The sequence below is a fragment of the Streptomyces sp. AA4 genome, assembly GCF_000158875.1.
Lineage (GTDB): Bacteria > Actinomycetota > Actinomycetes > Mycobacteriales > Pseudonocardiaceae > Amycolatopsis.
Genome location: NZ_GG657746.1, coordinates 7,248,776 through 7,362,301, shown reverse-complemented (window position 1 = coordinate 7,362,301; position 113,526 = coordinate 7,248,776). Strand labels below are relative to the sequence as shown.

At 69.2% G+C, this 113,526-nt stretch carries 104 protein-coding genes, 2 tRNA genes, 2 pseudogenes and 1 riboswitch (2 of these 109 only partly in view); of the genes and pseudogenes, 67 read left to right on the top strand and 41 right to left on the bottom strand.

Going from position 1 to position 113,526, the window contains the following annotated elements; genetic code table 11:
• The 3 genes from SSMG_RS33460 to SSMG_RS33450 all read right to left on the bottom strand — a co-directional run.
• On the bottom strand, positions 1–137 hold the 5' portion of the coding sequence (locus SSMG_RS33460; RefSeq protein WP_009083452.1) for an ABC transporter permease. It extends 628 nt beyond the left edge of the window; only the first 137 of its 765 coding nucleotides appear in the window; its start codon is at positions 135–137; its stop codon lies off the left edge, out of view.
• Complete coding sequence (locus tag SSMG_RS33455; RefSeq protein ID WP_009083451.1) at positions 127–1,125, bottom strand: ATP-binding cassette domain-containing protein; 999 nt, start codon at positions 1,123–1,125, stop codon at positions 127–129. Before SSMG_RS33455 ends, SSMG_RS33460 begins: the two co-directional genes overlap by 11 nt.
• 92 nt (positions 1,126–1,217) lie before the next feature.
• Positions 1,218–1,805, bottom strand: coding sequence for a PadR family transcriptional regulator (locus SSMG_RS33450; RefSeq protein ID WP_009083450.1), 588 nt, complete (start codon positions 1,803–1,805; stop codon positions 1,218–1,220).
• 62 nt (positions 1,806–1,867) lie between these two features.
• On the opposite strand from SSMG_RS33450, the gene metG reads away from it, so the two are divergent.
• From metG to SSMG_RS33425, 5 genes are all read left to right on the top strand, one after another.
• Positions 1,868–3,664 carry a methionine--tRNA ligase gene (metG, locus tag SSMG_RS33445; RefSeq protein WP_037715685.1) on the top strand — a complete coding sequence of 599 codons (1,797 nt, stop codon included), beginning with the start codon at positions 1,868–1,870 and terminating at the stop codon, positions 3,662–3,664.
• Between the two features lie 418 nt (positions 3,665–4,082).
• On the top strand, positions 4,083–4,907 hold the full coding sequence (locus tag SSMG_RS33440) for a TatD family hydrolase (protein WP_037715683.1): 825 nt from the start codon (positions 4,083–4,085) through the stop codon (positions 4,905–4,907).
• Positions 4,908–5,256: 349 nt separating this feature from the next.
• On the top strand, positions 5,257–6,717 hold the full coding sequence (locus tag SSMG_RS33435) for a resuscitation-promoting factor (RefSeq protein ID WP_199786056.1): 1,461 nt from the start codon (positions 5,257–5,259) through the stop codon (positions 6,715–6,717).
• A 92-nt stretch (positions 6,718–6,809) separates the two neighbouring features.
• Complete coding sequence (rsmA, locus tag SSMG_RS33430) at positions 6,810–7,652, top strand: 16S rRNA (adenine(1518)-N(6)/adenine(1519)-N(6))-dimethyltransferase RsmA (protein WP_009083444.1); 843 nt, start codon at positions 6,810–6,812, stop codon at positions 7,650–7,652.
• 568 nt (positions 7,653–8,220) lie between these two features.
• A riboswitch (SAM riboswitch) is annotated at positions 8,221–8,311 on the top strand.
• A gap of 216 nt (positions 8,312–8,527) precedes the next feature.
• Positions 8,528–9,541 carry a methionine ABC transporter ATP-binding protein gene (locus tag SSMG_RS33425; RefSeq protein ID WP_009083441.1) on the top strand — a complete coding sequence of 338 codons (1,014 nt, stop codon included), beginning with the start codon at positions 8,528–8,530 and terminating at the stop codon, positions 9,539–9,541.
• Positions 9,542–9,650: 109 nt separating this feature from the next.
• Here the strand turns inward: SSMG_RS33425 and SSMG_RS33420 are convergent, their stop codons facing one another.
• Positions 9,651–9,926 carry a hypothetical protein gene (locus tag SSMG_RS33420; RefSeq protein ID WP_050788340.1) on the bottom strand — a complete coding sequence of 92 codons (276 nt, stop codon included), beginning with the start codon at positions 9,924–9,926 and terminating at the stop codon, positions 9,651–9,653.
• 243 nt (positions 9,927–10,169) lie between these two features.
• Between SSMG_RS33420 and SSMG_RS33415 the strand changes: the two genes are divergently transcribed.
• The 3 genes from SSMG_RS33415 to SSMG_RS33405 all read left to right on the top strand — a co-directional run bounded on the left by SSMG_RS33415 (position 10,170) and on the right by SSMG_RS33405 (position 14,725).
• On the top strand, positions 10,170–11,138 hold the full coding sequence (locus SSMG_RS33415; RefSeq protein ID WP_009083437.1) for a 4-(cytidine 5'-diphospho)-2-C-methyl-D-erythritol kinase: 969 nt from the start codon (positions 10,170–10,172) through the stop codon (positions 11,136–11,138).
• Positions 11,139–11,175: 37 nt separating this feature from the next.
• Complete coding sequence (locus SSMG_RS33410; protein WP_009083435.1) at positions 11,176–12,945, top strand: ABC-F family ATP-binding cassette domain-containing protein; 1,770 nt, start codon at positions 11,176–11,178, stop codon at positions 12,943–12,945.
• A gap of 91 nt (positions 12,946–13,036) precedes the next feature.
• On the top strand, positions 13,037–14,725 hold the full coding sequence (locus tag SSMG_RS33405; RefSeq protein ID WP_037715680.1) for a fatty acyl-AMP ligase: 1,689 nt from the start codon (positions 13,037–13,039) through the stop codon (positions 14,723–14,725).
• Positions 14,726–14,934: 209 nt separating this feature from the next.
• Here SSMG_RS33405 and SSMG_RS33400 read toward each other — a convergent pair whose 3' ends face one another.
• The 3 genes from SSMG_RS33400 to SSMG_RS33390 form a co-directional block, all read right to left on the bottom strand.
• Positions 14,935–15,303, bottom strand: coding sequence for a DivIVA domain-containing protein (locus tag SSMG_RS33400; protein WP_009083431.1), 369 nt, complete (start codon positions 15,301–15,303; stop codon positions 14,935–14,937).
• A 412-nt stretch (positions 15,304–15,715) separates the two neighbouring features.
• The gene (gene pth / locus SSMG_RS33395; RefSeq protein WP_009083430.1) at positions 15,716–16,309 is read right to left on the bottom strand and encodes an aminoacyl-tRNA hydrolase; all 594 of its coding nucleotides are present in this window, start codon (positions 16,307–16,309) and stop codon (positions 15,716–15,718) included.
• Positions 16,310–16,319: 10 nt separating this feature from the next.
• Positions 16,320–16,919 (bottom strand): 50S ribosomal protein L25/general stress protein Ctc, encoded by a 600-nt coding sequence (locus SSMG_RS33390; RefSeq protein ID WP_037715678.1) that lies wholly within the window; start codon positions 16,917–16,919, stop codon positions 16,320–16,322.
• A 325-nt stretch (positions 16,920–17,244) separates the two neighbouring features.
• Between SSMG_RS33390 and SSMG_RS33385 the strand changes: the two genes are divergently transcribed.
• Both SSMG_RS33385 and SSMG_RS33380 read left to right on the top strand, forming a co-directional pair.
• Positions 17,245–18,360, top strand: a complete 1,116-nt coding sequence (locus SSMG_RS33385; protein WP_037715675.1) for a hypothetical protein — start codon at positions 17,245–17,247, stop codon at positions 18,358–18,360.
• 102 nt (positions 18,361–18,462) lie between these two features.
• A complete protein-coding gene (locus SSMG_RS33380) occupies positions 18,463–19,107 on the top strand; it encodes an NAD(P)-dependent oxidoreductase (RefSeq protein WP_009083427.1) in 645 nt (214 codons plus the stop codon).
• A gap of 55 nt (positions 19,108–19,162) precedes the next feature.
• Here SSMG_RS33380 and SSMG_RS33375 read toward each other — a convergent pair whose 3' ends face one another.
• A complete protein-coding gene (locus tag SSMG_RS33375) occupies positions 19,163–20,008 on the bottom strand; it encodes a triacylglycerol lipase (protein WP_037715671.1) in 846 nt (281 codons plus the stop codon).
• A 110-nt stretch (positions 20,009–20,118) separates the two neighbouring features.
• Here SSMG_RS33375 and SSMG_RS33370 point away from each other — a divergent pair, with 110 nt between their 5' ends.
• Positions 20,119–20,796, top strand: a complete 678-nt coding sequence (locus SSMG_RS33370) for a TetR/AcrR family transcriptional regulator (RefSeq protein WP_009083425.1) — start codon at positions 20,119–20,121, stop codon at positions 20,794–20,796.
• Here the strand turns inward: SSMG_RS33370 and SSMG_RS33365 are convergent.
• Positions 20,732–21,604, bottom strand: a complete 873-nt coding sequence (locus SSMG_RS33365) for a TIGR03621 family F420-dependent LLM class oxidoreductase (RefSeq protein WP_009083424.1) — start codon at positions 21,602–21,604, stop codon at positions 20,732–20,734. The two genes, SSMG_RS33370 and SSMG_RS33365, sit on opposite strands and share 65 nt — an antisense overlap.
• Positions 21,605–21,698: 94 nt before the next feature.
• Between SSMG_RS33365 and SSMG_RS33360 the strand changes: the two genes are divergently transcribed.
• Positions 21,699–22,124, top strand: a complete 426-nt coding sequence (locus SSMG_RS33360) for a pyridoxamine 5'-phosphate oxidase family protein (RefSeq protein WP_009083423.1) — start codon at positions 21,699–21,701, stop codon at positions 22,122–22,124.
• A 780-nt stretch (positions 22,125–22,904) separates the two neighbouring features.
• Here SSMG_RS33360 and SSMG_RS33355 read toward each other — a convergent pair.
• The 4 genes from SSMG_RS33355 to SSMG_RS33340 all read right to left on the bottom strand — a co-directional run bounded on the left by SSMG_RS33355 (position 22,905) and on the right by SSMG_RS33340 (position 27,265).
• Positions 22,905–23,885, bottom strand: coding sequence for a ribose-phosphate diphosphokinase (locus SSMG_RS33355; protein ID WP_009083422.1), 981 nt, complete (start codon positions 23,883–23,885; stop codon positions 22,905–22,907).
• Complete coding sequence (gene glmU / locus SSMG_RS33350; RefSeq protein WP_009083421.1) at positions 23,882–25,378, bottom strand: bifunctional UDP-N-acetylglucosamine diphosphorylase/glucosamine-1-phosphate N-acetyltransferase GlmU; 1,497 nt, start codon at positions 25,376–25,378, stop codon at positions 23,882–23,884. Before glmU ends, SSMG_RS33355 begins: the two co-directional genes overlap by 4 nt.
• A gap of 45 nt (positions 25,379–25,423) precedes the next feature.
• Entirely contained in the window at positions 25,424–27,103 is a 1,680-nt protein-coding gene (locus SSMG_RS33345; protein ID WP_009083419.1) for a diguanylate cyclase, read from the bottom strand.
• A gap of 90 nt (positions 27,104–27,193) precedes the next feature.
• Positions 27,194–27,265: transfer RNA gene (locus tag SSMG_RS33340), tRNA-Gln, on the bottom strand.
• Between the two features lie 197 nt (positions 27,266–27,462).
• Here SSMG_RS33340 and SSMG_RS33335 point away from each other — a divergent pair.
• Both SSMG_RS33335 and SSMG_RS33330 read left to right on the top strand, forming a co-directional pair.
• Positions 27,463–28,422 carry an acyl-CoA desaturase gene (locus SSMG_RS33335; protein ID WP_009083418.1) on the top strand — a complete coding sequence of 320 codons (960 nt, stop codon included), beginning with the start codon at positions 27,463–27,465 and terminating at the stop codon, positions 28,420–28,422.
• 207 nt (positions 28,423–28,629) lie between these two features.
• Complete coding sequence (locus SSMG_RS33330; protein WP_037357077.1) at positions 28,630–29,220, top strand: TetR/AcrR family transcriptional regulator; 591 nt, start codon at positions 28,630–28,632, stop codon at positions 29,218–29,220.
• 4 nt (positions 29,221–29,224) lie between these two features.
• Here the strand turns inward: SSMG_RS33330 and SSMG_RS33325 are convergent, their stop codons facing one another.
• Genes SSMG_RS33325 through SSMG_RS33315 form a run of 3 tightly spaced genes read right to left on the bottom strand, consistent with a single transcriptional unit; the run spans position 29,225 to position 30,547 of the window.
• Entirely contained in the window at positions 29,225–29,605 is a 381-nt protein-coding gene (locus tag SSMG_RS33325; RefSeq protein ID WP_037715669.1) for a VOC family protein, read from the bottom strand.
• Entirely contained in the window at positions 29,605–30,003 is a 399-nt protein-coding gene (locus SSMG_RS33320) for an NUDIX domain-containing protein (protein ID WP_037718414.1), read from the bottom strand. Before SSMG_RS33320 ends, SSMG_RS33325 begins: the two co-directional genes overlap by 1 nt.
• A 10-nt stretch (positions 30,004–30,013) precedes the next feature.
• Positions 30,014–30,547 carry a MarR family winged helix-turn-helix transcriptional regulator gene (locus tag SSMG_RS33315; protein ID WP_009083412.1) on the bottom strand — a complete coding sequence of 178 codons (534 nt, stop codon included), beginning with the start codon at positions 30,545–30,547 and terminating at the stop codon, positions 30,014–30,016.
• Between the two features lie 30 nt (positions 30,548–30,577).
• On the opposite strand from SSMG_RS33315, the gene SSMG_RS33310 reads away from it, so the two are divergent.
• On the top strand, positions 30,578–31,294 hold the full coding sequence (locus SSMG_RS33310) for an SDR family NAD(P)-dependent oxidoreductase (RefSeq protein WP_009083410.1): 717 nt from the start codon (positions 30,578–30,580) through the stop codon (positions 31,292–31,294).
• 2 nt (positions 31,295–31,296) lie between these two features.
• Here the strand turns inward: SSMG_RS33310 and SSMG_RS33305 are convergent, their stop codons facing one another.
• The 3 genes from SSMG_RS33305 to SSMG_RS33295 are packed head-to-tail and all read right to left on the bottom strand — an operon-like array spanning position 31,297 to position 34,257.
• Positions 31,297–32,448 (bottom strand): sorbosone dehydrogenase family protein, encoded by a 1,152-nt coding sequence (locus SSMG_RS33305; RefSeq protein WP_009083408.1) that lies wholly within the window; start codon positions 32,446–32,448, stop codon positions 31,297–31,299.
• Positions 32,449–32,467: 19 nt separating this feature from the next.
• Positions 32,468–33,121 (bottom strand): response regulator transcription factor, encoded by a 654-nt coding sequence (locus SSMG_RS33300; RefSeq protein WP_009083406.1) that lies wholly within the window; start codon positions 33,119–33,121, stop codon positions 32,468–32,470.
• On the bottom strand, positions 33,118–34,257 hold the full coding sequence (locus SSMG_RS33295; RefSeq protein WP_199786055.1) for a sensor histidine kinase: 1,140 nt from the start codon (positions 34,255–34,257) through the stop codon (positions 33,118–33,120). Before SSMG_RS33295 ends, SSMG_RS33300 begins: the two co-directional genes overlap by 4 nt.
• A 101-nt stretch (positions 34,258–34,358) precedes the next feature.
• Between SSMG_RS33295 and SSMG_RS33290 the strand changes: the two genes are divergently transcribed.
• Both SSMG_RS33290 and SSMG_RS33285 read left to right on the top strand, forming a co-directional pair.
• Positions 34,359–34,994 (top strand): class I SAM-dependent methyltransferase, encoded by a 636-nt coding sequence (locus tag SSMG_RS33290; RefSeq protein WP_009083403.1) that lies wholly within the window; start codon positions 34,359–34,361, stop codon positions 34,992–34,994.
• Entirely contained in the window at positions 34,966–35,472 is a 507-nt protein-coding gene (locus SSMG_RS33285; protein WP_009083401.1) for a DedA family protein, read from the top strand. The genes SSMG_RS33290 and SSMG_RS33285 overlap by 29 nt, the downstream gene beginning before the upstream one ends.
• Here SSMG_RS33285 and SSMG_RS33280 read toward each other — a convergent pair.
• Positions 35,450–36,226 (bottom strand): helix-turn-helix transcriptional regulator, encoded by a 777-nt coding sequence (locus tag SSMG_RS33280; RefSeq protein ID WP_009083400.1) that lies wholly within the window; start codon positions 36,224–36,226, stop codon positions 35,450–35,452. The two genes, SSMG_RS33285 and SSMG_RS33280, sit on opposite strands and share 23 nt — an antisense overlap.
• Before the next feature lie 88 nt (positions 36,227–36,314).
• On the opposite strand from SSMG_RS33280, the gene SSMG_RS33275 reads away from it, so the two are divergent.
• Genes SSMG_RS33275 through mfd form a run of 3 tightly spaced genes read left to right on the top strand, consistent with a single transcriptional unit; the run spans position 36,315 to position 41,095 of the window.
• The gene (locus SSMG_RS33275; protein ID WP_009083398.1) at positions 36,315–37,265 is read left to right on the top strand and encodes an LLM class flavin-dependent oxidoreductase; all 951 of its coding nucleotides are present in this window, start codon (positions 36,315–36,317) and stop codon (positions 37,263–37,265) included.
• A gap of 39 nt (positions 37,266–37,304) precedes the next feature.
• Positions 37,305–37,481 (top strand): hypothetical protein, encoded by a 177-nt coding sequence (locus tag SSMG_RS45715; RefSeq protein WP_009083396.1) that lies wholly within the window; start codon positions 37,305–37,307, stop codon positions 37,479–37,481.
• A gap of 38 nt (positions 37,482–37,519) precedes the next feature.
• Positions 37,520–41,095 (top strand): transcription-repair coupling factor, encoded by a 3,576-nt coding sequence (gene mfd / locus SSMG_RS33270; RefSeq protein WP_286156992.1) that lies wholly within the window; start codon positions 37,520–37,522, stop codon positions 41,093–41,095.
• Between the two features lie 74 nt (positions 41,096–41,169).
• On the opposite strand, the gene SSMG_RS33265 is transcribed toward mfd, so the two are convergent.
• Positions 41,170–41,583: a hypothetical protein gene (locus tag SSMG_RS33265; protein ID WP_009083393.1), complete on the bottom strand. Its 414-nt coding sequence runs from the start codon at positions 41,581–41,583 to the stop codon at positions 41,170–41,172.
• 81 nt (positions 41,584–41,664) lie between these two features.
• Between SSMG_RS33265 and SSMG_RS33260 the strand changes: the two genes are divergently transcribed.
• The 7 genes from SSMG_RS33260 (at position 41,665) to SSMG_RS33230 (ending at position 48,532) form a co-directional block, all read left to right on the top strand.
• Positions 41,665–42,663: a hypothetical protein gene (locus SSMG_RS33260; RefSeq protein ID WP_199786053.1), complete on the top strand. Its 999-nt coding sequence runs from the start codon at positions 41,665–41,667 to the stop codon at positions 42,661–42,663.
• Positions 42,660–43,574, top strand: coding sequence for a MazG family protein (locus SSMG_RS33255; RefSeq protein ID WP_037715665.1), 915 nt, complete (start codon positions 42,660–42,662; stop codon positions 43,572–43,574). The genes SSMG_RS33260 and SSMG_RS33255 overlap by 4 nt, the downstream gene beginning before the upstream one ends.
• Positions 43,575–44,426: 852 nt before the next feature.
• On the top strand, positions 44,427–44,981 hold the full coding sequence (locus SSMG_RS33250; protein WP_009083387.1) for an RNA polymerase sigma factor: 555 nt from the start codon (positions 44,427–44,429) through the stop codon (positions 44,979–44,981).
• Between the two features lie 29 nt (positions 44,982–45,010).
• On the top strand, positions 45,011–45,799 hold the full coding sequence (locus SSMG_RS33245; RefSeq protein ID WP_009083385.1) for a zf-HC2 domain-containing protein: 789 nt from the start codon (positions 45,011–45,013) through the stop codon (positions 45,797–45,799).
• A gap of 20 nt (positions 45,800–45,819) precedes the next feature.
• A complete protein-coding gene (locus tag SSMG_RS33240) occupies positions 45,820–46,623 on the top strand; it encodes an ABC transporter ATP-binding protein (RefSeq protein ID WP_037715663.1) in 804 nt (267 codons plus the stop codon).
• Positions 46,623–47,969, top strand: a complete 1,347-nt coding sequence (locus SSMG_RS33235; RefSeq protein WP_009083381.1) for a hypothetical protein — start codon at positions 46,623–46,625, stop codon at positions 47,967–47,969. The genes SSMG_RS33240 and SSMG_RS33235 overlap by 1 nt, the downstream gene beginning before the upstream one ends.
• Positions 47,969–48,532, top strand: a complete 564-nt coding sequence (locus SSMG_RS33230) for a hypothetical protein (RefSeq protein WP_009083379.1) — start codon at positions 47,969–47,971, stop codon at positions 48,530–48,532. Before SSMG_RS33235 ends, SSMG_RS33230 begins: the two co-directional genes overlap by 1 nt.
• 74 nt (positions 48,533–48,606) lie before the next feature.
• Here SSMG_RS33230 and SSMG_RS33225 read toward each other — a convergent pair whose 3' ends face one another.
• From SSMG_RS33225 to efeU, 5 genes are all read right to left on the bottom strand, one after another.
• Complete coding sequence (locus SSMG_RS33225) at positions 48,607–49,017, bottom strand: PPOX class F420-dependent oxidoreductase (protein WP_009083377.1); 411 nt, start codon at positions 49,015–49,017, stop codon at positions 48,607–48,609.
• A gap of 4 nt (positions 49,018–49,021) precedes the next feature.
• On the bottom strand, positions 49,022–50,086 hold the full coding sequence (locus tag SSMG_RS33220; protein ID WP_199786052.1) for an LLM class flavin-dependent oxidoreductase: 1,065 nt from the start codon (positions 50,084–50,086) through the stop codon (positions 49,022–49,024).
• A gap of 105 nt (positions 50,087–50,191) precedes the next feature.
• The gene (efeB, locus tag SSMG_RS33215) at positions 50,192–51,451 is read right to left on the bottom strand and encodes an iron uptake transporter deferrochelatase/peroxidase subunit (protein WP_009083374.1); all 1,260 of its coding nucleotides are present in this window, start codon (positions 51,449–51,451) and stop codon (positions 50,192–50,194) included.
• Positions 51,448–52,599 carry an iron uptake system protein EfeO gene (efeO, locus tag SSMG_RS33210; RefSeq protein ID WP_009083372.1) on the bottom strand — a complete coding sequence of 384 codons (1,152 nt, stop codon included), beginning with the start codon at positions 52,597–52,599 and terminating at the stop codon, positions 51,448–51,450. The genes efeB and efeO overlap by 4 nt, the downstream gene beginning before the upstream one ends.
• 2 nt (positions 52,600–52,601) lie before the next feature.
• Complete coding sequence (gene efeU, locus SSMG_RS33205; RefSeq protein WP_009083370.1) at positions 52,602–53,453, bottom strand: iron uptake transporter permease EfeU; 852 nt, start codon at positions 53,451–53,453, stop codon at positions 52,602–52,604.
• A gap of 269 nt (positions 53,454–53,722) precedes the next feature.
• On the opposite strand from efeU, the gene SSMG_RS33200 reads away from it, so the two are divergent.
• On the top strand, positions 53,723–54,523 hold the full coding sequence (locus SSMG_RS33200; RefSeq protein WP_009083368.1) for a hypothetical protein: 801 nt from the start codon (positions 53,723–53,725) through the stop codon (positions 54,521–54,523).
• Positions 54,524–55,054: 531 nt separating this feature from the next.
• Here SSMG_RS33200 and SSMG_RS33195 read toward each other — a convergent pair.
• Together SSMG_RS33195 and SSMG_RS33190 are read right to left on the bottom strand one after the other, a co-directional pair.
• Positions 55,055–55,237: a hypothetical protein gene (locus SSMG_RS33195; protein WP_009083367.1), complete on the bottom strand. Its 183-nt coding sequence runs from the start codon at positions 55,235–55,237 to the stop codon at positions 55,055–55,057.
• Positions 55,238–55,443: 206 nt separating this feature from the next.
• The gene (locus SSMG_RS33190; RefSeq protein WP_009083365.1) at positions 55,444–55,848 is read right to left on the bottom strand and encodes a tetratricopeptide repeat protein; all 405 of its coding nucleotides are present in this window, start codon (positions 55,846–55,848) and stop codon (positions 55,444–55,446) included.
• A gap of 70 nt (positions 55,849–55,918) precedes the next feature.
• Here SSMG_RS33190 and SSMG_RS33185 point away from each other — a divergent pair, with 70 nt between their 5' ends.
• The 6 genes and pseudogenes from SSMG_RS33185 to SSMG_RS33160 form a co-directional block, all read left to right on the top strand.
• Entirely contained in the window at positions 55,919–56,401 is a 483-nt protein-coding gene (locus SSMG_RS33185) for a glyoxalase/bleomycin resistance/extradiol dioxygenase family protein (protein ID WP_037715661.1), read from the top strand.
• A 115-nt stretch (positions 56,402–56,516) separates the two neighbouring features.
• A complete protein-coding gene (gene eno / locus SSMG_RS33180) occupies positions 56,517–57,803 on the top strand; it encodes a phosphopyruvate hydratase (protein ID WP_009083362.1) in 1,287 nt (428 codons plus the stop codon).
• A 7-nt stretch (positions 57,804–57,810) separates the two neighbouring features.
• Entirely contained in the window at positions 57,811–58,362 is a 552-nt protein-coding gene (locus SSMG_RS33175; RefSeq protein ID WP_009083360.1) for a septum formation initiator family protein, read from the top strand.
• Between the two features lie 618 nt (positions 58,363–58,980).
• Entirely contained in the window at positions 58,981–59,493 is a 513-nt protein-coding gene (locus tag SSMG_RS33170; protein WP_037718404.1) for a DUF501 domain-containing protein, read from the top strand.
• Between the two features lie 883 nt (positions 59,494–60,376).
• Positions 60,377–61,447 carry a lytic transglycosylase domain-containing protein gene (locus SSMG_RS33165; RefSeq protein ID WP_063631984.1) on the top strand — a complete coding sequence of 357 codons (1,071 nt, stop codon included), beginning with the start codon at positions 60,377–60,379 and terminating at the stop codon, positions 61,445–61,447.
• Positions 61,448–61,507: 60 nt separating this feature from the next.
• Positions 61,508–62,383: pseudogene (locus tag SSMG_RS33160) on the top strand (LysR family transcriptional regulator); the annotation flags it as partial.
• Between the two features lie 22 nt (positions 62,384–62,405).
• Here SSMG_RS33160 and SSMG_RS33155 read toward each other — a convergent pair.
• Together SSMG_RS33155 and SSMG_RS33150 are read right to left on the bottom strand one after the other, a co-directional pair.
• A complete protein-coding gene (locus SSMG_RS33155; protein ID WP_009083352.1) occupies positions 62,406–63,140 on the bottom strand; it encodes an SDR family oxidoreductase in 735 nt (244 codons plus the stop codon).
• Positions 63,137–63,874 carry an oxidoreductase gene (locus tag SSMG_RS33150; protein ID WP_009083350.1) on the bottom strand — a complete coding sequence of 246 codons (738 nt, stop codon included), beginning with the start codon at positions 63,872–63,874 and terminating at the stop codon, positions 63,137–63,139. The genes SSMG_RS33155 and SSMG_RS33150 overlap by 4 nt, the downstream gene beginning before the upstream one ends.
• Before the next feature lie 177 nt (positions 63,875–64,051).
• Here SSMG_RS33150 and SSMG_RS33145 point away from each other — a divergent pair, with 177 nt between their 5' ends.
• The 7 genes from SSMG_RS33145 (at position 64,052) to SSMG_RS33115 (ending at position 72,640) form a co-directional block, all read left to right on the top strand.
• Complete coding sequence (locus tag SSMG_RS33145) at positions 64,052–65,005, top strand: Ppx/GppA phosphatase family protein (protein ID WP_009083349.1); 954 nt, start codon at positions 64,052–64,054, stop codon at positions 65,003–65,005.
• A 205-nt stretch (positions 65,006–65,210) separates the two neighbouring features.
• Entirely contained in the window at positions 65,211–66,839 is a 1,629-nt protein-coding gene (locus SSMG_RS33140) for an ABC transporter substrate-binding protein (RefSeq protein WP_009083347.1), read from the top strand.
• 104 nt (positions 66,840–66,943) lie between these two features.
• Entirely contained in the window at positions 66,944–67,870 is a 927-nt protein-coding gene (locus SSMG_RS33135) for an ABC transporter permease (protein ID WP_009083344.1), read from the top strand.
• Complete coding sequence (locus SSMG_RS33130; protein ID WP_009083342.1) at positions 67,863–68,819, top strand: ABC transporter permease; 957 nt, start codon at positions 67,863–67,865, stop codon at positions 68,817–68,819. The genes SSMG_RS33135 and SSMG_RS33130 overlap by 8 nt, the downstream gene beginning before the upstream one ends.
• Before the next feature lie 5 nt (positions 68,820–68,824).
• Positions 68,825–69,850, top strand: a complete 1,026-nt coding sequence (locus tag SSMG_RS33125; RefSeq protein WP_009083341.1) for an ABC transporter ATP-binding protein — start codon at positions 68,825–68,827, stop codon at positions 69,848–69,850.
• Entirely contained in the window at positions 69,843–70,841 is a 999-nt protein-coding gene (locus tag SSMG_RS33120; RefSeq protein ID WP_009083340.1) for an ABC transporter ATP-binding protein, read from the top strand. The genes SSMG_RS33125 and SSMG_RS33120 overlap by 8 nt, the downstream gene beginning before the upstream one ends.
• 83 nt (positions 70,842–70,924) lie before the next feature.
• Entirely contained in the window at positions 70,925–72,640 is a 1,716-nt protein-coding gene (locus tag SSMG_RS33115) for a S8 family serine peptidase (protein WP_037715656.1), read from the top strand.
• A gap of 42 nt (positions 72,641–72,682) precedes the next feature.
• Here SSMG_RS33115 and SSMG_RS33110 read toward each other — a convergent pair whose 3' ends face one another.
• The 4 genes from SSMG_RS33110 to SSMG_RS33095 all read right to left on the bottom strand — a co-directional run bounded on the left by SSMG_RS33110 (position 72,683) and on the right by SSMG_RS33095 (position 77,611).
• A complete protein-coding gene (locus SSMG_RS33110; RefSeq protein WP_037715654.1) occupies positions 72,683–74,203 on the bottom strand; it encodes an alpha/beta hydrolase in 1,521 nt (506 codons plus the stop codon).
• A 70-nt stretch (positions 74,204–74,273) separates the two neighbouring features.
• A complete protein-coding gene (locus SSMG_RS33105) occupies positions 74,274–75,797 on the bottom strand; it encodes an alpha/beta hydrolase (RefSeq protein WP_286156991.1) in 1,524 nt (507 codons plus the stop codon).
• A gap of 191 nt (positions 75,798–75,988) precedes the next feature.
• Positions 75,989–76,708: an ABC transporter permease gene (locus SSMG_RS33100; RefSeq protein ID WP_009083336.1), complete on the bottom strand. Its 720-nt coding sequence runs from the start codon at positions 76,706–76,708 to the stop codon at positions 75,989–75,991.
• Positions 76,709–76,726: 18 nt separating this feature from the next.
• On the bottom strand, positions 76,727–77,611 hold the full coding sequence (locus SSMG_RS33095; protein ID WP_037715649.1) for an ABC transporter ATP-binding protein: 885 nt from the start codon (positions 77,609–77,611) through the stop codon (positions 76,727–76,729).
• A 135-nt stretch (positions 77,612–77,746) separates the two neighbouring features.
• Here SSMG_RS33095 and SSMG_RS33090 point away from each other — a divergent pair, with 135 nt between their 5' ends.
• On the top strand, positions 77,747–78,886 hold the full coding sequence (locus SSMG_RS33090) for a sensor histidine kinase (RefSeq protein WP_037715648.1): 1,140 nt from the start codon (positions 77,747–77,749) through the stop codon (positions 78,884–78,886).
• A complete protein-coding gene (locus SSMG_RS33085; protein WP_009083331.1) occupies positions 78,883–79,485 on the top strand; it encodes a DNA-binding response regulator in 603 nt (200 codons plus the stop codon). The genes SSMG_RS33090 and SSMG_RS33085 overlap by 4 nt, the downstream gene beginning before the upstream one ends.
• A gap of 40 nt (positions 79,486–79,525) precedes the next feature.
• Here SSMG_RS33085 and SSMG_RS33080 read toward each other — a convergent pair whose 3' ends face one another.
• Positions 79,526–81,016 carry a S10 family peptidase gene (locus SSMG_RS33080; RefSeq protein WP_009083330.1) on the bottom strand — a complete coding sequence of 497 codons (1,491 nt, stop codon included), beginning with the start codon at positions 81,014–81,016 and terminating at the stop codon, positions 79,526–79,528.
• Positions 81,017–81,068: 52 nt separating this feature from the next.
• On the opposite strand from SSMG_RS33080, the gene SSMG_RS33075 reads away from it, so the two are divergent.
• The 3 genes from SSMG_RS33075 to SSMG_RS33065 all read left to right on the top strand — a co-directional run bounded on the left by SSMG_RS33075 (position 81,069) and on the right by SSMG_RS33065 (position 83,318).
• Positions 81,069–81,752, top strand: a complete 684-nt coding sequence (locus SSMG_RS33075; protein ID WP_009083328.1) for a uracil-DNA glycosylase — start codon at positions 81,069–81,071, stop codon at positions 81,750–81,752.
• An 84-nt stretch (positions 81,753–81,836) separates the two neighbouring features.
• A complete protein-coding gene (locus tag SSMG_RS33070) occupies positions 81,837–83,165 on the top strand; it encodes an NAD(P)/FAD-dependent oxidoreductase (protein WP_037715647.1) in 1,329 nt (442 codons plus the stop codon).
• 79 nt (positions 83,166–83,244) lie between these two features.
• Positions 83,245–83,318: transfer RNA gene (locus tag SSMG_RS33065), tRNA-Leu, on the top strand.
• Positions 83,319–83,394: 76 nt separating this feature from the next.
• On the opposite strand, the gene SSMG_RS33060 is transcribed toward SSMG_RS33065, so the two are convergent.
• The 3 genes from SSMG_RS33060 to SSMG_RS33050 form a co-directional block, all read right to left on the bottom strand.
• Positions 83,395–84,699 (bottom strand): aromatic acid/H+ symport family MFS transporter, encoded by a 1,305-nt coding sequence (locus tag SSMG_RS33060; protein WP_009083324.1) that lies wholly within the window; start codon positions 84,697–84,699, stop codon positions 83,395–83,397.
• Positions 84,700–84,845: 146 nt separating this feature from the next.
• On the bottom strand, positions 84,846–86,594 hold the full coding sequence (locus tag SSMG_RS33055; RefSeq protein ID WP_009083323.1) for a GMC oxidoreductase: 1,749 nt from the start codon (positions 86,592–86,594) through the stop codon (positions 84,846–84,848).
• A 117-nt stretch (positions 86,595–86,711) separates the two neighbouring features.
• Entirely contained in the window at positions 86,712–87,953 is a 1,242-nt protein-coding gene (locus tag SSMG_RS33050; protein WP_199786051.1) for a CdaR family transcriptional regulator, read from the bottom strand.
• On the opposite strand from SSMG_RS33050, the pseudogene SSMG_RS33045 reads away from it, so the two are divergent.
• From SSMG_RS33045 to SSMG_RS33015, 8 genes and pseudogenes are all read left to right on the top strand, one after another.
• Positions 87,874–89,103, top strand: a pseudogene (locus SSMG_RS33045) (alkane 1-monooxygenase); the annotation flags it as partial. The gene SSMG_RS33050 and the pseudogene SSMG_RS33045 overlap by 80 nt on opposite strands.
• A gap of 207 nt (positions 89,104–89,310) precedes the next feature.
• Positions 89,311–89,487 carry a rubredoxin gene (locus SSMG_RS47825; protein WP_353611809.1) on the top strand — a complete coding sequence of 59 codons (177 nt, stop codon included), beginning with the start codon at positions 89,311–89,313 and terminating at the stop codon, positions 89,485–89,487.
• Positions 89,487–89,678: a ferredoxin gene (locus tag SSMG_RS33040; RefSeq protein ID WP_009083317.1), complete on the top strand. Its 192-nt coding sequence runs from the start codon at positions 89,487–89,489 to the stop codon at positions 89,676–89,678. Before SSMG_RS47825 ends, SSMG_RS33040 begins: the two co-directional genes overlap by 1 nt.
• Before the next feature lie 6 nt (positions 89,679–89,684).
• Positions 89,685–90,233, top strand: coding sequence for an RNA polymerase sigma factor (locus tag SSMG_RS33035; protein WP_009083316.1), 549 nt, complete (start codon positions 89,685–89,687; stop codon positions 90,231–90,233).
• A gap of 1 nt (position 90,234) precedes the next feature.
• Positions 90,235–90,420, top strand: a complete 186-nt coding sequence (locus tag SSMG_RS33030; protein WP_009083315.1) for a hypothetical protein — start codon at positions 90,235–90,237, stop codon at positions 90,418–90,420.
• Between the two features lie 108 nt (positions 90,421–90,528).
• Positions 90,529–91,785 carry a carboxylesterase family protein gene (locus SSMG_RS33025; protein WP_009083313.1) on the top strand — a complete coding sequence of 419 codons (1,257 nt, stop codon included), beginning with the start codon at positions 90,529–90,531 and terminating at the stop codon, positions 91,783–91,785.
• A complete protein-coding gene (locus SSMG_RS33020) occupies positions 91,782–93,008 on the top strand; it encodes an MFS transporter (protein ID WP_009083311.1) in 1,227 nt (408 codons plus the stop codon). Before SSMG_RS33025 ends, SSMG_RS33020 begins: the two co-directional genes overlap by 4 nt.
• On the top strand, positions 92,983–93,870 hold the full coding sequence (locus SSMG_RS33015) for an MBL fold metallo-hydrolase (protein ID WP_009083310.1): 888 nt from the start codon (positions 92,983–92,985) through the stop codon (positions 93,868–93,870). Before SSMG_RS33020 ends, SSMG_RS33015 begins: the two co-directional genes overlap by 26 nt.
• Positions 93,871–93,874: 4 nt before the next feature.
• On the opposite strand, the gene SSMG_RS33010 is transcribed toward SSMG_RS33015, so the two are convergent.
• Positions 93,875–94,258: a VOC family protein gene (locus tag SSMG_RS33010; protein WP_009083308.1), complete on the bottom strand. Its 384-nt coding sequence runs from the start codon at positions 94,256–94,258 to the stop codon at positions 93,875–93,877.
• 151 nt (positions 94,259–94,409) lie between these two features.
• On the opposite strand from SSMG_RS33010, the gene SSMG_RS33005 reads away from it, so the two are divergent.
• From SSMG_RS33005 to SSMG_RS32945, 13 genes are all read left to right on the top strand, one after another.
• A complete protein-coding gene (locus tag SSMG_RS33005; RefSeq protein WP_037715643.1) occupies positions 94,410–95,885 on the top strand; it encodes an amidohydrolase family protein in 1,476 nt (491 codons plus the stop codon).
• Positions 95,882–97,039, top strand: coding sequence for a M20 family metallopeptidase (locus tag SSMG_RS33000; protein ID WP_078560978.1), 1,158 nt, complete (start codon positions 95,882–95,884; stop codon positions 97,037–97,039). Before SSMG_RS33005 ends, SSMG_RS33000 begins: the two co-directional genes overlap by 4 nt.
• A gap of 32 nt (positions 97,040–97,071) precedes the next feature.
• Positions 97,072–97,965: a hypothetical protein gene (locus tag SSMG_RS32995; RefSeq protein ID WP_037715641.1), complete on the top strand. Its 894-nt coding sequence runs from the start codon at positions 97,072–97,074 to the stop codon at positions 97,963–97,965.
• A complete protein-coding gene (menC, locus tag SSMG_RS32990) occupies positions 97,962–99,068 on the top strand; it encodes an o-succinylbenzoate synthase (protein WP_009083301.1) in 1,107 nt (368 codons plus the stop codon). Before SSMG_RS32995 ends, menC begins: the two co-directional genes overlap by 4 nt.
• Before the next feature lie 77 nt (positions 99,069–99,145).
• Positions 99,146–100,801 carry a CdaR family transcriptional regulator gene (locus SSMG_RS32985; protein WP_037715638.1) on the top strand — a complete coding sequence of 552 codons (1,656 nt, stop codon included), beginning with the start codon at positions 99,146–99,148 and terminating at the stop codon, positions 100,799–100,801.
• 214 nt (positions 100,802–101,015) lie between these two features.
• Positions 101,016–101,903, top strand: coding sequence for a serine hydrolase (locus SSMG_RS32980; RefSeq protein WP_009083297.1), 888 nt, complete (start codon positions 101,016–101,018; stop codon positions 101,901–101,903).
• 119 nt (positions 101,904–102,022) lie between these two features.
• The gene (locus SSMG_RS32975) at positions 102,023–103,408 is read left to right on the top strand and encodes a serine hydrolase (RefSeq protein WP_009083296.1); all 1,386 of its coding nucleotides are present in this window, start codon (positions 102,023–102,025) and stop codon (positions 103,406–103,408) included.
• Positions 103,405–104,298 (top strand): serine hydrolase, encoded by an 894-nt coding sequence (locus SSMG_RS32970; RefSeq protein ID WP_009083294.1) that lies wholly within the window; start codon positions 103,405–103,407, stop codon positions 104,296–104,298. Before SSMG_RS32975 ends, SSMG_RS32970 begins: the two co-directional genes overlap by 4 nt.
• Before the next feature lie 10 nt (positions 104,299–104,308).
• Complete coding sequence (locus tag SSMG_RS32965; RefSeq protein WP_009083292.1) at positions 104,309–105,901, top strand: ABC transporter substrate-binding protein; 1,593 nt, start codon at positions 104,309–104,311, stop codon at positions 105,899–105,901.
• A gap of 8 nt (positions 105,902–105,909) precedes the next feature.
• Positions 105,910–106,890 (top strand): ABC transporter permease, encoded by a 981-nt coding sequence (locus tag SSMG_RS32960; protein ID WP_037718388.1) that lies wholly within the window; start codon positions 105,910–105,912, stop codon positions 106,888–106,890.
• Between the two features lies 1 nt (position 106,891).
• Positions 106,892–108,817 carry a dipeptide/oligopeptide/nickel ABC transporter permease/ATP-binding protein gene (locus tag SSMG_RS32955; protein ID WP_009083288.1) on the top strand — a complete coding sequence of 642 codons (1,926 nt, stop codon included), beginning with the start codon at positions 106,892–106,894 and terminating at the stop codon, positions 108,815–108,817.
• Positions 108,814–109,785, top strand: a complete 972-nt coding sequence (locus SSMG_RS32950) for an ABC transporter ATP-binding protein (RefSeq protein WP_009083287.1) — start codon at positions 108,814–108,816, stop codon at positions 109,783–109,785. Before SSMG_RS32955 ends, SSMG_RS32950 begins: the two co-directional genes overlap by 4 nt.
• The gene (locus tag SSMG_RS32945) at positions 109,782–113,090 is read left to right on the top strand and encodes a serine hydrolase (protein ID WP_009083285.1); all 3,309 of its coding nucleotides are present in this window, start codon (positions 109,782–109,784) and stop codon (positions 113,088–113,090) included. The genes SSMG_RS32950 and SSMG_RS32945 overlap by 4 nt, the downstream gene beginning before the upstream one ends.
• Positions 113,091–113,131: 41 nt before the next feature.
• Here SSMG_RS32945 and SSMG_RS32940 read toward each other — a convergent pair whose 3' ends face one another.
• Complete coding sequence (locus SSMG_RS32940; RefSeq protein ID WP_009083283.1) at positions 113,132–113,332, bottom strand: hypothetical protein; 201 nt, start codon at positions 113,330–113,332, stop codon at positions 113,132–113,134.
• 71 nt (positions 113,333–113,403) lie between these two features.
• Positions 113,404–113,526, bottom strand: the end of a protein-coding gene (locus SSMG_RS32935; RefSeq protein WP_009083281.1) for a response regulator transcription factor. 519 nt of this gene lie beyond the right edge of the window; only the last 123 of its 642 coding nucleotides appear in the window; its start codon lies off the right edge, out of view — the gene reads right to left on this strand; its stop codon occupies positions 113,404–113,406.

Here is a 113,526-nt window from a genome sequence, read left to right as displayed (position 1 = left end):
CCGAGCGACTTCACCAGCAGCGGACCGAAGAAGAACAGGTACAGCAACGGCTGGGCGAGGCCGATCAGCAGCCACGCCGGATTCCGCAGCGCTCCCGTCATGTCGCGGCGGAAGATCAGCCAGGTGTCACGCAGCATCGGACACCTCCGATTCGGTCGGAGCGGGCTGCTCGGCTTCGCGCAGCGACCGGCCGGTGAGGGTCAGGAACACGTCGTCCAAGGTCGGTCGCGTGACCTGCATGGCGGTGGTCACGATGTCCTTGGCGTCGAGCGCGCGCAGCAGTTCCGGCATCGCGGTGTCGCCGCGCGGCACCCGGAACCGGATCGACCCCTCGCGCACGGCGAACTCGTGCGCGCCGGGCAGCTGCCGGGCCAGATCAGCGGCGGTCGCGGCGGATTCGGGATCCACCTCGATCGCCACGCTGTCGCCGGAGACCTGCGCTTTCAGCGCGTCCGGATGCCCCTCGGCGATGATTCGGCCGTCGTCGATCACGATCAGCCGGTCGGCCAGTGCGTCCGCCTCGTCGAGGTAATGCGTGGTCAGGAAGATCGTGACGCCCTGTTCCGCGCGCAACCGCCGGATGTGCTCCCACAGGTTCGCCCGGCTCTGCGGGTCGAGCCCGGTGGACGGCTCGTCGAGAAAGACCAGCCCCGGCGAATGAATCAGCCCCATCGCGATGTCGAGCCTGCGCCGCTGACCCCCGGACAACGTCTTCGTGGCCCGCTGCTCGAGCCCGGCCAGGTCGAGCTGCTCGGTGAGCACCTTGCCGCGCGCGATCGCGTCGGCCTTGCTCATCCGGTACAGCCTGCCCTGCAGCTCAAGCTCTTCGCCGACGCGCGATTCGGGCGCGGTCCCGCCGCCCTGCGCGACGTACCCGATGTTGCGGCGCACCCCCGCCGCGTCGGTGAGCAAGTCGTGCCCGCCGACGGTCGCCGTGCCCGCGGTCGGTCTCAACAGGGTGGTGAGCATGCGCAGCGTCGTGGTCTTGCCCGCCCCGTTCGGGCCGAGGAAGCCGACCAGTACGCCCGCCTCGACGTCGAGATCGACCCCCTTCACCGCGTGCACCTCGCCACCGGCTCGGCCCTTGCGGCGGAACCGCCGCTCGAGTCCGCGTGCCGTGATCATGGAAACCCCTCTCCTCCCAGAAGGTCAGCTAGTCAATCTTGACTAGCTGACGCGCACACTGTGCCCGAGAGAGGTGGCTTAGTCAAATTTGATTACTTAGGTGCCGGCGGAGCGAACGCCGAACCGGGGTCGTCGGCCATCACGTACTCGCCCGCCTCGAGCCTGCCGATCAGCCCGGTGAGCCATTCCCGGCTCGCGCTGGCGATCCCGCCCCACAGGCGGAACAGTTCGCTCACGTGCGCCGGTTTGCCCCAGGTGTCGTCCTCGAGGCTCATCCGCGACCGGCGCTCTTCCGCCTCGAAGTGGACCAGGTTCTGCCTGAGCAGGCTGATCGTGTACTTCCGCGGGAGCGCGGGCATCAGGCTCACGGCCGCGCACAGTTCCGCGTTGCCGGCGGCCGGATCGGACAAACCCTTCGCGATGAGGATCTGGAACTCCTGCTCGCCCGCGGGCGAGAGGCGGTAGGCGACCCGGTCCGGTCCGCCGTCGCCCGGTTCGACGTCGATCTTCTCCAGCAGGTCCTCGGCGGCCATCTTCTTGAGCGCGTGGTAGATCGAACCGGGCTGGACGTTGGCCCATTTGTCCGCCGACCACGACAGCAGTTCGCGGCGCACCTGGTAGCCGTGCGCGCGGCCGAACATCCGCACGACCCCGAGCACCAGCAGACGCGTCGCCGACACCGGCTCTCCCTTCCCCGACCGTCCGGAAAACGCCCTGGAGCGCATCCGTAGGCTAAACAGGTATGAGCACCCCTGTGTTGACCGCGGTGGCCTGGCCCTACGCCAACGGCCCCCGCCACATCGGCCACGTGTCCGGATTCGGCGTCCCGTCCGACGTCTTCTCCCGCTACCAGCGAATGGCCGGCAACCGGGTGCTCATGGTGTCCGGGACCGACGAACACGGAACGCCGATCACCGTCCAGGCGGACAAAGAGGGGATGACCCCGCAGCAGACCGCGGACAAGTACACCCGCCAGATCGACGAGGACCTGCGCGGACTCGGCCTTTCCTACGACCTGTTCACCCGCACCACCACCGGCAACCACGCCGCGGTGACGCAGGAGATCTTCCTCGCGCTCAACCGCAACGGGTACGTCGTCCCGAAGACCACGCGCGGCGCGATCAGCCCGTCCACCGGCCGCACGCTGCCCGACCGCTACATCGAGGGCACCTGCCCGATCTGCGGCTACGACGGCGCGCGCGGCGACCAGTGCGACAACTGCGGCAACCAGCTCGACGCGGCCGAGCTGATCAACCCGAAGTCGCGGATCAACGGCGAGACGCCGAAGTTCGTCGAGACCGAGCACTACTTCCTCGACCTGCCCGCGTTCACCCAGACCCTCGGCGACTGGCTGGGCACCAAGACCGACTGGCGCCCGAACGTCCTCAACTTCACCAAGAACCTGATCGACGACATGCGGCCGCGGCCGATCACCCGCGACCTCGACTGGGGCGTCAAGATCCCGCTGGACGGCTGGCGCGACCAGCCGCTCAAGCGGTTCTACGTCTGGTTCGACGCGGTCATCGGCTACTTCTCGGCGAGCGTCGAATGGGCTCGGCGCAACGGGACCCCGGACGCCTGGCAGGAGTGGTGGGCCAACCCGGACGCGCGCGCCTACTACTTCATGGGCAAGGACAACATCACCTTCCACGCCCAGATCTGGCCCGCGCTGCTGCTCGGCCAGAACGGAGCCGGGGACCGCGGCGGCGAGCCGGGCAAGTACGGCAAGCTGCACCTGCCGGACGAGATCGTGTCCAGCGAGTTCCTCACGATGAGCGGGTCGAAGTTCTCGACTTCGCGGGGGACCGTCATTTACGTGCACGACTTCCTGCGGGAGTTCGGGCCGGACGCGTTGCGGTACTTCATCTCGGTGGCCGGGCCGGAGACGCAGGACACGGACTTCACGTGGGACGAGTTCGTGCGGCGGACGAACTTCGAGCTGGCCAACGAGTGGGGGAACCTCGTCAACCGGTCGATTTCGATGGCGCACAAGAACAATGGGGCGATTCCGGCTCCGACCGCGCCTGCGCCTGCGGATGAGGAGTTGAAGGCGTTGTCCCGGCAGGCGTTCGAGACTGCTGGGGGGCATCTGGCTCGGTCGCGGTTCAAGCTGGCTGCGGCCGAGGCGATGCGGGTGGTTACGGCGGCCAACCGGTATCTGTCGGATCAGGAGCCTTGGAAGCTCAAGGATGATCCGGATCGGCGGGACGCGGTGCTGCATACGGCGTTGCAGGTGGTCAGTGACGCTAATACGTTGCTGACGCCGTTCCTTCCGCATTCGGCGCAGAAGGTGCATGAGGCGCTGGGCGGGACTGGGGTTTGGGCTGCGCAGCCCGAGCTTCGGGAGGTTGAGGATCTGGATCTGCCGGACCGGGTCAATCCCATCCTTACCGGGGACTATGCCAGTGAGCAGGCTCGGTGGGAGTCCCGGCCGGTGGAGGTGGGGCGGCCGTTGGAGAAGCCGACGCCGTTGTTCGCGAAGCTGGATCCCAAGTTGGGGGAGACTGGGCCTGAGTGGGCTCCGATTGTGACTGATTGAGGGTTCGGTCGGCTCGTCGCCCTGGCGGGCGACATTGCGCCTCTCCTGGTTGCGTGGGGCACCCCGATTTTTGATTGTGCTGACGGTTCGGGGGTGCTTGTCAAGGCGGGAAAGATGCCTTGACAAGCACCCCCGAACCGCAGGGCGGCTTTGTATCGGGGTTGGGGGAGGGGTGGGTGCCCCCGGTGTTTGGGTGCATCGGCGGCGGTTTTTCGCGGCTTGGGTGCGTGGGGCTTGGGGTTCGCGGCGTGCTGTTAGCGCCCCAATGTGGCGTTGGGTGCATGCGACGCACCCAATGTGGCGTTGGGGCGCGCCTGGGTGGCGGGGCGTGTGTCGTGAGGGGAACCCTGAGGGACTCTGAGTCTGTGAGGGTTCCCCTCACGGCATCTGCGGGGTGGGGCGCAGTAGCTTGGGGAGCATGGGTGACGAGAAGCGCGAACTTCCCCCGATTCCCGATCGGCTGCCGGTGACGGTGGTTGACGCGCACACTCATCTCGACGCGTGTGGTGCGCAGACTGCGGCTGATGTTGCCGAGATGGTTGATCGTGCCGAGCGGGCTGGGGTTGCTCGCGTTGTTACTGTCGCGGACGATCTCGCGGCTGCTCGGTGGGCGGCTGAAGCGTCCACGTGGGACTCGCGGGTGTTTGGCGCGGTGGCTATTCATCCTACTCGTACCAAGGAATTCGGAGCCGCTGAACAGTCCGAAGTGGAGCGTCTGGCGCGAGGGGAGCGCGTGGTCGCGGTTGGCGAGACGGGGCTCGATTACTACTGGGACTACTCGCCGCACGATGCGCAGCAAGCCGCGTTTCGGTGGCACATCGATCTTGCGAAGCGGCTTGGCAAGGCGCTGATGATTCACGACCGCGACGCGCACGAAGACGTGCTTCGCATCCTCGATGAGGAAGGTGCGCCCGAGACGGTCGTCTTCCACTGCTTCTCTGGCGACGAGCACATCGCGCGTCGCTGTATCGACAAGGGCTACATCCTGTCCTTCGCCGGCACGGTCACCTTTAAGAACGCGCGCGGGCTGCACGAGGCCGCGCGCATGGTGCCGCGCGGGCAGTTTCTCGCCGAGACTGACGCGCCCTTTCTGACGCCTCATCCCTACCGTGGGCGGCCGAACGAGCCGTTCTGCACCGCTTACACCGTCCGCTTCCTTGCTCAGCTGCGCGGCGAAGCGGTCCACGAGGTGGCCGAAGCGGTCCGGACCACTGCCGAACGCGCATACCAGCTGCCTTCATGATTCCGCACTGTCACAACGGGTTGCACGGATTGCGACATTCGAGATCTTGCATTCGTCCACCTGATGAGTGACGCAAGTCACGACACTCCGGGGGGTGTTTGCGCAACCTGCCGACACCCGTTACTGTCCCGTGATCGTGCCGGTCGGTATCGCACAGCGAAGCCGGCTGATACGCCCACCAGTCACGTCAGTGCACGTCGGGGAAGCGGAACCGGGGTTGGTACGACCTGGAACCGTGACGATGGCGCTGGCTGGGGGTGTCGGACTTGAGAGGCGCGCCCGAGGGTGCGTCGCGAACGAAGGACGACGCGCGAAACACGCGCGGTGTCTTGGGAAAGGGAACGACCCGGTGACTGGTAGTCGGCAGGATGACTCGCGTCTTGACGCGGGTTCGGCGTATTTTTCCTCCTCCGAGTCCTCGGTGGCCGTGCTCGACCGCGAGCTCGAGGACACCGCCTACGGGCAGCTGGACTTCTCCGACGAACTCCGCGTGACCGAGCAGGACGTGCTCGCCGCGCTCGGCCCGGACGCCGACCTGTTGATGTCGGAGATCGACGTCGACGTGGACGAGCTGATCCGGCTCATCAACGCGGAGACCACGATGCTTCCGCCGCTCGTCCTTCCGGACGAGTTCGAGCAGGACCGCACCGCCTCGCCGCAGGCCAAGAAGGCCGCGGTCGAGGAAGGGCTGCGCGAGGCGACCAAGACCTGGAAGCGCCGCTTCCTCAAGGGCGCCGTGCTCTCGCTGCTGGTCACCGTCGGCGGTGGCGGCGCGGCGGCGCTCGCGATGAACAAGAGCATCACCGTCGACGTCGACGGCCACCAGCAGACCGTGCACAGCTTCGGCGGCACCGTCGGCGACGTCCTCAAGGACGCGGGCCTGTCCGTCGGCGAGCACGACGCGCTTTCGCCCTCCCCGCAGGCGGCGGTCGGCGACGGCGGCGTCATCAAGCTCGAGCGCGGCCGTCAGCTCAACCTCGTCGTCGACGGCGTGTCCCGGCCCTCCTGGGTCCGCGCGACCACGCTCGGCGAGGCCATGAACCAGCTCGGCATGGGCAGCATGCTTTCCCAGGGCGCGTGGACGTCGATGCCGTCGTCCGGCGAACTGCCGCTCGAGGGCTCGACCGTCCAGGTCAAGACCCTCAAGCACATCACGCTTTTCGACGGCACCAACGCGCCCCGCCAGGTGGACACCAACGCGGTGACCACCAAGGAGCTCGTCTCCGACCTGAAGCTGAACCTCGGCCCGGACGACGCGATCGAGGGCGGACTCGACGTCAGCCTCAAGAACGGCGCCGAGGTCCACGTCAGCCGCATGGGCGTGTCGATGGTCAACCAGGAAGAGACCATCGACCCCGACGTGCAGAAGGTCGACGACCCGACGCAGCTGCAGGGCCAGCAGAGCGTCGAGGACCCGGGCACGCCGGGCAAGAAGCTGGTGACCTACAAGGTCACGAAGAAGAACGGCGAGGAGATCGCTCGCGAGCAGGTCTCGGAGAAGGTCCTCGTCGAGGCCAAGTCCAAGATCATCAAGGTCGGCACCAAGAAGCCGCCGGCCCCGGCCATCGGCGACACTGGCGCGTGGGACCGCATCGCGCAGTGCGAATCGGGCGGCAACTGGTCGATCAACACCGGCAACGGCTACTACGGCGGCCTCCAGTTCGACCGCCAGACCTGGAACGCCTACGGCGGCCAGCAGTACGCCCCGACGGCCGACAAGGCCACCCGCGAGCAGCAGATCGCGATCGCCGAGAAGGTGCGCGACGCGCGCGGCGGCTACAGCGCCTGGGGCTGCGGCTACAAGGCCTGAGCACTCCCTGATCTACCGGCGGGCGGCCGGGAGCCTCGTGCTCCCGGCCGCCTGTTTTCGTCCGCCCCGGCAGCGCTGGGTAGGCTCGTCCGGTGGTGGAACTGCTGGGGCCCGCCGAAATCCGCGGGCTGGCCGACGAACTCGACGTCCGGCCCACGAAGAAGCTCGGGCAGAACTTCGTGCACGACCCCAACACGGTCCGCCGCATCGTCGAACTCGGCGGCGTGCGGCCGGGGGACGTCGTGCTGGAGGTCGGGCCCGGTCTCGGGTCGCTGACGCTCGGCCTGCTCGCCGCGGGCGCTCAGGTCGTCGCCGTGGAGATCGACCCGGTGCTGGCCGCCCGCCTGCCGCGCACGGTCGCCGAGCGCGCGCCCGAGGCAGCGGACCGGCTGACCGTCGTCGGCGCGGACGCGCTGCGGGTGCGGGCGGCCGACCTCCCGGCCGAGCCGGTGTCGATCGTGGCGAACCTGCCGTACAACGTCGCGGTGCCGGTGGTGCTGCACCTGCTGGCCGAGCTGCCGTCGCTGCGCAGCGGGCTGGTCATGGTCCAGACCGAGGTCGCCGACCGGATGGCCGCCGGACCGGGCAGCCGGACTTACGGCGTGCCGAGCGTGAAACTCGCTTGGTACGGCCCGGCGCGCAAGGTCGCCGCCGTGCCGCGCGCGGTGTTCTGGCCGGTGCCGAACGTCGATTCCGCGCTGGTCTCGTTCACCCGGACCGACCCGGTCGCCGGAGTGGATCGCGCGCGGTTGTTCGCGGTGGTCGACGCTGCGTTCTCGCAGCGGCGCAAGACTTTGCGGGCCGCGCTGGCCGGATGGGCGGGTTCCGCCGAGCGGGCCGGCGAGCTGCTCGCCGAGGCGGGGATCGATCCGAAGACGCGCGGGGAGCAGCTGGACGTGCACGCGTTCGCGCGGATCGCGGCTGCCGCAAAGTGACCCCCTCCCACGGTGTGCGCCTTGCGACGTCCAACGGCGGTGCCACCACGGGTATTCCGGATGGAGCCCATTAGTTTCGCTGCGTTGTCCGGTGATCTTGGGTCGTCGCTGATTGTGGGTCATTCGTCGTCGTAGAGCTACGCTCGGTGATCGTGCCTGGACCCCGGAAACCGCCCGCCACCTGTGACGAGCGGCTCGGCATTCGGGGGAGCTTGCTTGCTCCACACCCCGCATTGTTCAGCGGCCCCGCCCGAAGGTGCTTCGCTTCCCTGACCTATCTCGGCCCCGCTGCGAACCCGATTGTCCGGGCCACGCGGCCCGCGAGCGACCCCCACTTGACAACGAGAAAACTCTTGTTCCACAAAGCTCCTTGATCGTCCACAGTGGAACGAACTTGTTCGCCGCCGGGCTCCGCCGCGCGCGTTTCGCAGGTCGAGGCACTGTTCGGCGACCGAGCTTCCGGGTTTCCGGGTCCTGGACGCCGGGTCCCGGCATGCGGGCACCACCAGACGTGTGATCTGCACCAACGCGCTTGCGTTCAGCCAATGGGATCGGCTTTACTCGAAAGCGTCCATCCCGAGCGACTGAGAGACCTGGCTCGCCGAAGTCGCAGCAACCACCCTCCGCAGGGCAGGTGCTACCGCCAGGACCGATGGAGGCTGTTTTCGATGAAGAGGGTCACCCGCCCGCTCCTGCTGACCCGCCGGCGCGTAGTCGACGAAGGTCGCCGCTCGGTATGTGCGTGTCGACGCTCCATGGTCATCGCCTGATCGTTTTTTCCGCAGTTTTCTTGCGCCGTCCACAGTGGACGGTAATTCGATGACGCCTGGCGCGCCCGGAAACGGCGCTGCGCCTCGTTTGCCTGGAGCCCTTTCGTGATCACTGTCGAAAACGTGTCCAAGTCCTTTCCCTTCCACGGAAATCGTGTCGCCGCGCTGCGCGACGTGAGTGTTGACGTGCAAGCCGGTTCCCTGTTCGGGATCGTGGGTCCGTCCGGTTCCGGCAAGTCGACCCTCGCCCGCTGCATCGCGCTGCAGGAGCGTCCCGACCGCGGCGTCGTGCGCCTCGACGGCCTCAACACCGCGACGCTCGACGGCAAGCGGCTGCGGGAGATCCGCCGCCAGCTGGGTGTCGTCGGGACCAAGCCCGAGCTGATCGCCGAGCGCACCATCGCCGGCAACATCGCCAGCCCGCTGGAGCAGCTCGGCGTCGACGGCCCGCAGCGGCGCAGCCGGGTCGGTTCGCTGCTCGACCTCGTCGGCCTCACCCCGCGCGCCGCGCAGAAGCCCGAAGAACTCACCGAAGGCCAGCTCCGCCGGGTCGCGGTCGCGAAGGCGCTCGCCGCCGGACCGGCGGTGCTGCTCGCCGACGACCCGACCGCCGGGATCGCGGCCGAGGACGCCGGCGCGGTGCTCGCCGTGCTCGACCGGGCGCGGGCCGAGCTGGGTGTGACGGTCGTCGTCACCACGCCGGACGCGGACGTCGTCCGCCGGGTCTGCGACGACGTCGCGGTGCTCGACAACGGTGCGATCGTCGAACGCGGCACGGTGCTCGACCTGATCTCGACGCCGGACAGCTGGACCGCGCAGGCGGTGCTGCCGTCGATCGAGACCTCGCGCGCCCAGTCCGCGAAGTACGACCGCGCGGTCGACGTCGTCCTGATCGGTTTCGCGTCGGTGGGCGCCCTGCTGCCCGAGGCGGCCAGCCGCTTTGACGTGGAGCTCGCCACCATCGGCGGCGGTCTCACCCGCATCGGGGACACCCCGATCGCCCGGTTCCGCCTCGGCGTCCGCGGCGAGCGGGCCGACGCCGCGCTGTCCTGGATCTCCGACCGGGGCGCGCACGTGAGCCAGCCGGCCCGCGGTCCGCAGAGCGTCGTCGCCGCCTGAGTTTCCCTTTGCCCAAGCGGTTTTCGAGGGCCGTCCCCTTTCGGCGGGGCGGCCCTCGCCGCGTCCGCGGGACACCTCGCCCCGGGAATCAGGACACCTGGGCGAAGTTCTAGGACAGCTGTCCTGAAGGTTGTCCATTGTGGTCGTTCCGGCGAAGAATCTCCGCTAGCTCCGGATCCGCGTGCGCCTCGGCGGTCTGCTTCCACTTCGCCACGAGGGCGGCGAAGGGCACCGGATTGCCGAGCGATTCGGCCCGCTCCGAGGTCTCGACCAATTCGCCGACGAACGCGTGCAGCTCTTCCTTCGACAGATACCGCGCCCACGGGAACGCGGCGGGCAGCGCCTCGGCGGCGAGCGCGACCGTCGCGGCACTGCCGCGCGTCAACTCCGCCAGGATCGTGCCGGTGGCCGAAACCCGGCCGCTGCCTGCTCGGCGGTGACCAGGAGCAGATCGGGTTTGTCCTTCTCCCGTCGGCGAATCCGGAGGTTGACTGCCGGTACGCGTCCAGTTACCAAGTAGTTCCACATTAGCCCGCCTGGCCACCTCGGGACGACGACTGGGGGAACTTCCGTGCCGACGTTTTCTCCTGGCGGGACCTGGCGCGCGGCAGCCACGTAGGCTGGACGGGTGCTCGCCGTCGTTCCACCACCAGTCACCGTCCGGGTCCCGGCCAAGGTCAACCTGCACCTGGCCGTCGGCGACCTGCGGGCGGACGGGTTCCACGAGCTGGTCACCGTCTTCCAGGCGCTTTCGCTCACCGACGAGGTGACCGTCGCGGCCGCCGACGAACCCGGGCTCGAGGTCTACGGCGAGGGGGAGCGCACGGTGCCCACCGACGGCGCCAACCTCGCCTGGCGCGCGGCGCGCGAGCTGGCCGCCTACGCCGGACGGCCGGACGCGGATGCGCCGAAGGTGCGAATCGTGCTGCGCAAGGGCATTCCGGTGGCCGGCGGCATGGCGGGCGGGAGCGCGGACGCGGCGGCGGCGCTCGTCGGGCTCTCGTCGCTGTGGAAGCTCGACGTCACCCGCGACGAGCTGGCCACCATCGCCGGCCGTCTGGGCAGCGACGTGCCCTTCGCGCTGTACGGCGGCACCGCGCTCGGCACCGGGCGCGGCGAGCAGCTCGTGCCAGTGCTCGGGCGGCACACGTTCCATTGGGTGCTGGCCTTCGACGAGGAAGGCTTGTCCACGCCGAAGGTGTTCGGCGAACTCGACCGGTTGCGCGCCGATGGCAAACCGCCGCGGATCGGGTCGCACACGCCGGTCGTGGAGGCGCTGGCGTCGGGAGATCCTCGCCAACTCGCCCTGTTGCTCGGCAATGACTTGCAGGCGGCCGCGGTGTCGCTGCGGCCCGGTCTGCGCCGCACGCTGCGCGCCGGGGTGAACGCCGGCGCGCTGGCCGGATGCGTGTCCGGCTCGGGGCCGACGTGCGCGTTCCTGTGCTCCGACGCGGAAACCGCGGTCGAGGTGGCCGCGGAGCTGTCCGGCGCGGGAGTGTGCCGGACGGTGCGGGTCGCGCACGGCCCGGTGCCCGGCGCCCGGGTGGTCGGCGGCGACGACGCGCCGCGCAACGCGCCGCCGCGCGTGCACGCCTGAAACTTTGCCTCAATAGTCCACAGTGGAAAGGATCCGGATGGCCAACCTGGTCAACCTGGAATCGGTGAGCAAGTCCTACGGTGTGAAGCCGTTGCTGGACAACGTTTCCCTCGGCGTCGCCGAGGGGCAGCGCATCGGGGTCGTCGGGCTCAACGGCGGCGGCAAGACGACGCTGCTCGAAGTCCTTTCCGGACTGAGCGAGCCGGATTCCGGCCGGGTGAGCCAGGTGCGCGACCTGCGGATGGCCGTCGTCACCCAGCGCACCGAACTGCCCGCGGGCAGCACGGTCGGCGACGTGGTGCTGCAGCGCTACGGAGCCGAGCACGAATGGGCCGCCGACGCGCGCGTCCGGTCTATTGTGGACGGTCTCGGCATCACCGCGATCGGCCTCGACACCCCGACCGCGAACCTGTCCGGCGGCGAACGCCGGCGCGTCGCGCTGGCCGCCGCGCTGACCGGCGAACTGGACCTCGTGGTGCTCGACGAGCCCACCAACCACCTTGACGTCGAAGGCGTTCGCTGGCTCGCCGATCACCTGCTGGGCCGCCGGATCGCGGTCGTGGTCGTGACGCACGACCGGTGGTTCCTCGACACCGTCGCGAGCCTCACCTGGGAGGTCGCGAACGGCCGGGTCGAGCAGTACGAAGGCGGTTACGCCGACTGGATTTTCGCGCGCGCCGAACGCGCCCGGCTCGCCGCGACCGCGGAGGAGAAGCGGCAGAACCTGGCGCGCAAGGAATTGGCGTGGCTGCGGCGCGGTCCGCAGGCGCGTTCCTCGAAGCCGCGCTACCGCGTCGAGGCCGCCGAGGCGCTGATCGCCGACGTGCCGCCGCCGCGCGATTCCGTCGAGCTGATGGCGTTCGCGAAGCGGCGGCTCGGCAAAACGGTGCTGGAGCTGGAAGACGTTTCGCTCGCGGTCGGCGACCGGACGCTGCTCGACCACGTCACGTGGCGGATCGGCCCGGGCGACCGGATCGGTCTCGTCGGCGTGAACGGCTCCGGCAAGACCACGTTGCTGAAACTGCTGGGCGGCGACGTCGAATCGCCGACCGGACGGCGCGTGCAAGGCAAGACGGTCGCGCTCGCGCACCTGCGTCAGGAACTGGACGACCTGCCCGCCGATCTTCGCGTGCTGCAAGCGATCGAGCACGTCTCCGGCCGCGTCGTGTTCGGCAAGCAGGAGATGACCGCGTCGCAGCTCGGCGAGAAGCTCGGCTTCCCCGCGGCCCGGCAGTGGACGCCGGTCGGCGACCTGTCCGGCGGGGAACGGCGCCGGCTGCAGCTGTGCCGGTTGCTGATGGCTGAGCCGAACGTGCTGCTTCTGGACGAGCCGACGAACGACCTGGACATCGACACCCTGCAGCAGCTCGAAGACCTGCTCGACGGCTGGCCGGGGACGATGGTGGTGGTCTCGCACGACCGGTACCTGGTCGAGCGCGTCTGCGACGCCACGTATGCGCTCCTCGGCGACGGCAAGGTCACCCACCTGCCGGGCGGCATCGAGGAGTACCTGCAGCGCCGCGCCCGCGCGAAGGAGGCCGCGCCGCGTCGCGAGGCACCGGCGGCGGAGAAGACCGAGGCCAAGCGGAGTGCGGCGGAAACCCGTGCGGCGCAAAAGGAATTGGGCAGGTTGGAGCGGAAGCTGGACCAGCTCGCGAAGCGGGAGGACAAACTGCACGCGGCGCTGGCGGAGGCGGCCACCGACCCGGAGAAGCTGATCGAGCTGAACACCGAGCTGAAGGCCGTGCTGGCGGAGAAGGACGACGTCGAGGCGCGCTGGCTGGAGACGTCCGAACTCGCCGAGTGACGGGTGCGTCCGCCAGCTGTCCGCGTCCGGACATCCGCTGTTCGCGCCGCCGCGGGCAGGCCCCGGGAAACCGGACAGTAATCTGACGCACATGAGTCGGTTTGTGGACACACTCGTCGGGAACGCGACGGACCGGGGGCAACGGCGCGGCATGGTGACCGGCGAGCCCAAGGAGCCGGTGCGCCGGACCTGGGCGCAGGTGCACGAGGAAGCGCGCCGGATCGCGGGCGGGCTGGTCAGCGGCGGTTTGAAGCCGGGGAGCGCGGTGGCGGTGCTGGCCGCCGCGCCGGTGCTGATCGCCCCGACCGTGCAGGCGGTGTGGCTCACCGGCGGCAGCGTGACGATGCTGCACCAGCCGACGCCGCGCACGGACCTCGCCGAATGGGCCGAGGACACGGTGAAGGTGCTCGAGATGATCGGGGCCGAGCTGGTCGTGCTCGGCGAACCGTTCGACCAGCTCGCCCCGGTGCTCGAGGGCAAGGGCATCGGCTACCGGCTGATCTCCGAGCTGGCGGACGCGGAACCGCTGGCCGAGATCGTGAAGACGGACGAGGGCGACACCGCCCTGCTGCAGCTGACCAGCGGATCGACCGCGGAGCCGAAGGCCGTCCGGATCACCTACGGCAACCTGTACACCAACGTCAAGGCGATGGTCGACCGCGCCGAGTTCGAGTTCGACACCGACGTGATGGTGTCGTGGCTGCCGACCTTCCACGACATGGGCATGGTCGGCTTCCTGACCGTGCCGATGACGTTCGGCGTCGAACTGGTCAAGATCACGCCGGTCGAGTTCCTGACCGGTCCGCTGATCTGGCCGGAGCTGATCAGCAAGTACGGCGGCACCACGACGGCCGCGCCGAACTTCGCGTACGCCATCGTCGGCAAGCGCATGGCCCGGGTCGAGGACGACAACGCCTACGACCTGTCGAAGCTGCGCATCGCGCTCAACGGCGCGGAGCCGATCGACGAAACGGCCGTCGCGACCTTCGTGGACGCCGGGAAGCGGTTCAAGATGCCGCCCGAGTGCGTGTTCCCCGCCTACGGCATGGCAGAGGCGACGCTGGCGGTCTCGTTCGCGCCGCTGTTCACCGGTCTCACGCTGGACGTCGTCGAGGCCGACGCGCTCGAAGCGGACAACCGCGCGGTGCCGGTGCCCGAAGGCGACCCCCGCCGCGGCACGGACGAGGTGCGCTCGTTCGCCCTGCTCGGCCGCCCGCTGGACGGGTTGGAATCGGACATCGTCGACGAATCCGGTGCGGTATTGGGCGAACGCCAGGTCGGCGAGATCCGCCTGCGCGGCGAGGCCGTGACCCCCGGTTACCTGACCGTCAACGGCCCGCTGGACACCCAGGACGCGGACGGCTGGATGAAGACCGGCGACCTGGGCTACCTGGTCGACGGCCAGATCGTGATCTGCGGCCGTCGCAAGGACGTCATCATCATGGGCGGCCGCAACCTGTACCCGACCGACATCGAACGCGCCGCGGGCTCGGTCGAGGGAGTACGGGCAGGCAACGCCGTCGCGGTCCGCCTGGACGCAGGCAGCCGCCGCGAACGCTTCGCGGTGGTCGTGGAGTCCAAACTGGCCGGTGACGCCACCGAGGAAAACCGCCTGGCGAAGGAAATCGCCGCCCGGGTCCGAGACGCGGTAGACATGCGCCCCTTCGCAGTGGTGGTGCTTCCGGCAGGAAGCCTGCCCAAGACCCCGTCCGGCAAGGTGAAGCGCGCCGCGACCGCAGTCCAGTACGCAGACAAAATCGCGAAAAACGCGGACGCCTAACCGGCACCGCTGCACTCAACCAGCCAGGCACCCAGACCCGGCCCTGCACCCCGATACGAAGCCAAAAACGCGGTCTGGGGGTGCTCGTCAAGGCATCTTTCCCGCCTTGACAAGCACCCCCAGACCGTCGTCACGATCCAGCTTCGGGGTGCCCACGCAACCACTAGAACGCGATGTGCGAAGCACGAGCAGTCAGCGAAGGCCCGCGCTCACCTCCCCGGCAACCTCTCCACCGGCGCCTCAGCGACCACTGGCCAAGCAGCCCGCCCCGCAGTGGCCTCCGTATGGTCCCGGCTCCCCGGAATCACCGGAGCCCTCCTTCCGGACCTCTCGGCCAGCTGCGTCTCCACCTCGTCGAGAAACTCGTCGACCTCGCGCTCGTCGTATCCGCGCTTGCCGATCAACGGCTTGGAGAACAGCACGTGGTGGACCTCGGCCGCGGTGAGATCGTCCTCGTCGGCGAGCGTCTTGGCGATCCGCCGCACGAAGTCGTCGACCTCCTGCTTGGCGTAGCCGCGGCGGCCGATCGGGGCGTTACCGAAAGCGACCTCAGCGAGATCCTCGGCGGTGAACGGCATGGATCATTCTCCGATTCAGGGTCGGGGTGGTGCGAACTCCTGCCGTCCGTCCTAACCGGTCCCGGCCACCCCGGGAAGCCCGCACCCGCCCGGACGACTCGATCAGGGTCGCAGAAGACGCCCATCGAGTGAGAATTCCATCACGCACCGCCACCGCGGCTCACCCACACGCACAACCGGAACGGAGCCGCTTTGTGCTCCCCGGCGATCCACGGCACGAACGTCCGTGAGGGGCTCCTTGAGGGAATCAGATTCCCTCAAGGAGCCCCTCACAGACCTTCAGCCACGCCACCATGCGCGACGGCTGCTGGGAACCCCCCAATGTGGCATTGGGTGCGTCAGATGCACCCAATGTGGCGTTCGGTGCGTTGAGCGCACCCAATGCCACATTGGGGCGGATCGGGCAAAGCGCTCAGGCGGCGTGGAACGCGTTCTGCGCCGCGGCCAGACCCCGCGAAATCAACGCCTCGGTGGCGTCCGCGCACCGGTCGATCTCGAACGGGAGCTCCTTGCGCTCGACCGTCGAGAAGTCCTTCAGCACGAAATCCGCCGGATCCTGCCTGCCCGGCGGCCGCCCGATGCCGAACCGCACGCGGTAGTAGTCCCGCGTGCCGAGCGATTTGGTGATGGACCGCAGTCCGTTGTGTCCGTTGTCGCCGCCGCCGAGCTTGAGCTTCAGCGCGCCGAAATCGACGTCCAGCTCGTCGTGCACCACCACGACGCCGGACGGCGGCACCTTGAAGAACCGGGCCGCGCCGACGACCGGGCCGCCGGAGAGGTTCATGAACGACCTCGGTTTCACCAGCACCACGCGGGCACCGGCCAGCCTGCCCTCGAGCACCTCGGCCCCGCTGCGGTGGGCCTTGAACTTCCCGCCGATCCGGCCGGCCAGCTCGTCCAGCACCATGAACCCGACGTTGTGCCGGTTCCCGGCGTACTGGGGCCCGGGATTGCCAAGGCCGGCGAGCAGAATCAGCTCGCCGGCCCCGGGCAGGTCTTCACTCACGAAAGCGAGTTTATTCGGCCGCCTCGGCGGCGGCTTCCTCGGCTTCGGCGTCCTCGTCAGCGGTGCCGCGCGGGGCCTCGTTGACGGCGACGACGAGCGCCTCCGGGTCGGTGACCAGCTCGGCGCCCGCCGGCAGGCTGATCTGGCCCGCGGTGATCTGGGTGCCGGCCTCGATGCCCTCGACGGAGACCTCGAACTGCTCGGGGATGTGCAGCGCCTCGACCTCGACCTGGATGGTGTCGATGTCCTGGGCGACCAGGGTGCTGGGGGCGGCGGTGCCGGTGACGACGACCGGGACGTCGACGGTGACCTTCTCGCCGCGCTTGACGACCAGCAGGTCGACGTGCTCGATGTAGTTCTTGAGCGGGTGGACCACGATGGTCTTGGTCAGCGCCAGCTCGCTGGAGCCCTCCAGGTCGAGCGTGATGACGGCGTTGGTGCCGTTCTCGCGGACGACGCGGGCGAACTCGATGGCCGGCAGCGCGAAGTGCCGCGGGTCCGAGCCGTGCCCGTAGAGCACCGCGGGGATTTTGCCGGCGCGACGGGTGCGGCGGGCGGCACCCTTTCCGAACTCGGTGCGCGGTTCGACGGAAAGACGTACCTCGGACACGGTGTAGCACTCCTTCAATCACACGACGTGCGGCAGGGGGCGGCGGGATCGTCGATCTCTGCTCGGGGGCGGTTGTGCACGGCGGCGAGATTGCGGGCGTGAGCAGACCACGGGGCTTCTCGAGCCGCCGCGTCGATCACGCCGGGCACCTACAGGCGCACCCGCCTCGCCGAGACAACCCGAGAAGTGTAAACCAGCCGGTCCGTCCCGGCGTGCACCGGGTCTGAGCAGGCTCCCCCGGGCGGGTGGGTGACGACACAAATCCCGTCCCGCCCGCCGATCCCGCGGGGGTGGCATGATTTCCGCGGAAAGAGGGGCGGCCGACATGCGGGCTCGATGGACTGCGACAGCACTGGTGCTGCTTGGTGGGCTTCTCGCGGGCTGCCAGGTCGCGGTGACCGGCACGGCGGGACTGTCCGATGCCGACCGGCAACTGGCTGCTGAGCGTGCGCAGCAGCAAACGGCGGTCGATGCCGCGCTGCGGGCGCTGGAGCAAGCGCCGGCGCTGCAGTACGACGCGACGCTGAAGGACGGCTCCGGCAATCCGGCGACGCTGACGTACCGCGTCGCGCGCGACGGCAACGGCTTCGGCGCGCTGCCGCTCGAAGGCAAGTCCGTGCGGATCGCCGAACCGGACGGGCAGTTGTACCTCGCGGCCGACGCGGACTACTGGAAGTCGCACGGCCTGGAGGAGAACAGCACCCAGTTCGGCGGCGGATGGGTGCACACCGTCGGCAGCGAACTGCCGGTCGATCCGGCCGCGCGGATGGCCCCGCCGAAGCTCGCCGCCGAACTGCGCAAGGCGCTCGGCGGACTCGGGTCCGGCGCGCCGCGCAAGCAGAAGCTGGAGGACGGCACCGAGGTGTACGACCTCGGCGGCGCGCTGCAGGTGACCACCGCCGAACCGCACCGGGTCACCGGGTTCGCGCCGGCGCTGCTCGATCCGCGCGGCGGCCCGAAGCTGGGGGCGGCGTTCCGCGTCCGGCCGCTGGCCGACGCCGAGATCAAGCAGTTCCACAACGATTTCAACGCCGCGGTCGACGCGATCGGGCAGCCGTTCGACGGGCTCGCGCAGGCGAGCGTCACGGTGCTCAACGACAAACTCGACTGCCAGGACTACGTCGGTTCCTGCAAGACCACAGTGGACGTTTCGAACAGCGTCGTCGGCAATCAGCCCGGCTCGAAACCGAATGTGCACATCAAGCTTTCGGTGGAGATCAGCGCGGACACGCTCGGCTCGCAAAGCTGCGCCACGGAAGGCGACGCCGCCGCGGACGCGACCATCACGATGTCCTGTTCGGTCAAATTCACCCTGCCCAACCGCACCGCGAGCTATCAGGTGCTGGCGAAGCCGACGGCGGTCGCCGAGGTGCGGTCACCGGTCGACGCGAACGCGGTGAAGGCCAAGCTGGCCGCCGCTTTCGCCGCGATCGGCGGCTGACCTGCACGCTCACCTCCAGGTGCGTTGCTTCCGTTGAAGTAGCCGAAGATCCGTCCCTACCATCGGCGGCATCGAGACGGGCTTTCTTTCAAGGAGCGGCAAATGAGCAAGCTGGTGGTATTCGGCGCGACGGGATTCGCCGGCGGCCGGATCGTCGACGAGGCGCTGCGGCGCGGGCACTCGGTGACCGGGGTCGCGCGCAAGGCCGAGGGCTTGCCGGCGGAGGTCGAAGCGCGGTCGGGGTCGATGCACGACGCGGAATTCGTCGCTTCGGTGACCAAGGGCGCGGACGTGCTCGTGATCGCGACGCCGGGCCGCGCGGACGACCAGGGCCGCCGTCTGGTGGACGCCTTGCCGGCGCTGGTGGAAGCGGCCCGCGCGAACGGCGCGCGGCTGGCGTTCGTCGGCGGCGCCGGTTCGCTGCGCGTCAGCGAGGACGGGCCGCGCGTGATCGACACCCCGGACTTCCCGGAGGAGTACAAGCCGGAGGCGGGCAGCCACGTCCTCGTCCTGGAGGCGCTGCGCGAGCTGCCGGACGACGTCGACTGGTTCTACGTCAGCCCGGCGGCCGAGTTCGGTTCCTGGATCCCCGGCGAGCGCACCGGTAAGTTCCGCCTCGGCGGCGACGTGCTGGTCAGCGACGCCGACGGCCGCTCGCACATCAGCGGCGCGGACCTGGCGATCGCGTTCCTGGACGAGATCGAGGAGCCGAAGCACTCGCGCGCCCGGTTCACGCTGGCGTACTGAGCACCGGACCCGGTGGTGCGGTTTCGTTCGGCACCACCGGGTTGTCGGGTGCTCGTCAGCCAGGAGATCCTGCGGTGCACACGAATTTCTCGGGGTGCGCCGGGTCGAGCGCGTTGGTCACCAGGTTCCAGACGTTGAGGTCGTAGGCCTCGCCGATGTGCCCGACCGGGTCGAACGGGCAGGTGTCCTGGACGTATTCGTTCGTGACGCCCGGTTCGCGCACGAAGGACGTTTCGGTCGGCGTGACCAGTTCGTCGAACCGCGACGTGAGCATTGTGTAGCGCACGCCGGGCTGCGCGATGGGTCCGTTCGTGAGCGTTCGGACCGCGCTGCCGTCGGTGATCAGGTTGTCGCAAGCCGGGCAGCCGAACGCGGTGAGCGCCTGGCCGACTTGGTCCCGCGCACCCAGCAGATAGGCCAGTTTCGTCAGTCCGGCGAAGGTGGTGCCGTACGTGGGCGGCGCGATGGCGACGACCGAGCCGATGCGGTCGGCGATGCCCTGCGTCTTGGTGACGTACAGGGTCTGGAATCCGCCCTCGGAGTGGCCGACCAGATCCACTTGCGCCGCACCGGTTTCCGCCAGCACCTCGCCGACGAACTGCTTGATTTCCGTTGCGGAGTCGGCGATCGGGCGAAGTCCGCCGACGAGCGGGAATTGCGGATACGCGCCGTAAGTGCGGCTGAAGGTGCAGTATCCCTTGGCGGCGACGTGGTCTTGCAGGTAGTTCAAGTCCTCATAGGACGTCGCGCCGAGTCCGTGCAGGAACACCACCGGACGCGGATGCGCCGCGCTCGGCCGGCACGCCGGATCGTTGACGCCGCCTGCCGTGGCGGCGGTGGCTGGGGCGGCGAACGCGGCGGTCAGCAATGCCGCGGCGGCCAGGACGATGCGCAACCTCATCGGAGCGGTCCTTCCCTGTCGTCCTTGACAGTCGATACCCGGAGGTATTGGATACCTGAAGGTATTGAGCGGGCTGAGCCAGTGTCAACCCCCGGACGAGGGAGAAGCCGATGACCGGCCGGACGCGGCCGACGCGGGCGGAGACCCGGCGGCGCATCCTCGACGCGGCCTTCGCCGTGTTCGGGGAACAGGGCATCGCCGCGACGAAACTGACCGAGGTGGCCGCGGCGGCCGGGTTGACGAAGGGCGCGGTCTACTCGAGTTTCGCGTCGAAAGACGAACTGGTGCTGGCGTTGATGGAAGAGCACGCCGCGCACCGGCTCGAAGCCAGCCTGGCGAGTTTCGCCGAGGCGGATGACGGCGGCGCGGGGCTGGCGAACGTCGCCGCGGTGCTGATGTACGAAATGCGCGCCGACGCGGTGTGGCACCGGCTGCTGGCCGAGTTTTTCGCGATGGCGCACCAGGACGACCGGCGGCGCGACGCATTGCGCCGGCGCCGCCGGGAGGTCCGCGACACGATCGCGCGTGCGTTGAACCGGCTAGCCGAGGGGTTGGACCTCGAACTTCCGTTGCCTGCCGAGGAATTCGCCGTCGTGCTGCTCGCGTTGAGCAACGGTTTGGCGGTGGAAGCCGACATCGACGACGAAGCTGTGCCGGACGGTCTCCTTGGCAAGGTGCTGACGCTCATCGCCGGAGACGCCGTGGCGAAGGTGCAGGCAGCCGCTAGCGGCCCCGCAGTTCCGCCACCACCGGAGCGAAAGTCTCCATCATCGCCTCGAACACGGTGAAGTAGGAGAAGCCGTAGCGTTCGCGGTGCGCGATCAGCTGCTGCACCATTTCGTCCACCGTGCCGAAGAGAAGTTGCGGTGCTTTGAGGAGTTCGTCGACGTTCGCCGCGCTGCGTTCCTCGGTTTCGGCGTGCCATTCCGCCGCGGCCTCGCGCCGGTCGTCGGTGACCACGACGCGCTGGATCAGCATGTTGTAGTCGATCTCGCGATCCCCTGCCAGGGAACGGAAATACGCGACGCGCTCGTCCATCGCCACGTCGTTGTCGAGCACGAACGTGCCCGGCGGACGGCCGCGGTCCTGGCGAAGCCCGGCGAACCCGGCGATGTCCGCCTGTTCCGCCGCGAGCTTCAGCACTCCGTCGCTGTTGCCCGCGATCAGGAGCTTTGGCATGCCGCCCTCGTCCTCGACGCGCGTGCACAGTTCGTCGAGACCTTCGGTGAGGTAGGCGATGCGGTCGGCGGCTTTGCGCCACGGCAGTCCGGCGTCGTCGAACTCGTGCTTCATGTGGCCTGAGCCGAGGCCGAGTTCGAAGCGGCCTCCGGTGAGTTTGTTGGTGGTGGCGACGTCGCGGGCGAAGAGCGCGATGTTGTAGAAGGGCACATTGGACACCAAAGTGCCGACGCGCACCCGCTCGGTCACCGCCGCCGCGGCCGTGAGCGCGGGAAACGGCGACAGCCGCCCCGGCCCGAGGTGGTCGGGAACGGTCAGATGGTCGTAGCCGAGTTCCTCGGCCCGCCGGCATTTTTCGGTCCACTCCGTGCCGTTGGCCGTGAGCCGCAGGCTGACGCCGAATTCGAATTTCCCCATGCTGTGACGCTAGCCAGTCCCGGACGGGTGACGCATCGGTTTTCGCCCCCGGCGGAACCCGGTTTTTGTCGTACCCGGTCGCTAGCTTCGGGGCATGGTGTTGTCGAAGGAAGAACGGGAACAGTTTCTGGCCGAACCGCACATCGGCGCGCTCTCGGTGGTCGAGCGCCCGGACCGCGCGCCTTTGACGGTGCCGATCTGGTACCAGTACACCCCGGGCGGCGAACTGTGGGTGATCACGGAACCGGACTCGCGCAAGGGGAAGGCGATCCAGGCGGCGGGCCGGTTCAGCCTGATGGCGCAACGGGTCGAGCCGACGGTCCGGTACGTGTCGGTGGAGGGCCCGGTGGTGCGGACCCGGCCGGGCAGCTACGAGCTGACGTGGGAGATGGCGTCGCGCTACCTGCCCGCCGACAAGGTGGCCGGGTACGTGGAGTTCGAGCGGACCCAGCTGGGCGAGCACATGGCGTTCCACATGCGCCCGGAGAGGTGGCTGTCGTCGGACATGGGCGCGGTGTGAGGGGGTTGATGCGGGGCTTGCGGTGAGGGCTTCGCGGTGGTGGTGGGTGGGTGGGTTCGGGGGAGGGGGGAGGGAGAGAACACCGAGAACGGAAGGGTGAGGGGTACTTTTGGCTGACTAGGGTGGCGCGATTGCTCGAAAGAGGTGCCGGACAAGGGCGTCGCTGCCGCGGCGGTCATGCCTGCGTATGGCGTTGCCTGCGTGCGGCGTTGTCTAAAATATGGCGTTGTCTGCGTATGGCGTTGCCTGCGTGCGGCGTTGCCTGCGTATGGCGTTGCCTGCGTATGGCGTTGCCTGCGTGCGGCGTTGCCTGCGTGCGGCGTTGCCTGCGTGCGGCGTTGCCTGCGTATGGCGTTGTCTGCGTATGGCGTTGCCTGCGTGCAGCGCTGCCTGAGTGCGGCCCTGCCCGCGTATGGCGCTGCCCGCGAACGGCATTGTCCGTGCGCTGGCTGTCCGCAGTCTGTCCGGGTGCGGTGCTGAGGCGTGCGGTTCCGCCCGAGCGAGGTGCCGTCTGCGCGTGGCGTGGAGCGCGGATTTCTGGCGAAGGCAGTCAGCTCGGATCGGCAGCCTGGGGTCAGGCGTGCTTCTGCCTGCGATGGTGCGGTCCGCTTGTGACCCTGTCGTCCGGAGGAATCTGCCCAGGCACAGCGGCGTTGGTCGGGCGAGCCTCGTCCCGGCGAACGGGCGTGGTCGTCAAAACGACGCGACCCGAGCCAGCGGACACGACCTGCTCCAGGCCGCGCCGCCAACTCGGGCCGCGTCGTCAGAAACTGCTGAGACTCAGGCGTTGCCGTCGAACAGCGACGTGACCGAACCGTCCTCGAAGACCTGCTGGATGGCCTCGGCCAGCATCGGGGCGATGGACAGCACCGTCAGTCCCGGGAAGCGCTTCTCTTCCGGGATCGGCAGCGAGTTCGTCACGATGACCTCGCGGGCCTTGCACTGCGAGAGCCGCTCGGTGGCCGGGTCGGAGAGGATGCCGTGGGTGGTCGCGATGACCACGTCCGCCGCGCCCTCCTCGAGCAGGGCCTCCGTCGCCTTCACGATCGTGCCGCCGGTGTCGATCATGTCGTCGATCAGCACGCAGAGCTTGCCCTCGACCTTGCCGACCACGCGGTTGGCGACGGCCTGGTTCGGCTTGTCCGGGTCGCGGGTCTTGTGGATGAACGCGATCGGCCGGTCGCCGAGCTGCTGCGCCCACTTCTCGGCCAGGCGCACGCGGCCCGAGTCCGGCGACACCACGGTGATGTCGGCGTTGCCGTACGTCGCCTTGATGTGGTCGGCGAGCACGGTCTGCGCCATGAGGTGGTCGACCGGGCCGTCGAAGAAGCCCTGGATCTGCGCGGTGTGCAGGTCGACCGTCATGATCCGGTCCGCGCCCGCGGTCTTGAACAGGTCCGCGATGAGCCGCGCCGAGATCGGCTCGCGGCCCTTGTGCTTCTTGTCCTGGCGGGCGTACGGATAGAACGGCATGACCACGGTGATCCGCTTGGCGCTCGCGCGCTTGAGCGCGTCCACCATGATCAGCTGCTCCATCACGTACTCGTTGATGGGCGTGGTGTGCGCCTGGATCACAAACGCGTCGGTACCGCGCACCGACTCCTCGAACCGCACGAACAGCTCGCCGTTGGCGAACGTGTGCGCGGTCTGCGGGGTGATCGTCACGTTGAGGTGCTTCGCGACCTCTTCCGCGAGCTCGTGGTGCGCACGCCCGGAGAAGAGCATCAGATTCTTCTTCGGCGTACCTGACTTCGGACTCATGCTGGCGACTCCCCGTCGGTTCCTGCTGCTGACTCGGACACAACGGTGTCCTGCTGCTGGGCGGCGAGAGCGGCTTCCGCCGCCTCCGCCGCGGGCGTACCCGGCCTGCGCCGGACCGCCCAGCCTTCGATGGTGCGCTGCGGACCGGCCGACAGCGCCAGTGAGCCAGGCGGAACGTCGTCGCGGATCACCGCACCGGCTCCACTGTAAGCGCCGTCCCCGATCCGCACCGGCGCGACCAGCGTGTTGTCCGCCCCAAGCCGGACATGCGAACCGACGACGGTCTGGTGCTTGCTCACCCCGTCGTAGTTCACGAAGACACTGGAACAGCCGATGTTGCTGTGCTCGCCGACGATCGCGTCGCCCACATACGTGAGATGCGGCACCTTCGTCCCGGTGCCGATTTGCGCGTTTTTCGTCTCGACGAACGCGCCCAGCTTGCCCTTCGCGCCGAGCTTCGTGCCCGGGCGCAGGTACGTGTACGGGCCGACATTCACGCCGTCGCCCAGCTCGGAGCCCGAACCGTGCACGCGGACGACCGAAGCGCCCGCGCCGATCCGCACGTCGGTCAGCGTGGTGTCCGGGCCCACAACAGAGCCCTCGCCGACCGAGCAACGGCCCTTGAGCTGGGTGTTCGGCTCGATCAGCACGTCGCGGGAGAGCGTGACGTCCGCCTCGATCCAGGTGGTGTTCGGGTCGGTGACCGTGACGCCCTCGCGCTGCCAGCGGCGCACGATGCGGCGGTTGTACTCGGCGCCGAGTACCGAGAGCTGCACGCGGTCGTTCACGCCTTCGGTCACCCACGGGTCGTCCACGACCAGCGCGCCGACGCCCTTGCCGTCCTCGCGCGCGATGCCGAGGACGTCGGTGAGGTAAAGCTCACCCTGCGCGTTGTCAGTGGACAGCCGCGAAAGGCCGTCGATCAGCACGGCCGCGTCGAAGGCGTAGACGCCGGAGTTGATTTCGGTGATCGCCCGCTGGTCCGGCGTCGCGTCCTTGTGCTCGACGATCGCGCTGACCGAACCGTCGGCGCCGCGCACGATGCGGCCGTAGCCGGTGGGGTCGGCGACCTCGGCGGTGAGCACGGTGACCGCGTTGCCGGTCTTGGCGTGCTCGGCCCGCAGCGCTTCCAGGGTTTCGGTGTCCAGCAGCGGAACGTCGCCGTAGCTGACGAGGACGGTGCCGGTGAGCCCCTCCGGCAGTTCGGCCAGCGCGCACGAAACGGCGTGCCCGGTGCCCTTCTGCTCCTCCTGCACGGCGGTGGCGACCTCGCGGCCGAGCGTCTCGCCGACCCGGTCGAGTTCGGCGCGCACGGCGTCGCGGCCGTGTCCGATCACGACCACCAGATGCTGCGGCGCGAGGCCGGCGGCGGCGCGCACTGCGTGTTCCACCAGCGGCCTTCCGGCGATCGGGTGCAACACCTTAGGAGTGGAGGAACGCATGCGGGTGCCCTCACCCGCAGCGAGGATCAGCGTGCTCAGCGGGCCGCTCACGAGTCTCCCAACGATTCACCGGTGCGTTGACGAGCACCAACGATCCTACGTGGGGTCCTCAGCGCTCCACGCGGGGTCGGTCGGAGCCGTTTCCCCAGGCCAGCCGCCCGTGCCGTCGCCTGCCATCGAGTTGGCCGACGCGACCTGGTTGCCGCCGCCGCGTTTCGCCTCGTACATCGCCGCATCTGCGCGCGCGAGCACCTGCTCGGCCCGCTCCTGCGGACGCAGCGACACCAAGCCGATGGACAGCGTCACCCCGTGCGAGAGGTGGTGCGGGAGCGTCGCGACGGACTTGGCCGCGCGGCCGAGCGCCATCTTCGCCGCCGACGCCGGGGCGCCGGGCAGCAGCACGATGAACTCGTCGCCGCCGTAGCGGGCCACCACGTCGTCGCCGCGCAGGGCATCGCGCAGAGTGCTTGCCACAACACGCAAAACGTTGTCGCCCTCGGCGTGCGACTGCTTGTCGTTGACGCCCTTGAACCCGTCGAGGTCGACCAGCGCGACCGCGAGCGGCTGCGCGTCCGCCGACGACGCCAGCGCGCGCAGCCGTTCGTCGAGCGCGCGGCGGTTCGGCAGGCCGGTGAGCGGATCCTGCAGCGCCTGCTGGGTGATCGCGCCGTGCTCGGCGGAAAGCCGTTCATGCTCGCGGCGCGCGTTCAGCGTGGCGATCTGCGATTCGCGCAGCGCCCACATTTCGGTTTCCAGCGCGGTCGCGTAGTCGATCAGCGACTGGCTCGCGGCTTCCGGGTCGAGCCGGGCGAGTTCGCGGGAGAGGGTGAGCCGCATCGACGGCTGCGAGACGTCCTTGGCCAGCACCTCGCGCGACTCCCGCAGCACCTGCAGCGCGTCCGAGCGGCGGCCGGCCGCGTCGAGACAGCGGGCCAGCGCGATCGCGACCAGTTCCTGCTCGTGCGGGTAGTGGTGGCCGAGATGCATGCCCTGAAGCCGGTCGACGTGCTCGGCCGACGGGTTGTGCAGCGCGAGCGCCGCGGCCAGCACGCCGACCTGGTCGACCGCGGACACGCCGATCTTGCGCGGGAACAGCGATTCGGCGAACGGGCCCTCCGCGGCCACCGCCATCGACGCGGCGGTGCGGAACTTCTCCGCGGATTCGTCGTACTGCTCGATCCGCTCGAGCCGAAGGCCCCAGCCGAGCAGCATCTTGACGCGGTTCATCAGCTGCAGGGTGATCTCGTGCGGGCTCGCGCTTTCCCGGATCGCCTGGTGCGCGCGGCCGATCACCTCCTCGGCGGCCTCGTAGACGCCGAGCTGGTTGAGCACGATCCAGCAGTCGATGAGCGCCATCGACTGCATGCGGTTCCAGTTGCGGACGCCGACCTGGCGGTCCGGGATCGTGGAATCGTCGAGGATCGCGAGCGCGCGGGCGATCTCGGTGAGCGCGGCGTCCTCCTGCGCGGCGAGCACGAGCCGGCGCCCGCGCAGCGCGTGCGCGTCCGCGCGCAGCAGGGACAGGCCGTGCCGGCGGGTGTGCGCGAGCATTTCGTCGAGCCGGGGTTCGGCCTCGGCGGCGAGGCCGCGGGTCACGAGCCGGGAGAAGGCGGAGGCGCGCAGCAGCTGGGCGACGAGCGTGGGTTCACCCCGGCGGAGGGTTTCTTCGAGCAGCTCGTCCATGATCTTGACGATCTCGAGCTGGTTCTCGTGCTCCTGGCGCTGAACGGCCGCGATGAGTTCCCGCGCGCGCCCGACCAGCCACGCGTCCGACATCTCGACCAGGGTCGGGCGGCGGGCGCCCGCGGGGTCGCTCGGTTCCTCGCTCAGCCGCCCCCACTCCCATCGCCCTCGCCGGATGTGCAGCTCCGCCGCCAGGATTCGAACCTGAACTGTCAGAACCAAAATCTGAAGTGCTGCCGATTACACTACGGCGGATCGGTCCTGGTCAGGATAGCGATGATCGAGGACGGCGGCGCCAGGAGGGGGAGGCGTGCGCCACAGACCCGTCCCGGGCACCGGGCAATCGGACTTTTCGGGCCTCCACAGCGCCGGAAACCTCCTGTACCGTAACTTACGACACCGTAGGTAAGGGCACCCTTCGCAAGGGGTTGTGAGAGGAAAGAAGTGAGCGCATGACGGCCACCCTCGATCGTTCTCAGTCAGCGGGCGACCCGCCAAAGGGGCCCAAGCCGATCATCGAAGGACAGCGGTCGATCGGCGTCCAGCTGTCGGTGTACTTCGGGGTGCTGCTGCCGATCGTGGCGCTGCTGGTCGCGGTTCCGTTCGCCTGGGGCTGGGGGCTGACCTGGCTGGACGTCGCGCTTTTCGTCGTGTTCTACGGGATCAGCGGCCTCGGCATCACCGTCGCTTACCACCGGCACTTCACGCACGGCTCGTTCAAGGCGAAGCCGTGGCTGCGCGTGGTGATGGCGATCTCGGGCAGCATCGCGTTGCAGGGACCGGTGATCACCTGGGTGGCCGACCACCGGCGCCATCACGCGTTCTCCGACCGCGACGGCGACCCGCACTCGCCGTGGGCGTACGGCACGTCGCCGCTGGCCATCGCCAAGGGTTTCTGGCACGCCCACATGGGCTGGCTGTTCGAGCGCGACAAGAGCAACCAGGGCCGGTTCGCGCCGGATCTGGTGAAGGACCCGGCGATCCGCAAGGTCGACGACCTGTTCTGGCTGTGGTCGCTGGTGAGCCTGTTCGGCCCGGCGCTGCTGGGCGGCCTGCTTTCGTGGTCGCTGTGGGGCGCGGTGACCGCGTTCTTCTGGGCGGGCCTGGTCCGGATCTGCGTGCTGCACCACGTGACCTGGTCGGTCAACTCGATCTGCCACATGATCGGCGAGCGCCCGTTCGCCGCCCGCGACCGTTCGGCGAACTTCTGGCCGCTGGCGATCTTCTCCTTCGGCGAGTCGTGGCACAACCTGCACCACGCCGACCCGACCTCGGCCCGGCACGGCGTGAAGCGCGGCCAGATCGACATGTCGGCGCGGCTCATCTGGATCTTCGAAAAGTTCGGCTGGGTGCACGACGTGCGGTGGCCGACCCCGCAGCGGCTCGCCCGGATCGCGGCGCAGGCCAAGTAGTTTTCCTTGCCGGGCTTGGTTTTCCCGGCCCGCTCTGCCGAACGAACCCCGTCGCTCCGGCGGGGTTCGTTCGTCTCGACCGGCGGCTCCCTGAAGCCGGCCGGGGCCGAGCCCGCTACCCTGCTGCGAATGGCGGCGAGACGACGGGCGAAGCGAGAAGCGGCGGTCACCGGCGCGCGGCCGGCCGCACCGGTCGCCCGGGTGCGCATGACCGGCACCGAGCGCAGGCAGCAATTGCTCAACGTGGCGCGCGCGTTGTTCGCCGAAAAGGGTTTCGACGGCACCTCCGTCGAGGAGATCGCCGCGCGGGCGAACGTGTCGAAACCGGTGGTCTACGAGCACTTCGGCGGCAAGGAGGGCATTTACGCCGTCGTCGTCGACCGCGAGACGCAGCTGCTGCTCGACCGGATGGTCTCGACCCTCCACGGTGGACACCCGCGAGTGATGCTGGAGCAGGCGGCCGTCGCGTTGCTGAGCTACGTCGAGGATTCCCACGACGGTTTCCGCATTCTCGTCCGCGATTCCCCGGTCGCCAGTTCCACCGGCACCTTCTCGACTGTCCTCAACGACATCGCGAGCCAGGTCGAGCACATCCTCGCGCAGCAGTTCGCCGCGCGCGGGTATGAGGAGAAGCTGTCCGCGCTGTACGCGCAGGCGCTGGTCGGGATGGTCGCGTTGACCGGGCAGTGGTGGCTGGACGCGCGCAAGCCGAAGCGGGACGAAGTGGCCGCGCATCTGGTGAATCTCGCCTGGAACGGGTTGTCCCACTTGGAGAACAAGCCCCGGTTGCTCGGCTGATTCCCTAGCTGCCGGACGGCGCGTTGCTGAGGTCCACAACGCAGAACCGGTTGTCGTCGGGATCGGCGAGGACGACGAAATCCGGCTTCGGCGGGTAATGCGGCCAGTCGACCCGTTGCGCGCCCAGCCCGATAAGCCGTTCGACCTCGGCGCGCTGCTCCTCCGCGGTGTCGGTGTACAGGTCCAGGTGCAGCCGCGGCCGCGGTTCGGCGGGCGAATCGCTGCGCATCAGGCCGAGTGCGTGCGTGCCGCCGGGATGGGCCAGCGTCCGCCACGTCTCGCTCGCCCATTCCGGGTCCTCGACGAGCCCGAGCGCCTCAGACCAGAACCGTGTTGCGCGGTCGACGTCGGCGACTCCGAGCACCGTGGTCCCGAGCCGCAGCATCAGGCCAGTTTCCCTTGTGCGTGCAGGTCGTCGAGGATCAGCTGGACCGTCGCCGACACCTTGTCGCGGTCGGCGTGCGCGAGCCAGCCGAACGACTCGATCTCGCTGCTCGGCTTCAGCTCGCCGGAATACTCCGCGGTGTAGCAGGTCATCCGCACCACGACGCCGTCCGCTTTGCCGTGCGCCTGTGCTTCCCAGGTTCCGGCCAGCCGCGCGGAAGCCGGGTCCAGCGTCACGCTCAGTTCCTCGGCGATCTCCCGGACCAGAGTCTCGACGTCCGACTCGCCTTCCTCGCGTTTCCCGCCCGGCAGGTACCAGGTGTCCTTGCCCGCCGAGCGCGCGGCGAGCAGCTTGCCGTCGACCACGTGCAGCCAGGCGACTTTGTCGATGGTGGGCATGCCGGTCACCCTACCTCCGCGCCCGCCGGTCGAGGTCCGCGAGCAGGATGCGCAGTAAATCGGCGAGCTGGTCGCGTTGCGCCGGGGACAACGCGGACACGAGGGTTTCCTCGTGCTCCAGCAGGTCTCCGACGGTGCGCTCGATCAGCTCGTGCCCGGCCTCGGTCAGTTCGACGTACACTCCGCGACGGTCCGAAGTGGACTTGACCCGGCGGACGTGGCCGTCGCGTTCGGCCCGCGCGGTTTGCTGGGAGATCGCGCCGGGGCTGACCCGGCAGCGTTTCGCGAGTTCGCCCGCGCTGAGCCGGTACGGCGGCCCGGCCCGGCGCAGTGTGCTGAGCAGGGTGCGGGTCGAGGCGTCCATCCCGAGTTCGAGCATGGTCGCGCGCCGGTCGTCCTCCAGCAGTTTCGCGATGTGCCAGATCCGCGTGATCACGCCGATGGACGACACCGGCGTGCCCGGCCGCTCGCGCAGCCACGCCCGCTGGATCTCGTCCACCTCGTCGCTTGACGGGTTTTCGCCGCCGCCGGTACCGTCGTCCACGAGAGGTACTTTAGCAATAAAGGACGTGGGATGAAACGGGAAGCGGTAGTGACCGGGGGCGGCACCGGAATCGGGTACGCGATCGCGTCGGCGTTGGCCCGGGCTGGTGATCAGGTGACGATCACCGGACGGCGAGAGGACGTGCTGACCGAGGCGGCGTCGCTGCTCGGCGCGCGTGCGGTGAGCTTCGACGCGAGTGATCCCGAGGCGGTCGAGGCGGCGCTCGATCAGCTGCCGGAACGGGTCGACGTGCTGGTCAACAACGCTGGCGGCAACACGGATTTCCTGCATGCGGACAGCGGCGGACTGAAAGCGCTCGACGCGGCGTGGACGGCCAACCTCCGGGCGAACCTGTTCAGCGCGGCGTTCGTGACCACGGCGCTGAAGGACCGGCTCGCGGACAACGGCCGCATCGTCACCATCGGTTCGATCGCCGGGCACACCGGCGCCGAATCGTACGGTTGGGCGAAAGCCGCGGTGGAGGTGTGGAATACCGAAACCGCACGGCAATTCGGGCCGCGCGGAATCACCGCGAACATCGTCGCGCCGGGGCTGATCGTGGACACTGAATTCTTTCGCGGGAAACTCTCCGCCGAACGCCAGGAATGGCTGGTCGAGAACACAATGACCAAACGCGCGGGCAAGCCGGACGACGTCGCGGAGGTAGTGCGGTTCCTGGCATCCCCGGAGGCCGGGCACGTCACCGGTCAGGTCGTGCACGTGAACGGCGGCGCGTACGTCGGCTGACCTCAGCCGGGGGTCACGCGCAGCACTTTGTCGTTGCTGCCGTTGGAAGTCGTCACGTACAGGGAGCCGTCCGGTCCGCTTCGGGCCGCGCGCAACCGGCCGAATTTGTCGTTGAATTCCGCGGGCAGTGTGACTCCGGTGACCTTCGCGGCCGCGTCCAGGTGCAGCAGCAGAAGCTTCTGTCCCTTCAACGCGACCACGACCAGCGCGCCTTCGTTGGCACCCCATTGCTTGCCGGTGAGGAAGGCGTCGCCGCTGATCGCCTCGGTGACCTGGCCGCTGGTCCACAGTGGACGAACCGCGTCCGGGAACCGCTTGGTGTCGGTCATCGGCACGCTCTCGTCGTAGCTGGAATCGGTGCCGCCCTTCGACGGATCCCAGCCGTAATTTCCTCCTGGGCGCAGGAGATTCACCTCGTCGTCGAACGCCGGTCCGTGTTCGGAGGTGACGACCTGGCCGGTGCCCGGCCGGATCGCGACACCTTGCACGTTGCGGTGCCCGAAGGTGTAGATCCGGCGCTCGTTCGGGTCGGGGGAGGACAGGAACGGGTTGCCCGGCAATGGTTCCCCGGTCTTCGCGTCGATCCGCAGCACCTTGCCGCCGAGACTGTGCCGGTCCTGCGCGACGGTGGACCGCGCGGTGTCGCCGGTGCCGACGAGCAGCGCGCCGTCGGGAGCCAGCGTCGGGCGGCAGCCGGAATGGCGTCCGCTCGGGTTCACCGGCAGGCCGGTCAGCAGGTCGCGGACTTTCGCCGCGCTCGTGCCGTCGTCGGCGAGCCGCCAGGTGACGAGCCGGACGTCCGCCGCGCGGCCGTTTTCCTGGTGGGTCTGGCAGGTGGTGAACTCGCGCGAGGTCGCGAAGTCCGCCGCCAGGACCAGGCCCATCAGGCCGCCTTCGCCCTGCACGAGGACGTCGGAGAAATCGGCGCGCACGGCGGTCGCCCGGCCGTCGCGGACCAGCGCGAGCTTGCCGGGCCGCTGCGGCACGAGCAGCGAACCGTCGGGCAGGAAGGCGACGTCCCAGGGGTGTTCGAGGCCGTCCGCGACCTCCTGCACGGCGAACCGGTCCGGTTCGGGCTTCGCGGGTGCGCTCGCCGGCGCGGCCGAGCAGGCGGCGAGCAGCAGGACGGCGGCGAGCAACGCGACGAGACGCATGGGTCCAGCATGCCCCGATTCAGCCGCCGGGACGTACCAATCCGGATTCATACGCGAAGACGACCGCGTGCACCCGGTCCCGCAGCCCGAGTTTGTTCAGCAACCGTCCGACGTGCGTCTTCACCGTCGTCTCGCCGATGAACAGCGTTCCGGCGATTTCGGTGTTCGACAGTCCGCGCGCGATCAGGCCGAGCACGTCCTTCTCGCGTTCGGTCAGCGTCTCGAGTTTCTGCTCGTCCAGCGGCGTCCGATGCGCACTGAGATAGCGGTCGAGCAGGCGTTTCGTGACCGACGGCGACACCATCGCGTCGCCGCGCAGCACGCCGCGGATCGCCACCAGCATCTCGTCCGACGGCGCGTCCTTGACCAGGAATCCGCTGGCCCCGGCGCGAAGCGCGGAGTAGGCGTACTCGTCGAGGTCGAACGTCGTGATCACCAGCACCGAGGTTTCCGGCAGCTCGGCGCAGATCTGCGCGGTGGCCGCGACGCCGTCGAGCACCGGCATCCGGACGTCCATCAGCACGAGATCCGGCCGTTGCGCGCGGGCGAGCTCGATGGCTTCCGCGCCGTCGCCCGCTTCGGCGACCACCTCCAGATCGGGCTGGCTGTCGACGATCATCCGCAGCCCGACGCGCACCAGTTCCTGGTCGTCGCAGATCAGCACGGACGTCATGCGGCGTCCGTCCGCAGGGTGGCCGACACGCGGTAGCCGCCGTCCGGCAGCGCGCCGGTTTCGAGCTTGCCGTGGTACATCGCGACGCGCTGGGCCATGCCGGTGAGCCCGCGTCCGGACCCGGGCAGTCCCGCCGCGACCGGCTGCCGTCCGCCGGAGTTGGTGACCTCGACCTGGATTTCCGGACCGGCGAAGGTGACCCGGACCCGGCCGGTCGCGTCGGGCGGCGCGTGTTTGAGCATGTTGGTCAAGGCCTCCTGGACGATGCGGTACGCCTGAAGCGCGACGCCGGCGGGCAGGTCGGCGATGTCGCCGTTGACTTCGAGCGTGATGTCGCGGCCGGACTGCGCGACGAGCGTGCGCAACTGGTCGAGCGTCGGCTGCGGAGCGCGCGCGGGTTCGCCAGCATGCATCACTTCTAACAGCCGCCGCAGCTCAGCGAGCGCGGAACGGCCGGTTTTGCTGATGGTGTCGAGCGTACGGTCGACAGCGTCCGGGTCGTGGTGGCGCGCGAGCTTCGCTCCTTCGGCGTTCAGGACGATCACGCTCATGCTGTGTGCGAGTACGTCGTGAAGTTCTCTCGCGATCCGTGTGCGCTCTTCGGCGACTGAAGCGCGACTGCGGGCTTGTTCCTCGGACGCCGTCAGTTCAGTTCTCAGTCGTTCTTCTTCGGCGAGTTGTTCCTTCGTGCGGAAGAACGCGCCTAGCGCCCACGCCGCCAAGTACAGCGGCAGTGTGCCGAAGACGGTGAGCGTCGGGTTCAGGGTGTTGGTGCCCCAGGTGAATCCCCAGAAGGCGTCCAGGCCGACGATAGCTACCGCGAAGCCGATGAACCATCTGTCACCGGCTTTCACGAGCGTGTACAGCATGACTGCCATCGCGAGGTCGCTACGGCCGCGGTCGTAGGCCCAGATCTCGTTCGCGTAGACGACAGCGACTCCGATGAGGATCAGAAGCGCGACCGTGCGCGGGTAGCGGCGACGCAGCAACAGGGGCAGCAGGAACAGCATCGAAACCATGCGGATCGGCCACGTCTCTTGATCCGCGATGTTGGGGCCGAAGGCGACGAAGACGGCGTACAGCGGCAAGTCCAGCAACCAACGCTGCTTGCGTACCCACATGACCAGTCCACGCACGAAACGAACGTAACGCGCGGTCGTCGTCGGGCGCGTCGTTCGGGAGGATGGCTGTGGTCCTCCGAGCGGACGACTTTTCCCGCCGACCGAGCCGATCCGCGATGACCGAAGTGCTTCCTACCGTCGAAAACATGTCGATTACCAGGGAGTTCTTCCGGCACCCGATGCGGACCGGCGCGATCGCGGCCAGTTCGGCACGGCTGGCCGGAGTGATGACTGCCGGGCTGGGCGTCGAAAGCGCGCACAGCGTCGTGGAGCTGGGGCCAGGAACAGGTGTGTTCACCGAAATGCTGCTTCGCATGCTTCAGCGCGACGCGCACTTCACGGCGGTAGAGATCAATCCCCACCTCGTACAGGAGCTGCGCGCACGCTTCCCGTCGCTGCACGTTGCGGAGGGTTCCGCGGAACACGTCGCTGCGTACGTGACCATGCCGGTCGATGTGGTTGTCTCCGGTCTGCCGTGGACAGCGATGCACGCCGCACCGCAGGCAGCGGTACTGAATGCCGTCTGCGACGTGCTTTCTCCACAAGGCCGCTTCACCACCTTCGCGTACGCGCACACCGCTTGGACCCCGCCAGCGCGTCGGTTCGCGTGGTTGCTGCGAAGCCGCTTCGCGGTTGTCGAACGCACCAGTGTGGTTTGGCGGAACCTGCCGCCGGCGTACGTGTACCGCGCGGCCTTGCCCGTGCGGTCGGGACTGGACCGGTATGGACAGCCTGCTTCAGCCACTTCTTGACGCTCCCGCGCCGCTTGTCTACCTGATCTGCGCGCTGGTGATCATGGCCGAGACAGCGCTGTTGCCCGGCATCGTGCTGCCGACGCTGTCCACCTTGCTGCTCATGGGTTTCCTTGTGCAGCGAGGGACTTTGCAGCTGTGGCCAGCGCTCACGGTCTGCGTCGCGGCGGCGCTAGCCGGGGACCAGCTCGCGTACTGGGAGGGACGACTGTGGGGTCCGAAGCTGCGTCGCTCGCGCGTAGGACAACGGATCGGCGAAGCGAAGTGGGACAAGGCTGAAGCGACCGTCGCGCGTTATGGCGTGCCCGCAGTCGTCCTAGGACGATGTCTCGCCGGCGTACGCACACTCGTGCCGCGCGTGGCGGGTTCGGCCGGACTGTCGTACCGACGCTTCTTCGTCGGAAGCTTGTGCGCGGCAGTGCTGTGGGCGGGCGTGGAGCTGACGATGGGTCAGGTCACCGGTTGGGTCGCGCCTTGAGCAGTTCCGCGGTGGAAGCGTCGGCGGGCAGGAAGGTTTCGAGACTCAGCTCAGCGACGGTCACGTCGACCGCGGTGGCGAACTGGGTGATCGCGGTGAGCAGCCGCAGGTCGCCCGCAGAGCTGGACAGCTGCAGCGGCACGGCGAACCCGAGATGGTCGCCGGACGGCTCGCCGGGCGAGGGCAGGTACCCGGTGAGTTCGTCCAGCAACGCCTGGTGCCGCGGGTCGGGTCCGTTGGCCAGACCGCGGCGAGGGCGTTCGAGCACGTGCTGCGCCCAGTCGGCGAAATTCTGGATGCGCGGAGCCATCCCGCGCGGGTGCAACGCCAGCCGCAGCACGTTGACCGGCGGTTCCAGCAGGTCCGCCGCGACGCCCTCGGTCAGCAGGTCGAAGCTGTCGTTCGCCGCGACGAGGTCTCCGTAGCGGTTCACGACCAGCGCCGGGTACGGCTCGTGCCCGGCGAGCAGCGCGCGCAACGACTCCAGCACCGGCGTCAACGCGGGGTCGTCCAGCCGGGTCTCGGGATAGACCGGCGCGTATCCGGCGGTCAGCAGCAAGGCGTTGCGCTCGCGCAGCGGCAGGCCGAGCGCCTCGGCGACCCGCACCACCATGCCGCGACCAGGCAGCGAACGGCCGCGTTCCATGAAGCTGACGTGGCGTTGCGTCGTCCCGGCTTTCAGCGCGAGGTCGAGCTGGCTGAGCCGGCGGCGGGAACGGGCGTCGCGCAAGGCGTCGGCGAACGAAGCGGGCACGTGCGCGATTCTGGCGGAGCTTTCTTGCGCTGGGCCATTCCCCGCAGGGAATTGCCGGGACACCGGGCCGCGCTGGATCGTCGGCGGCGTGGAATTCGGACTTCTTCTCCCCGCCGGACAGGCACAGCTCGAAGCAGGCGGCACCCCGCGTGCCCTGGTCGCATTGGCCCGCGAAGCCGAACGACTCGGATTCGCGTCGATCTGGGCCGGTGACTCGCTTTCCCGCCCCCGGATCGAACCCCTCACCCTGCTCAGTGCGGTCGCACAGGCCACCGAACGCGTCACCGTCGGTACTGCCGTCCTGCTTCCCGCGCACCGCAACCCGGTTCAGACCGCGATGACCCTCGCGTCCCTCGAGCTGCTCTCCGAAGGACGCCTGGCAGTCGGCGTCGGCGCGGGCTTCCCCGGCTTCAGCGAGCTCGAATTCGAGCTGGCCGGGGTCGATTTCCGGACGAGGTTCTCGCATCTGGACGACGTCGTCACCCTGTGGCGCGAGCTGTGGACCGGCCAGTCCCAGTCGTTCCACGGCAAGGTTCTCCACTACGACTGGCTGCCCCCGGCGGTCCGCCCCGCGCGCCCCAAAGGCCCGCCAATCTGGCTGGGCGGCGCGACGCCAGCCGCGCTCCGCCGCACCGCGCTGCACTACGACGGCTGGCTCCCGTACCCGCCGAACCCCGCGGATTACGCGTCCGGCCTGGCGACGATCCGCGCCACCAGCGATCGCCCGGTCACCCCGTCGCTGTTCCTGACGGCCTACGTAGACCCCGACCCGCGCCGCGGCCTCCGTGTCCTGGAGGACTACGCACAGGCGACTTACCGGCGCCCGTTGGAGCAGATCCGCACCATCCAGGCGACGGTGACCGGCCCGATCACGGAGGTCGCGGCAACGGTGCGCCGATACGCGGAGGCCGGAGCGGAGCACGTACTGCTGCGAGTGGGCTCCCTGGAACCCGGTTCGGTCGAGCGGCAGCTGCCTCTGTTGGCGGAGGTGATCGACTCGATAGCTTCCTCGTCGTTGCCCAGCGTTGCGCCGTGTTGATCAGCGTGGGTCGCAGGAATTACCCCGTGGCCGGGGATCATGACGGCAGCGACCCTGCTGGCGGTCGCGACGCTGGTCGCCCGCAAGAAGACCGGCTCCGTCGTGCTGGTTTGGGCGGTGGTCGCCGCGGCGAGCTTCCTGGTGCTGGTCAGTGTCCGCGGCGGCCCCGGCGATCGGCTTGCTGACCGTGCTCGCGGGCAGCCTCGGCAGCGGTGATCGAAAGTAATGTCGGTCCCACGACGTAGTCTGGGTTGGTGACCGACGCTGTACTGTCCGGACTCCTCCAAGCCATCCTTCCCGACCCGGCGCTGCGCGGCGTTGTCGAGCGCGCCGGCGCCCCGCTGCTCGAACTGCAAGGCGCTGTCGCCGTACGGCAGCTCGTCGCCGCCGCGCTGGCCGAAGACCCCGAGCGCGGCGGTGCGGGCCGTCCGGTGCTGGCCGTCACCGCGACCGGGCGCGAGGCCGACGAGCTGACCGCGTCGCTCAGCGCGCTGCTCGGCCCCGATCGCGTGGCCGACTTCCCCTCCTGGGAGACGCTGCCGCACGAGCGCCTTTCCCCGCGCGCGGACACGGTCGGCCGGCGGCTGGAAGTGCTGCACCGCCTGCACACCGGCGACGAGCAGCTGCGGGTCGTGGTCGCGACCGTCCGCAGCCTCATCCAGCCGATGGCTCCCGGGCTCGGTTCGCTCGCGCCGATCGACCTCGTCGTCGGCGAGGAGCAGAGCTTCGAGGACCTGCTCGAACGGCTTGTCGAGCTGGCCTACACGCGCGTGGACATGGTCGAGAAGCGCGGCGAGTTCGCGGTCCGCGGCGGCATCCTCGACCTGTTCGGGCCCACCGCGCAGCATCCGGTCCGCGTCGAGTTCTGGGGCGACGAGGTCAGCGAGATCCGCGCGTTCGCGGTGTCCGACCAGCGTTCGCTGCCCGGCGAGATCCAGCGGGTCACCGCGCCGCCGTGCCGGGAACTGCTGCTCACGCCGGACGTCAAGGCGCGCGCGGCGGAGCTGGCCACCACCTACGAGGCCGACGCGCACCTGGCAGAAATGCTCACCAAGCTCTCCGGCGGCGTCCCGGTCGAGGGCATGGAAGCGCTCATCCCGGTGCTCTGCGAGGGCGAACTGGCCCTGCTCACCGACGCGATGCCGCAGGGCAGCCACGTCCTGCTGGCCGACCCGGAGAAGATCCGCGCCCGCGCGGCCGACCTCGTCCGCACCGGGCAGGAGTTCCTCGAGGCCTCCTGGACCACCGCCGCGGCGGGCGGGCAGGCTCCGATCGACCTCGGCGCGTCGGCGTACCGCGAGCTGTCCGAGATCGCGTCGCACGCGCAGGAGACGAAGCGTCCGTGGTGGACGCTCACCCAGCTGACCAGCGAAGACCCGGACGTCTACCGCGTCGGCATCGAGCCCGCGCCCGCCTACCGGGGCGAGCTGGAACGCGCGATGACCGACTTGCGCGCGCACCTCGCGGCCGGCGGCACCGGCGTGCTCGTCGTCGCCGGACAGGGCACCGCCAGCCGCGCGGTCGAGCAGCTGATGGCGGCCGAGGTACCGGCGAAACACGTCGAGGTGCTCTCCGACGTGCCGCCGGCCGGGGTCGTCACGGTCACCTGCGGCGGGCTCGCGGAGGGCTTCGTCTCGCCGGAGCGCGCGCTCGTGGTGCTGTCCGAGGCCGACCTCACCGGCCGCGGCGCCACCGCTGGATCGTCCACAAAGGACTTGAACACCAAGATGCCGTCGCGCCGCCGCGGCGCGGTCGACCCGCTGGCGCTCAAGGCGGGCGACTACGTGGTGCACGACCAGCACGGCATCGGCCGGTTCGTGGAAATGGTGCAGCGCACGGTCGCCGGCGCGACCCGCGAGTACCTGCTGCTCGAGTACGCGTCGTCCAAGCGCGGCCAGCCCGGCGACCGGCTGTTCGTGCCCACCGACCAGCTCGACGAGGTGTCCCGATACGTCGGCGGCGAATTGCCCACGCTCAACAAGCTCGGCGGTTCGGACTGGAAGAACACCAAGGCCCGCGCCAAAAAGGCGGTCAAGGAGATCGCCGCCGAGCTGGTGCAGCTCTACGCCGCCCGGCAAGCCGCGCCCGGCCACGCGTTCGGACCGGACACGCCGTGGCAGTCCGAGCTGGAAGACGCGTTCCCGTTCACCGAGACCAACGACCAGCTCGCGGCCATCGACGAGGTCAAGGCGGACATGGAGCGCGGCGTCCCGATGGACCGCGTGATCTGCGGCGACGTCGGCTACGGCAAGACCGAGATCGCGGTGCGCGCGGCGTTCAAGGCGGTGCAGGACGGCAAACAGGTCGCCGTGCTCGTGCCGACCACGCTGCTCGCGCAGCAGCACCTGAACACGTTCACCGAACGCATGCGGTCGTTCCCGGTCACCATCAAGGGCCTTTCGCGGTTCACGCACAAGGCGGAATCGGACCGGATCCTCGAACAGCTCGCCGACGGCGAGGTCGACATCGTCATCGGCACGCACCGGCTGCTGCAGACCGGTATCCGCTACAAGGACCTCGGCCTCGTGATCGTCGACGAGGAGCAGCGGTTCGGCGTGGAGCACAAGGAACACATCAAGGCACTGCGCACGCACGTCGACGTGCTCACCATGTCGGCCACGCCGATCCCGCGCACGCTCGAAATGTCGCTGGCGGGCATCCGCGAGATGTCGACCATCCTCACGCCGCCGGAAGACCGGCACCCGATCTTGACCTACGTCGGCGCGTACGACGACAAGCAGGTCGGCGCCGCGGTCCGGCGCGAGCTGCTGCGCGACGGCCAGGTGTTCTACGTGCACAACCGGGTGTCGTCGATCGAGAAGGCGGCGAAACGGATCCGCGAGCTGGTGCCGGAGGCGCGCGTCGTCACCGCGCACGGGCAGATGAACGAGGACAAGCTCGAAAAGATCATCCAGGGCTTCTGGGAGAACGAGTACGACGTCCTCGTCTGCACCACGATCGTCGAGACCGGCCTGGACATCTCCAACGCCAACACGCTGATCGTCGAGCGCGGCGACATGCTCGGCCTCGCCCAGCTCCACCAGCTGCGCGGCCGGGTCGGGCGCGGCCGCGAGCGCGGGTACGCGTACTTCCTGTACCCGCCGGAAGCGCCGCTCACCGAGACGGCGCACGACCGGCTCGCCACCATCGCGCAGAACACCGAACTCGGCGCGGGCATGGCGGTCGCGATGAAGGACCTCGAAATCCGCGGCGCGGGCAACATCCTCGGCGCGGAACAGTCCGGGCACATCGCGGGCGTCGGGTTCGACCTGTACGTCCGGCTCGTCGGCGAAGCGGTCGAGGCGTTCCGGCGGCACGCGGGCGCGGAGCCGGCGGAGGACGAGGAACTGGCCGAAGTCCGCGTCGACCTGCCGGTGGACGCGCACATCCCGCACGACTACGTCCCCGGCGAACGGCTGCGGCTGGAGGCGTACCGCAAGATCGCCTCGGCCCCCGACACCGCGGCGCTCGACGCGGTGCGCGAGGAACTGGTCGACCGCTACGGCCAGCCGCCCGCCCCGGTCACGCGCCTGCTCGCGGTCGCGGCGTTCCGGCACGCCTGCCGCGCCGCCGGCGTCACCGAGGTCGCGGCGCAGGGAAACACGATCCGGTTCGCGCCGCTGCCGTTGATGGACTCGCAGCTGGTGCGGCTGAAACGCTTGTACCCCAAGGCGATGTACAAGGCGATCACCAACACGGTGTCGGTGCCGAAGCCGACCGAAGGCCCCGCGGGCGGCCGGATGGGCGCGCCGGTGCTGCGGGACCAGGAACTGCTTGACTGGTGCACGAAGCTGTTGGCGCAGCTGACGAAAACCCCGGCGGCGGTGTGAGCGGTGCGGCGGGCCTCGCCGGTCTCGGCGTGGTTCCGCCGCTTTTGCTCGGCCGCGGTGCGCTTTCCGCGGTTTCAGCGCGCCGAGCAGACCTCGAACCCGGGCGGTTCCGCTGTGGCCAGCCGCAGCGACACTTCCTCCTGCGGTGCAGGCAGCGCCCCGCAGCCGGACATCGGCAACGGCCGGGGACGCCGCGGCACCCGGGCTCCCGAACCGCCGCCGCGGCCCGGATACACGAGCAGGCCGTGTTCCGGGTCCGGCACCGCGTCGAGAGCGGCGGTCACGGCGGGCAGGTGCCGGAAGCGATCTCGTTGCTCCTCCGAGGAAAACTCGATCTCCAGCGTCACGCCCCAGCGGTGGACGTGCCACGTCCACTGTTCGGCGCCGTTGGTCAGCGCGGCCTCGGTCAGCCGATCGCCGTGAGCACGTTGCCACGCGCTCGCCGCGAAGGCCCCGTCGAGGACTTCGATCGACAACCAAGAGTCCATATGTCGACAATAGCCCGCTGAATGCCTCGATGGTGTTGCGTTTCGAGGCCATGTGAGAGGGTAGGGCCTGTGATGCGGATCATGGGGCGCCGCCGTGCGCTGGGCGCCGTTCTCGCCGGAGCTTTCCTCCTCGCCGGATGCGGTACCGGCCCCAGTCAGGTGGGCATGGCCGCGGTCGTCGACGGTCAGGTCACCACCATCGACCAGGTTCAGGCGCTGCTCGACCGCGCCGTGCAGGAGCAGCCGTACGCGCGGCAGCTCGCGTCGCGGCACCAGCTCGACCTCGTCGGGCGCGAGATCGTCCGGCAGACGCTGCTGCACGACGTCGTCGTGAAGGCCGCGCAGAAGGAAGGCATCTCGGTCGACGAGGCCACTGTCAGCGAGGCCATGCAGCAAGATCCGCTCGCGTCGCCGGTGCCCGAGGCCGTCACGCAGGACCAGTCCGCGGCCGTCACTCAGCTCGTCTGGCGGCTGCGCGATCACCGCGAGGCGATTACTGATCAGTACCTGCAGCAGCGGATCGCGCTCAAGTACCTGCCGACGCTCTCGGTGAACTTCGACTACACCAGCATCGGCGCGCCGACCTCGGAGAGCCAGGCCCCGTCGATCGACCCGAAGACCGCGCGCAGCCAGGCCATCGCCAAGGCCGAGGAATACGCGAGCAACCCGGGCAAGATCCGGGCCGACCTCCAGAGCGGCGCGCAGGGCAACGTGGGCCAGCAGGCTCCCGCGCTGTCGTCGCCGCAAGACGCCGCGACCGTGCTGTTCGGCGTGCCCGCGAACACCGCCATCGCGTACCAGCCGAACCCGGTGAGCGCGCCGACCTGGTGGGTCGCCGCTGTGGTGCGGAAGCGGTCGACGGACGCGAAGGTCGCCACCGACCAGGTCCAGCAGCCGACCGCGGCCGAGCTGGGCGCGATCGGCGTGCGGATGCTGCAGCCGTATGTTGGAAACGTGGACTTCAAAATCAACCCGCGCTACGGCGTGTGGGACGCAGTAGGCATGAACCTCGCCCCCAGCGCAGCCGAGGTGACGGGTGTGGCCGTGCCGGTGCGCGGCGGTGCCCCGGCGCAGCAGTGACCGGCACGGTAGTCCTGGTCCGCGGCGCGACCCTGCCCGCGGCCGCGCTGCCTCTGCTCCGCACCAGCGCCGTATACGCCGCGACCGACGTCGACCCCGCGCAGTTCGGCGTACCGCCGGTCGGCCAGCCGTCCGCGGACATCGTGCTGCTCGCCGCTTCCCGCACCGAACCGACCGCGGCCGCAATGCTCGCCGCCGGCGCGCAGCTGATCGAAACCCCCGTGCCGCCGCTCGTCGAAGCGGTCGAGGTCATGGACCGCCTGCGCTCGCCCGGCGGCTGTCCGTGGGACGCCCGGCAGACGCACGAATCCCTGCGGCAGTACCTGGTCGAGGAAACGTACGAACTGCTGGAAGCCATCGAGGACAACGATCGAGCGGCCCTGCGCGAGGAGTTGGGCGACGTTCTCCTCCAGGTCCTGTTCCACGCCCGCGTAGCCGCCGAACACGGCCGCGCCCCCTTCACCATCGACGACGTAGCCCGCGACCTGGTGGACAAACTGGTAGGCCGCCACCCCAACGTCTTCGCCGACGCGGCCCGCATCGCCTCCGCCGAGCACCAAGAGCTGAAGTGGGAAGAGCTGAAGCAGGCCGAGAAACAACGCAAGTCCATTGTGGACGGAGTCGCACTCGGCCAGCCCGCGGTCGCCCTGGCCGGAAAACTCGGCCAACGCAGCGGCCGGGCCGGAATCCCGCTGGACCTGTTCCCGCAGGACTCCTCAGCCCCCGCCCAGCTCTTCCGAACGGCAGCCACCGCCCGCCGAGGCGGCCTGGACCCCGAGGGCGAGCTGCGGGCAGTGGCGAAACAGTTCGCCCGCGACATCCGCGCGGCGGAGACGGCGGCTCGGAAGGCCGGGGTGGAACCGACGACGCTGGAGGCCGAGGGCTGGCGGAAGTTCTGGCCTTCGGCTTGATGCGTTCGCTGCGTGGGTTGGGTTTCCGCGGCGTGGGCGGGTAACGGCTGGCGGGCGGTTCGCTGGATCCGCGAAGGAAATCGGCTGGAATGCCCCAATGCACCGGACCGCTGCGCAGCATCAGCGCGAGTCGGGCGGCGCGGTGCAGGGTGAAAACAGCCTTCGTCACCGGGGACCTTTCGCCTGGGATGTAGTGGGCGGCTCGCCAGGGAACTGGTGCGCGGCGCGGGTTTCGCGGTCCGCTGCTCTTTCGAGGCGACGGGGTTCTGGTCGGCACCGGTTCTAACCGGTGCCGACACCCACCAGAACCCAGGCCGGGCGCTAGGTGCCTGCTTCCCCGCGCTGTTGCACGCCGCGCTCTCGTGGCTACGCCGCTTGCCGCGTTGGGACGCACCGCCCATCGCTGGCCAGGCCTCCGTCCGCCGATGCACTGTTCGGCGTTGCCCATCCCTTCCGGCGTCCCAGCCTTCCGTCACGGTTGCCCCTCACTCGAGCGAGGACCGCGCCCTTCCGCCCACGCTCTTCCGCAGGATCGCACCGGTGGGCCGTCCTGCTCCGCCCTGCGCGAGTTGTTCGCGTTCCGTTGCTATGCCTGCGTTCTCGTGTCTGCGCCGCTTCCGCACTGCCACTCGCTGGCCACGCCTCCATCCATCGACGCTCGCCCATCGCACTCAGCCACCCCAGCCTCTCCGCCACGATCGCCCTCACTCGAACGACGGAGACCCCGCCCTTCCGCCCATGCCCCCGCCCTCCCGCGGGCACGATTGCGTCGGTCAGCGGCCCAGTCAGCAAATGTGACCCAGATCACTGAGTTTAGAGAACCGGAAGCGCGGAGGTGGCGTCTTGCCGGGTGTGAAGCACAAGCCACCCAGGGTGCCGGACGAGGAACGCCTCCTCCGGCGCACCGCCCGCGGCGACCGTGCGGCGTTCGAAGAGCTTTATCGCCGCACGTCGCCGTGGCTCGCGATACGCCTGCGGCACCGCTGCTCCGATGACCAGATCATCGCGGAGGTGATGCAGGAGACCTACCTCGCCGTGTGGCGCGCCGCGGGTTCGTTCGCGGGCGTCGTCGCCGGCGGGTCCGCCGTGGGGTGGGTGTGGACGATCGCGGTGCGGCGGCTCATCGACGCGTTCCGCCGGCGTGCGCATCACGCGCACCCGCCGCCGGGAGTGCACGAGTCGCTGTCCTCGCCCGCCGCCGAGGAGGAGGCGCTGGCGGGCACGGTCGGCGATTCGGTGGGCGATGCTCTGCGCAGCCTCGCCCCGGAGCTGCGCGAGGTCCTGCAAGCCATGGCGCTCGACGGATTGTCGGTCCGGGAGACCGCGATCCTGCTCGGTTTGCCGGAGGGCACGGTCAAAACCCGGGCCCGCCGCGCCCGGATCGCGATGCGGCAGGCGTTGTCGTGAAACCAGGACTGTCGGAAGGAGGCCGAGCCATGAACCACGTATCCGACCTGATGCTCGCCGGTTACGTCGCCGGTCGCGAATTGCCGGGGGACGAGACATGGGCGATCGAAGGGCACCTGGAGCAGTGCGCGCAATGCCGGGCGCGGCTGGCCGGGGCGTCCACCGCCGAGGTGGCCGGTCTGGTCGACACCGTGTGGGCCGGGCTCGAGCCGAGCCTCGCCGAAGCACCGCAGCCGACGCCGCGCCGGGCCGCGGCGTGGCTGCATTGCTGGGCGACGCCGGTGATGGTGCCCTGGCTGCTGATGGTCCTCGTGGTCGGCGGGCTGTCGGTCTACCTCGACCGGTCGCTGCGCGAGGGGCTCTCGTTCGTGCAGCTGCTTTCGCCGGTGCTGCCGGTCTTCGGGGTGGCGGCGGCGTGGTCACGCGGGCTGGATCCGTCGTACGAACTCACCGCGGCCACCCCGCGCGCCGGGCTGGAACTGGTCCTGCGCCGGACCACGGCGGTCGTGGTGCCGGTGCTGGCCGTGCTGCTCGCCGCGGGCTGGCTGGTCGGCGCGCGGATGGGCTTCGGGTTGCTGCCGAGTCTCGCGTTCACCACGGGGACCCTCGCGCTCGGCACGTTCATCGGGGTCGCCTGGGCGGCGTCGATCCTGGTCGGCCTGTGGGTCGGAGCGCTGGTAGTGCCGAGCGTCGCGTTCGGGGGTTCGGTCCTGCTGGAGGACGTCGCCTGGCCGGGCTGGCTGGCGGCCGCCGTCGTCGGGTCCGTGTTCGTAGTGCTTCGCCGGAACACCTTCACGCAGCTTGCTGCGCAGCACTGACGGAAAGAGAGGGGACACTGATGCGAGCTGTGGAAGCCGCCGAGGTCGCTCCGGCGACCTACGCCTGGGAAATCCAGGCCCAGGCGCTCAAAGTGCGGGTCGGCCGCAAGAAAATGGCGGTCGACGGACTCGACCTCGCGCTCGGCACGGGCGTGCACGGGCTGCTCGGGCCGAACGGTGCGGGCAAGACCACCTTGATCCGCACCCTGGCCACGGTGCTGCGCCCGACCGAAGGCACACTCACGCTGCTCGGAGAGCCGATCGGGGGGCGCTTCGAGCAGCGCGGCCTGCGCCGCCGGATCGGGTATCTGCCGCAAACCTTCGGGTACTACAAGCGGTTCACCGTCCGCGAGTTCGTCGAATATCTGGCGTGGCTCAAGGAGATGCCCAAACGCGAGGTGCCGGGCGCGGTGCAGCGCGCGATCGAGCGGGTCGGTCTCGCCGACCGCGCCGGGGACAAACTGAAGACCCTGTCCGGCGGCATGATTCGCCGGGTCGGCATCGCGCAGGCGATCGTGAACGACCCGGTGCTCCTCCTGCTCGACGAACCCACCGCCGGGCTCGATCCGGCGCAGCGGTTGCGTTTCCGGGAGCTGCTGCAGGAAATCGGCCGGGACGCGTGCGTCGTCGTGTCCACCCATCTGGTCGAAGACGTCGCCGCGGCGTGCTCGGACGTCGTCCTGTTCGCCGACGGGAAGCTGGTTTTCCAAGGCACGCCTGCCGATCTGGCCGCGGCCGGCAGCGAGGCGGACGTCGGCGACAGCCCGATCGAGCGAGGCTATTCGGCGTTGCTCGGGCACGCGCAGGGGAAGGGGGCCTGGTGATGAGCGCGTTCCGGATCGAACTCCGGCGCACCATCGCTCCCTGGGTGCCGGTCGCGATGCTGACCGTGAGCCTTGGCTTGCTCGTGTTCTCGAAGGGACCGTGGAACTACGATTCCGCGGCCTGGAACGCGACCTGGCTGACCGCGGTGCGGTGGCCGCGCTACCTGCTGGTGCTGATGTGGCCGATCATCGTCGGGGCAGCGGCGATCCAGGGCATGCGGGACGCCCGGGCTGGGGTCGGCGAACTGTTCGGCTCCACGCCTCGGCCTGCCGGGCAGCGGGCCGCCACACTCGGTCTCGCCCTCGGGCTCACCGCGGCGGCGGGTTACCTGGCGCTCGTCGCGGTCGGGGTCGGGCAGGTCATCGCGAAGGGCGGACTGTTCACCACGGCCTGGGTGATGCAACTGGTGCTCGGCGTGCTGTCCGTGGTCGCCGGGGCAGTGCTGGGGCTCGGCCTCGGACGGCTCCTGCCGCATCCGATCACCGCTCCGGTGCTCGCCGTGCTCGCGCTGGCCGGCGGGTTGTTCGCGCAGGTGTCGGGCATGAACGGAGCTGGGCCCAACGCGATGGTCCTGCTGGGGATCGGGCAAGTGCTGCCGCACGGTCCATTCGACCTGCCGAGCCCCGCGGTGGAGCTCGGGCAACTGAGCTGGCTGCTTGGGCTCACTGCCGCGGGAATCCTGTTGCTGCTGGCCAGTTCGGCGCGCACCAAGGCGCTGGCGCTGCTCCCGGTGGCGGCCGGCCTGGCGGTGGCTTTGCCGCTCTTCCCCGCGTGGTCGACGGATAATTACGTCCCGGACAAGACGGCCTCCGCGCTGGTCTGCGACGGTCCAGTGTGCGTCACCCGTTTGCACGAGGACTGGTTGTCCACTGTGGCCGGTCCAGGCAAGGAGGCCTTGCGGCGACTGGGGAAACTGCCGCACCCGCCGAGCCGGATCGAGGAGTCGACAGAGCCGTTCCGGACCAACAAGGTCGGCCCGCGAGATCCGTCCCGGGTGCTGATCAACCGGGACGACTACGCGATGCAGAACAAAAGCGGGCCGAGCCTCACCACGGCGCTGCTGAGTGGAGCTGGGACGTCGCCCTGCCACGCCGCGTCCTATGGCGGCGAGCAGAACGGCCGGGAGGACGCTGCGCGCTGGGTGATGGCGCAGTGGCTGCTCGGCTCGTACACGCCGCCAGCTTCGCGCATTCAGCCTCCGCTGCAGCCGTGGACGGACTCAGCATGGGCGTCCCTGAAGGCAGTGCCAGAGGCGGAACAGATCGCCCGGATGGCCGCGGCGCGGCAGGCGGAGCTGACCTGCACCGGCGACCCGTTGAAGATTCTCACCGAGGGTGCGCGCTAATGCGGTGGACAGTGCTGTACGCGCGTTCGCGCCACCTCGCGATGTCGCTGGCCGCGACGTTGCTCTGTGCCGCCGTTCTCCCGCCGCTGCTGGGCGAGAACTGGTCGAACTTCTTCGCGACCGTCAGCCTCGGTGCCGCGGTCGCGGTGGCAGGCGTGGGCCTGAGCGGACAGGACATCGATCTGGACCGCACGGCCTCCTTCCGCTGGCCGCCCCGACGACTAGCGCACTTGCTGCTGATCGGTGTGGTCGCCGGTGGAGTAATGCTTGCGGCACAAGGCTTCGTCGATCTCCCGATGGACCCTGGCTGGATCCTGCGCGACGCGGCTGGGTTCCTCGGCCTGACCGGGCTGGCGGCCACGCTGTTCGGCGGCCAGTTCGGCTGGACGCTGCCCCTCGGCTGGGCGATGACGGCGGTCTTCGTCCCGCGCACCACCGGGCAGATTCACGACCTCGTGGCCTGGCCGATGGCGACGGCGGACTCGACCGCCGCGGGGTGGGCGGCCGGGCTGCTGTTCCTGGCGGGAACAGCGGCGTACACAGTGGCCGGTGCGCGTCGATGAACGAGCGGATCGGCAAGCCGGGCGCAGTCCCGTCCCTCCCCCGGGCAGGGGCGGGACTGCGGACCGGCGCGCCTTCAGACGTCGCGGTTGTTCGGTTTCAGGTCCAGCGGGTCGTGGTCGGGGTCGTCGATGCCGACACTGATGATGCGTTGCGGGTGAACGCGGATGACGGTGCCGTCGAGGTGACCGTCCGGGGCGAACGCGTCCGGCACGGCTTCCGCCCGGCCGCGGATCTCCAGGCAACGGATGCGCATCGGGTTCGTCGAAGGCTGGTCGTCGACCACGAGGGCGACCTGGCCGTTGGCCTCCACGTTGCGGTACTTCCGGCTTCTCGTCAGGCGGTAGCCGGACACGTCGATCGTGCGCGTGTCCGGGTTCCAGGAGAACGCGACCGGGCTGACCTGCAGGGTGCCGTTCGGCTGCTGCGTGGCGATCCGGGCGAGCGGCTGGGCGGCCAGGTAGGCGAGTTCCGCGTCGGTGAACATGCGCCTACTGTGCAAGTTCAAGTTTGCTTGAAGTCAAGCGCACGCGGGGGCGCACGTGCTCGGCGAACCGCCGCATCTCCGCTTCGAAGGGCTGAAATTGCAGCATAAACGTCTCGATTCCCAGGTCAGCCCACTCGCGGATTCGCTGGGCGACGGTGTCGTAGCTGCCGACCAGGCCGGCCGCGGTGCCGCCGTTCGTGCCGATGTGCGGGTACTTCGCGAACGTCTGGAACATCACGGCCTTCGGGTCGGCGTCCGCGACCAGCGCCTCCCATCGTGCCTTGCCCGCCTCGGCCAATTCCCACAACGCCGCCAGCTCCGCTTCCGCCTCGGCGTCGGTTTCGCGGGCGACCACGAAGGCGGACAGTCCAAAGCGGACCGGTGTGCCGACCCGCGGACGGGCCGCGACGTCCTCGATCAGCCGGGCGACGTTCTCCTTCGGCTGCCCGTTGATGAACCACACGTCGGCCTTGTCCGCGACCAGCGCTCGCGCCGGGTCCGATTCGCCGCCGACGTACACGGTCGGTGCCGAACCGGCGGGCCGCAACTGGTACCCGTCGACCTGGAAATGCTTGCCCTCGAACGAAACCCGCTCGCCGGCCAGCAGACCGCGCACGACGCTGATCCATTCGCGGCCGTACTCGTACCGTTCGTCGTGCTCGGCGAACGGGATGCCCGCCCGCGCCAGCTCCGGCTTGTACCAGGCGTTGACCAGGTTCAGCCCGAACCGGCCGCCGCTGATCTCCTGGATCTGCAGCGCCTGCTTCGCCAGCACCACCGGATGCACGAGGTACGGCTTGATCGCCGCGATGATCTCGATCCGCTCGGTGAGCGCGGCGAGCGCCGCCGCGGACGTCCACGTCTCCAGCTGGTCCAGTTCGTCGCCGAACGGATTCACCACGTGCTGGGCGATGAGCGTCGAATCGAAGCCGAGCCGGTCCGCCTCGACGATCAGCCGCCGGTTGCGCTCCCAGCTGGCGTCCACCGGGTCGTCCGGATGATCGAACGGGCCCCACGACCCGTAGACGACCGCCCATACCCCGAACCGCGGCTGTGCCACTGCGACCACGACCGAACTCCTCACCTCGCGCGGACGAACGCGGTCACCGTCGCTTGCCCGGAGGGCACCGGCAACCGGTCCCACGCAGTGGCGAGGCGGGGAGGTTTGTACTGGTCAGGCGAAGAGCCCGTCGCCCCAGTTGCTGGTCGGAGTAAGGCCCGGCGGAATCGCGAAGTGCGCGGAACCGGTGTGCTGCAGGTACTCCATCATCGCGTCCTTCGACGACAGCACCTGCTGCATCGGGACATACTGCTTACGGGTGTCGCGGTTGAACGCCAGGAAGAACAGCCCGGCCTCGAGGTGGCCGACGCCGTCGGAGCCGTCGACGAAGTTGTAGCCGCGGCGCAGGATCTGCACGCCGTTGCGCGTCTGGCGCGAGGCCAGCCGGACGTGCGCGTCCTCGGCGATCATCGGGGTCCCGCCCGCGCCGCCGACCTGCAGGTCGACCGGGTCGAACTCGCCGGCCTGGCCGAGCGGCGCGCCGCTTCCCTTGGTGCGCCCGACGATCTGTTCCTGTCCGGCGAGCGTTTCGCGGTCCCAGGTTTCGATGTGCATCCGGATCCGGCGGGCCACGAGGTACGTGCCGCCGGCCATCCACGCCTGCCCGTCACCGGCCTGCGCCCACACCTGGTCGCGGAGCACGTCGGTGTCCTCTGCCTTGATGTTGTTGGTGCCGTCCTTGAACCCGAACAGGTTGCGCGGCGTCTGCTGCGCGCGCGACGTCGACGAGCTGCGCCCGAATCCGAGCTGAGACCAGCGCACCTCGGTGACGCCGAAGCCCAGCCGCACCAGGTTGCGCACCGCGTGCACCGCCACCTGCGGATCGTTCGCGCAGGCCTGGATGCACAGGTCGCCGCCGCTGCGGGCCGGGTCGAGTTTGTCCTTCGGGAACGCGGGCAGGTCGATCAGCTGCGGCGGGCGTTTCGCGGCGAGGCCGAACCGGTCGTCGAAAAGCGAGGGGCCGAAGCCGATCGTCAGGGTCAGGTCGGAGGGGGGCAGGTCGAGCGCCTCGCCGGTGTCGTCCGGCGGGGCCTGCGCGGAGCCGCCGAGCGCGCCGTTCGGGCCGACGTCCTGGCCCGCGGTCATCCGGCGCGCCGCGGCCGTCCAGGTGCGCAGCAGTTCGCGGAGCTTCTTGACGTCCTTCGTGGTGACGTCGAGCGCGGCGAAATGCAGGTTCTGCTGCGTCGGCGTGACGATCCCGGCCTGGTGCTCACCATGGAAGTCCACAGTGGACACCGCGGCCGAGGCGGGCGTGCTGCCGCCGAGCCGGTCGATGCCGACCCCGGCCGCCGCGCCCGCGCCGGCCAGCGCGACACCCGCGCCGGCCAGCCCGAACAGCTTCCGGCGGGAAACCTGCGTCCCCTCCTCGGTCACTTGGCGACGACCTCCGCGACCTTGCTGAGCGGCTCGCTCAGCGCGTCGACCGCCGAGGCGAAGGCCTTGACCTGGTCCTGGGAGAGTTCGTTGTAGTACTTGAAACCGTCCCCGGAGCGGGTCTTGTCGAGCAGCCCCTGCACGTTCGCGAACTCCTTGTCCAAAGTGGACACCAGGGCCGCGTCGCGTTCCTGGAGGATCGGCCGCAGCGCGGCGATCGCGCCCTTGGAACCGTCGAGGTTGGCCTGGAAGTCCCACAGGTCGGTGTGCGAGAAGGTCTCCTCCTCGCCGGTGATCTTCTTCGTCGCGACCTCGTCGAGCAGGCCCTTCGCGCCGTTGGCCAGGTCGAGCACGCTCAGCTGCAGCGTCTTGGTCTTGGCGACCAGAGCCTTCACGTCAGTGAGCAGCTTGTCCGCGATCTGCGGGCTGTCCGGCTTCAGGCCGGTGGTCCACAGGTCCTTCTCCAGCCGGTGGAACCCGGTGAACTGCTGGCCCGGCTCGACGTCGGCCTCGCGGGCGTCGATCGACGGGTCGAGGTCGCCGAACTTCTCCGCGACCGGCTCGATCCGCTCGTAGAACACGCGAGTGCGCGCGTACTCGGCCTTGGCCTCGTCGACCTTGCCCGCCTTGACCGCGGCGACGAACTTCTCGGTTTCGGTCTCCAGCGCCGAGCTGTTGTTCTCGACGTAGGTCGCGTAGCTCTTGGTGGCCGCGGTCTTCTGCGCGCTCGCGTTGCTCTGGCCCTGCGCACCGCCGGTCACGGTGAAGTCGCCGCGGATGCCGTTGCCTGACATGCCCGGCTTGCACGCGGTCTGGTACTTGCCCGCCTCCGGGACCTCGACGATCAGCCGCCGGTTGAGCCCTGGCGCGATGTTCTCGACCTCGCCCATGATCCGGTCGCCCTCGGCGTACAGGTAGAACTCGGTGACCTTGGTGCCCTTGTTGGCGATCTCGAAGGTCAGGTTGCCCGCGGCCGCGGTCGTCGCCGACACCGAGCAGGACGTGTCGGACGCCTCGACCTTGATCGGCCCGCCCGACGCCGCGCCGGAAGGACCGGACGCGGAGTTCGTGCTGTCGCAGGCGGTCAGCGCGACGAGCGCGCCGAGGCCGGTGAGCACAGCCGTCGAGGTTTTGCGGAACTGGGGCACTGTCACTCCTTGGCGGCGGCCGGGGCGGCCGGAGCCGCCTCGGTCTTGTTCTTGCGGGCGGGCTTGAGGAACAGCGGCAGCACGATCGCCACGTAGACGACCCACGCGATCGCTTGCAGCACAGTGGTTTGCTGCGAATAGTTGAAGATCCCCTTGAGCAGCGCGCCGTACCAGGAGGTTTCCGGCAGCGTGCTCGACGCGTCGAAGGCGAGCGTGGTCAGTCCGGGGATGAACCCGGCTTCCTGCAGGTCGTGCAGGCCGTAGCCGAGGACGCCGGCGGCGACGAACACCAGCAGCACGCCGGTGATCGTGAAGAACTTCGACAGGTTGAACCGCACCGCGCCGCGGTAGAGCAGGTACGCGAGCACGATCGCGGCGGCGATCCCGATCACGAACCCGATCAGCGGCTGCAGGGTGTCGGACTGCGCGGTCTGCACGGCCGAGTAGAAGAAGACGGCGGTTTCGAGCCCTTCGCGACCCACCGCGAGGAACGACAGCAGCAGCACCGCCGCCGGGCCGACCTTGAGCGCGTCCTCCATTTTCCCGCGCAGTTCGGCCGCGATGTGCCGGGAAGCCTTGCGCATCCAGAAGATCATCGCGGTGACGAAGACGACCGCGACGATGGAAAGACTGCCGCCGAGCAGTTCCTGATGCTCGAAACTCAGCTGCGCGGTGCTGTAGGTGAGGATCGCGCCGACGCCGACCGACAGCAGCACGGCCGCGCCGACCCCGGGCCACACGAACCGCAGCGCGTGCCGTCGCTCGGTCTTCACCAAGAAGGCGACCAGGATGCTCACCACAAGCGCGGCTTCGAGGCCTTCGCGCAGCCCGATGAGCGCGCTCGAAAACACCACTGTTCAGCCCTCCTTCGACTTACCTGACCTGATGTTTTTAGGTAAGGCTTGCCTGTAAGTCCAGAGGCAAGTTCGCTCAGCGGGCCCGGCAAAACGGGCAAACTGACGTTCTCGCCTGGGTTAGGTTAGGGTAACCGCAGGTCAGAGCGTCGCCGGGGGAGCGCGTAACGAATTGTGTGACCTGGGCGGCTCTGGCGCGAAGTTAACCGTCCGCTTGCCATTCGCCCAGTCCAGCGTCCCCCTTGCGGGTTCATCAGTAACCTGTCCGAGTGGCCGATACCACTCAGCCGACTATTACGCCGTCTCCGGCGAGTCCGCCGCGCCGCTATCCGAGCCGCATCGCGTTCGCGCTGGGCCTGGTGCTGACCGGGGTCGTGCTGGTGGTGACCATCGGAATCCGGAACCCGAACCCGCCCGCCCCTCCCGCCGCGGCCGCCCCGCCGCCGGTTTCGGCCAAAGCGGAGCCGCGCCCGCAACCCGGCTCGGAAGCCCCGCGGGTCGGTCTGGCCGCTCCGCCGGACCGTCCGCTCGTGTCCGACCAAGCGGAACTGGACGCGTGGGCGACGCGGGTCGCCGGAAAGACGCGGCTGGACGCACGAGTGCTCGCCGCGTACGGGCGTGCGGAAATGTGGATGCAACGGCAGAAACCGTCGTGCCACCTGTCGTGGGCGACCCTCGCCGCGATCGGAAATCTCGCGTTCGGAACGGAAAAACCCGGTCCGGACGGCACCATGACGGTGAACCCCGGCCCGGCGGAAGGCCCGGACACCGACGCCGGAAAACTCGACGGCGACCGCACGGCCGATCACCGCGTCGGCCCGCTGCGGATCATGCCGGACGCCTGGCACAAACACGCCCAGCGCGCCAACGGCGACGGCAAGGCCGCGGACCCGCGCAACCTCGACGACGCGGCGTTCACCGCCGCCCGCTACCTCTGCGCCAGCGACGACGACCTGGGTGTCCCGGCGGGTTGGTGGAAGGCAATGCTGCTCTACAACCCGGCGGTGAACTACGTGCAGGACGTCTTCACGGCCGCAGACTCCTACGCGGCGGAGAGCGTGGCGCCCTGAGCGGGTTGGTTGCGGCTCAACGGGATTGCCTCCTCCGGCAGGGCGGGAACGCTTCGTCCAGCGGGACGGCTCGCGTCCGGTTCGGCCGCGGTGGTCGTGGCTGCTCGTCGTTGACGCCAGCCTGCGGAACTTCAACGGTGCCTGGCTGATCAGCCCGAGGTTGCCTGGCGGGAACGCTTGACCCGGCTTGGCTGAGTAGTTCGGCGGTCGCCTGGCTGGGGAGCCGAGGTCGGCCCGGCCGGAAGCCCCGGGGACGTCCGACCGGGCTTGGCTCGAGAGTCCGCCGGTGCCCCGCCTGGAGTTCCGAGGTCGGTGCGGCCGGAAAGCCTGACCGCAGCCTGGCTGGAGTGTCCGCCCGTGGCGTGGCTGGAAGGTCGGTGCGGCGACCCCTGCTGATCCGCTCAGTGGCCGTCCGGACCCTGCCCATCTTCGGCCGGTCAGCTCGGCACCGGTCCTACGCCGCGGCGTACGACCCAACAGCCCAGCCGCGGCGAGCGGCCGAAACCCCGGCCCGCTCGGTCGGGGCAGCAGTCAGTGGGTCGGCAGCGCGGCGCTCGCGCGCACCGTCTTCCGCGGCAGTGCCTCGGCGCGCACCAGTTGCTTGCGCGGCTGCACCGGGTAGCGTTCGTTCAGTTCGACGAGTACCGGCGCCAGCGCCATCAGCACCAGCACGAGCAGCCCGGCGGTCGCTCCGATCACGGTCAGCGCGGTCATGTCGGCCTCCTCTAATCGCTCTCTGTGATGACACCAAGGATCGCGCTTCGCCCGGTCTGCCCGGATCGGCCGAGTGGCCGAGCCGGAGCGCCGGATGGCCAGGCTTCCCCGCTGCCCCGTTCACCTGAGAAGACGCGCCGGGACGATGCTGGATCCGGCGGTTGCCCGCGAGTGCCTTCGCGGATGCACGTTCGGGGCAGGCAGGCTCAGCGATCGCTGAGCGTGATCCTCGCCCTGACCTCGCTGATCGCCTCGAGGTACTCCGGCACCGGGTTCATCGCCGACGCCATCCGCAGTTGTGCCAGCGCCTCGGCCAAACGGCCGAGGCGCTGGAGGGTGCGGCCGAGCACGAACCGGGCGTAGTGGTCGGTGGGGTCGAGCTCCAGCACGCGGGTGAACGCGCGTTCGGCGCGGCGCAGCTGGGCGGAGTGGAAGTACGCGCGCCCGGCGAGCAGGTGCACGCTCGGCTTGTCCGGCTCGTCGGCGAGCAGGGGTTCGAGCTCCTTGAGCGCGTCGAGCGGGCGGCGCCGGGCGACCAGATGCTCGGCGTTGCGGAACCTGCGGAAGCGCGATTCGCCGTCGGGTTCGGGGGCTGCTGCGGCGTCCGTCATGGTCGCTTCACGATACCGGCGCGGAGGGCGTTGCACGACCGTCAGACGAGTCGTGATGGACTGTTCCGCCATGAGCAGCGATCAGGAACCCGATTACCTGGGACTGGCGCCGTACCTCTACTACAGCGATGCGACCGCCGCGCTCGCGTGGCTGACCAGGGTGTTCGGCTTCACCGAGGAAGTCCGCTTCGAGGACGGGGCAGGCGAGGTTTTCCAGGCGACGCTCCGTGCGGGCGACGCGCGCCTGCAGCTGGCCGGGGTCGGTCCCGAATACTGGGAGGCCAAGGGGGTCGAAGGGCCGGTCGGGCAGTTGAACGTCGTGTACGTGACCGACGTCGACGCGCAGTACGAGCGCGTGTCCGCGGCGCTCGGCGAGGACGCCGCGCCGGAACCGCCGCAGGACCAGCCTTACGGCGCGCGGATTTTCACCGTCGCCGATCCCGGCGGCAACAGCTGGACGTTCTGGCAGCAGGTGACCGACCAGGTCGAGCTGCCGTCGGGGTGGCGCGAGGTCCGGCCGGAGGACCAGGACGCCGGCGAAGTGCCCGGCTGAACTGGGGAACACGCAGCGGAACGGCTCGGCACCGGCCTGGCCTCCAACGGGTGAACCCGCTGGGCGGTTACTCTGGGCGGCGTCACCGCAGGCACGACCCACCAAGGAGCAGAGCGTGGCTCTCATCGAGCAGGTAGGCGCGCGCGAGATTCTCGATTCGCGCGGGAACCCGACCGTCGAGGTGGAGGTGGCGCTCGACGACGGCACTCTGGCCCGTGCGGCGGTGCCGTCCGGGGCGTCGACCGGCGAGCACGAAGCGGTCGAGCTGCGCGACGGGGACACCGGCCGCTACAACGGCAAGGGCGTGGAGCGCGCGGTCGCCGCGGTGCTCGACGAGATCGGACCGGACCTCGTCGGCGTCGACGCGGTCGACCAGCGGATCGTCGACCAGAAGCTGGTGGACCTCGACGGCACGCCGGCGAAGTCGCGGCTGGGCGCGAACGCGATCCTCGGGGTTTCGCTGGCCGTCGCGAAGGCCGCCGCGGAATCGGCCGAGCTGGAGCTGTTCCGCTACCTGGGCGGCCCGAACGCGCACGTGCTGCCGGTGCCGATGCTGAACATCCTCAACGGCGGTGCGCACGCCGACACCGACGTCGACATCCAGGAATTCATGATCGCGCCGATCGGCGCGGAGTCGTTCCGCGAGGCGCTGCGCTGGGGCACCGAGGTGTACCACGCGCTGAAGTCCGTGCTGAAGGGCCGCGGCCTGGCCACCGGCCTCGGCGACGAGGGCGGTTTCGCGCCGAGCCTCGCCAACAACCGCGAGGCGCTCGACCTGATCCTCGCCGCGATCGAGAAGGCGGGCTACGTGCCGGGCCGGGACGTCGCGCTCGCGCTCGACGTCGCCGCGACCGAGTTCTTCTCCGACGGCGCCTACACCTTCGAGGGTTCGAAGCGCAGCGCGGAGCAGATGTCCGCGTACTACGGCGAACTGCTGCGCGACTACCCGCTGGTCTCCATCGAGGACCCGCTGAGCGAGGACGACTGGGACGGCTGGGTCCAGCTGACCTCCGAGATCGGCGACAAGGTCCAGCTCGTCGGCGACGACCTGTTCGTCACCAACCCGGACCGTCTCGAGGAGGGCATCACCCGCCGCGCGGCGAACGCGCTGCTGGTGAAGGTCAACCAGATCGGCACGCTGTCGGAGACGCTGGACGCGGTGTCGCTCGCCACGTCGTACGGCTACAAGTCGATGATGAGCCACCGGTCCGGCGAGACCGAGGACACCTTCATCGCCGACCTCGCGGTCGCCACCGGCGTCGGCCAGATCAAGACCGGGGCCCCGGCGCGCGGCGAGCGGATCGCGAAGTACAACCAGCTCCTGCGCATCGAGGAAACCCTCGCGGACGCCGCGCGCTACGCCGGCGACCTCGCCTTCCCGCGGTTCAGCGCGGAGGCCTGAGGGGCACATGGCCGACCGGGGGAGGGCGCGCAGCCGTCGCGGCGGCCGGGCAGCGGGAAGCGGGTCCAGCAGGGCCCGCCGTCCCGCCTCGGCCCGGCGCCGCACCGGCGCGGGCACGACGGAGACGACCAGGGCCCGGCTGCGCCGCGGCCTGGCGGCGAAACGCGCCTCCGGTGCGGCCAAGGTGCTCGGCATGTCGACCACCCGGCGCGCCGCCGTGGTGGCGATCGTGGTGTGCGCGCTGGCCTTCACCGTCGCGGTTCCGTTGCGCACCTACCTTTCCCAGCGCTCCGAGGTCCGCGACCAGGAAGCGCAGCAAGCCCAGCTCCAGCACGAGGTCGCCCAGCTGCGCGACCGCAAAGCCCAGCTGAGCGACCCGGCCCAGATCGAGGCGGAAGCCCGCCGCCGGCTCCGGTACGTGAAGCCGGGCGAGACCCCGTGGATGGTCCAGCTGCCGGAGGACCAGCCTGGTTCGCCGACTGCTGCCCAGCCGGGGCAGCAGCCCGCTCCGCAGGCGCCTTGGTACGAGAACCTGTGGGCGCAGGTTTCCGGGGGTTGAGGTTTCCTGTGCTCGACGGGTCGTCGGCTGGGTGTGTTTCGGCGGCAGCTGGGCGGGTCGACGACTGGGCAAGGTTGGCGGCAGTTGGGCGGGATCGCTGACCGGGCGAGGTCGCTGGTCGGCGACCTTCCGGTCTCGCGGGATTGCCGTCGCGCCGGGCCGGAGTGTCGGCTAATTGAGACTCGTGCGGCCTGTTGCCGGGCGAGATCATCGTTCTTGGGCATGCTCCTTAACGCCGTGGGTGCGGTAGTTCTGGTGGCTGGACAATCGAGGCTTCGCAGTCCTCGGGATTCGGGCCTCGAATAGTGACTTTTCGGTGGCGTCCGCTCCGCTCTCGTGTCGCTGGCTGAGTGCAGGCCAGGGCAGCCGCGTCCTGACTGGCGGTTCATGATTTGTGAAGCGTTCGGCGGCGTTTCATTCACATGGCTCGGGTGACCTTTCTGTTTGGCGGCTTGATGTGGCGGCGAAGCTCCGACTGCCTTCCACGCTAACCACATCGCGACGGCGGCGGAGGCCGACGCGGCGAGTTGTCCACACGGGGTGCCGGTTGTGGACAACTCGGCCGTTTCGGCGGAGGTCGCGAGGGGTCGGGCGGGCGGCGGCATTAGCCTGGTGAGCGTGAACAGCAGCACGGAGACACCCCGATTCGAGCCCGTCACCGATGCCGACCGGGAGGTCATCGCGCAGCAGCTCGGACGGCCGCCGCGGGCGTTGCGGGCGGTGGCCGCGCGGTGCCCCAGCGGGCATCCCTCGGTGGTCCAGACCAGCCCGCGGTTGGAGAACGGCACCCCGTTCCCGACGTTGTACTACTTGACCTGCCCGCGATTGACGTCGATGGTGGGCACGCTGGAGGCGTCCGGCGTGATGAAGGAAATGACCGAACGGCTCACCACCGACCCGGAACTCGCGGCGGCTTACCAGCGCACGCACGAGACGTACCTCGCCGAGCGGGACGCCATCGAATCGCTGGGCACGCAGGTGACCGCGGGCGGGATGCCCGGGCGGGTGAAATGCCTGCACGTCCACCTCGCGCACACGCTCGCCGCCGGACCGGGAGTGAACCCGTTCGGCGACGAGACTCTCGCCTGGGTCCGCGAACAGGGCTGGCCGACGGGCGACTGCGCCGGGTAACGCTCCGGTCTCGGGCGCGGATAGGCACAGCAGAGGCCGGTGCCCGCCTGGGTGGGAATGCTTCGCGGCGCGCATCGGAGCTTCACACCGAGCAGGCGAGCCCGGGTGCACCGCTGGGCGCGCCGGGGAGGGGCGGAAATTGCGGGTGCCACGCAGATCTCGGCGGTCGGTGCGCGCTGAGGCGTCTCCTGCTGCGGACGGTCAGGTCGAGCCGGTCGCGGACGGTGCGGGCGAGCGGGTTGCCGGTGGTTCCGCGGGTCCTGGCGGGGAAGAAGTTGGCGGCGCGGGCGGAAGTGCCGATGCGGTCGGTGGCGAGGATGCCAGTGTTGGCGACTGCGCCGCGGACGAAGCCGCCGATGGTGAGGGCAGGGGCGAGGTCGAAATCGCCAGAGGCGCGACGGGCGACCGGGACAGCGCGGGTGAGGGGACCGCGGGTGCTGGCATAGCTCGTGACGAAGCCGGTCGTGCTGGATCAGGTGGCGCTGGCCGTGGTGATGAGGCGGCTGAGGAAAGCGGTGTTGGCGACGAGGTCGCTAGACGCGAGTTGTCTGGCGAGCGCAGTGGCGACGAGGTAACGGGCGAAGGGGCTGCTGAGACCGCTGGCGGGGAGAACGACAGCGACGAGGTAACAGGCGAAGAGGTTGCCGACGTTGCTGGCGAAGAGAGCAGCGGCGACAAAGGAGCAGACGAAGCGGCTGTCGGCGACGTTGATCGCGCGAGCAACAGCGGTGGCGAAGAAACCGTCGAAGCAGCAGCCGCTCCGGTAGGCGTGCCTTCCGAAACAACCGGACCCAAGAGGACTGCCGTTCTCGTCGGCCCGCCGCCGGACAAGGCTCGGTGGGTACGGGTGAGGGCGCGGCGGGGGCGTTACCGGGTTCGGCGGGTGGTTTCGCGGCATCGGACGGTGGCCGCGGTGCTCGCGGGGGTCCTCGGCGTGCTTCCGGCGACCGTCGGAGCAGGGGTAGTCGCCGGGTGGGTCGGGCGGATGCCGGTGGTGCATACGGCGGACGTCTTGCCTGATCAGGGATACGACCCGGGGATTCGCGGAGTCGCGGTCGACGGGCGGCTGCCCGACGCGCCCGCGGCGGTTCCCTTGCCTGCGTATGACCTTCCGGACGGGCCGCTCGGGATTCCGGCTACTGCGCTCGCCGCGTATCGGCATGCGGCGGACGTGCTGGGAAAGGAGCAGCCGGGCTGTCATATCGACTGGGCGCTCATCGCGAGCATTGGGCGGATCGAGTCGAATCACGCGCGGGGCGGGTATGTCGATGCCGCGGGGACCACGCTTCAACCGATCCTCGGGCCGCAGCTCAACGGGACCGGGCCGTACGCGGCGATTCCGGACACCGATCACGGTGTGCTCGACCAGGATCCGGTGTGGGATCGGGCGGTCGGGCCGTTCCAATTCATCCCGGCGACCTGGCGGCTCTACGCGGCGGACGGCAACGGCGACGGCAAATCCGATCCCGGCAATCTCTTCGACGCCTCGCTCGCGGCGGCGCGCTATCTCTGCTCCGGCGGGCTCGACCTGGCCAATCCGGATCAGTTGCGGACCGCGATATACCGCTACAACAACTCCGACGCGTACGTCACCACCGTGATTCTCTGGGCGGAGGCTTATCGGAAGGGCGTCGCGCAGGTGCCGGACAGCCCAGTCGGGGTGCCCGGGCCGACGGCGTCCAATTCGCCGCCGCCGCCCACGACGGAACCCCGGCCGAGGACTACCGAGTCGTTGCCGGTCTCTACTGGTGCTCCCTCGGTGCGGCCTACCGGGTTGCCGCCCGAGCACAGCACGTCCGGGAGTCCCTCGAGCGAAACGCCGAGCACCAGCACTCCGACGTGCGGATCCAGCGCCTCGACCACGACGACCTCGCCAACGACCCCGACCACCCCGACCTGTATCTCGTCGTCGAGCGGAGCACCGTCGGGGAGCGAGACGCCGGTCGGCGGGTGAAGGAAGCGAAAGCGCTCCTCCGGTAGCCTCGATTACACCATTACAAAGCAGGGGGAGACGATGAGTCTTCGTCAGTTCGAGTACGCCTTGGCGGTCGCCGAGGCGGGGTCGGTGACCGCCGCGGCTGAGCTGCTTCATGTCGCTCAGCCGTCCGTTTCGCAGCAGATTCGCGGGCTCGAGCGGGAACTCGGCGTGCAGCTCTTCTCCCGTACGCCGACCGGGCTGGTGCCGACCGTCGTCGGGCGGGCGTTTCTCCGCGACGCCGAGGTGGCGGTGCGGGCCGCGCGCCGGGCGCAGGCGACCGCGAGGGCGGGTGCGGACGAACTGGTCGGCGAGTTGCTCGTCGCGGCGCAGATGGGGTTGGGGACTCGCCAGTTGCCGGGAGCGTTGGCTGCGCTGCGGCGCAAGTACCCGCAGTTGGCAGCGACCGTTTTCGAGGAGCCGAATCCGGCTGAGCTGGAGCAGCTCGCGCGGCGCGGGGTGCTGGATCTCGCGCTGCTCGGCTCGGCGTGTGACGAGGGGCTGTACGAGGGACATCATCTCGGCGACGAGGAGTTCGTGGTCGTCCTCGGGGTCAAGCACCGGTTGTTCACGAAGGACCGGATCTCGTTGCGGGAGCTGGAAAAAGAGCAGTGGATCCGGTTCGACCCGGACAGCGCGCTCGACGGATTCCTCACCGAAGTGTTGCGCGACAACGGATTGAAGCCGACCGCGGTCGCGCGCGTGTCGCAGACCTCGACGGCGGTGCGCTGGGCCGCGCACGGGCTGGGAGTGACGCTCGTTCCGGCGTCAGCGGTGCCGGAAGGGCACGAGCACCTCGTCCGGCCGGTGTTTCCGGTCGTGTCCCAGCCCGTGGTCGCGGCGGTGCGGCCCGGCGCGGGGCCCGCGGAGATGGCGTTGCTCGAGTTTCTGCGGCAGGAGACTTGGGAACAGCCGGTGTCCCCGGCCGCCTGACACCTCAGAGCTGCGTGTCGCCGCCGTCTACGACCAGTTCGATGCCGGTGGTGAAGGTGGCGTCGAAGGCGAGGAAGGCGACGGCGCGGGCGATCTCGTCGGGGGTGCCCAGCCGTTTCATCGGGTTCGCCGCGGCTCGGGCCGCTTTGAACCGCGCGGCTTCCTCGGCCGACATCCCGGCTTCGAGGATCTCGGTGTCGATGGGACCGGGGCTGATCGCGTTGACCCGGACGCCGCGCGGGAGCAGTTCGGCGGCGAGCGTGCGGGCCATCGACCGCAGTGCGGCCTTGCTTGCCGAATAGACGCTCGTTTCCGGCAGGCCCAGGACGTTCGCGGTCGAGGTGGTCAGCACGACGCCAGCTCCGGAGCGCAGCAGCGGCGCGAGCTTCTGCACGGTGAAGTACGCGCCCTTGACGTTGACCCCGAACTGCTCGTCGAACTCCTCCTCGGTGACCGATTCGAACGGTGCCGTCCGGGCCATCCCGGCGTTGACGAACAGGGCGTCGACCGGGCCGGGCACCTGTTCCGCCAGCGCCTCCAGCGAGGAGAGCGACGCCACATCGCCGCGGACGGCCAGCGCATCCTCGCCGAGCTGAGCCAAAGCCGTGTCCAAACGGGATTGAGAACGGCCGGTGATGATTACGCGAGCGCCGCTGTCGGCGAACAATTTCGCGGTAGCGAAACCCATTCCGGTGCTGCCGCCGGTAATGACCGCGGTTTTGCCCTGATAAGCATTCATCGCGGGTATTCGCCCCCGTCGACGGCCAGGCCGCTTCCGGTCAGCCAGCTCGCCTGGTCGGACAGCAGGAACAGCACGGCGTTGGCGATGTCGTCGGGTTCACCGTCGCGGCCCAGCGGGACTTCGGGGAGCGCGAAGCCGGGCGACAGGCTCGCCCACTGTTCGCGCGTCGCCAAGCCGCCGGGGGTGGCGGTCCGGCCGGGGGACACGGCGTTGACCCGGACTCCGGACGGGGCCAGTTCGGCGGCCAAGCCTCGGCTGTACGCCTCCAGTGCGGTTTTCGCTGCCACATAGTGCAAGAACGGCGGGAAAGGCGGCCGGATCGCGGCGGTCGAGACGTGCACGATCGCGCCCGATCGGCGGTCCCGCATGCCCGGGGCGAGCAGCGCGTCCAGACGGATCGCGGCCAGCAGGTTCACCGACAGCGCGTCCTGCCATTCGTCGTCGGGAATGGCCAAGGCGCTCGGGTGCGGACGCGCGCCGCCCGCGTTGTGGACCAGCAGATCGACGCCGCCGAGGACTTCTTCAGCGGCGGACGCGATCGTCTGGGCGCCGGCCGGGGTGCGGACGTCGGCCTCGACGAAGGACGCCCCGTCCGGCACCGGCGCAGCGGAGCGGGCGGTGGTGAGCACGGTCGCGCCCGCAGCCAGCAATTGCGCCACGATCGCCGCGCCGATTCCGCGGGAACCGCCGGTGACGACCGCGCGCTTTCCCGCAATCCCGTAATCGGGCATGCCAATAAACCTCTCGATAATGGAGAAAGAACCGCCGCGAAGGAAAATGCGGCGAACACGTCCACCGTAGATCCGGAAAAGAGGCAAAGGCAAAGACCAAATGTCGGCGAGGCGGCATAGGGCCCGCCTATGCCCGCCTGTCCGGCGAAGCGCCGGAGACCAAGTAAAGTCGGACCCATGCCTCGGGTAGCTGCGATCGACTGTGGGACCAACTCCATCCGTCTGCTCGTCGCCGAGTTGACGCCGCGCCACGACGGCACGGTCGACCTGCGCGACCTGCACCGCGAGATGCGCATCGTGCGGCTCGGCCAGGGCGTCGACGCCACCGGCAGGCTCGCGCCGGAAGCGCTCGAGCGCACCCGCGCCGCGCTCGCGGACTACACCGTCGCCGCGCGGCGCAAGGGCGTCGAGAAGGTGCGCATGGTCGCCACCTCCGCGACGCGCGACGCGAGCAACCGCGACGAGTTCTTCGCGATGACCCGCGAAACGCTCGGCGTCGAGGCCGAGGTGATCAGCGGCGACGAGGAAGCCCGGCTGTCCTTCACCGGCGCGGTCGGCGAGCAGGACCCGGACGACGGGCCGTTCGTGGTCGTCGACGTCGGCGGCGGCTCCACCGAACTCGTGCTCGGCACCTGGAACGGCCGCGAGGCCGAGGTGACCGCCGCGAAATCCGTCGACATCGGCTGCGTCCGGATCACCGAGCGTGCGCTGAAGGACGACCCGCCGACCGCCGACGAGATCGCCGCCGCCCGCGAACTGGCCCGCGGCATCCTCGCCGAGGCGTTCGACGTCGTGGACGTCGCGAAGGCCCGCACCTGGATCGGCGTCGCCGGCACCGTGACCACGTTGTCAGCCGTTTCGCTCGGCCTTCCCGAGTACGACTCCGAGCGCGTGCACCTGTCGAAGCTGACGCACGGCCAGATCGACGAACTCGCCGGGCAGCTCCTCGCGTCCGACCGCGCGACCCGCGCCGAGAATCCGGTGATCCACCCCGGCCGGGTCGACGTGATCGGCGGCGGCGCGGTCGTCGTCCAGGTGCTCGCGGAGGAACTCGCCGCGCGCGGTGGTCCGGACCAGCTGGTGGTCAGCGAGCACGACATCCTGGACGGGATCGCCTTGTCGCTCGCCTGAACGCTCCGCGACACCGAGATCACCGGGCGCGCATCCGGCGGCCAAACCCGTACCAAAACCACCGAAAGTCATCAAGCGCAGTTAGTTGTGAGCTGACCGGGTGATGAGCGGTGTTGTTATTCAGGTGCAACCCGGTGATCCGGTTACGAAGGGCTGATCCAGCTAGCCTCCATCTCGCTATTCGGACGCGAGAAACGGAGGGGACATGCGGGGTTCATCCAGGCTCTGGAGCGCGGCCGCGGTCGTGACAACCTTGTCGCTGCTCCTGACTGCCTGTGGGGGCGGCGGATCCAGCAGCGGGTCGTCGGGAGAAGCGGATCCGAACGGGACCTTCACGGTCTACGGGACGGAACCGCAGAACACGCTGATCCCCACGAACACCAACGAGCTCGGCGGTTCCAAGGCCGTCGACCCGATGTTCTCCGGTCTCGTCGCGTACAAGGGCGACAGCGGCGAACCGTTCAACCTGATGGCGGATTCGATCACCACGACCGATTCCAAGGTCTACGACATCAAGATCAAGCACGGCTGGAAGTTCCACGACGGCACCGAGGTCAAGGCGAAGAACTTCGTCGACGCCTGGAACTACGGGGCCAACTCGGCGAACGGCCAGATCAACAGCACGTTCTTCGAGAACATCCAGGGCTACGCCGACGTCCACCCGGCCGACAAGGCGGCGAAGCCGACCACGGACAAGATGTCCGGCCTGCAGGTCAAGGGCGACTACGAGTTCCAGGTGACGCTCGAAGCGCCGTTCTCGGTGTTCACCACCAAGATCGGCTACAGCGCGTTCGCGCCGCTGCCGGACTCCTTTTTCAAGGACCCCGACGCCTTCGCGAAGCACCCGATCGGCAACGGCCCGATGAAGTTCGTCAGCCGCACGCCGAACGTGGACATCAAGCTGACCCGGTTCGACGACTACCAGGGTCCGGACAAGGTCAAGTTCAAGGACCTGGACGTCAAGATCTACGCGAGCCAGGAAACCGCGTACCAGGACCTGCTGAGCAACAAGCTCGACTTCATCGAGACGCTGCCGCCGTCCGCGCTCACCGCGGAGAAGTACAAGACCGACCTCAAGGACAACCTGGTCACCGGGCACCTGCTGGGAATCAGCACGATCGCGGTGCCGTACTACGTGCCCGGCTACAACAACCTCGACCTGCGCCGGGCGATCTCGATGGCGATCGACCGCGCGCAGATCACCAAGACGGTCATGCACGACACCTACGTGCCGGCGGACAGCTATGTCTCGCAGGGCATCGCGGGCTTCCGTCCCGGCGTGTGCGGCGAGTACTGCAAGTTCAACCCGGAGAAGGCGAAGGAACTCTTCGCGAAGTCCGGGTTCAAGGGCAAGCTCACCATCGCGTCGAACGCCGACGGCGGCCGCAAGGAACCGCTGGTGGCCGCGTGCAACAGCATCAAGAACACCCTCGGCGTCGAATGCGATTTCGTTCCGGCGACCGACTTCGGCCAGTGGCGCAGCATCGTGACCGGGCACAAGCTGACCGGCATGGGCCGTTCCGACTGGTCGGCGGACTATCCGTCCATTGAGGACTTCCTCAACCCGCTGTACCGGACCGGGGCCTCGTCGAACGACTCGACGTACTCCAACCCGCAGGTCGACGCTCTGCTGAAGCAGGCCGACTCGACGGCGGACAAGGACGCCGCGGTCAAGCTGTACCAGCAAGCCGAGGACTTGATCGCGAAGGACCTGCCCTCGATCCCGGTGTGGGACGAGAAGGGCGTCGCGGCCAAGTCGAAGCACACGAAGACCGTGGTCCTCGACTTCCGCCGCCGCGCGGACTACTCGTCGGTCGAGGTCCTCAAGAAGTGATGCGCTGACTCGTCCGTTCCCACCACGCGGCTCGTGAGTGTTCGCGCAGGCCACAAGCCGGCGCGGGCACTCACGAGCCCGGCGCGCACTCCTAGGAACCACGCATGATCCGCTACGTCCTGCGTCGCCTGCTCCAGCTGATCCCGGTGTTCTTCGGCACCACCTTCCTGATCTACGCACTGGTGTGGGCCGTGCCCGGGGACCCGTTCTCCGGAAAATGCGGGCAGCAAGCCTGTCCGCAGGCCTATATCGACCTGATGACCGAGAAGTTCCACCTCAACGACAACCTGATCGTCCAGTACTTCAAATACCTCGGGAGCCTGTTCAGCGGCGACTGGGGCGAGACGTTCAACGGCTCCTCGGTCGGCGACATGATCGCCACGTCCTACCCGATCACGCTGCGCCTCGCGCTCGTCGCGGTGCTCATCGAGGCGGTCATCGGCCTCACCGCCGGGGTGCTGACCGGCTTGCGCGGCAAGGGTTTCCTCGACAACCTGGTGCTGGTCTCGACGACGTTCCTGATCTCGCTGCCAGTGTTCGTCACCGCGATCGTGCTGCAGATCGTGCTCGGCGTGAACCTGGGCATCATCGACGCCAGCGTCTCGGACGATCCGAGCATCGGCGAGCTGATCGTGCCCGGCATCGCGCTCGGCAGCCTGTCGATGGCTTATGTCGCGCGGCTGACGAGAACGTCGATCGCGGAGAACCGGCACGCCGACTACATCCGCACCGCCATCGCCAAGGGACAGCCCAACAGCCGGGTCATCGGCATTCACCTGCTGCGCAACTCGGTGATCCCGGTACTGACCTTCCTGGGCACCGACCTCGGCGCGCTGATGGGCGGCGCGATCGTGACCGAGGGCGTGTTCAACATCAACGGTCTCGGCGGGCTGATCTTCCGCGGCCTCCAGAACCGGGAAAGCGCGACCGTCGTCGGCGTCGTCGTGCTGCTGGTGGTGGTGTATCTGCTGATGAGCCTGATCGTGGACCTGCTCTACGCCGTTCTCGACCCGAGGATCCGTTATGACTGACCCGAATCTCGTCGGCGGCGGAGGGGTCGACGCGGCACAGCTGTCGCATGTGGACAGCTCGGCCGACGCCGGCCCGAAGAAACCGCGCAGTCTGTGGGGCGACGCGTGGCGGCAGCTGCGCCGCAAGCCGACGTTCGTCATCTCCGCGTTGATCATCCTGCTGGTCGTGCTGATCGCGATCGCGCCGGGGCTGTTCTCGCACCGTCCGGCCGGGTACAGCGACCTGACCCACGCCAACGAGGGCCCGTCCGCGGACGCCTGGTTCGGCTACGACAACCAGGGCTACGACGTCTACGCGCGGACCATTTACGGGGCGAGGGCGTCGCTTCTGGTCGGCGTTTTCGCGACGCTGTTGACTGTCCTTTTCGGATCGCTGATCGGCATCGTCGCTGGCTATTACGGCCGGATCGTCGACAGCCTGCTCTCGAGGCTCGGCGACATCTTCGCCGGTCTTCCGTTCGTGCTCGGCGCGATCGTCATCCTGACCACGTTCAACGCGCCCGGCACGAATCCCGGGCAGGTCACCATCATCGTGCAGGTAGTGTGCTCGATCGCGGTGCTGACCTGGCCGGTGGCGATGCGCATCATGCGGTCCGCGACGTTGGTGGCCAAGCAGCTGGACTACGTGAAGGCGGCCCGCGCGCTCGGTGCGAGCACTCCGCGGATCGTGTTCCGGCACCTGCTGCCGAACACGCTCGCGCCGGTGCTCGTGTACGCCACGATCGCGCTCGGCGCGGCTATCGGGGCCGAGGCGACGCTGGCGTACCTCGGCATCGGCGTGCGGCCGCCGGTGGTGTCGTGGGGCGTCATGATCAGCGACGCGCGCGACTACTTCCGCGCGGTCCCGCACATGCTCCTGTTCCCCGGTGCGTTCGTCACCATCACCGTGCTCGCGTTCGTGATGCTCGGCGACGGTATCCGCGACGCGCTCGACCCGAAGTCGAGGTAGCCGCAATGTCCACAGTGTCCAGTTCACCTGGTCCGACGGCGGAGAACGAACTGCTGCTCGAGGTCGAAGACCTGCACGTGGAGTTCCGCACCTCCGACGGCGTGGCCAACGTGCTCAACGGAGTCGGGTACTCGGTGCACGCCGGGGAAACCCTTGCCGTGCTCGGCGAATCGGGCTCCGGCAAGAGCGTCACCGCGCAGACCATCATGGGAATCCTCGACACCCCGCCGGGTGTGATCACCGCCGGTTCGATCCGTTATCGCGGCGAGGACTTGCTCACCGCGTCGGCGGACCGGCGGCGGGAGGTGCGCGGCGCGGAGATCGCGATGATCTTCCAGGACGCGCTTTCGGCGCTGAACCCGGTGTTCACCGTCGGATTCCAGATCGAGGAGCAGCTGCGGGTCCGGCTGGGCATGTCCAAAAAGGACGCGCGCAAGCGGGCGATCGAACTGCTCGACCTGGTGCGGATCCCGGCGGCGGAGCGGCGGGTGAAGGACTACCCGCACCAGTTCTCCGGCGGGATGCGGCAACGCGCGATGATCGCGATGTCACTGGCGCTCGACCCGGATCTGCTCATCGCGGACGAGCCGACGACCGCGCTCGACGTGACCGTGCAGGCGCAGATCATGGACCTGCTCGCGGACATCCAGCGGGAACGGCGGATGGGGCTCGTCCTCATCACGCACGACCTCGGTGTGGTCGCGGAGGTCGCGGACCGGATCGCGGTGATGTACGCGGGGCGGATCGTGGAGCAGGCCGACGTGCGGGAACTGTTCAGCTCGCCGGGGCATCCCTACACCGCCGCGCTGATGGATTCGCTGCCCCGGCTCGACCTCAAGGGACAGACCCTGGAAACGATCAAGGGCCTGCCGCCGAGCCTGCTCGACATTCCGTCCGGATGTCCGTTCCATCCGCGCTGCAAGCGGGCTGAGCAGCGGTGCCGCGACGAGCGGCCGTCCTCGCACGCGCTCGGGTTCGGCCGGGTCAGCGCGTGTCACTTCGCCGAGGAGGTGGTGGAGAGCCGTGGGTGAGCCGATTCTGAGCGTGCGCGAGCTGGTCAAGCATTTCCCGGTGCGCGCGGGCGTGTTGTTCAAGAAGACGATCGGGCAGGTCAAGGCCGTTGACGGCGTGTCCTTCGACCTGCAGCCGGGCGAAACCCTCGGCGTGGTCGGGGAATCCGGCTGCGGCAAGTCGACGCTCGCTCAGGTGCTGATGCGCCTGGAGGAGCCGACCAGCGGCAGTGCGACGTTCGAGGGGCGCGACCTGTTCAAGGCGCGCGGAGCGGAACTGCGGCGCATGCGCCGGGAAATCCAGATCGTGCTGCAGGATCCGTACACGTCGCTGAATCCGCGGATGACCGTCGGCGACATCGTCGGCGAGCCGTTCGAGATCCACACCGATGTCGCGCCGAAGGGTTCGCGGGCGAAGAAGGTGCAGGAGCTGCTGGAGGTGGTCGGGCTCAACCCCGAGCACGTGAACCGGTATCCGCACCAGTTCTCCGGCGGGCAGCGGCAGCGCATCGGGATCGCGCGGGCGCTGGCGTTGCGGCCCAAGGTGATCATCTGCGACGAGCCGGTGTCCGCTTTGGACGTTTCGATCCAGGCGCAGGTGATGAACCTGCTCGGGGAACTGCAGGGCGAGTTCGGACTGTCCTATGTGTTCATCGCGCACGACCTCTCGGTGGTGCGGCACCTGTCCACCCGGGTCGCGGTGATGTACCTCGGCAAGATCGTCGAAATCGGCACCGAGGACGAGATTTACGAGCGACCGTCCCATCCGTACACCCAGGCGTTGCTGTCGGCGGTGCCGGTCGCCGACCCGGCGGTGCGCGGGCAGCGGCAGGTGATCCGGCTGGAGGGTGACGTGCCGAGCCCGATCGATCCGCCGTCGGGTTGCCGTTTCCGGACGCGGTGCTGGAAAGCCGCCGACATTTGCGCGACGGAGACGCCGAAGCTCGAACCGCGGACCGACGGGCATCTGTCGGCTTGTCACTTCGCCGAGGTGAAGTCGGTGGTTCCGTAACGAGGCGATTCCTCCGGTTTGCCGATTGCCGCACGCAGTGTCCGCTATGTACGTTGCAGTGTCGGTTTTCGTGAGGAGGACTCGTGAAAAGACCAAGATTGCTCGCAGTGGCACTCGCGGTGCCATTGTTCGGTGCGGTGTCCGGCGTCGCCGTTGGAGCGGCGTCGGCCCAACCGGCTGGACCGGTAACGGAATTCAGCGTCCTGGCGCGGGACGGCCAGAGCGTCGCCGCCGCGCAGCAGGCCGTGCGCGACGCGGGCGGCACGATCGTCGCGACCAACACCGCCGTCGGGCTCATCACCGCCACCGCGCCCGCTTCCGGCTTCGCTGAGCGGGTTTCGGCCAACCGAGCGGTATTCGGTGCGGCGAAGGCGAAAGCGATCGGCAGCGCGCCGAAGGCGGGCAAGAAGGAGAAGCCGGACGCGGTCGAGAAGGAAGGCCGCGGCAGCGTGTCGCGCAAGGCAGCGGCGAACAAGGCGGTCGGCACCGACCCGCTGGACGACCAGCTCTGGGGCCTCAAATCGACCCGCTCCGACCTCGCGCGCACCAAACAGGCGGGCGACAAGCGGGTGAAGGTCGGCATCATCGACACCGGCGTCGACGGCAGTCACCCGGACATCGCGCCGAACTTCGACAAGGCCGATTCGCGCAACTTCACCAAGGACATCGTCGCGGACGTCAACGGCACCGTGGTGGACGGGCCGTGCGAATACCGCGGCTGCGTCGACCCGGTGGACCACGACGACAACGGCCACGGAACGCACGTCGCCGGCACGATCGCCGCGGCTGCCAACGGATTCGGCGTGTCCGGCGTGGCGCCGAACGTGACGCTGGTGAACGTCCGCGCGGGTCAGGATTCCGGATACTTCTTCCTGCAGCCGACGGTCGACGCGCTGACGTATTCCGGCGACGCGGGACTCGACGTCGTCAACATGAGCTTCTACGTGGACCCGTGGCTGTACAACTGCCGTTCGAACCCGGCGGATTCGGCCGTGGAGCAAGCGGAACAGCGCACGATCATCGAAGCGACCACGCGGGCGTTGAACTACGCGCACGGCAAGGGCGTGACGATGGTGGTCGCGCTCGGCAACCAGCACGACGAGCTGGCCGCGCCGCACGACGACGTCACGAGCCCGGACTATCCGGCGAACGGGACTCATCCGCGCAAGATCGACAATTCCTCGTGCTTCTCGCTGCCGGTCGAAGGTCCGCACACCATCGGGGTCGGCTCTTTCGGGCCGACGCAGGCGAAGGCGGATTACTCGAACTACGGGACCGAGCAGATCTCCGTTTCCGCGCCGGGCGGCTACTTCCGTGACGGTTACGGCACGCCGTGGTACCGGACGGTGGAGAACGAGATCCTGTCGACGTACCCGCGCAATGTCGGTGTGGCAGAAGGGAACATCGACGCGGCGGGCAATGTGACTCCGGCCGGCGTCGCGCTCGGCGTGCAGAAGGCGACGGCACCGGACGGCCGGGTCGGCTATTACCAGTGGCTGCAAGGGACGTCGATGGCCGCTCCACACGCGACCGGGGTCGCGGCGCTGATCATTTCCCAGTACGGCAAGAAGACCGGACATTCGGTTTCGATGGATCCGGATGCGGTGCAGCGGGTGCTGGAAGGCACGGCCGCGCCGATCGCGTGCCCGGTGCCGCGGACGGTCGATTACCTCAAGGAGGGCCGCGACGCTTCGTTCACGGCGACCTGCGTTGGTGACGCGTCGTTCAACGGGTTCTACGGACATGGTGCGGTGGACGCCTATTCCGCGGTGACGCGGGGTTCGGCGTTCCTGCGCTGATCGAGCGGCGGTGGGGCGGGTTGTTCCGCCTCACCGCCTATTTCAGTGTCGGCGCAGCAGGTCGGTGATCTTGTCGGCGGCTTGTTGTTGTTGCGGGGTGAGCGTTCGGGTCGAGTTCGCTTCGGCGGCGCAGAATTTGTCGGTCGCCGGACGGACGCCGTGCGCGAGATAATCGATGACGGCGTTGAAGCCGCAGCTGTTCAGATAGGGGAGACCGACGCCGTGGCCGCCTTGGTCCACAGTGACCATTCGTGCTCGGCCACCGAACGCTTCGCGCGTGTCGAACGCGCCGGACAGCGGGGTCGCCGGGTCGCGCATATTCTGGACCAGCAACAGGTTCGACGGTCCCTGGTCGCTGAACTGGACTGCCGATTCCTTCGGCGGGTAAGGCCAGAATGCGCACGGCCAGATGTTCCTGGTCGCGCCGCCGAGCATCGGATAGGCGGCCCGGTCGTGCGCGACGTTCCGCTGATAGGTCGAAATCTGCCGGGGCCACGCGTGGTCCCCGCACACTACCGAAAGCATCGTGCCGACCTCGCTCTGCACCGGACCTTCTGTGCCCGGCAACGCGTCAGGCGGGGGAGTCTGCCCGGCGAGGAGGGTTTGCCACAGCTGCGCCAGCCGCGGGAATGCCGTGGTCTGGTAGGTGAAGCTGTGGGTCACCAAGCGGAAAAGGGAACCGTCGAGTCCGCCGAGCGGGTGCTGGTCGAGTTGGTCCGCGAGTTTGAAGAAGTTCGCGGTGACTTCCGCGGGAGTCGCGCCGAGGCCGTAACATGGATTGCGTGCCGCGGCCCATTTTGCGAAGTCCGGGAAGCGGTCTTGCATTCCTTCGCCGAAACGCCGGGCTGCGGTGATGTCGTAGCCATCCGGCCCGAGCACGCTGTCTAGGACGACGCGGTCGGTCCGGTCTGGGAACAGCGAGGCGTACACGCCGCCGAGGTAGGTGCCATATGAGAGGCCGAAGTAGGAGATCTTTGCCTCGCCGAGTGCGGCGCGGATCTGGTCCATGTCGCGCGCGGTGTTCGCGGTGGTGAGGTACGGCAGGAGCGGCGCGGAAGCCGAATCGGCGCATTTCTGCGAGACCTGCTTGCTCTCCGCTGCGGATTCCACGACTTCGGCCGGATTGTGCGCATACTTCGGCGCGATCGTCAGCTGCTCCGGTGTGAGATTGCAGCTCACCGGAGTGCTGTGGTCGACGCCGCGCGGGTCGAAGCCGATCAAGTCGTACTCGGCCAGCAGACTCGCCGGGAGGCCGAGCTGGGTCAGCTGCGACGGGAAGGCGAGGCCGGGGCCGCCGGGTCCGCCCGGGTTGAACAGCAGTACTCCGCGCCGTTTCGCCGGATCGCTGCTGGGCAGCCGGGAGATTTCGACCTTGATCTTCTTGCCGTTCGGATTCCGGTAATCCAACGGCACTTCCAGCGACGCGCACTGCAGCGCCGGGGAAGCGACGTCGGCCGGGCACTTGCCCCAGTTCACCGCGGATCTCGCGGGAGCGGCGGACGCTGGGGGCGCCGTCACCGTCAACGCCGCGGTGGCGAGTACGAGAAGTACGTGTTTCCGCACGGTTGTCCTTTCCGCGATGGACAAACGGCGGTGGGACGGGAAGGCCGCCCCACCGCCGCTCATCGTCGGTTCAGTACTGCCGCAGCAGATCCGTGATCTTGTCGGCGGCCTGCTTTTGCTGTGGAGTAAGCGATCGCGTGACATTCGCTTCGGCACCGCAGAATTTGTCGGTGTCCGGCCGGGTTCCGTGCACCAGATAGTCCGTGACAGCGGCGAATCCGCAGCTGTTCAGGTACGGGAGTCCGACACCGTGCCCGCCCTGGTCGACCGTGACCATCCGGGCGCGGTCGCCGAACGCCTCGCGCGTGTCGAGCGCGCCGGACAGCGGGGTCGCCGGATCGCGCAGGTTCTGGACCAGCAACAGGTTCGCCGGTCCCTGGTCGCTGAACTGCACTGGCGGTTCGAGCGGCTGGCTCGCCCAGTGCGCGCACGGCCAGACGTTCGCGGTCGCGCCGCCGAGCATCGGATACTTGACCCGGTCGTGCGCGACATTGCGCTGATAGGTCGAGATCGACCGCGGCCAGGCGTTGTCCCCGCACAGCACCGAGATCATGGTGCCGCGCTGGCTCTGTTCCGGACCGGCGGCGGGCAGCCGCAGCGAGTCCGCCGGGGAAGCCTGGTCGTGGAGAAGGGCTTGCCACGTCTGCGCCAGCTTGGGGAAGCTCAGCGTCTGGTAGGTCAGGCCATGCGTTCCCAGCCGGAAGAGCGAGCCGTCGATGCCCCCGACCGGGTGCTGGTCAAGCTTGTCCGCGAGTTTGAAGAAGTTCGCGGTGACCTCGGCGGGAGTGGTGCCGAGACCGTAGATCGAGTTGCGTACCGCGGCCCATTTCGCGAAGTCGGGGAAGCGGTCCTGCATCCCCTCGCCGAAGCGCCGTGCCGTGGTGACGTCGACCCCGGTCGGTCCGACGACGCTGTCGAGGACGACGCGGTCGGTCCGGTCTGGGAACAGCGTGGCGTACACGCCGCCGAGGTACGTGCCATATGAGAGGCCGAAGTAGGAGATCTTTGCCTCGCCGAGCGCGGCCCGGATCTGGTCCATGTCGCGCGCGGTGTTCGCCGTGGTGAGGTACGGCAGGATCGGCGCGGAAGCCGAATCGGCGCATTTCCGCGCGATCTGCTTCGCGGTCGCCGAGGCCTGGACGACTTCTTCGCGTTTGTGCGCGTACTTGGGCACGATGACCAGTTGCTCGGGACTCAGGTCGCAGCTCACCGGGGTACTGTGGCCGACCCCGCGCGGGTCGAAGCCGATCAGGTCGTACTCGGCGAGCAAGCTGGCCGGCGCCCCGAGGTTCGCCCAAGTCAGCGGGAAGGCCAGCCCGGGACCGCCGGGTCCGCCCGGGTTGAACAGCAGCACGCCGCGCCGTTTGGCGGGTTCGGCGCTGGGCAGCCGGGAGATGGCGACGCTGATCTTCTTCCCGTCCGGATGCCGGTAGTCCAGCGGCACTTCGAGCGACGCGCACTGCAGCGCCGGGGAAGCGACGTCGGCTGGGCACGCACCCCAGTTCACCGCGGATTTCGCGGGCGAGGCGTGCGCCGGAGCGGCGGTCGCGGTCAGCGCGGCGGCCGCCAGTACGACGAGCATATGCTTTCGCACAGTTTTCCGTCCTTTGCCGAGATCAAGCGAACTCAGGAAACTGAGGGGAAAGGGCACGAAATCATGCGGTGCTCGCGGACGCGGCGGCTCGGCTGCCGGTCCGGCCGACGTCCGGCCGCGTCGTCGCGGACCCGTCGACGATCGAGAGCGAGGCCGACGTTACTCCGATCTCCTCGGCGCCGGAAGGGGTTTCAGCGGCGCGGTTCCCAGCGGAATAGCCGCCTCGCCAGCGTAACGCTGAGAATCAGCCACGCCGCGATCGGACCGAGCAGGACCAGCGAGTCGGCGGTCGAAGTACCGCCATTCCAGGAATTCAATACGAGTTCGGTGGCCGCGCCGCCGGGCAGAAGTCGTTTCAGCAGGGACAGCTGTTCGGTTCCGGTGATTCCGATCCAACTTGCCACCGCGAGGACCGCGAGCGTGATCGGCAGCGTGGTGACCTGCGCGTGCTCCGGGGAGTTCGTGAGGCCGGCCGTGGCCAGGCCGAGTGCGACCATCATGGCGATGGTGCCGGCCACCGCGACGACCAGCAGCAGCGGGTTCTTCGGCGGGGCGGTGACCGCGCCGAGTACGGCGAGGATGGCCCCGACCTGGATCGTGGTGATCGCGGTGACCGGCAGGAGCAGGCCGACGAGAATGCCGGAGTCGCTCGCCGCCGTAGAGCGGAGGCGTTTGAGGAAAAGGTTCTGCCGTCGTGCGGCGAGAGTGGTGACGGTGGTGGTGTACAAACCGATCGCCGTGATGAAGAAAAGCGTCAGCGCCGCGATATAGCCGAGGCTGCCGAGTTTGGCGAAGGTTTCGTGCCGGGAAATGAAGAAAGCGCTGAACGCGACGGGCAGGATCAGTGACGTGACCAAGACCAGTCGATTTCGGAAGAGCTGGATCAGTTCGCCACGGGCGATCGACAGCATGGGAAAGCCTTTCGGGGACTACGTGTTGCTGATGGCGCGGAAGACGTCGTCGAGCCGGGTCGGTCCGGCTTCCAGTTCGGCGAGCTCCACCGCGCGGTCCTGAGCCCAGCCGAGCAAGGTGTGCAGGTCTTTCTGCAGGCCGAAGGTCTCGATGAGGAAGCGGCCGTCCTCCTCGCGAGTCGCTTGCAGCGGCGGTACCGGCGCGTGCGGCGGAAGTCCAAAGCGGATGGTCGCGGGCAGCGTCCGGGTCAGCTCGGCGACGGTGCCTTCGCGGTTGAGAGTGCCCTGGTGCATGAGCCCGATGCGATCGGCGCGCTGCTGTGCTTCCTCGAGGTAATGCGTGGTCAGGACGATGGTGGTGCCCTCCTCGCGGAGCCGGTCCACCGCGGTCCACAGCGCGTCGCGCGACTGGATGTCCAGACCAGTGGTCGGCTCGTCGAGAAAGACCAGGTCCGGCGTCCCGTAGACGGCGGTCGCGAAGTCGAGCCGCCGCTTCTCGCCGCCGGAGAGTTGCGAGACCCGGGTGGCGGCTTTGCGCGTGAGGTCGGCGATGCCGAGCAGCTGTTCGACGTTGTCGCCACGGTGGGTCAGGCTGCCGATCAACCGGATGGATTCGCGCACGGTCAGGTCCGGTGAGAAGCCGCTCTCCTGCAGCATGATCCCCATCCGGGGACGCACGGAAGCGCGGTCGCGCGGGTCTTTCCCGAAGACGCGCACGGTGCCGGAGCTGGGTTTCCGGTGACCCTCGACGGTCTCCAGGGTCGAGGTCTTCCCGGCGCCGTTCGTGCCGAGCAGCGCGTACAGTTCGCCGCGCGCGACCTGGAACGACAGATCGCGCACGGCCGGGAAATCGCCGTAGGTGAGGTTCAGCCGGTCGACTTCGATGACTGGAGTCGTGGACATGCTCCGATTCCAGCCGGATCCGCTGACCGGGAGTAGTGCGGCCACGTCAGCCGAACACATGACGCTGCGTCACTGGTGGGCCTTGATCGGCTGCGGCATGCTGGGGCCGAACCGCCCGGCCGAACCTGGAGCACCATGACCGAGATCCGTCCGCCGCGGCCCCGCCGGATGTCGTGGTCCGGCGACGCGGTCCAGTACCGGCTGCGGCGGCTCAACCTCGTCACGGTGATGCCGCCGCTGCTGGTGGTCGGAGTGCTGCTGATCATCGTCAGCAGCCGGACCTGGTGGCACGTCGGCATCCAGGTGGCCGGGCTGCTGGCCGCGATCGCCACCGCCGAACGCTGGACCGCGGGCGACTTCGTCCGCACCGCGCGCCCGTGCCTGGTGCTCACCGCGTTCGTCTGGCTCGCCGGCGCGCTGGGCAACAGCCCCATGGCGTTCTACGGGCTGAGCATGGTCGGATCGTTCCTCATTCCGCCGCTGCCACGGCACCGGTTCGCCGCGCTGGTCGGCTTCGCCGTGCTGACCGGCGCGATCGGCTCCGCCACCCTGCTGCTGCACCACGACCATCTCGGCCCGCGAGTGCTGTCCTACGTGGTGACCCCGGCGGTCGGCTCGGTGCTGTCGACCCTGCTGATGTTCGCCAGCCAGAAGCTCTACGACCTCGTCGCGGAACTGGAAGAGTCCAGGGGGAAGGAAGCCGAACTGGCGGTGGTCCGGGAGCGCGTCCGGTTCGCCAGCGAGCTGCACGACATCCAGGGGCACACGTTGCACGTGGTCAAGCTGAAAGTCGCGCTCGCCGAGAAGCTGCTGCACCGGGATCTCGAACGGGCGCAAGAGGAATTGCGCGAGGTGCATTCCCTGGTCGGCGAAACCATCTTGCAGACCAAGGAACTCGCGTACGCGCAGCGACGGCTCAATCTGTCCGCGGAGCTGGAGAACGCGAAGAACCTCTTCGAAGCGGCGGGAATTCACGTGCGGATCGATCGGCTCGGACCGGTCGGCTCGGGGGCGGACGAGTTGCTCGGGCAAGTGCTGCGCGAGACGACCACGAACATCCTCCGGCACGCGCAGGCCCGGCAGGTGCGGATCACGTTGACCGAAGCGGGGATCAGCATCGTCAACGACGGTGCTCCGGAGGCCGAGGAACCGGTGCTGAGTGGACTGTCCACATTGGCGGACCGGCTGGCGGATCAGGGCGGAGAGTTGACAGTGGAGCAGAAAGACGGCCGGTTCGTGACGGCCGCCGCCTTCCCGGAGAAGGTGCCGCGATGACGACGGTGGTGCTTGCCGACGACGAAGTCTTGCTCCGTAAAGCGATGGCGGCGTTGTTGCCGATGGAAGACGAGATCACCGTGCTGGCCGAGGCGGAAGACGGCGAGGAGGCGGTGCGGGCCACCGTGGAGCATCGGCCGGACGTGCTGGTGATCGACCTGGAGATGCCCACTGTGGACGGACTGGACGCGGTCGCGCGGATCCGGCGGGAGCGGCCGGAGCAGGTGATCCTGATGCTGACCCGGCACGCGCGGCCGGGCGTGCTGCGCAAAGCGCTGAAGCTCGGGGTGCAGGGATTCGTCAGCAAATCCGCGGAACCGGCGCATATCGCCGCGGTGATCCGGACGCTGGACGAGGGCAAACGCTGGATCGACCCGGACGTCTCGGCGCTCGCGGTAGTGGACGACTGTCCGTTGACCGTGCGGGAAATCGACGTGCTGCGGGCGACTCGGGAGGGGTACTCGGTCGCGGATATCGCGACGCGGCTGCACTTGGCGGCGGGGACCGTGCGGAATTACCTGTCGAACGCGATGCAGAAAACGCAGACGCGGACGCGGCACGAGGCGGCGCGGTACGCCCGGGAGCACGACTGGTTGTGAGTGCCTATGCCGGTTCTAACCGGCATAGGCACTCACGAGGTCAGCGGTTGGACGCCTTCTTCACGAACTTGCCCAGGTCCTTCGACTGCTGCACCCGCGACGGTTCGTGCACGTACATCATGTGCCCGGCCGGGTAGTAAGCCGTGTCGATGTTCTCCCGCAGCTCCTCCGGAATCTTCAGCTGCGAGAGCACATACTCGGACGCGAAGTACGCTGTCGCGCCGTCGTAGTGTCCGAAGGCAACGTGGACCTGCAGGTGCGGGTTGGCCCGCATCGCCGCGCTCAGCGTGTCCACAACGGACACCGAACGGCCCTCGAACTCCTTGTAGGACCAGGCCTTGAACACCTCAGTGGAGAGGATCTCGTACGGCAGGTCGTTCTCGTAGCCGAGCTCGGCGCGCACGTAGTGGTTGAACCCGGCCGAGTAAGCGCCGATGATCCGCGACACCGAGGGGTCGTCGCTCATGTGCTCGACGCCGCCGTCCGGCTCCCAGGTGGTGAACCGGCCGTCCATCCGGCCGACGGTCTTGCCCTGGTCGCGCAACAGCTCGGTGAAGAACCGGATGTGCTCGATCCGCAGGTTCACCCGGTCCACATAGGACTCGCTGAGCCCGGTGAGCGACGCCAGCGTCTGCACCGCCTCGGTGCGGTCCTGAGTGGACAGCCGCGCGCCGCGGGAAAGCGCCCACGGCAGTTCCTTCGAGGCGAAGTCCTCGGCGTCGGCGAGCACGTCGTCGAGCGGACGGTCGCCGTGGCGGCCGTGGTAGTGCGCGATCGCCGCGTACGTGGGCAGGAACAGCGAGTACGGCAGGTCGTTGCCCTCGTGGAAACGCAGCGTGCCGAGGTCCAGCACGGACGAGATGAGCATCAAGCCGTTGAGGTACAGGCCGTAGCGCTCCTGCAGGTGCCCGGCCAGCGCGGCCGCGCGCAGCGTGCCGTACGACTCGCCGGCCAGGAACTTCGGCGACAGCCAGCGCTGGTTGCGCGAAACCCACAGCCGGATGATCTCCGCGACCGATTCGACGTCGCCCTGGAAACCGGTGTACGGCTGGGATTCGCCGCCTTCGGTCACCCGCGAGTAACCGGTCTGGACCGGGTCGATGAACACCAGGTCGCTGTGCGCGAGCAGGCTTTCCGGGTTGTCCTCGAGCCCGTACGGCGGCGGCACCGGGTCGTTGACGTCGCCGGACAGCACCCGGCGCGGTCCGAGCAGGCCCATGTGGAGCCAGATGCTGGAGGAACCGGGGCCGCCGTTGAAGGCGAAGGTGACCGGTCGCGTGCCGGGGTCGGCGTCGTCCAGGGTGTAGGCGGTGAGGAAAACCTCGGCCTTGGCCTGGTAGCCCTCGGACTTGCCGTCCTTCTTGACCTCTTGGCGGAGCACGATCCGGCCGGTCTGGGCGGTGTAGGCGAGCTTGCGCCGCTTGACGGTGAGCGTGTGCTGCGTCGTGACGAGGTCGTCGACGGGCTCCGCCGCCTTCGTCTCCTCGTCCTTGGTCTTCTCGGCGGTCTCGTCCGCGGTGGTGTCGGCCATGGCCCCAACCTATCCCGCGTTACCGTGGCAGCACACCAAGCGGAGGAGATCGATGCGCACGTTCGCCGGCCTCGACGCACAGCTGGTGCAGTGCCGCGCGTGCCCGCGGCTCGTCGCCTGGCGCGAGGGCGTGGCCGGGACGAAGGCCGCGTTCGCCGGGGAGCGGTACTGGGCGCGGCCGGTGCCCGGTTTCGGCGCGGAGGACGCCGCGCTCGCCGTGGTCGGGCTCGCGCCGTCCGCGCACGGGGCGAACCGCACCGGCCGGATGTTCACCGGCGATCCGTCCGGCGACTTCCTCTTCCGCGTGCTGTACGAGGTCGGGCTCGCGTCCCAGCCGGTGTCCGCGGCGATCGGAGACGGGCTCACGCTGCGCGGCACCCGGCTCGTCTCGCCGGTCCGCTGCGCGCCGCCGGAGAACAAGCCCACCCCCGCTGAGCGGGACACCTGCCGGCACTGGCTGGCCGACGAACTGGACCTGCTGCGGCCGACCCTGCGCTCGATCGTCGTGCTCGGCGCGTTCGGCTGGCAGGCGCTGCTGCCAGTGCTTTCGGCCGCGGGCTGGCCGGTGCCGCGGCCGCGGCCGGCCTTCGCGCACGGTGCTCGGGTGCAGTTCGGTGACCTGGCGGTATTCGGCTGTTACCACGTGTCACCGCGCAATGTCCAGACCGGCCGTGTGACACAGCCCATGGTGGTGACCGCGTTCACCGCCGCGGCCTCGGCGGCGGGCCTCATCTGAATCGTGACAACCAGCGTGGCGATGCTGGTCACAGCGGGGTGGGGTACCCGAGCGGAGCCGCTTCGGAAGTGCGACTATAGGTACATGGCTGCTGCGAAGTCGGAACCGACTCGGATCCTCGTCCTCGGTGGTGGATACGTCGGCCTGTACACCGCGTACGGGCTTCAGAAGATGCTGCGCGCCAACGAGGCCTCCGTGACCGTCGTTGACCCGCAGCCGCACATGACCTACGCCCCGTTCCTGCCCGAGGCGGCGGCCGGCGCGATCGAGCCGCGGCACGTGGTCGTGCCGCTGCGCCGCGTGCTGAAGCGCTGCCACGTGCTGACCGCGCGGGTCACGAAGATCGAGAACGAGCGCAAGTCCGTCACGGTCGAGGCCGCCGACGGCCACATCGAGACGCTGAACTACGACGTGCTCGTGGTCGCGCTCGGCGCCGTCGCGCGGATCCTGCCGATCCCCGGCCTCGCCGAGGAGGGCATCGCCTTCAAGACCATCGGCGAAGCGATCTACCTGCGCAACCACATCATGACCAAGCTGGACGAGGCCGCCAGCACGCTCGACCCCGAGCTGCGCAAGCGCCTGCTCACGTTCACCGTGGTCGGCGGCGGGTTCGCGGGCATCGAGGCGCTGGCCGAGCTCGAGGACATGACCCGCTTCGCGGTCGAGAACTACTACCCGAACATCAAGCCGGCGGACATCCGCTGGGTGATGGTCGAGGCGGCCGGGCGGATCCTGCCCGAGGTGCGCGAGACGCTCGGCGTGTACACGGTGCAGCAGCTGGAGAAGCGCGGCATCGAGGTCTACCTGTCGACCGCGGCGAAGTCGTTCGAAAACGGCCACGTCGTGCTCTCGGACGGCACCGAGTTCGACACCGACACGATCATCTGGACCGCGGGCGTGAAGGCCAACCCGGTCCTCGCGAGCTCGGACCTGCCGCTCGACAAGCGCGGCCGCGTCGAGGCCACCGCGGCGATGCAGGTGGTGGGCCACCCGGACGTGTGGACCGCGGGCGACAACGCGGCCATCCCGGACCTCTCGCGCACCGAGCAGGACCCGACGGCGACCTGCCCGCCGAACGCCCAGCACGCGGTCCGCCAGGCCCGCCTGCTGGCGAAGAACATCATCAAGGTGATCCGCGGCGGACAGCCGAAGGACTACTACCACAAGAACCTGGGCGCGGTCGCGAGCCTCGGCCTGCACAAGGGCGTGGCGGACGCGCTGAACCTGAAGATCAAGGGCTTCCCGGCGTGGCTCTTCCACCGCGCCTACCACCTCAAGGCGATGCCGACGTGGAACCGCAAGATCCGCATCCTGTTCGACTGGATGCTGGGCGGGCTGTTCCGCCGCGAGGTCATCTCGCTGGGGCAGATCAACAACCCGAAGGAAGAGTTCAATCGGGCCAGCAAGGGCTGAGTCTCTTTCGGCGAAGCCGGGTCGTCTTCGGGCGGCCCGGCTTTGTCGTGTGGTGGGGTGGGTTCGCTAGGGTGGGTGGGCCCCCGTAGCCCAATTGGCAGAGGCAGTCGACTTAAAATCGACCCAGTGCGGGTTCGAACCCCGTCGGGGGCACCGTTATCGCACAAGGATTACCCGTCGCCGCGCGGTCGGCGAACACGCCCCGCCCGGCTTTCCGTCGGGCAGGTTCCTAACGCCGCTCCTGTGCGCGAAATGCCGTGGTGCGCGGCATGATCGCCAGCAGTCCCGCCGCCGTGAGGGCGACCGCGGCGAAGACCAGGAAACCGAGCAGTGAGTCGCGGCCGGTCGCGACTTCGCCGATTACCACTGGGCCTGCGATCGTGCCCAGTCTGCCGATGCCGAGCGTCCAGCCGAGGGCCCTCGCGCGGGTTTCCGCCGGATACGAGCGGCCTACGAAGGCGTTCACCAGGATCTGCCCGCCGTGCCCGCCCGCGCCGGCGAGCGCGATTCCGGCCAGCAGAGCGGTTTGCGGCATCCGGACTGACAGCGTTACCAGCGCGGCTGCCATCACCAGATAGGTCAGCACGACTACCGGTTTGCTCTTCCACCGGTCCGTGGCCGCGGCGATGACCAGCGAGCCGGCGACCGCGCCGAGGGTCAGTACGAGCAGGAACACGAGTGAGGAGTTCAGGGCGTAGCCCGCGCCGGTCATGATGCCGGGTACCCAGGTGGCGAGCCCGAACCAGGCGAACAGGCCGCAGAAGGTCGCGAGCGCGAACAGGGCTGACACCAGCCGGTAGCCCTTCGCGAAAATCCCGGTGACCGTGCTGGTCGTGCGCTGCCGCACTACCGTCGATTCGGGCAGGCGCGCGGCGATCACCGGCAGGCACAGCAGACCGGGGATGCCGCCGAAGAAGAACATCCACGACCAGCCGAGATGCGGCAGCACCGGGATCGCGACCAGCGCGGCCAGCAGGCCGCCGAACGGGACGCCGGAAAGCATCAGCGTGTAGACGATCGTGCGATGGCGGGGCACGGCGTACTCGAGCGTGAGCGCCGACGCCGCAGGCACGATCGCCCCGATCCCGATTCCGGCGAGGAACCGCAGGACCGCGAACGAAACCGGCCCTGCGGCGAACCCGCACGCGACGGTGAACACGGTGAACACGGCCACCGACCCGAGCGCGACCGGTCGCCGCCCGAACCGGTCGGCCAGCCAGCCGGACGACAGCGCGCCGACCAGCGACCCGGCGAACACCGCCGCCGCGACCCAGCCGGTGTTGGCCGCGGTAAAGCCGCTGACCGCTCCGTGCAGGAGGTCGGGCACGACGGTGCTGAAGGCGATCACGTCGTAGCCCTCGATGACCACCATGGTCCAGCAGAGGACGGCGACCAGCGCGGAGGTGCGGGCGGAGGTGCCCGGTGCCGAGGGGTCGCTCGGCCCCGAGGGTCTCGCGGCCGGGGCGAGATCATGCGGCTGGTTCATCGGCTCCCGATCAGTCGCGGGGAGGGCAGGGTGCCGGCTGTCCGGCATGTCGGGTACTGTCGCCCGCCGCCATCGCCTCGGACAGGAACTTCTGCTGTGCAGAATCGGGTGCCGACCCGCCGGTCAAACCGTTGGCGGCCGAAGTTTTCTATCGCTGCTGCCCAGCGCCGATAGGAGGACTCAGCGTGCGCCCCTCAACTGAGTTGCCCTGTCGTGGGATTTCTTGCTGCTTCGCGCATTTCGGGGGAGGGGGGGATCAGCGCGCCGGGAGCGTCGGCCGGGACCGCGGGATGTCGCGGGGCGACCGGGTCGATGCGTTCGTACGGCGCGCCCAGCGGCGGACGTCGGTCCTCCTCGCCGCGGTTCGGCCAAAGGGACATCGCGCGTTCGGCCTGGGCGGTGATCGTCAGAGAAGGGTTGACGCCCAGGTTCGCGGAGATCGCCGAACCGTCGACGACGTGCAGGCCGGGGTGGCCGTGAACGCGGTGGTACGGGTCGAGGACGCCGCGGGCCGGATCGTCGGAGATGGCGCAGCCGCCGATGAAATGGGCGGTCATCGGGATGTTCAGGATTTCGCCGGTGGTGCCGCCCGCGATGCCGTCGATTTTCTCCGCGACGCGGCGAGCGGCGTCGTTTCCGGCCGGAATCCACGTGGGATTCGGCTCGCCGTGGCCGGGGGTGGAGGTCAGTTTGCGCTTTCCGGTGCGGGTGCGTTTGCTGGAGACGGTGATGGAATTGTCGAGGGTTTGCATCACCAGCAGGATGATGGTGCGCTCGGACCAGCGACGCGGCGAGAACCAGGTGAGGTTGCGCGGGTTGCGGGCGAACGCGCCGAGCCAGGTCAGCCAGCGCGGGACGGACTTGCCGCCGTCGGTGAGCGCGGTTTGCAGAAGCGACATCGCGTTGCTGCCCTTGCCGTAACGACACGGTTCGATGTGCGTGTGCTCGTCCGGGTGGATGGACGAGGTGATCGCCACGCCATGGGTGAAGTCGACGTCCTTGCGTTTCGACTTCGCGCCGAGGATGGATTCCGAGTTCGTCCGGGTCAACCGGCCGAGACTGGCGGAAATTCGGGGCAGCGCACCGGTTTCGCGGGCTTGGTGGAGCAGCTTCTGTGTGTTGTAGGTTCCTGCGCTGAAGACGACGTCGCGGGCGAAGAAGGTGCGCAAGTTTTTGTGTCGACGAGGCGACTTTCCGGTGCGGACCGCGGTGACGGTGTAGCCGCCGTCTGCTGGGCGCACGTCGAGGACAGTGGTCATCGGGACGACGTTCGCGCCTAGTTTTTCGGCCAGGTAGAGGTAATTGCGGTCCAATGTGTTCTTGGCGCCAACGCGGCAGCCGGTCATGCAGGACCCGCATTCGGTGCACGTTCGGCGGACTGGCCCGGCGCCGCCGAAGAACGGGTCAGGCACGACAGTTCCGGCCGGAGTGTCCTTGTCGCCGAAGAAAACACCGACCGGGGTGAGCCGGAAGGACGACCCGACGCCCAGGTCGTCGGCGACCTCGCGGAGCACCTCGTCGGCGGCGGTGACGGTGGGGTTCTGGGTGACGCCGAGCATCCGGCGAGCCTGGTCGTAGTGCGATTTCAGCTCGGCTTGCCAGTCGGTGACGTGCGCCCATTGCGGGTCTTCGAAAAACGGCGCGGGCGGTTCGTAGAGGGTGTTGGCGTAGTTGAGGGAGCCGCCGCCCACGCCTGCGCCGCCGAGGATGACGACGTCGCGGAGCAGGTGGATGCGCTGGATCCCGTAACAGCCGAGCCGCGGCGCCCATAGGAAATTCCGGACGTCCCACGAGGTTTTCGGCAATGTCTCTTCGGTGCGGCGGGGTCCGGCTTCCAGCACGGTGACCCGGTAGTCCTTTTCGGACAGTCGCAGTGCGCTCACGGAGCCGCCGAAACCGGAGCCGATCACGAGGACGTCGGTCTCTTCGCGGGTGTCGTTCATCGTGGTCCTCGCAGGCGCGGTGGCGAACTCGTTCCCCCGAAGCCTGCTCGCCCGGCCGGACGCGGGCATCGGTCCGCGGACCGGGACTAAGGGACCCGACTGGTCCCGCGGCACAACTCAGTCGACCGGCCGGAGCACCGCCGGGCCCAGCAACCGGCACGCCAGCAGGGCGACCTCGACGTCGATCCGCCCCTCGGACAGCGGACGACCGCGTTCCTGCTCGGCCTTGCGGAGCCGGTACTGGATGGTGTTCTTGTGCAGGTGCAGCTCCTGCGCGGCGACCATCAGGCTGCTCCCGCTGGACAGATACGCCCACACCGTCTCACGCATCCGGTGGTGGCCCTCGTCGTCGTCGGCCAGCGCGCCGAGCACCGACTGGACCCAGCCCGCGACCGCCGACGGATCCGCCGCGACCAGCGCCAACGGCCCGAGCTGCGCGGCCGCGGTGACCGGCCGAGGGCGCGTCCGCTCGGTCATTTGCGCCACGGCTTCGGCCTGGCGAGCCTGCTGGTGGGTGGTACGGAATCCGGCCAGTCCGCTCGCCGGGTCGCCCAACGCGACGCGCACCGGATCGGGTGAGCCGGCGAGCGCGGCGGACACCGCGTCGAGGTCGAGGGCCGAGACCGGGAACCAGGCCCACACCGTCGAGGCGTGCGGGGCCACGACCAGCGGCGCGACATCGAGGGCGTTCGCGAGCAGCGCCGCGTGTCGTTCGAGCGTCGTCAACCGGTCGCTTTCGTCCAGCTCGGGGCCGCACCACAGGACCGCGCCGACGTGCCGTTCCGACAGCGCGTAGCCGAGGGTTTTCTCGACGTCGGCGGTGTCGACGGGTTTGCCGGACAGCGCGGCCTGCACCTTCGCGAGGCGGGCCGCGTTGCGGTGGCGCAGCCAGGTGTCGCGTTCCAGCTGGTAGGCCTCGACGACCTCTTCGGAGATCTTGTCGATGTAGGTGAAGGCGACCTGCGACAGCTCAGTGGCGGCGACCGCGACGTCCGCGGCCTCCACCGGCTCGGCGGCGATCCGGGCGATCATCTCCTGCTGGAAGGCGGCCTGGCCGAGGCGGTACGCGCGCAGCATCGCGGTGATCGGCACCCGCCGCTGGGCCAGCCGCCGTGCGAACTCCAGCGCGACCGGCGGCGCCCCGACGTCCACCGGCTCGGTCGCGCCGCCCAGCACGCCCAGCGCGGCGACCAGGTTCTCCCGGACCGTGCTGTCCAGCAGTTCGGCCGCCTGTGCGTCGGGGGCGAGCGCGGGCAGTTCGGCGGTTACCTCCTCCACGATGCGCGCTCGGAGCAGCGCGAGCTCGGCCAGGACCGAGTCCGCGACCTTGGCCAGCGTGGCGGCAGCCGTCGACGTCACAGGCAGCACCGTACGCCCGGTTCGTGCCCGGGACCCAACGCAGCCGGGCGTTTCGGTTTCGCGCACAGTGTCTCGCCGCGCGCGGATTCCTACCTTCGGGAAAACGACAGACCGCGTGGAGGCCGCCATGAAGAAGTACCGCCTCGCCGGAGCGAACGGCGAAACCGCCTGGCACGACCGGAAGCGGCACCTGTGGCTGCTCGGGCTCGTAGTGCCGCTGCTGCCGTTCGGCGCGATCGGGTTGCACGCCGCGACCGGGTCGGACGCCGCGTTGTGGCTCGGGCCGCTCGTCGTGCTCGTCCTCGTGCCGCTGATCGACCTCGTCGCCGGATACGACCACACCAATCCTCCGGACGAGGTGATGGAGGCGCTGGAGGAGGACCGCTACTACCGCTGGATCACCTATCTGTTCCTGCCGCTGCAATACGCCGGTTTCGTGGCGGGCGCGTGGATGCTCGCGCGCGGCGAGCTGTCCGTCGGCGGCAAAATCGGTCTCGCGATCACGCTGGGCACGGTCGCCGGCATCGCGATCAACACCGCGCACGAACTCGGTCACAAACGGGAAAGCACCGAACGCTGGGCCGCGAAAATCGCGCTGGCACAGTGTTTCTACGGGCATTTCTACATCGAGCACAATCGCGGGCACCACGTGCGCGTCGCCACTCCGGAGGATCCGGCGTCGAGCCGGTTGGGCGAGAGTTTCTACCGCTTTTGGCCGCGGACGGTTTTCGGTTCGCTGCGCAGTGCCTGGGGAGTCGAGCGGAAACGGTATGCGCGCAAGGGAAGTCACCCGTTCCGCCTCGGCAATGACGTGCTCAACGCGTGGCTGATGAGCGTGGCGCTGTGGGGCGTGTTGCTCGCGTGGCTGGGGGTCGGGATCCTGCCGTATCTGGTGCTTCAGGCGGTGTTCGGCTTCTCGCTGCTGGAGATCGTGAACTACATGGAGCACTACGGGATGTTGCGCAAGCAGGTCACGCATGGGGCGAAGACCCGGTATGAGCGCGTTACCCCGGCGCATTCCTGGAATTCCAACAACGTCGCGACGAATGTGCTGCTGTATCACCTGCAACGGCACAGCGATCACCACGCGAACCCGACGCGCCGGTTCCAGACTTTGCGCGACTTCAAGGAAAGCCCGGTCCTGCCGACCGGCTACACCGGGATGATGGTCGTCGCGCTGTTCCCGGCGTGGTTCCGCAAGGTGATGGACCCGCGGGTGTACCGGCATTTCGACGGGGACATCCGGCAGGCGAACGTGCAGCCGGGCAAACTCCCGGCGCTGCTGAAGAAATACCCGGTCGTCGCTGCCGCCGCGGCCGAACCCGCCGCGGATACCCGGGAGAAGCTGGCCGACGACGTGGACGCCGCGCGCTGCCCTGGGTGCGGCTACACGTACCGCGTCGCGGAGGGCAACGAGCTGGAGGGCTTCGCCGCCGGAACGGCGTGGTCGGAGATCCCGGACGACTGGACGTGCCCCGATTGCGGCGTGCGCGACAAGGTCGACTTCGTGCCCGTGGTGCGGGAGGCGGCGTAATGAAGATCGTCGCGGACCACGGCAAATGCGAGGGCCTCGGGATGTGCGAGGCGATGGCCGACCAGTTCTTCGAGGTCGGCGAGGACGGAGTGGTGCAGGTCCTCGACGAGACCCCGCCCGAGGCGGACCGGCAGTTCGTCGACGCGGCGGTGCGCGCGTGCCCGGTCGCGGCGTTGCGGCTGCAGGATTGAGGCCCGGTGGAGACGGAGCTGCTGGGGCGGGCGCGGTCGGGCGACCAGGCCGCGTTCGCCGTGATCTACCAGGAACACGCGCCGCCGGTCTTCCGCTACCTGCGGATGCGGGTGCCGACCGCGACCGTCGCCGAGGACCTGACGAGCGAGGCGTTCCTGCGTGCGTGGCGGAAACTGCCGGACTTCCGGCCGGACGTCGGCTCGTTCACCGGCTGGCTGTACACGATCGCCGACAACCTGCTGCGCGACCACCGCAAATCGGCCCGCTACCGGCGGGAGCTCCTCGACGGGAAGGACCACGACGGACCGGACCTCCGCGGCGGAGCCGACCGGCTCGCACTGGCCCGCCTCGAAGCGGCGGCGCTGCGCCGATGTCTGGCCGACCTCAGCGAACCGCAGCGCGAATGCCTGCGGCTGCGGTTTTTCGCTGGACTGTCCGTCGCCGAGGTCGCCGAAACGATGAACAAGAACCCCAACAGCATCCGAGCGCTGCAGCACCGTGCGGTGCGCACGCTCGCGACGCTGCTGGCCGAGCCGGACAAGGCGGGACGCTGAGATGCACGGATTCCTGGAGATTTTCAAGATCATGGGGCCACTGCTGGTGCTGATGCTGTGCCCGATCTGGCTTCCGCTGCTGGGGATGCTGATCGGGAAGCTTTCGGACGTCCTCTCCGGCGGCGGCAAACGGACCGAACCGGTGCGGGTGCGCGCCGAACCGGCTGCGTCGCGCAGTGAGGTATAGCTCGGCGAACATGTCTCAGGCGGCAAAGAGCATTGGTCAGGCATTCCGGACTTTCTTAGCCTGACTGCGGGTCGAAGGTGCCGGACACCCGCTCAAAGGAGAGCCGCGATGACCGAATGCCAGCCTGTCACTGCCCGGCCGCCGTCCGGTCCGGTTCGCGGCGCTCGAAGCGAAGACGGTCTGCTGCGTTTCCGCGGCGTGCGGTACGGGACCGCTGAACGGTTCCAGCTGCCGCGAGCGGCCGAGCCTCGCTCCGATGCGGTGCTGCCCGGGCCGATCTGCCCGCAGCTCAGCTCGCGGCTGGAGGCGGCGATGGGGCCGCCGCGGGATGAGCCGCCGCAGTCCGAGGACTGTCTCAACCTCGCCGTCGCGACGCCCGCGTTGACCGGGGCGCGTCCGGTGCTCGTGTGGCTGCACGGCGGCGGTTTCCTGAGCGGCGGAGGCACGCTTCCCTGGTACGACGGGGGACGGCTCGCCGCGGACGGCGACGTGGTCGTGGTGTCGGTCAACTACCGGCTGGGGGCGTTCGGTTACCTGGTCCACGACGGCGTCAGCGAGGGCAATCTCGGCCTGGCGGACCAGGCGCTCGCCCTCGAATGGGTGCGCGACAACATCGCGGCGTTCGGCGGCGACCCGGGCAATGTCACCGTCTTCGGACAGTCCGCGGGCGCGCTTTCGACGCTCGCCTTGCTGTCCAAACCGGACAGCAGGGCGCTCATTCGGCGGGCGATTGTGCAGAGTTCTCCGGCGCCGGGGATCATCCAGGAACGCGCGAAAGCACTGGAGATCGGCCGGTATTTCGTCGAGGCGGTCGGTGAAGACCCGGCTACTGCTTCGGTGGACCAATTGCTGGCCGCGCAGTTGCGCACCCTCCAGTGGAACGCCGCGAAGGACCCGACGTCCACCCGGCCGCCGTTCGGGCTCGTTGATCTCGAGGTGCGGCTGCTCGATCCGTTGCCGGACTTGATGATCGGGTACACGAAACAAGAGTGCGAGGCGTTCGCGATCGGACTGCAGGACGACGGGATCCGGCAGGCGATCGTGGACCAGACCGAGCCGCTTTTCGGTCGCCCGGCGCGGGACTTGGCACAGCAGTACGGCGCGTACTCCTACGAGTTCGACTGGACTCCGGAACACGGCGGCTACGGCGCGATCCATTGCCTCGAACTGCCTTTCCTGCTGGGCACCCCGGAATCCTGGCGCGGGAGCCCGATGCTGGGCGACGCCAGCTGGGCCGAGGTCGAACGTCTCGGCACCCGGATGCGCTTGTGGTGGACCGAATTCGCGCGCTCGGGCTCACCGGGCTGGGGCGGCGCGAGCGTCCGGATCGGGAATTCCCCTCAGACACTGGAGAACACGCCATGAGCAAGAGTATTCACTGGCCCGTCGTCCTGCTCTGCTTCCTCGCCGTTCTCCTGGACGGTTTCGACACCGCCGCCCTGTCGTTCACGATCCCGACGCTGTCGCACGAATGGGGTTCCGCTCCCGCCGCCTTCACCCTGCCGTTGGTGCTGACGAACATCGGGGTCGTCGCGGGATACCTGGCCGCGGGTTACGTCGGGGCGCGGATGAAAGCGCGGTCGGTGGTGCTCGCCGGCGTCCTGATCTTCGCGGGCGCGACCGTGCTGACCGCCGCGATCCTGCACCTGAAGTCCATGCCGGTCTTCGCCGCGGCCCGCTTGGCGACCGGGCTCGGCCTCGGGCTGGTGCTGCCCGCCGGGGTGTCGCTCGCGACGAAACACAGCGCGGAGGGTCGCCGGGAACTGGTTTCGGTGGCGGTGACCCTCGGTCTCGCTTCCGGGAGCAGCCTCGGCGGGTTCTTCGGCGGGAAGCTGCTGCACAGCGTCGGGTCCGCCGGGGTCTTCTACGTCGCCGGGCTGGCTCCGCTGGTGCTGGCCGCGGTGATGGCGGTGGTGCTGCCTTCTCGGGAGCCCGTGGTGGAGAGCAGCGCTAAGCAGGAGGCCAAGGTCAGCAAGCTGTTCGGCCCGGGACTGCGCCTGCCGACCTCGCTGATCTGGGCGTTCTCGTTCCTCATCTTCATCACCGCGTACGTGCTGATCTCCTGGGTCCCGACGCTGCTCACCGGATACGGTTTCGCCGCCGGGAAGGCTCCGCTGGGGCTCGCGTTCCTGACGCTGGGCGGAATCGCGGGCGGGCTGGTGCTCATTCCGCTGGCCGCCCGGATCGGGATCGCCCGGGCGCTGATCCTGATGCCCGCCATCGGGGCGGTGTGCATGGTTCTCGTCGCGACGGTGCCGGTCGGCGAGACGGTGCTGTTCGTGCTGCTGGCCGGCGCCGGTTTCGGGGTCACGGCCGGGCAGATCGGCCAGCTGACCCTCGCGGTCTCGATCTACCCCGCGCAAACCCGCACCACCGGCGTCGGCTGGGCCGCGGCGCTCGGGCGGATCGGATCGATCGTCGGACCGGGCGTCGCGGGGCTGCTGCTCGCGCTGGCGTTGTCCGCCCAGACGATCGTGCTGGTGACGGCTGTTCCGGTGCTGGTGGCAATCGCTTGCGCGGTGGGGCTGAGCCGCGTGCGGACGAGGGCGAGGAGGGAGCGCGATGGCGCACTGGTTCGATCTCGGTGACGTCGCGGTCGTCCCCCTCATCGAGGACGACCGGCTGCTGATCGATCCCGGCGAGTTCTTCCCGGGGCTCGAACCGGACCTGGCCGACTGGTACGCGCGGGAGCCGTGGTTCGACCGGGCGGCCGGGAAGCTGGTCTTCGCCATCCAGTCGTTCCTGGTCTGCTCGGCGGACGAGGTGCTGGTCGTGGACGCGTGCGTCGGGGCGAGGAAGGACCGGCGGCGCGCGGAGTTCGACCAGTTGCCGGACCGGTGGATGCAGCAGTTCCGGGCGACCGGGCTGCGGTCCGCGGATGTCGACGCGGTCGTGTTCACCCACCTGCACACCGATCACGTCGGTGCCGCCACTCTGCAGCGGGAACCGGTGTTCCCGCACGCCCCGCACCTCGTGGTCGAGGAGGAGTTCCGGTACTGGTCGAGTGAAGCCGGTGGGGCGGCGATGCGCCGGACTGGCGATTACTTCGCCGACAGTGTCCGGCCGATCGAGCAGGCTGGACAGCTGAGCTTTGTCGCTCCGGACGCGGTGGTGGGCAAGCACGCCGAGCTGGTTCCCGCTGCGGGGCACACGCCGGGCAATGTGTGCGTGCGGGTCCGCGGCAGTGCCGGGACCGTCCTGCTCGCCGGGGACACGATGCACCACGGGGTGCAGATCCGGCATCCGGAGCTGAGCACCCGATACTGCGTCGACCCGGAGAAGGCGGCGGAGGTGCGTGGGCGCATTCTCGCGGACGAGAGCGGCGCGGTCCTGCTTCCGACGCACTTCCCGGCCCCCTCGGCGGGGCGGGTTCGGCGGGGTCGGGACGGGTACCTCTTCGAGTTCGCCGCTGACCTGCTCCGGGCCGGGCAGTACCGCTACCGGGCGTAGCCGCTCAGTCCGGTACCGGGTCGACCCGGCGGCGGAGCAGGCAGAACACGTTCCCCTCCGGGTCCGCGAGCACGTGCCACGACTCCTCGCCGGTCTGGCCGACGTCGGCGGGCCGCGCCCCGGCCGCGAGCAGGCGTTCCAGTTCCGCGTCCTGGTCGCGGTCGGTCGGGTTCACGTCCAGGTGCAGCGGCAGTTTCGCCGGTTTCGGGTCGGTGCTGCGGCTGAGGATCAACGTCGGCTGCGGGCCGCCGAAGCCGGCTGCGGGGCCGATCTCCAGGTCGTCGCCGTCCCAGCCGAGTTCGACGTAGCCGAGGACTTCGCACCAGAAATCGGCCATCCGTTGCGGGTCCGCGCAGTCCAGGACGAGTTCGGTGATCCGGCAGGCCATGTCCGCGAGCTTAGGGCGCTCGCGCTCCCTCGCCCAGCGAATTCCGGTTTGTGCGCGCGGAGAGATCTGCCGCCCCGGATTCGTCCGCGCGCACGAACGTACTGCCCGGGAAACCTCCTAGGGTCGCCAGCAGCGAGGCGAGGAGGCAAGCATGCGGACACTGCTGCGTGGCGGTCGCGTCATCGATCCGGCCACGGGCTTCGACGGCACAGCTGACGTGCTGGTATCCGACGGCGAGGTGATCGCGGTCGGACCGGGATTGCCGAGTGCCGACGACCAGGTCGAGATCGACGTCGCCGGGTGCGTCGTCGGGCCGGGGTTCATCGACCTGCACAGCCACGTGCACTCGATTGCCGGACAGCGGCTGCAGGCGATGGACGGCGTGACCACGGCGCTCGACCTGGAGGCCGGGCTGATGCCGGTCGAACGGGCCTACGCCGACGCCGCCGCGGCGGGGCGTCCGCTGCACTACGGCTTCTCGGCCTCGTGGGGTTCCGCGCGGGCGAAGGTGCTCGCGGGCATCGAGCCGGACGCCAACATCAACACCGGGCTTTCCGTGCTCGGCAATCCGGCCTGGCAGCGGTCGTCGTCGAAGACCGAGCTGGCCGCCTGGCTGTCCCTTGTGGAGGGTGAGCTGGCGGCGGGCGCGCTCGGCGTCGGCGTGCTGCTCGGGTACGCGCCGGCCAGCGATCCGGCCGAGTTCCTGGCCTTGGCGAAGCTCGCCAAACAGGCCGAGGCGCCGACGTACACGCACGTCCGCGAGCTGGTCGAGGTCGATCCGGGCACGCCCGCCGACGGGTCGGAGGAGATCGCGATCGTCGCGGCCGAGACCGGCGCGGCGATGCACCACTGCCACGTCAACAGCACCTCGGGACGGCACATCGACCGCGTGCTCGCCGCGCTGGAATCGGGCCGTTCCGCCGGGTCGCGGGTGACGGTCGAGGCTTATCCGTACGGCGCGGGCAGCACCGCGGTCGGCGCGGCGTTCCTCACGCCGGAGCGGCTGAAGATGAAGGGACTCAACCCGTCTCGGGTGATCCTGCTGGAGACCGGCGAACGGATCGCGGACGAGGGCCGGTTGCTGCAGGTCCGCGCCGAAATGCCGGGTGCGCCGTGCATCCTGGAGTTCCTCGACGAGGACGACCCGGTCGATCGCGCTCTGCTGCACCAGGCGCTCGCCTTCCCGGATTCGATCGTCGCGAGCGACGCGATGCCGGTGTACTGGCCGAACGGGGCCAACGAATCCACCGAATGGCCGCTGCCGCCCGGTGGTGCGACGCATCCGCGCACGGCGGGGACGTATTCGAAGTCGTTGCGGTTGATGGTGCGCGAGGCCGGGGTCTGGACGTGGCTGGAAGCGTTCCGGCGGTGTTCCTACCTGCCGGCGCGGGTGCTCGACGAGGTCGCGCCCGGGGCACGGACCAAGGGCCGGTTGAACGTCGGCGCGGACGCGGACATCGTCGTCCTCGATCCGGCTGCGATCACCGACACCGCGACGTATTTCGACTCGACCCGGCCCGCGGTCGGCGTCCGGCACCTGTTCGTCGCGGGCACTCCGGTGGTGCGCGACGGACAGCTGCTCACCGACGCGTTTCCCGGCCAGCCGCTGCGGGGTGAGCCGCGATGACCGAGTTCAATCTGGACGCTTTGCTCGCCGACATCGAAACGCTGGTGTGCTGCGAGTCCCCGTCCTCCGATCTCGCCGCGGTGGCGCACAGCGCGGATGTGCTGACCGGCGTCGGCAAGGCATTGCTCGGCGTGGAACCGGAGCGGATCGTCCTGGACGGACGGACGCATCTGCGCTGGCGGTTCGGGGACGGCCCGCCGCGCGTGTTGCTGCTTGGCCACCATGACACGGTCTGGCCGCTGGGTTCGCTCGAGACGCATCCGTTTTCCGTGCAGGACGGGGTCTTGCGCGGTCCGGGTTGCTTCGACATGAAGACCGGCGTCGTGATGGCGTTGCATGTCGCGGCTTCGCTGACTGACCGAAGTGGACTGTCTATTTTGGTCACCGGCGACGAGGAACTGGGCTCGCCGTCGTCCCGTGGGCTGATCGAGGAAGAAGCTCGGGGTTGCGCGGCGGCGTTCGTGCTGGAGGCTTCGGCGGACGGCGGCGCGATCAAGACCCGCCGCAAAGGCGTTTCCCATTACCGGATCGAGGTGACCGGACGCGCCTCGCACGCCGGGCTCGAACCCGAGAAGGGGATCAACGCCGGGATCGAGATCGCGCACCAGGTGCTCGCGGTCGCCGCGCTCGCCAGTCCGGAGCGTGGGACCAGCGTGGTGCCGACGGTGCTTTCGGCTGGGACCACGGTGAATACGGTGCCTGCCGCAGCCGCGGTTGAAGTCGATGTGCGCGTGTGGGACGAGGAAGAACAGCTCCGCGTCGACCGGGAAGTGCGCGCGTTGCAACCCGTGCTGAAAGACGCGCAGGTGCGGATCACCGGTGGGATCAACCGGCCGCCGCTGGACGCGGTTTCCTCGGCCGCGTTGTTCGGGCTGGCGAAGGAATTGGCCGCGGAACTGGGGTTGCCGGAATTGACCGAAGCGGCCGTCGGCGGGGCTTCGGACGGCAATTACACCGCGGGCTTGGGCGTGCCGACGCTCGACGGTCTCGGCGCGGTCGGCGGCGGAGCGCACGCCGATCACGAACATGTCCTGGTCGAGGAATTGCCGCGGCGGACGGCGTTGCTGGCCGCACTGGTGGAGAACGTGCTGACCAAGGGAAGTCCGTCGGTTCCGACGAATCCGGAAGGCGATTCTGGTCGAGCCCGACGGTGACGTCGGCAGGGAAGCCGGGAAAGGATCATCCCGTGACGAATCTTGCGATGAACACGGAAAGACCCGTCGCGGCGGAAACGTGCGACGAGGCGGTCGCGGCCGCTCGGGCGGCGGCCGCCGCCTCGGGGGTCGAAGTCCGGGAAATCACCGAGATCGCGGAAATGACGGCGGTCGGGGTGCTGTTCGAGACCATCTGGCGGTCCGCGCCGGGAACCCGGCCGGTGACCACGGAATTGCTGCGCGCGCTGTCGTCGGCCGGGAATTACGTGGCGGGCGCGTTCGCAGACGGGGAAATGCTCGGGGCGTGCGTCGGCTTTTTCGGCAATCCCGGAAAAGGCAGCCTGCACAGTCACATCGCCGGGGTGGCGAAGGCCGGCGCGGGCCGCGGAATCGGATACGCGCTGAAATTGCACCAGCGCGGCTGGGCACTGGCGCAGGACGTCTCGGCGATCAAATGGACCTTCGATCCGCTGGTGCGCCGCAACGCTTATTTCAACCTCGGCAAACTCGGCGCGCTCCCGGTGCGGTACCTGCGGGATTTCTACGGCCCGATGGCGGACGGAATCAACGGTTCCGGCGACACCGACCGGCTCATGGTGTCCTGGGAACTGGCCAGCCCGACCGTGCGGGCCGCCGCCTTCGGCGAGCCGATCCGCACCGACGCGAAGGCTTTGCTCGACCAAGGCGCGGCAGTGGCCCTCGAAGTCGCCGCAGACGGCGGTCCGGCTGCGGGCAAAGCGGACGCCCCGGTGGTGCTCGTCGCCGTCCCGTCCGACATCGAAGGCTTGCGCAGCACCGATCCCGGCCGGGCCGACGCGTGGCGGGCCGCGCTGCGCGAATCGCTCGGCGGGCTGATGGCCGACGGCGGCCGGGTGACCGGCTTCGACCGAACCGGCTTTTACGTGATCTCCAAGGAGGAGCAGTGAAACTCAGCGGTGTGGAACTGCGCCGGGTGCAGATGCCGCTCGTCGCCCCGTTCCGGACTTCGTTCGGCACCCAGTCCGTGCGCGAACTCTTGCTGCTGCGCGCGGTCACGCCGGCCGGCGAGGGCTGGGGCGAATGCGTGACGATGGCCGGACCGCTGTACTCGGCGGAGTACAACGACGGTGCGGAGCACGTGCTGCGGCACCACCTGATCCCGGCGCTGCTGGCCGCGGAAGACGTCACCGCGGCCAAGGTGACGCCGCTGCTGGCGAAGTTCAAGGGCCACCGGATGGCCAAGGGCGCGCTGGAGATGGCGGTGCTGGACGCCGAACTCCGCGCGCACGACCGGTCGTTCGCGGCCGAACTCGGGTCGGTGCGCGATACCGTGCCGTGCGGCGTTTCGGTCGGGATCATGGACACGATCCCGCAGCTGCTCGACGTCGTGGGCGGGTATCTCGACGAGGGCTACGTGCGGATCAAGCTGAAGATCGAACCCGGCTGGGACGTCGAGCCGGTGCGCGCGGTCCGCGAACGCTTCGGCGACGACGTGCTGCTGCAGGTCGACGCGAACACCGCCTACACCCTCGGCGACGCGCCGCAGCTGGCCAAGCTCGACCCGTTCGGCCTGCTGCTGATCGAGCAGCCGCTGGAAGAGGAGGACGTGCTCGGCCACGCCGAACTGGCGCGCCGGATCCAGACGCCGATCTGCCTCGACGAGTCGATCGTGTCGGCCCGCGCGGCGGCGGACGCGATCAAACTGGGCGCGGTCCAGATCGTGAATATCAAACCCGGCCGCGTCGGCGGTTACCTGGAAGCGCGGCGGGTGCACGACGTGTGCGCCGCGCACGGGATCCCGGTGTGGTGCGGCGGGATGATCGAGACCGGCCTCGGCCGGGCGGCGAACGTCGCGCTGGCCTCGCTGCCGAACTTCACCCTGCCCGGCGACACCTCCGCGTCGGACCGGTTCTACCGGACCGACATCACCGAACCGTTCGTGCTGTCCGGCGGGCACCTGCCGGTGCCGACCGGACCGGGTCTCGGCGTCGCACCGATTCCGGAGCTGCTGGACGAGGTGACCACGGCAAAGCTGTGGATCGGTTCGTAGCCCGCTACGAATTCCGGAGGTAGATTTGGTCGGATCGGACCAGCCGGTCCGCACGAGGCCGGATCTACCTTCGGGGGGTGCTGACACCGGTGCCGAGCAAGCCGCACACGAGTCTGGGACGCGTCCTCGAAGCGCTCGGGGACGTGCTCCTCGAACCGGTCGCCGTCGGACGGGACACGCGACGCCAGCTCGGCGGGGTGGTGATCCACGATCCGCACGACGACGCGGAGTTCCCGGCCCAGGCGGTGGTCCTCGGCGTCGGGGTCCGCGAATCCGGCGAGATCGGGCAGCTCCTGCACGCCGTCGCCGCGCGCGGGGCGACCGCGCTGGTCGTGCGGTCGCCGGTCGCGGCCTCGACGGAACTCGTGCGGGCGGCCAATTCCTCCGGGGTCGCGCTGCTCGGCCTCGCCAGCGGCGCGTCGTGGGCGCAGCTGGCCGCCATGCTCCGCACGCTGCTCGCCGAAGGCGACGTCGGCGACGTTTCCCCGCAGACGCTCGGCGGGATGCCTTCCGGCGATCTTTTCGCGCTCGCCAACGCCATCGCCGCGCTGCTCGACGCGCCGGTCACCATCGAGGACCGCAACTCGCGCGTCCTCGCGTTCTCCGGCCGCCAGGACGAAGCCGACCCCTCGCGCGTCGAGACGATCCTCGGTCGCCAAGTGCCGGAACGATTCACTCGCGAGCTGGAGAAGGACGGCGTTTTCGAGCGGCTCTACCGTGAGCAGGGCCCGGTCTACGTCTATCCCGGAGACGGCTACGACAAGAAAATCGTCATGACTCGCGCCGCGCTCGCGGTCCGGGCGGGGGACGAGGTCCTCGGGTCGATTTGGGCCGCTGTCGACAAAGAGCTCAGCGAGGAACGTACCGCGGCGCTGATCGACGCGTCGAAAATCGTTGCGCTGCACATGCTTCGGCTGCGTGCGGGTGCCGACGTCGAACGCCGGTTGCGCGCCGATCTGGTCAGCACCGCGCTCGAAGGCGGTTCCGGTGCGCAGGAAGCCATCGCGCGGCTCGGGTTGCTGGGGCAGCCCACGATCGTGCTCGCCATGGGCCTGCTGGAGGCGCCCGACGACGACCTCCGGCTGGTCACGGAACGCCAGCGGGTCGCCGACGCGTTCGCCATGCACCTCAGCGCGGTGCAGCCCCGCTCGGCGGTCGCACTGGTCGGCGACGTCGCGTACGGGATCGTCCCGATGCCCGGGAACCACGGCGATTGCCGCGAACGCTCGGCGCGCGTCGCGTCGACCTTCCTGGAGCGCACCGGCCGCCGGGTCGCCGCGGCGATCGGCATCGGCCCGCTGGCGCTGGACGGGTCCGGCCTGCGTGCCTCTCGCGACGGGGCCGACCGCGCGTTGCGCGTGTTGCTCACCAACGGCGGCACGAAGCGGGTGATCACCGCCGAGGACGCGCATATCGAGGCGTTGATGCTGGAGCTGGCCGACCTTTCCGCCGCGCGCGGCGATGTGGCGACCGGCCCGATCGCGCGGTTGCTGGAATACGACACGAAGCACCAGTCGCAGCTCGTGCACACATTGCGCTGCTGGCTCGATTCGTTCGGCGACATCAGCGCGGCTTCGGCGGCGGCGTATGTGCATCCGAGCACCTTCCGGTACCGGTTGCGCCGGCTCGCCGAGGTCGGCGGGATCGATCTCGACGATCCGGGGGACCGGTTCGCCGCGATGGTGCAATTGCACTTGCTGCCGCGCGGGGAAAGGGCCGAGGAGACGTCGTGAGTGGCTAGGCCGGTTCTGCCACTCACGAGAACCCAGCCCCCGCCCTGCTCCACCGACAGGAAACCTCCTGGCAACCTTCCTGCGATCGCACCAACCCCGGTCCCCGCCGGGCCCAACACAATGGGGAAATCGGCAGGCCGGAACAGCGAGGTTCCGCTTTCGCGCCAAGACCTCCTGCCCGCTGCCGGGTATGTCCACAGTAGACAGGAGGGTCATGGCCACCGCATCCGAAACGATCGCCCGCCGCGCCGAGGAGGTCGGCGTCGAGGTCCGGCTGCACGCCGCCGAGGTCGACGGAAACCGCAGCCTCGGGATCGGCGAGGACGTTCCGGTCGTCCCCGCGTCGGTGTTCAAGGTCCCGATCGCGCTGGAACTGGCCCGCCAGGCGGCCGACGGAACGCTCGATCTCGGCGCCCGGATCGCGGTCAAGCCCGGGCATCCGACGCCGAGTCCGTACGGCCTCGCCACCTTCCGCCACGAAGTCCTGATGTCCTGGCACGATTTGGCGATCCTGATGATCGGAATCAGTGACAACGTTGCCACCGACCTGATTCTCGCCGAGATCGGCAAAGACGCGGTCAACAGCACGTTGCGGCGCCTCGGATTCACGCACACCGTCGTGCCGCAGGACTGCGCCGAACTGCTCGCCACGATCGGCGAAGATCTCGGCCTCTCGTACGAGGACGACGAACGGGCGCTCGCCGAATTGACCTACGAACAGGTTTCCGGATTGCGCGCATTGCAACCGGAAAAATCCTGCCGGACCACCGCCGCCGAAATGACCCGCTTGCTGGGACTGATCTGGCGCGACGAGGCGGCCGCGCCGGAAGCGTGCGCGGACGTCCGGCGCTGGATGGAACTGCAGGTCTGGCCGCACCGCCTGCGTTCCGGGTTCCCGGACGACGGGATCCGCACCAGCGGCAAAACCGGGACCCTGCCCGCCGTGCGCAACGAGGTCGGCGTGGTCGAGTACCCGGACGGCGGCCGGTATTCGGTCGCCGTGTTCACGCGCGCCGAGGACGCCCGCTCCCGGGTGCCCGAGCGCGACGCGTTCATCGGTTTCGCCGCGGCGACGGCAGTGGAGTCCCTGCGCGCGGCCTGATTCGTCGGAGCGGAGGAACTTTCCCCGCGCTCTCCTCGGTCCGGACGAACAAGTGATGTCCGCCACCGACCTAGCATTTCCGAAACGCCGGTCCACCATCCCCCGGACAGAAGGTGCACATGTCGAAAATTTCCGAAATCGAGACCTGGCTTCAGGAGAATTTCGCCGCTCTGCTGGCCAAGCATCAGGTTCCCGGAGCCGCGATCGCGGTGCTCGCCGACGGCGAGGTGATCGACCACGCGGCGGGCGTCGTCAACAAGGGCACCGGCGTGGAGTCCACTGTGGACTCGGTGTTCCAGATCGGGTCGATCACCAAGGTGTGGACGACCACGCTGGCCATGCAGCTCGTCGACGAGGGCAAGCTGGACCTCGACCGGCCGGTGCGCGACTACCTGCCGGAGTTCGCGCTCGGCGACGACGAGGCCGCCGCGGTGATCACCGTCCGGCAGCTCACGTGCCACACCTCCGGCTTCGAGGGCGACATCTTCACCGACACCGGACCCGGCGACGACTGCGTGGAGAAGCTCGTCGCGACGCTGTCCGACGTGCCGCAGCTCTTCCCGCCCGGCGAGCGCTTCTCCTACAACAACGCCGGCTACTGCGTGCTCGGCCGCGTCATCGAGGTGCTGCGCGGCAAGTGCTGGGACGACTGCGTGCGCGAGCACCTCTTCGCGCCGCTCGGCCTGACCCACGCGGCCTCCGGTCCGTACGACGCGATCCGCTACCGCGCCGCGATCGGCCACATTTCCCCGAAGCCGGGCGAGGACCCGGTGCCCGCGCCGGTCTGGGCGCTCACGCGCTCGAACGCGCCGGCCGGGTCGACGCTCGCGATGCGCCCGCGCGATCTCCTGACCTTCGTCCGGATGCACCTGAACGACGGCAAGGCCGACGACGGCACCCAGGTCGTCCTGCCGGAATCGCTGCTCGCGATGCGCGAATCGCAGGTGGACGTGCCCGACCTTGGCATGTCCGACCACTGGGGTCTCGGCTGGATGCTCTTCGACTGGGACGGCGGCAAGGTGATCGGCCACGACGGCGGCACCATCGGCCAGTCGTCCTTCCTGCGCGTGGTTCCGGAAAAGGGCGTGGCGGTCGCGCTGCTGACCAACGGCGGGCAGCCGCTGAACGCGTACCAGGAGATCTTCACGAAGCTGCTGGACGAACTCGCGGGCGTCACCGTTCCGGCCCGGCCCGAGCCGAACCCCGCCGCCGCGCCCGCCGACCTGTCCCGCTACCTGGGCGAGTACACGTCGATGGTCGGCGACACCGTCGTCACCGAGGAGGACGGCAAGCTCTGGATGAAGCGCACCCCGAAGGGAATCTTCGCCGAGATGGTCGCGCCCTCGGAGAAGGAAGAGCTGTTCCCGTATCGGGGCGACACGTTCGTCGCGAAGACCGAACAGCTGCCGGGCGTCTACCTGGCACACGCCTTCATCGGCGACGACGGCAACGGCCGCGCGCAGTTCATCCACACGGGACGCGCGGACCGACGGGTCTCCCAGTGAGCGGGATCCGCGAGCGGATCGAAGCTGTTTTCGCGGACGCTGGCGCGGAAGGGTTCCTGCACGCCCGGGAGATCGGCGTGCCGGGGCCCGACGTGTCGGCGGGCGGGGACGATCCGGTCGTCCTCGCGTCGGTGTTCAAGATCCCGGTGGCGCTCGCCTATGCCCGCGAGGTCACCGCCGGCCGGCTGGACGACACCGAACGGACCAAGGTGACCGCGCGGTACCGGACCGGCGGCATCGGCACCGCGGGCTGCGCCGACGACGTCGAGATGAGCTGGCGCGACCTCGCGCACTTCATGCTCACGATGAGCGACAACGCCGCGACCGACGTCGTCTACCACCGGCTCGGCCAGGAAACGGTGGACCGGGTGCTGGCCGATCTCGGGCTCGCCCGGACCCGGCTGATCGGCTGCTGCGAGGACCTGTTCGCGTCCGTCATCGCGGATCTCGGCGGCACCCCGGAATCCGATCTCGAGGCGCTGTTCGGCGAGGCCACGCCGGAGCAGCTGGACAAACTGGCGGTCCGGGACCCGGAACGCACCACGTCGTCCACACCGCGCGAAATCACCGAACTGCTCGACGCGATCTGGACCGACCGGGCGGGCGAACCCGAAGCGTGCCAACGGGTCCGCACGATCATGGCGCAGCAGATCTGGCCGCACCGGCTCTCGTCGGGCTTCCCGTCCGGCGTGCGAGTCGCGGCGAAAACCGGGACTCTGCCCGGAATCCGCAACGAAGCGGGAGTGGTGACCCTGGGGGACGGCCGCCAGTTCGCGGTCGCGGTGTTCACTCGCGCGCATTCTCTCGAAGACCGCCTTCCCGCGGTCGACGCGTCCATCGGCGCCGCCGCCCGGCTGGCGATCGACCACCTCCAGAGCGCGACCCCGTAGGAGAAATCCCATGAAAACTGCCCGGCTCACCGCCGCGATGGCGGGCGTGGTGGCCTTGACCGTGAGCGCGTGCGGGGGATCAGCGCAATCCGGGACGGACCGGACCGCGAACCAGAAACTGGTCGACGGCAAGACGTTCACCTATGCCATTCCGACCGATCCGGGAACGCTCGACCCGGCGATCACCGTGCTGTCGGTCGCCCGCAACCTCGACGGGTTCCTCTACGACAGCCTGATCAACCTCAACGCGAAGGGCGATCCGGAGGCGGCGCTCGCGGAGAAGTGGGAAGCCACCACGACCACCGCGACCTTCACCCTGCGCAAGGGCATCACCTGCGCCGACGGCAGCCCGTTGACCGCGGCCGACGTGGCGGCGAACATCAACTTCGTCGGCGACCCGGCGAACAAATCCCCGCTCGCCGGCGTCACGGTGGCCCCGCGCACGAAGGCGGTCGCCGGCGAGGGCACGGTCACGATCACCAGCGGAGCGCCGGACGCCTTCCTGCTGCGCAACATCGCCGGTCTGCCGATCGTCTGCGCGAAGGGGCTGGCCGACCGCAAGACCCTCGCCAAGGGCGAGAACGGCACCGGCATGTTCACCATGACCGAGATCGTCCCGAACGACCACTACACGCTGACCCGGCGCAAGGACTACACGTGGGGTCCCGGCCAGTTCGACCCGAAACAGAAGGGCCTGCCGGACAAGATCAACGTCCGGATCATCCCGAACATGACCACGATGTCGAACCTGCTGCTGTCCGGCGAGGTCAACGCCGGCTCGGTGATCGGGCAGGACCAGCAGCGGCTCAAGGCGCAGCGGCTCTACCACGCCGACATCGTGTCCCCGTTCGGCGAGCTGTTCTTCAACCAGGCGCCCGGCCGGTTCGGCGCGGACCAGGCGATGCGCCGCGCGCTCGTCCAGGCGATCGACCTCCCGCAGGTCGCGAAGGTGCTGACCCGCGACGGCGGCGCGCCGGTCAAGGGCATGGTCACGATCGAACCGCGGCCGTGCGACGGCGATTCGGTCACCGGGAAGATCCCCGGGTTCGACGTCGCCGCGGCCAAGGCGGCCCTTGATCAGGCGGGCTGGAAACCGGGACCGGACGGCATCCGCGTGAAGGACGGGAAGCGGCTGGCGCTGACCGCGATCTACGGCACGCAGGCCGGTCCGACGATGCCCCCGGGCGCGGAGCTGATGCAGCAGGGCTGGAAGAGCGTCGGCGTCGACGTCACGTTGAAGGGCGTCGACAGCCCGGGGCTGAGCCAGCTGCTGTTCGCCACCGGCGAGTGGGACATCTCGATGGCGCCGGTCGGTCTCACCCTGCCCAGCCAGCTGGTGCCGTTCATGTCCGGCGGGGAACCGCCGCAGGGCACGAACTTCGCGCACATCAAGAACCCGCAGTACGAGTCGCTGGTCGCCAAGGCGGCCACGCAGGCCGGGGAAGCGGGCTGCGCGGACTGGACGGCCGCGGAATCGGCGCTGTTCGAGAGGCAGGACGCCGTGCTGTTCGCGAACTCGGTGATCCCGACCTACGGCAGCAACGCCAAGTTCGAGATCGTCAACGGCTACCTCCAGCCGTCCACCATCCGGATGTACGCCTGATGACGGGAATGACCGGCACTGTCGCCGTCGCGGGCCCGAAGGTCAGTCCCTGGCTGACCTTCGGCGCCCGCCGCCTCGGACGGTTCGTGGTGTCGCTGTGGGTGCTGGTGACCATGGCGTTCCTGATGCTCCAGCTGATCCCCGGCGATCCGGTGCGCGCGGCGCTCGGCCTGACCGCGCCGATCGAGCTGGTCAACGCCCGCCGCGCCGCGCTCGGGCTGGACCATCCGCTGTGGCAGCAGTATCTCGACTATTTCGCCGGGCTGTTCCGCGGTGATTTCGGCACGTCGATGCTGACCGGGCAACCGGTCGGCGACGTCATCTCCGACCGGCTCCCGGCGACGCTGCAGCTGGCGCTGCCGGCGTTCGTGGTGGTGATCGGGCTGGCGATCCCGCTCGGGCTGACGTTCGCCGTGCTGACCCGCGGCGGCCGCCGCCGCGGCACCGAACTCGGGTTCACGTCGACCACCGTGCTGTTCGCCGCGATCCCCGAGTTCCTGCTCGCGGTGGCGCTGGTGGCGTTCTTCGCGGTGCAACTCGGCTGGTTCCCGGTGGCCGGACACGAGGGCGCGGGTTCGCTCGTGCTGCCGGTCATCGCGCTGGCGCTCGGCCCGGCCTCGACACTGTCCCGGATCGTCCGCGTGGAGACGCTTTCCGTGCTGGGCAACGATTTCGTCCGCACCGCGCGGGCGAAACGGCTGCCCGCCCGGCTGGTCTACCTGCGCCACGCGCTGCCGAACGCGCTGACCGCGACCCTCACGCTCGGCGGGCTGATGCTCACCAGCCTCGTCGCGGGCACCGTGCTGGTGGAGAACGTGTTCGCCTGGCCGGGACTCGGTTCGACGATCTCGCAATCCATTCTGCAGAAGGACTATCCGCTTGTGCAGGGGATCGTGCTCGTGTACGGCATCGGCGTGCTGCTGGTGAACCTCATCGTGGACCTGCTGCTCGCGGTCCTCGATCCGCGTTCGACGATCCGGGAGAACTGAGATGGCGAAACGGCGCGGACAACAGTGGCTGGCCGCCGTGCGCACCCCGCTCGGCGCGTTCGCCGCCGGCCTGCTCGTGCTGGTGCTGGCGCTCGCGGTGCTGGGCCCGATCCTGTGGCAGGACGCGGCCTCGGCGATCGACACGAACGCGATCAGCCAGGGCCCGTCGGGCGACCACCTGGTCGGCACCGACGAACTGGGCCGCGACATTTTCTACCGCGTGCTCGTGGCGACCCGGCTTTCGGTGCTGCTGGCGCTGATCTCCGCGGCGCTCGGCGTCGCGACCGGACTCGTGCTCGGCATGCTGCCCGCGGTGCTGCCGCGTCCGCTCGGCAGGCTGCTGACGGCGGCGATCAACATCGCGGTCGCGTTCCCCGGCCTGCTGCTGGTGTTGTTCTTCGCGGTGATTTTCGGCGTGGGCACGCAAGGCGCGGTGATGGCGATCGGGTTCGCGCTGGCCCCGCAGTTCGCCCGGCTGACGCAGACGTTGTCGGCTTCGGTCGCCGGACGCGACTTCGTGTCCGCCGCCCGGGTCGCCGGAGTCGGCCGGATCCGGTTGCTGTTCCGGCACATCCTGCCGAACATCGGGGAACCGCTGGCGATCAACGCCACCATGGGCGCCGGCGGTGCGCTGCTCGCGTTCTCCGGGCTGTCGTTCCTCGGGATCGGCGTGCAGGCTCCGGAGTACGACTGGGGCCGGCTGCTCAACGAAGGCCTCAACGGCATTTACATCAACCCGGCGGCCGCGCTCGCCCCCGGCGTCGCGGTGGTGATCGCGGGGCTCGCGTTCAACCTGTTCGGCGAGACCGTCGCCGGGGTGATCGGCGTGCGGACCAGGTTGCCGCGGCTGGCTCCCCGGGTGCTTCGGAAGTCCAAAGTGGACTTGGTGGCAGCGGACGACGCCGTGCTGGTGGTCGAGAACCTGGAAGTCGCGTTTCCCCGGCCGACGGGCTGGACGGTTCCGGTGCGCGGCGTGAGCTTCACCGTGCGGGCGGGGGAGGCGATCGGGGTCGTCGGAGAATCCGGTTCGGGCAAGAGCCTGACCGGGCTCGCGGTGTCGCGGCTGATCGAAGCGCCCGGTTCGGTGACCGCGGACCGGCTGGACTTCGCCGGCACTCCGGTGCTCACCACGCCGGAACGCGAATTGCGGACGCTGCTCGGGACGTCGCTGGCGATGGTGTTCCAGGACCCGATGACGTCGTTCAACCCGACCCGGCGGATCGGCCGCCAGCTCGCCGAGGTTTCCGAGCAGCACCACGGGCTTTCGCGGGCCAAGGCGTTCGAGCGGGCGATCGACCGGCTGCGCGCGGTCCGGATTCCGGCGGCGGAACGGCGGGCGAAGCAGTACCCGCACGAGTTTTCCGGCGGCATGCGGCAGCGCGCGATGATCGGCATGGGCCTGATGGGCGACCCGCGGCTGATCATCGCCGACGAACCGACGACCGCGCTGGACGTGACCGTGCAACGGCAGCTGCTGCGGTTGCTGGCCCAAACCCGCGCCGAACGAGACACCGCGATCATCCTGATCAGCCACGACATCGCGGTGGTTTCCCAGACGTGCGAACGGATTCTGGTGATGTACGCGGGACGGATCGTGGAGGATCTGCCCGCCGCCGGGCCGGACCTCACGCCGCGTCATCCGTACACGCGGGCGCTGCTGGCCACGACGCTCGACCTGGAAACAGATTTGGCCGCGCCGCTCGCGGTGATTCCCGGCCGTCCGCCGGAACCGGACCAGATGCCGCCCGGCTGCGCGTTCGCGAGCCGGTGCCCGCTGGCGACCGACCGGTGTCGCGAGGAGGACCCGGAACTGACCGTGCTCGCGCCGGAACACCGGGTGGCGTGCTGGCATCCGGATGCGGCAGGGTCGGAAACAGGGCGGTCGGAAGCAGTGGGCGCGGCGGTCGTGGCGGGAGGGGCGGAATGAGCGAACTGGTTTTCGACTCGATCAGCGTCCGGTACGGCGGACGGCGTGGGCTCACCGCGGTGGACGGCGTTTCGCTGACCGTCCCGGCGGGCAAGGTCGTCGGCCTCGTCGGCGAATCGGGTTCCGGCAAATCGACGCTCGCGAGGGCGGCCGTCGGATTGTCGCCGGTGAGCGCGGGACGGGTGCTGCTCGGCGGCGTGGACGTGCGGAAACTGCCGCGCCGGCGTCCGCTGCAGATGGTGTTCCAGGACCCGTATTCCTCGCTCGACCCGCGGATGACCATCGGCGAGTCGATCGCCGAGGCGATGCCGCGCGGGACGAACCGCTCGGCCGAGGTCGCCCGGCTGCTGGAGCTGGTCAATCTCGATCCCGAACGGGCCGCGCACCTGCCGGGCCAGCTGTCCGGCGGGCAGCGGCAACGCGTCGCGCTCGCCCGGGCGCTCGCCGGTCGGCCCGAGGCGCTGATCGCCGACGAGATCACCTCCGCGCTCGACGTCTCGGTGCAGGGCGCGGTGCTCAATCTCGTGCGTGAAGTGCAGCGGCAGCTCGGTCTGTCGATGCTGTTCATCTCGCACAACCTCGCGGTGATCCGGTATCTCAGCGATTTCGTCGCGGTGATGTACCTCGGCCGGATCGTCGAAGCCGGACCGGCGCAGCAGGTGCTCACCGATCCGCAGCATCCCTACACCCGCGACCTGCTCGACGCAGCTCCGTCGGCGCACAAGTCGCTGTTCGACGCCGAACCCGGCGCGACCGCGGACGCGGAACCGCCGGATCCGCACCATCCGCCCGCCGGATGCCGGTACCACCCGCGCTGCCCGGTCGGCCCGCTCGTGCGGAGCGACCGCGAGATCTGCCTCCGCGCGGATCCGGCCGAGGACTCCGCGCCCCGGCGGCACGCGTCGGCCTGCCACTTCTCCGAATCCGAGGGCCACGAGCCCGCGATCTCCCAAGGAGCCAGCGTATGACCCGCCGTCTCGGCATCGATGACCTGTACGACCTCGCCGCGCCCAGTCAGCCCGCGCTTTCGCCGGACGGCAGCCGGATCGCCTACGTGGTCCGGACCGCGGACCGGGAAGAAGACCGGAACGTCGACGCGCTGTGGACGGTCGGCGCTTCGTCCGGGGAAGCCCGCCAGCTCACGCGCGGGAACGCGGACGCGGCGCCGAAATGGTCCCCGGACGGGTCCCGGCTCGCCTTCCTGCGCGCCCAGGACGGTCCGCCGCAGGTCTGGGTGCTTCCGGCGGACGGCGGCGAGGCCGAGCAGCTCACCAAGCTTCCGCTCGGCGCGGGCGCACCGGTGTGGAGCCCGGACGGCAGCAAAATCGCGTTCTCCTCGGCGATCGACCTCGCCGCGGTGGTCGAAGCGCCGCCGGAGAACACGCCGATCGTCGCCGAGCGGCTGGACTACAAGTCCGACGGCCCCGGCTTGCTGAAGACGCTCCGCAGCCACGTGCACGTCCTCGACGTCGCGACCGGCGAAGTCCAGCAGCACACCTTCGGCGACTGGCACGCGGGCCAGCCCGCCTGGTCGCCCGACGGCACGCACGTGGCGTTCACCGCGGCCCTGGACGACGACGCCGACCTCACCTTCCGGTCCGCCGCCTACGTCCTCGACGTCACCGAGCGCAACGCCGAACCGCGGCTGGTCGGCACCGACCAGGGCATGGCTGGCACGGTCGGCTGGACCAAGGACGGCAAGGCGCTGCTGGTGGTCGGCCGCACCGACACCGCGACCGGGCACCTCGGCCTGCTGCGCGTGCCGCTGGACGGCGGCGAGACGGTCGACCTTGCCGCCAGCCTCGACCGCAACGTGATGCCCGGCGGCCCGGGTTACCCGGGTGCGCTGCCGCAGCTGACCGAAGCGGGCGACGTCGTGCTGTTCGCGATCCGCGACCGCGGCTGCACTCATCTGTACGAAGTGGACCTCGCCGGCGGCGAACCGCGTGCGGTGCTGACCGGGGAAGGCAATGTCGTGTCCGGAATGGACTTGGTCGGCGACCGGGCGGCGATTGTGCTGGCCACCGCCGATTCCTTCGGCGAGGTCGCGGTTCTCGACCGCACCACGGGCAAGGTCGACGTGCGGACGAAGCACGGCGACGCAGTGTCCGAAGTGGAATTGTTCCCGCGTGAATCGCGCGAATTCACCATCAGCGACGGCACCGTCGTCCAGGGCTGGCTCATCCGCGACACCGAACGCACCGGTGCACAGCCGCTGCTGATCGACATCCATGGCGGTCCGCACAACGCCTGGAACGGCGCCGCGGACTCGATCCACCTGTACCACCAGACCCTCGCCGCTCGCGGCTGGGCGGTCCTGCTGATCAACCCGCGAGCGAGCGACGGTTACGGCGAAGCCTTCTACACCGCCGCGATCGGCGCGTGGGGACAAGCGGACGCACCGGACTTCCTCGAACCGATCGACCAGCTCGTCGCCGAAGGCCTCGCCGATCCGGACCGGCTCGCCGTCACCGGGTACAGCTACGGCGGCTATATGACCTGCTATCTGACCAGCCGCGACGACCGCTTCGCCGCTGCTGTCGCGGGCGGCGTGGTCAGCGACCTGACCAGCCTGGCCGGCACGTCCGACGGCGGACATTTCATGGCGGTCAACGAATTCTCCGGGCTCTCGTCCGGCCAGTACGAGAGCTCCTCTCCGCACTCGCAGGTCGAGAACGTCCGCACGCCGACGCTGATCCTGCACGGCGGCGAGGACGTCCGTTGTCCCGTCGGGCAGGCCGAGCAGTGGTTCACCGCGCTGCGCGAGCGCGACGTGCCGTCCCGGCTGGTGCTGTACCCGGGCGGCGCGCATCTGTTCGTTTTGGACGGTCCGCCCTCGCACCGCGCGGACTACAACCGGCGCGTGGTCGACTGGGTCGAGCAGTACGCGGGTTCGCGGGTGCCGATCGAGGCCGCGCACTGGAGCCGGCGGCTCGCGGAACTGGCGCGCAAGTACGACATTCCCGGTGCGTCGCTGGGCATTCTGCGCGTCGACACCGGCGAGGAGGTGTTCGCGACCCACGGCGTGCTGAGCAAGACGACCGAGGTCGAGGTCACCGAGGATTCGCTGTTCCAGATCGGCTCGATCTCCAAGGTGTGGACGTCGACCGTGGTGATGCAGCTGGTCGACGAGGGCCTGCTCGACCTCGACGCGCCGATCGTCGACGTGCTGCCCGAACTGCGGCTGTCCGATCCGGAGGTGACGAAGCGCGTCACCATGCGGCACCTGTTGACGCACACCAGCGGCATCGACGGCGACATCTTCACCGACACCGGCCGCGGCGACGACTGCATCGAGAAGTTCGTCGAGCTGCTGGACGAGGCCGCGCAGAACCATCCTCTCGGCGCGACTTTCTCCTACTGCAACTCAGGTTTCGTCCTGATGGGCCGGGTGATCGAGAAGCTCACCGGGAAAACCTGGGACGCCGCGATGCGGGAGAAGCTGTACACCCCGCTCGGCCTCACGCACACGGTCACGCTGCCGGAGGAAGCGCTGCTGTTCCGCGCCGCCGTCGGCCACGTCGCGCCGGACGGCGAGGACCCGGCCCCGGCTCCGGTGTGGCAACTGCCGCGTTCGGCCGGACCGGCCGGCCTGATCTCCGCCCGCGCCGCGGACGTCCTCGCCTTCGCCCGCCTGCACCTCACCGGCGGCCTGACCGCGGACGGCACGCGGATCCTGTCGGCGGAATCGGCCGCGGCGATGGCGGAAAAGCAGGCCGACGTCCCGGACAAGCACACCCTCGGCGACTCGTGGGGCCTCGGCTGGATCCGCGACGAATGGGGCGGCCGCCGCGTCATCGGCCACGACGGCAACACGATCGGCCAGTCGGCGTTCCTGCGCCTGCTGCCGGACGCGGGCCTCGCGGTCACGCTGCTGACGAACGGCGGTCACGCGCGGGATCTGTTCACCGAGCTGTACCGGGAGATCTTCGCCGAACTCGCCGACGTCGCCATGCCGCGTCCGCTCGAACCCCCGGCCACGCCGGTCGAGGTGGACGTGACCCGTCACCTGGGCGTCTACGAACGGGCTGGCGCGCACATCGAGGTCGTGGAGCGCGAGGGTGGGTTGCGGATCGTGTACACGACCACCGGACCGCTGGCGGAGCTGATGCCGGACAAGGTCCAGGAATTCGATCTGGAGGCGGTTTCGGACACGCTGTTCCTGCTCCGCATGCCGGGCGGGCAGTTCTGGACGCCGGTGCTCTTCTACACCCTGTCGACGGGGGAGCCGTACCTGCACTTCGGCGCCCGCGCGACGCCCAAGGTGTCTTGACGGTCGAGGGGCTGGGTTTCCCCGCCCAGCCCCTCTGTCGGTCAGTCCTTGCGCCGGGCCAGGAACCGCACGAGAAGAAGCACCAGGCACACGACCGCCACTCCGCCGCCGAGGTACCGGTAAGTGTCCTCCAGCCCGGCGAACTGGCCGATCGAATTGGCCGCGGCGCCGGCGAGAAAAACGAGCCACAGCAAGGTAGTCACAACGGGGCCGCCGGCGGTGCGGCTTCGGGAAGTTTCCATGCCCAGGACACTATGGAGCGGCGACGGCGGCGACCACGCCGCAGACCCCCAACTTCGTGGTAGCGCCTGCGCTACCTCTTCCCGTTCAAGTAGGCCAGCACCGCCAGCACCCGCCGGTGCCCGCTGTCCTCCGGCAGGCCCAGTTTCGCGAAAATATTGCGGATGTGCTTGAGCACCGTCCCGTCGCTGACCAC

What these genes read in the sequence shown, in the direction of transcription:
- SSMG_RS33190 (WP_009083365.1), bottom strand. Translation starts at nt 55,848, where the DNA reads ATGACGGACGCCGCAGCAGCCCCCGAACCCGACGGCGAATCGCGCTTC.
- SSMG_RS33240 (WP_037715663.1), top strand. Translation starts at nt 45,820, where the DNA reads ATGCGAGCTGTGGAAGCCGCCGAGGTCGCTCCGGCGACCTACGCCTGG.
- metG (WP_037715685.1), top strand. Translation starts at nt 1,868, where the DNA reads ATGAGCACCCCTGTGTTGACCGCGGTGGCCTGGCCCTACGCCAACGGC.
- SSMG_RS33410 (WP_009083435.1), top strand. Translation starts at nt 11,176, where the DNA reads ATGGCCAACCTGGTCAACCTGGAATCGGTGAGCAAGTCCTACGGTGTG.
- SSMG_RS32975 (WP_009083296.1), top strand. Translation starts at nt 102,023, where the DNA reads ATGTCGAAAATTTCCGAAATCGAGACCTGGCTTCAGGAGAATTTCGCC.
- SSMG_RS33070 (WP_037715647.1), top strand. Translation starts at nt 81,837, where the DNA reads ATGGCTGCTGCGAAGTCGGAACCGACTCGGATCCTCGTCCTCGGTGGT.
- SSMG_RS33055 (WP_009083323.1), bottom strand. Translation starts at nt 86,594, where the DNA reads ATGAACGACACCCGCGAAGAGACCGACGTCCTCGTGATCGGCTCCGGT.
- SSMG_RS33140 (WP_009083347.1), top strand. Translation starts at nt 65,211, where the DNA reads ATGCGGGGTTCATCCAGGCTCTGGAGCGCGGCCGCGGTCGTGACAACC.
- SSMG_RS45715 (WP_009083396.1), top strand. Translation starts at nt 37,305, where the DNA reads ATGACGGCAGCGACCCTGCTGGCGGTCGCGACGCTGGTCGCCCGCAAG.
- SSMG_RS33060 (WP_009083324.1), bottom strand. Translation starts at nt 84,699, where the DNA reads ATGCCGGACAGCCGGCACCCTGCCCTCCCCGCGACTGATCGGGAGCCG.
- SSMG_RS33400 (WP_009083431.1), bottom strand. Translation starts at nt 15,303, where the DNA reads ATGCCGTTCACCGCCGAGGATCTCGCTGAGGTCGCTTTCGGTAACGCC.
- SSMG_RS33355 (WP_009083422.1), bottom strand. Translation starts at nt 23,885, where the DNA reads ATGAGTCCGAAGTCAGGTACGCCGAAGAAGAATCTGATGCTCTTCTCC.
- SSMG_RS33075 (WP_009083328.1), top strand. Translation starts at nt 81,069, where the DNA reads ATGCGCACGTTCGCCGGCCTCGACGCACAGCTGGTGCAGTGCCGCGCG.
- SSMG_RS32980 (WP_009083297.1), top strand. Translation starts at nt 101,016, where the DNA reads ATGGCCACCGCATCCGAAACGATCGCCCGCCGCGCCGAGGAGGTCGGC.
- SSMG_RS33185 (WP_037715661.1), top strand. Translation starts at nt 55,919, where the DNA reads ATGAGCAGCGATCAGGAACCCGATTACCTGGGACTGGCGCCGTACCTC.
- SSMG_RS32965 (WP_009083292.1), top strand. Translation starts at nt 104,309, where the DNA reads ATGAAAACTGCCCGGCTCACCGCCGCGATGGCGGGCGTGGTGGCCTTG.
- SSMG_RS32955 (WP_009083288.1), top strand. Translation starts at nt 106,892, where the DNA reads ATGGCGAAACGGCGCGGACAACAGTGGCTGGCCGCCGTGCGCACCCCG.
- SSMG_RS33305 (WP_009083408.1), bottom strand. Translation starts at nt 32,448, where the DNA reads ATGCGTCTCGTCGCGTTGCTCGCCGCCGTCCTGCTGCTCGCCGCCTGC.
- SSMG_RS33310 (WP_009083410.1), top strand. Translation starts at nt 30,578, where the DNA reads ATGAAACGGGAAGCGGTAGTGACCGGGGGCGGCACCGGAATCGGGTAC.
- SSMG_RS33235 (WP_009083381.1), top strand. Translation starts at nt 46,623, where the DNA reads ATGAGCGCGTTCCGGATCGAACTCCGGCGCACCATCGCTCCCTGGGTG.
- SSMG_RS33080 (WP_009083330.1), bottom strand. Translation starts at nt 81,016, where the DNA reads ATGGCCGACACCACCGCGGACGAGACCGCCGAGAAGACCAAGGACGAG.
- SSMG_RS33385 (WP_037715675.1), top strand. Translation starts at nt 17,245, where the DNA reads ATGCGGGCTCGATGGACTGCGACAGCACTGGTGCTGCTTGGTGGGCTT.
- SSMG_RS33375 (WP_037715671.1), bottom strand. Translation starts at nt 20,008, where the DNA reads ATGAGGTTGCGCATCGTCCTGGCCGCCGCGGCATTGCTGACCGCCGCG.
- SSMG_RS33155 (WP_009083352.1), bottom strand. Translation starts at nt 63,140, where the DNA reads ATGAATGCTTATCAGGGCAAAACCGCGGTCATTACCGGCGGCAGCACC.
- SSMG_RS33285 (WP_009083401.1), top strand. Translation starts at nt 34,966, where the DNA reads ATGGACAGCCTGCTTCAGCCACTTCTTGACGCTCCCGCGCCGCTTGTC.
- SSMG_RS33005 (WP_037715643.1), top strand. Translation starts at nt 94,410, where the DNA reads ATGCGGACACTGCTGCGTGGCGGTCGCGTCATCGATCCGGCCACGGGC.
- SSMG_RS32940 (WP_009083283.1), bottom strand. Translation starts at nt 113,332, where the DNA reads ATGGAAACTTCCCGAAGCCGCACCGCCGGCGGCCCCGTTGTGACTACC.
- SSMG_RS33405 (WP_037715680.1), top strand. Translation starts at nt 13,037, where the DNA reads ATGAGTCGGTTTGTGGACACACTCGTCGGGAACGCGACGGACCGGGGG.
- SSMG_RS33290 (WP_009083403.1), top strand. Translation starts at nt 34,359, where the DNA reads ATGACCGAAGTGCTTCCTACCGTCGAAAACATGTCGATTACCAGGGAG.
- SSMG_RS33125 (WP_009083341.1), top strand. Translation starts at nt 68,825, where the DNA reads ATGTCCACAGTGTCCAGTTCACCTGGTCCGACGGCGGAGAACGAACTG.
- SSMG_RS33335 (WP_009083418.1), top strand. Translation starts at nt 27,463, where the DNA reads ATGACGGCCACCCTCGATCGTTCTCAGTCAGCGGGCGACCCGCCAAAG.
- SSMG_RS33150 (WP_009083350.1), bottom strand. Translation starts at nt 63,874, where the DNA reads ATGCCCGATTACGGGATTGCGGGAAAGCGCGCGGTCGTCACCGGCGGT.
- SSMG_RS33195 (WP_009083367.1), bottom strand. Translation starts at nt 55,237, where the DNA reads ATGACCGCGCTGACCGTGATCGGAGCGACCGCCGGGCTGCTCGTGCTG.
- SSMG_RS32950 (WP_009083287.1), top strand. Translation starts at nt 108,814, where the DNA reads ATGAGCGAACTGGTTTTCGACTCGATCAGCGTCCGGTACGGCGGACGG.
- SSMG_RS33325 (WP_037715669.1), bottom strand. Translation starts at nt 29,605, where the DNA reads ATGCTGCGGCTCGGGACCACGGTGCTCGGAGTCGCCGACGTCGACCGC.
- SSMG_RS33095 (WP_037715649.1), bottom strand. Translation starts at nt 77,611, where the DNA reads ATGTCCACGACTCCAGTCATCGAAGTCGACCGGCTGAACCTCACCTAC.
- SSMG_RS33040 (WP_009083317.1), top strand. Translation starts at nt 89,487, where the DNA reads ATGAAGATCGTCGCGGACCACGGCAAATGCGAGGGCCTCGGGATGTGC.
- SSMG_RS32960 (WP_037718388.1), top strand. Translation starts at nt 105,910, where the DNA reads ATGACCGGCACTGTCGCCGTCGCGGGCCCGAAGGTCAGTCCCTGGCTG.
- SSMG_RS33175 (WP_009083360.1), top strand. Translation starts at nt 57,811, where the DNA reads ATGGCCGACCGGGGGAGGGCGCGCAGCCGTCGCGGCGGCCGGGCAGCG.
- SSMG_RS33000 (WP_078560978.1), top strand. Translation starts at nt 95,882, where the DNA reads ATGACCGAGTTCAATCTGGACGCTTTGCTCGCCGACATCGAAACGCTG.
- SSMG_RS33345 (WP_009083419.1), bottom strand. Translation starts at nt 27,103, where the DNA reads ATGTCGGACGCGTGGCTGGTCGGGCGCGCGCGGGAACTCATCGCGGCC.
- SSMG_RS33015 (WP_009083310.1), top strand. Translation starts at nt 92,983, where the DNA reads ATGGCGCACTGGTTCGATCTCGGTGACGTCGCGGTCGTCCCCCTCATC.
- SSMG_RS33245 (WP_009083385.1), top strand. Translation starts at nt 45,011, where the DNA reads ATGAACCACGTATCCGACCTGATGCTCGCCGGTTACGTCGCCGGTCGC.
- SSMG_RS33130 (WP_009083342.1), top strand. Translation starts at nt 67,863, where the DNA reads ATGACTGACCCGAATCTCGTCGGCGGCGGAGGGGTCGACGCGGCACAG.
- SSMG_RS33380 (WP_009083427.1), top strand. Translation starts at nt 18,463, where the DNA reads ATGAGCAAGCTGGTGGTATTCGGCGCGACGGGATTCGCCGGCGGCCGG.
- SSMG_RS33135 (WP_009083344.1), top strand. Translation starts at nt 66,944, where the DNA reads ATGATCCGCTACGTCCTGCGTCGCCTGCTCCAGCTGATCCCGGTGTTC.
- SSMG_RS33145 (WP_009083349.1), top strand. Translation starts at nt 64,052, where the DNA reads ATGCCTCGGGTAGCTGCGATCGACTGTGGGACCAACTCCATCCGTCTG.
- SSMG_RS33030 (WP_009083315.1), top strand. Translation starts at nt 90,235, where the DNA reads ATGCACGGATTCCTGGAGATTTTCAAGATCATGGGGCCACTGCTGGTG.
- SSMG_RS33085 (WP_009083331.1), top strand. Translation starts at nt 78,883, where the DNA reads ATGACGACGGTGGTGCTTGCCGACGACGAAGTCTTGCTCCGTAAAGCG.
- SSMG_RS33455 (WP_009083451.1), bottom strand. Translation starts at nt 1,125, where the DNA reads ATGATCACGGCACGCGGACTCGAGCGGCGGTTCCGCCGCAAGGGCCGA.
- SSMG_RS33440 (WP_037715683.1), top strand. Translation starts at nt 4,083, where the DNA reads ATGGGTGACGAGAAGCGCGAACTTCCCCCGATTCCCGATCGGCTGCCG.
- SSMG_RS33370 (WP_009083425.1), top strand. Translation starts at nt 20,119, where the DNA reads ATGACCGGCCGGACGCGGCCGACGCGGGCGGAGACCCGGCGGCGCATC.
- SSMG_RS32945 (WP_009083285.1), top strand. Translation starts at nt 109,782, where the DNA reads ATGACCCGCCGTCTCGGCATCGATGACCTGTACGACCTCGCCGCGCCC.
- SSMG_RS33025 (WP_009083313.1), top strand. Translation starts at nt 90,529, where the DNA reads ATGACCGAATGCCAGCCTGTCACTGCCCGGCCGCCGTCCGGTCCGGTT.
- SSMG_RS33010 (WP_009083308.1), bottom strand. Translation starts at nt 94,258, where the DNA reads ATGGCCTGCCGGATCACCGAACTCGTCCTGGACTGCGCGGACCCGCAA.
- SSMG_RS33260 (WP_199786053.1), top strand. Translation starts at nt 41,665, where the DNA reads ATGGGGCGCCGCCGTGCGCTGGGCGCCGTTCTCGCCGGAGCTTTCCTC.
- SSMG_RS33330 (WP_037357077.1), top strand. Translation starts at nt 28,630, where the DNA reads ATGACCGGCACCGAGCGCAGGCAGCAATTGCTCAACGTGGCGCGCGCG.
- SSMG_RS33365 (WP_009083424.1), bottom strand. Translation starts at nt 21,604, where the DNA reads ATGGGGAAATTCGAATTCGGCGTCAGCCTGCGGCTCACGGCCAACGGC.
- SSMG_RS33300 (WP_009083406.1), bottom strand. Translation starts at nt 33,121, where the DNA reads ATGACGTCCGTGCTGATCTGCGACGACCAGGAACTGGTGCGCGTCGGG.
- SSMG_RS33225 (WP_009083377.1), bottom strand. Translation starts at nt 49,017, where the DNA reads ATGTTCACCGACGCGGAACTCGCCTACCTGGCCGCCCAGCCGCTCGCC.
- SSMG_RS33230 (WP_009083379.1), top strand. Translation starts at nt 47,969, where the DNA reads ATGCGGTGGACAGTGCTGTACGCGCGTTCGCGCCACCTCGCGATGTCG.
- SSMG_RS33100 (WP_009083336.1), bottom strand. Translation starts at nt 76,708, where the DNA reads ATGCTGTCGATCGCCCGTGGCGAACTGATCCAGCTCTTCCGAAATCGA.
- SSMG_RS33020 (WP_009083311.1), top strand. Translation starts at nt 91,782, where the DNA reads ATGAGCAAGAGTATTCACTGGCCCGTCGTCCTGCTCTGCTTCCTCGCC.
- SSMG_RS33320 (WP_037718414.1), bottom strand. Translation starts at nt 30,003, where the DNA reads ATGCCCACCATCGACAAAGTCGCCTGGCTGCACGTGGTCGACGGCAAG.
- SSMG_RS33360 (WP_009083423.1), top strand. Translation starts at nt 21,699, where the DNA reads ATGGTGTTGTCGAAGGAAGAACGGGAACAGTTTCTGGCCGAACCGCAC.
- SSMG_RS33265 (WP_009083393.1), bottom strand. Translation starts at nt 41,583, where the DNA reads ATGGACTCTTGGTTGTCGATCGAAGTCCTCGACGGGGCCTTCGCGGCG.
- SSMG_RS33090 (WP_037715648.1), top strand. Translation starts at nt 77,747, where the DNA reads ATGACCGAGATCCGTCCGCCGCGGCCCCGCCGGATGTCGTGGTCCGGC.